This window comes from Salipaludibacillus agaradhaerens, assembly GCF_002019735.1.
Classification (GTDB): Bacteria; Bacillota; Bacilli; order Bacillales; family Salisediminibacteriaceae; genus Salipaludibacillus; species Salipaludibacillus agaradhaerens.
On record NZ_KV917378.1, the window covers coordinates 1,852,238 to 1,967,580 of the forward strand.

General features: G+C 39.6%; 97 protein-coding genes, 1 pseudogene and 4 riboswitches (2 of these 102 running past the window's edge). Of the genes and pseudogenes, 18 read left to right on the top strand and 80 right to left on the bottom strand.

Annotation, left to right across the window (positions count from 1 at the left end):
* Window positions 1-1,083 carry the 3' portion of an ABC transporter permease gene (locus BK581_RS08800; RefSeq protein WP_078577819.1) on the top strand. It extends 126 nt beyond the left edge of the window, so only the last 1,083 of its 1,209 coding nucleotides appear in the window; its start codon lies beyond the left edge, outside the window; it ends in the stop codon at window positions 1,081-1,083.
* Between the two features lie 150 nt (window positions 1,084-1,233).
* On the opposite strand, the gene BK581_RS08805 is transcribed toward BK581_RS08800, so the two are convergent.
* A complete protein-coding gene (locus BK581_RS08805) occupies window positions 1,234-1,431 on the bottom strand; it encodes an NETI motif-containing protein (RefSeq protein ID WP_078577820.1) in 198 nt (65 codons plus the stop codon).
* A gap of 996 nt (window positions 1,432-2,427) precedes the next feature.
* On the opposite strand from BK581_RS08805, the gene BK581_RS08810 reads away from it, so the two are divergent.
* Window positions 2,428-4,125: an RICIN domain-containing protein gene (locus tag BK581_RS08810; protein ID WP_078577821.1), complete on the top strand. Its 1,698-nt coding sequence runs from the start codon at window positions 2,428-2,430 to the stop codon at window positions 4,123-4,125.
* Window positions 4,126-4,873: 748 nt separating this feature from the next.
* Here BK581_RS08810 and BK581_RS08815 read toward each other — a convergent pair.
* The 13 genes from BK581_RS08815 to BK581_RS08875 all read right to left on the bottom strand — a co-directional run bounded on the left by BK581_RS08815 (window position 4,874) and on the right by BK581_RS08875 (window position 15,229).
* Window positions 4,874-5,173, bottom strand: coding sequence for a hypothetical protein (locus BK581_RS08815; RefSeq protein ID WP_078577822.1), 300 nt, complete (start codon window positions 5,171-5,173; stop codon window positions 4,874-4,876).
* Between the two features lie 29 nt (window positions 5,174-5,202).
* A complete protein-coding gene (locus BK581_RS08820) occupies window positions 5,203-5,424 on the bottom strand; it encodes a hypothetical protein (RefSeq protein ID WP_078577823.1) in 222 nt (73 codons plus the stop codon).
* A gap of 179 nt (window positions 5,425-5,603) precedes the next feature.
* On the bottom strand, window positions 5,604-5,897 hold the full coding sequence (locus BK581_RS08825; RefSeq protein WP_078577824.1) for a hypothetical protein: 294 nt from the start codon (window positions 5,895-5,897) through the stop codon (window positions 5,604-5,606).
* A 247-nt stretch (window positions 5,898-6,144) separates the two neighbouring features.
* Window positions 6,145-6,411 (bottom strand): hypothetical protein, encoded by a 267-nt coding sequence (locus BK581_RS08830; protein WP_078577825.1) that lies wholly within the window; start codon window positions 6,409-6,411, stop codon window positions 6,145-6,147.
* Window positions 6,412-6,648: 237 nt separating this feature from the next.
* Window positions 6,649-7,158, bottom strand: coding sequence for a hypothetical protein (locus tag BK581_RS08835; protein WP_078577826.1), 510 nt, complete (start codon window positions 7,156-7,158; stop codon window positions 6,649-6,651).
* Between the two features lie 14 nt (window positions 7,159-7,172).
* The gene (locus BK581_RS20280) at window positions 7,173-8,105 is read right to left on the bottom strand and encodes a hypothetical protein (protein WP_245828974.1); all 933 of its coding nucleotides are present in this window, start codon (window positions 8,103-8,105) and stop codon (window positions 7,173-7,175) included.
* A 491-nt stretch (window positions 8,106-8,596) separates the two neighbouring features.
* Window positions 8,597-8,866 carry a hypothetical protein gene (locus BK581_RS08845; RefSeq protein WP_078577827.1) on the bottom strand — a complete coding sequence of 90 codons (270 nt, stop codon included), beginning with the start codon at window positions 8,864-8,866 and terminating at the stop codon, window positions 8,597-8,599.
* A 9-nt stretch (window positions 8,867-8,875) separates the two neighbouring features.
* Window positions 8,876-10,432: a hypothetical protein gene (locus BK581_RS20285; RefSeq protein ID WP_245828977.1), complete on the bottom strand. Its 1,557-nt coding sequence runs from the start codon at window positions 10,430-10,432 to the stop codon at window positions 8,876-8,878.
* Window positions 10,429-10,737, bottom strand: coding sequence for a hypothetical protein (locus BK581_RS08855; protein ID WP_078577828.1), 309 nt, complete (start codon window positions 10,735-10,737; stop codon window positions 10,429-10,431). The genes BK581_RS20285 and BK581_RS08855 overlap by 4 nt, the downstream gene beginning before the upstream one ends.
* Before the next feature lie 269 nt (window positions 10,738-11,006).
* Window positions 11,007-11,231, bottom strand: coding sequence for a hypothetical protein (locus BK581_RS08860; RefSeq protein WP_078577829.1), 225 nt, complete (start codon window positions 11,229-11,231; stop codon window positions 11,007-11,009).
* Window positions 11,232-11,249: 18 nt separating this feature from the next.
* Entirely contained in the window at window positions 11,250-11,942 is a 693-nt protein-coding gene (locus tag BK581_RS08865) for a DUF4176 domain-containing protein (RefSeq protein ID WP_078577830.1), read from the bottom strand.
* Window positions 11,943-12,371: 429 nt separating this feature from the next.
* Window positions 12,372-13,685 carry an NCS2 family permease gene (locus tag BK581_RS08870; protein ID WP_078577831.1) on the bottom strand — a complete coding sequence of 438 codons (1,314 nt, stop codon included), beginning with the start codon at window positions 13,683-13,685 and terminating at the stop codon, window positions 12,372-12,374.
* A 218-nt stretch (window positions 13,686-13,903) separates the two neighbouring features.
* Window positions 13,904-14,005: riboswitch (purine riboswitch) on the bottom strand.
* A 348-nt stretch (window positions 14,006-14,353) separates the two neighbouring features.
* A complete protein-coding gene (locus BK581_RS08875; protein ID WP_078577832.1) occupies window positions 14,354-15,229 on the bottom strand; it encodes a LysR family transcriptional regulator in 876 nt (291 codons plus the stop codon).
* Window positions 15,230-15,330: 101 nt separating this feature from the next.
* Between BK581_RS08875 and BK581_RS08880 the strand changes: the two genes are divergently transcribed.
* The gene (locus BK581_RS08880) at window positions 15,331-16,509 is read left to right on the top strand and encodes an MFS transporter (protein ID WP_095995541.1); all 1,179 of its coding nucleotides are present in this window, start codon (window positions 15,331-15,333) and stop codon (window positions 16,507-16,509) included.
* A gap of 738 nt (window positions 16,510-17,247) precedes the next feature.
* Here BK581_RS08880 and guaA read toward each other — a convergent pair.
* The 5 genes from guaA to BK581_RS08905 form a co-directional block, all read right to left on the bottom strand.
* Window positions 17,248-18,786 carry a glutamine-hydrolyzing GMP synthase gene (gene guaA, locus BK581_RS08885; protein ID WP_078577833.1) on the bottom strand — a complete coding sequence of 513 codons (1,539 nt, stop codon included), beginning with the start codon at window positions 18,784-18,786 and terminating at the stop codon, window positions 17,248-17,250.
* Between the two features lie 198 nt (window positions 18,787-18,984).
* Window positions 18,985-19,087, bottom strand: a riboswitch (purine riboswitch).
* Window positions 19,088-19,197: 110 nt separating this feature from the next.
* Window positions 19,198-21,477 carry a transglutaminase TgpA family protein gene (locus BK581_RS08890; RefSeq protein WP_078577834.1) on the bottom strand — a complete coding sequence of 760 codons (2,280 nt, stop codon included), beginning with the start codon at window positions 21,475-21,477 and terminating at the stop codon, window positions 19,198-19,200.
* Complete coding sequence (locus BK581_RS08895) at window positions 21,478-22,704, bottom strand: DUF58 domain-containing protein (protein ID WP_169837625.1); 1,227 nt, start codon at window positions 22,702-22,704, stop codon at window positions 21,478-21,480.
* Between the two features lie 38 nt (window positions 22,705-22,742).
* A complete protein-coding gene (locus BK581_RS08900) occupies window positions 22,743-23,717 on the bottom strand; it encodes an AAA family ATPase (RefSeq protein WP_245828980.1) in 975 nt (324 codons plus the stop codon).
* Between the two features lie 635 nt (window positions 23,718-24,352).
* The gene (locus tag BK581_RS08905; protein WP_078577837.1) at window positions 24,353-24,985 is read right to left on the bottom strand and encodes a nitroreductase family protein; all 633 of its coding nucleotides are present in this window, start codon (window positions 24,983-24,985) and stop codon (window positions 24,353-24,355) included.
* A gap of 257 nt (window positions 24,986-25,242) precedes the next feature.
* Here BK581_RS08905 and BK581_RS08910 point away from each other — a divergent pair, with 257 nt between their 5' ends.
* Window positions 25,243-26,232, top strand: a complete 990-nt coding sequence (locus BK581_RS08910) for a DUF4003 family protein (RefSeq protein ID WP_169837626.1) — start codon at window positions 25,243-25,245, stop codon at window positions 26,230-26,232.
* A 79-nt stretch (window positions 26,233-26,311) separates the two neighbouring features.
* On the opposite strand, the gene BK581_RS08915 is transcribed toward BK581_RS08910, so the two are convergent.
* On the bottom strand, window positions 26,312-27,373 hold the full coding sequence (locus BK581_RS08915; protein WP_169837628.1) for an ATPase, T2SS/T4P/T4SS family: 1,062 nt from the start codon (window positions 27,371-27,373) through the stop codon (window positions 26,312-26,314).
* A gap of 271 nt (window positions 27,374-27,644) precedes the next feature.
* Between BK581_RS08915 and BK581_RS20565 the strand changes: the two genes are divergently transcribed.
* Complete coding sequence (locus BK581_RS20565; RefSeq protein WP_169837630.1) at window positions 27,645-28,049, top strand: DUF192 domain-containing protein; 405 nt, start codon at window positions 27,645-27,647, stop codon at window positions 28,047-28,049.
* A 251-nt stretch (window positions 28,050-28,300) separates the two neighbouring features.
* Here BK581_RS20565 and BK581_RS08925 read toward each other — a convergent pair whose 3' ends face one another.
* From BK581_RS08925 to BK581_RS08955, 7 genes and pseudogenes are all read right to left on the bottom strand, one after another.
* Window positions 28,301-29,161, bottom strand: a complete 861-nt coding sequence (locus tag BK581_RS08925) for an ATP-binding cassette domain-containing protein (RefSeq protein WP_078577841.1) — start codon at window positions 29,159-29,161, stop codon at window positions 28,301-28,303.
* An 8-nt stretch (window positions 29,162-29,169) separates the two neighbouring features.
* Window positions 29,170-30,003, bottom strand: coding sequence for a hypothetical protein (locus tag BK581_RS08930; protein ID WP_078577842.1), 834 nt, complete (start codon window positions 30,001-30,003; stop codon window positions 29,170-29,172).
* Complete coding sequence (locus tag BK581_RS08935; protein ID WP_078577843.1) at window positions 29,984-30,553, bottom strand: RNA polymerase sigma factor; 570 nt, start codon at window positions 30,551-30,553, stop codon at window positions 29,984-29,986. The genes BK581_RS08930 and BK581_RS08935 overlap by 20 nt, the downstream gene beginning before the upstream one ends.
* Before the next feature lie 29 nt (window positions 30,554-30,582).
* Window positions 30,583-31,287 (bottom strand): hypothetical protein, encoded by a 705-nt coding sequence (locus BK581_RS08940; RefSeq protein ID WP_078577844.1) that lies wholly within the window; start codon window positions 31,285-31,287, stop codon window positions 30,583-30,585.
* Window positions 31,277-33,493: an ABC transporter permease gene (locus tag BK581_RS08945; RefSeq protein ID WP_078577845.1), complete on the bottom strand. Its 2,217-nt coding sequence runs from the start codon at window positions 33,491-33,493 to the stop codon at window positions 31,277-31,279. Before BK581_RS08945 ends, BK581_RS08940 begins: the two co-directional genes overlap by 11 nt.
* Window positions 33,486-34,355 (bottom strand): ABC transporter ATP-binding protein, encoded by an 870-nt coding sequence (locus BK581_RS08950; protein WP_078577846.1) that lies wholly within the window; start codon window positions 34,353-34,355, stop codon window positions 33,486-33,488. The genes BK581_RS08945 and BK581_RS08950 overlap by 8 nt, the downstream gene beginning before the upstream one ends.
* Window positions 34,356-34,629: 274 nt before the next feature.
* Window positions 34,630-36,086 (bottom strand): annotated as a pseudogene (locus tag BK581_RS08955) (amidase family protein).
* Between the two features lie 129 nt (window positions 36,087-36,215).
* Between BK581_RS08955 and BK581_RS08960 the strand changes: the two are divergent.
* From BK581_RS08960 to BK581_RS08970, 3 genes are all read left to right on the top strand, one after another.
* A complete protein-coding gene (locus BK581_RS08960; protein ID WP_078577847.1) occupies window positions 36,216-36,413 on the top strand; it encodes a CsbD family protein in 198 nt (65 codons plus the stop codon).
* A gap of 333 nt (window positions 36,414-36,746) precedes the next feature.
* Window positions 36,747-37,043: a hypothetical protein gene (locus BK581_RS08965; protein ID WP_078577848.1), complete on the top strand. Its 297-nt coding sequence runs from the start codon at window positions 36,747-36,749 to the stop codon at window positions 37,041-37,043.
* A 142-nt stretch (window positions 37,044-37,185) separates the two neighbouring features.
* Entirely contained in the window at window positions 37,186-39,123 is a 1,938-nt protein-coding gene (locus BK581_RS08970) for a CoA-disulfide reductase (RefSeq protein WP_078577849.1), read from the top strand.
* A 155-nt stretch (window positions 39,124-39,278) separates the two neighbouring features.
* Here the strand turns inward: BK581_RS08970 and cydC are convergent, their stop codons facing one another.
* The 6 genes from cydC to BK581_RS09000 form a co-directional block, all read right to left on the bottom strand.
* The gene (gene cydC, locus BK581_RS08975; RefSeq protein ID WP_078577850.1) at window positions 39,279-41,003 is read right to left on the bottom strand and encodes a thiol reductant ABC exporter subunit CydC; all 1,725 of its coding nucleotides are present in this window, start codon (window positions 41,001-41,003) and stop codon (window positions 39,279-39,281) included.
* The gene (gene cydD / locus BK581_RS08980; RefSeq protein ID WP_078577851.1) at window positions 41,000-42,733 is read right to left on the bottom strand and encodes a thiol reductant ABC exporter subunit CydD; all 1,734 of its coding nucleotides are present in this window, start codon (window positions 42,731-42,733) and stop codon (window positions 41,000-41,002) included. Before cydD ends, cydC begins: the two co-directional genes overlap by 4 nt.
* A 609-nt stretch (window positions 42,734-43,342) precedes the next feature.
* Window positions 43,343-43,630 carry a holin gene (locus BK581_RS08985; protein ID WP_078577852.1) on the bottom strand — a complete coding sequence of 96 codons (288 nt, stop codon included), beginning with the start codon at window positions 43,628-43,630 and terminating at the stop codon, window positions 43,343-43,345.
* 89 nt (window positions 43,631-43,719) lie between these two features.
* Window positions 43,720-44,682 (bottom strand): N-acetylmuramoyl-L-alanine amidase, encoded by a 963-nt coding sequence (locus BK581_RS08990; protein WP_169837632.1) that lies wholly within the window; start codon window positions 44,680-44,682, stop codon window positions 43,720-43,722.
* Window positions 44,683-44,876: 194 nt separating this feature from the next.
* A complete protein-coding gene (locus BK581_RS19930) occupies window positions 44,877-45,041 on the bottom strand; it encodes an anti-repressor SinI family protein (RefSeq protein ID WP_143709654.1) in 165 nt (54 codons plus the stop codon).
* Between the two features lie 34 nt (window positions 45,042-45,075).
* Window positions 45,076-45,170, bottom strand: a riboswitch (cyclic di-GMP riboswitch).
* Window positions 45,171-46,070: 900 nt separating this feature from the next.
* On the bottom strand, window positions 46,071-46,973 hold the full coding sequence (locus BK581_RS09000; protein ID WP_078577855.1) for a LysR family transcriptional regulator: 903 nt from the start codon (window positions 46,971-46,973) through the stop codon (window positions 46,071-46,073).
* A gap of 135 nt (window positions 46,974-47,108) precedes the next feature.
* On the opposite strand from BK581_RS09000, the gene BK581_RS09005 reads away from it, so the two are divergent.
* The 4 genes from BK581_RS09005 (at window position 47,109) to BK581_RS19940 (ending at window position 49,453) form a co-directional block, all read left to right on the top strand.
* On the top strand, window positions 47,109-47,447 hold the full coding sequence (locus BK581_RS09005) for a VOC family protein (RefSeq protein ID WP_078577856.1): 339 nt from the start codon (window positions 47,109-47,111) through the stop codon (window positions 47,445-47,447).
* Window positions 47,448-47,498: 51 nt separating this feature from the next.
* A complete protein-coding gene (locus BK581_RS09010) occupies window positions 47,499-48,416 on the top strand; it encodes an NADP-dependent oxidoreductase (RefSeq protein ID WP_078577857.1) in 918 nt (305 codons plus the stop codon).
* A 262-nt stretch (window positions 48,417-48,678) separates the two neighbouring features.
* Complete coding sequence (locus BK581_RS20570) at window positions 48,679-49,017, top strand: transposase family protein (protein WP_456154130.1); 339 nt, start codon at window positions 48,679-48,681, stop codon at window positions 49,015-49,017.
* Window positions 48,977-49,453, top strand: a complete 477-nt coding sequence (locus tag BK581_RS19940) for a transposase (protein ID WP_169837636.1) — start codon at window positions 48,977-48,979, stop codon at window positions 49,451-49,453. Before BK581_RS20570 ends, BK581_RS19940 begins: the two co-directional genes overlap by 41 nt.
* 13 nt (window positions 49,454-49,466) lie before the next feature.
* Here the strand turns inward: BK581_RS19940 and BK581_RS09020 are convergent, their stop codons facing one another.
* The 7 genes from BK581_RS09020 to BK581_RS09050 form a co-directional block, all read right to left on the bottom strand.
* Window positions 49,467-50,168 (bottom strand): response regulator transcription factor, encoded by a 702-nt coding sequence (locus tag BK581_RS09020; RefSeq protein ID WP_169837638.1) that lies wholly within the window; start codon window positions 50,166-50,168, stop codon window positions 49,467-49,469.
* A gap of 304 nt (window positions 50,169-50,472) precedes the next feature.
* Window positions 50,473-51,105, bottom strand: a complete 633-nt coding sequence (locus BK581_RS09025; protein WP_078577859.1) for a YpjP family protein — start codon at window positions 51,103-51,105, stop codon at window positions 50,473-50,475.
* Window positions 51,106-51,423: 318 nt separating this feature from the next.
* Complete coding sequence (opp4C, locus tag BK581_RS09030; RefSeq protein WP_078577860.1) at window positions 51,424-52,353, bottom strand: oligopeptide ABC transporter permease; 930 nt, start codon at window positions 52,351-52,353, stop codon at window positions 51,424-51,426.
* A 14-nt stretch (window positions 52,354-52,367) separates the two neighbouring features.
* Window positions 52,368-53,318: an ABC transporter permease gene (locus tag BK581_RS09035; protein WP_078577861.1), complete on the bottom strand. Its 951-nt coding sequence runs from the start codon at window positions 53,316-53,318 to the stop codon at window positions 52,368-52,370.
* A gap of 322 nt (window positions 53,319-53,640) precedes the next feature.
* Window positions 53,641-55,320: a peptide-binding protein gene (locus BK581_RS09040; protein ID WP_078579904.1), complete on the bottom strand. Its 1,680-nt coding sequence runs from the start codon at window positions 55,318-55,320 to the stop codon at window positions 53,641-53,643.
* 85 nt (window positions 55,321-55,405) lie between these two features.
* Window positions 55,406-56,449, bottom strand: a complete 1,044-nt coding sequence (locus tag BK581_RS09045; RefSeq protein ID WP_078577862.1) for an ABC transporter ATP-binding protein — start codon at window positions 56,447-56,449, stop codon at window positions 55,406-55,408.
* Window positions 56,446-57,432 (bottom strand): ABC transporter ATP-binding protein, encoded by a 987-nt coding sequence (locus BK581_RS09050; protein ID WP_078577863.1) that lies wholly within the window; start codon window positions 57,430-57,432, stop codon window positions 56,446-56,448. The genes BK581_RS09045 and BK581_RS09050 overlap by 4 nt, the downstream gene beginning before the upstream one ends.
* A gap of 583 nt (window positions 57,433-58,015) precedes the next feature.
* On the opposite strand from BK581_RS09050, the gene BK581_RS09055 reads away from it, so the two are divergent.
* The gene (locus BK581_RS09055; protein ID WP_078577864.1) at window positions 58,016-58,807 is read left to right on the top strand and encodes an SDR family oxidoreductase; all 792 of its coding nucleotides are present in this window, start codon (window positions 58,016-58,018) and stop codon (window positions 58,805-58,807) included.
* 11 nt (window positions 58,808-58,818) lie between these two features.
* On the opposite strand, the gene BK581_RS09060 is transcribed toward BK581_RS09055, so the two are convergent.
* The 13 genes from BK581_RS09060 to BK581_RS09120 all read right to left on the bottom strand — a co-directional run bounded on the left by BK581_RS09060 (window position 58,819) and on the right by BK581_RS09120 (window position 73,713).
* A complete protein-coding gene (locus BK581_RS09060) occupies window positions 58,819-59,748 on the bottom strand; it encodes a bile acid:sodium symporter family protein (RefSeq protein ID WP_078579905.1) in 930 nt (309 codons plus the stop codon).
* A 175-nt stretch (window positions 59,749-59,923) separates the two neighbouring features.
* Window positions 59,924-61,174, bottom strand: coding sequence for a pyridoxal-phosphate-dependent aminotransferase family protein (locus tag BK581_RS09065; RefSeq protein ID WP_078577865.1), 1,251 nt, complete (start codon window positions 61,172-61,174; stop codon window positions 59,924-59,926).
* 13 nt (window positions 61,175-61,187) lie between these two features.
* On the bottom strand, window positions 61,188-62,429 hold the full coding sequence (locus tag BK581_RS09070; protein ID WP_078577866.1) for a Zn-dependent hydrolase: 1,242 nt from the start codon (window positions 62,427-62,429) through the stop codon (window positions 61,188-61,190).
* A 351-nt stretch (window positions 62,430-62,780) separates the two neighbouring features.
* Complete coding sequence (uraH, locus tag BK581_RS09075) at window positions 62,781-63,143, bottom strand: hydroxyisourate hydrolase (protein ID WP_078577867.1); 363 nt, start codon at window positions 63,141-63,143, stop codon at window positions 62,781-62,783.
* A 1-nt stretch (window position 63,144) separates the two neighbouring features.
* Window positions 63,145-64,101 (bottom strand): factor-independent urate hydroxylase, encoded by a 957-nt coding sequence (gene pucL, locus BK581_RS09080; RefSeq protein ID WP_078577868.1) that lies wholly within the window; start codon window positions 64,099-64,101, stop codon window positions 63,145-63,147.
* Between the two features lie 28 nt (window positions 64,102-64,129).
* On the bottom strand, window positions 64,130-64,639 hold the full coding sequence (gene uraD / locus BK581_RS09085; protein WP_078577869.1) for a 2-oxo-4-hydroxy-4-carboxy-5-ureidoimidazoline decarboxylase: 510 nt from the start codon (window positions 64,637-64,639) through the stop codon (window positions 64,130-64,132).
* A gap of 164 nt (window positions 64,640-64,803) precedes the next feature.
* A complete protein-coding gene (locus tag BK581_RS09090; RefSeq protein ID WP_078577870.1) occupies window positions 64,804-66,138 on the bottom strand; it encodes a 5'-deoxyadenosine deaminase in 1,335 nt (444 codons plus the stop codon).
* A 249-nt stretch (window positions 66,139-66,387) separates the two neighbouring features.
* Window positions 66,388-66,487: riboswitch (purine riboswitch) on the bottom strand.
* Window positions 66,488-66,554: 67 nt separating this feature from the next.
* Window positions 66,555-67,193, bottom strand: coding sequence for a nucleotidyltransferase family protein (locus tag BK581_RS09095; protein ID WP_078577871.1), 639 nt, complete (start codon window positions 67,191-67,193; stop codon window positions 66,555-66,557).
* The gene (locus BK581_RS09100) at window positions 67,194-68,237 is read right to left on the bottom strand and encodes an XdhC family protein (RefSeq protein ID WP_169837639.1); all 1,044 of its coding nucleotides are present in this window, start codon (window positions 68,235-68,237) and stop codon (window positions 67,194-67,196) included.
* A gap of 28 nt (window positions 68,238-68,265) precedes the next feature.
* Window positions 68,266-68,772, bottom strand: coding sequence for a (2Fe-2S)-binding protein (locus BK581_RS09105; protein ID WP_078577873.1), 507 nt, complete (start codon window positions 68,770-68,772; stop codon window positions 68,266-68,268).
* Complete coding sequence (pucD, locus tag BK581_RS09110) at window positions 68,769-71,084, bottom strand: xanthine dehydrogenase subunit D (protein ID WP_078577874.1); 2,316 nt, start codon at window positions 71,082-71,084, stop codon at window positions 68,769-68,771. Before pucD ends, BK581_RS09105 begins: the two co-directional genes overlap by 4 nt.
* Window positions 71,071-71,937, bottom strand: coding sequence for an FAD binding domain-containing protein (locus tag BK581_RS09115; RefSeq protein WP_078577875.1), 867 nt, complete (start codon window positions 71,935-71,937; stop codon window positions 71,071-71,073). Before BK581_RS09115 ends, pucD begins: the two co-directional genes overlap by 14 nt.
* 135 nt (window positions 71,938-72,072) lie before the next feature.
* The gene (locus tag BK581_RS09120; protein WP_245829201.1) at window positions 72,073-73,713 is read right to left on the bottom strand and encodes a PucR family transcriptional regulator; all 1,641 of its coding nucleotides are present in this window, start codon (window positions 73,711-73,713) and stop codon (window positions 72,073-72,075) included.
* A 263-nt stretch (window positions 73,714-73,976) separates the two neighbouring features.
* On the opposite strand from BK581_RS09120, the gene allB reads away from it, so the two are divergent.
* The 3 genes from allB (at window position 73,977) to BK581_RS09135 (ending at window position 77,550) form a co-directional block, all read left to right on the top strand.
* Window positions 73,977-75,341, top strand: coding sequence for an allantoinase AllB (gene allB / locus BK581_RS09125; protein WP_169837641.1), 1,365 nt, complete (start codon window positions 73,977-73,979; stop codon window positions 75,339-75,341).
* 129 nt (window positions 75,342-75,470) lie between these two features.
* A complete protein-coding gene (locus BK581_RS09130; protein WP_078577878.1) occupies window positions 75,471-76,661 on the top strand; it encodes an amidase in 1,191 nt (396 codons plus the stop codon).
* A 25-nt stretch (window positions 76,662-76,686) separates the two neighbouring features.
* Complete coding sequence (locus BK581_RS09135) at window positions 76,687-77,550, top strand: fumarylacetoacetate hydrolase family protein (RefSeq protein ID WP_169837642.1); 864 nt, start codon at window positions 76,687-76,689, stop codon at window positions 77,548-77,550.
* A 321-nt stretch (window positions 77,551-77,871) separates the two neighbouring features.
* Here the strand turns inward: BK581_RS09135 and BK581_RS09140 are convergent, their stop codons facing one another.
* From BK581_RS09140 to BK581_RS09195, 13 genes are all read right to left on the bottom strand, one after another.
* Window positions 77,872-78,213, bottom strand: a complete 342-nt coding sequence (locus BK581_RS09140) for a hypothetical protein (protein ID WP_078577880.1) — start codon at window positions 78,211-78,213, stop codon at window positions 77,872-77,874.
* Between the two features lie 299 nt (window positions 78,214-78,512).
* Entirely contained in the window at window positions 78,513-78,824 is a 312-nt protein-coding gene (locus BK581_RS09145; protein WP_078577881.1) for a hypothetical protein, read from the bottom strand.
* 369 nt (window positions 78,825-79,193) lie between these two features.
* Window positions 79,194-79,832, bottom strand: coding sequence for a YesL family protein (locus tag BK581_RS09150; RefSeq protein ID WP_078577882.1), 639 nt, complete (start codon window positions 79,830-79,832; stop codon window positions 79,194-79,196).
* Between the two features lie 239 nt (window positions 79,833-80,071).
* A complete protein-coding gene (locus tag BK581_RS20125; protein ID WP_169837644.1) occupies window positions 80,072-80,221 on the bottom strand; it encodes a hypothetical protein in 150 nt (49 codons plus the stop codon).
* A gap of 37 nt (window positions 80,222-80,258) precedes the next feature.
* A complete protein-coding gene (locus tag BK581_RS09155; protein WP_078577883.1) occupies window positions 80,259-83,072 on the bottom strand; it encodes a glycoside hydrolase family 3 C-terminal domain-containing protein in 2,814 nt (937 codons plus the stop codon).
* A 6-nt stretch (window positions 83,073-83,078) separates the two neighbouring features.
* Window positions 83,079-85,421 (bottom strand): alpha-xylosidase, encoded by a 2,343-nt coding sequence (yicI, locus tag BK581_RS09160; RefSeq protein WP_078577884.1) that lies wholly within the window; start codon window positions 85,419-85,421, stop codon window positions 83,079-83,081.
* A gap of 209 nt (window positions 85,422-85,630) precedes the next feature.
* Entirely contained in the window at window positions 85,631-87,310 is a 1,680-nt protein-coding gene (locus BK581_RS09165; protein ID WP_078577885.1) for an ABC transporter substrate-binding protein, read from the bottom strand.
* Window positions 87,311-87,385: 75 nt separating this feature from the next.
* A complete protein-coding gene (locus tag BK581_RS09170) occupies window positions 87,386-88,309 on the bottom strand; it encodes a carbohydrate ABC transporter permease (RefSeq protein WP_078577886.1) in 924 nt (307 codons plus the stop codon).
* Window positions 88,310-88,319: 10 nt separating this feature from the next.
* The gene (locus BK581_RS09175) at window positions 88,320-89,210 is read right to left on the bottom strand and encodes an ABC transporter permease (protein ID WP_095995601.1); all 891 of its coding nucleotides are present in this window, start codon (window positions 89,208-89,210) and stop codon (window positions 88,320-88,322) included.
* A 573-nt stretch (window positions 89,211-89,783) separates the two neighbouring features.
* The gene (locus BK581_RS09180) at window positions 89,784-91,319 is read right to left on the bottom strand and encodes a response regulator transcription factor (RefSeq protein ID WP_078577888.1); all 1,536 of its coding nucleotides are present in this window, start codon (window positions 91,317-91,319) and stop codon (window positions 89,784-89,786) included.
* A gap of 36 nt (window positions 91,320-91,355) precedes the next feature.
* Window positions 91,356-93,152, bottom strand: coding sequence for a sensor histidine kinase (locus tag BK581_RS09185; RefSeq protein ID WP_078577889.1), 1,797 nt, complete (start codon window positions 93,150-93,152; stop codon window positions 91,356-91,358).
* Between the two features lie 301 nt (window positions 93,153-93,453).
* Window positions 93,454-95,820, bottom strand: coding sequence for a glycosyl hydrolase family 95 catalytic domain-containing protein (locus BK581_RS09190; RefSeq protein ID WP_078577890.1), 2,367 nt, complete (start codon window positions 95,818-95,820; stop codon window positions 93,454-93,456).
* A gap of 399 nt (window positions 95,821-96,219) precedes the next feature.
* A complete protein-coding gene (locus BK581_RS09195; protein ID WP_078577891.1) occupies window positions 96,220-98,238 on the bottom strand; it encodes a beta-galactosidase in 2,019 nt (672 codons plus the stop codon).
* Window positions 98,239-98,514: 276 nt separating this feature from the next.
* Between BK581_RS09195 and BK581_RS09200 the strand changes: the two genes are divergently transcribed.
* A complete protein-coding gene (locus BK581_RS09200) occupies window positions 98,515-99,339 on the top strand; it encodes a helix-turn-helix transcriptional regulator (protein WP_078577892.1) in 825 nt (274 codons plus the stop codon).
* Between the two features lie 228 nt (window positions 99,340-99,567).
* On the opposite strand, the gene BK581_RS09205 is transcribed toward BK581_RS09200, so the two are convergent.
* From BK581_RS09205 to BK581_RS09235, 7 genes are all read right to left on the bottom strand, one after another.
* Window positions 99,568-100,626: a sugar ABC transporter substrate-binding protein gene (locus BK581_RS09205; RefSeq protein ID WP_078577893.1), complete on the bottom strand. Its 1,059-nt coding sequence runs from the start codon at window positions 100,624-100,626 to the stop codon at window positions 99,568-99,570.
* Between the two features lie 25 nt (window positions 100,627-100,651).
* A complete protein-coding gene (locus BK581_RS09210) occupies window positions 100,652-102,358 on the bottom strand; it encodes a methyl-accepting chemotaxis protein (RefSeq protein ID WP_245828983.1) in 1,707 nt (568 codons plus the stop codon).
* Window positions 102,359-102,845: 487 nt separating this feature from the next.
* Window positions 102,846-103,613, bottom strand: a complete 768-nt coding sequence (gene aroD, locus BK581_RS09215; protein WP_078577894.1) for a type I 3-dehydroquinate dehydratase — start codon at window positions 103,611-103,613, stop codon at window positions 102,846-102,848.
* A gap of 84 nt (window positions 103,614-103,697) precedes the next feature.
* A complete protein-coding gene (locus BK581_RS09220; RefSeq protein ID WP_078577895.1) occupies window positions 103,698-104,249 on the bottom strand; it encodes a shikimate kinase in 552 nt (183 codons plus the stop codon).
* A complete protein-coding gene (locus tag BK581_RS09225; RefSeq protein ID WP_078577896.1) occupies window positions 104,250-104,462 on the bottom strand; it encodes a hypothetical protein in 213 nt (70 codons plus the stop codon).
* Window positions 104,463-104,733: 271 nt separating this feature from the next.
* Entirely contained in the window at window positions 104,734-106,047 is a 1,314-nt protein-coding gene (locus tag BK581_RS09230; RefSeq protein WP_078577897.1) for an alkaline phosphatase, read from the bottom strand.
* A 501-nt stretch (window positions 106,048-106,548) separates the two neighbouring features.
* Window positions 106,549-107,463 (bottom strand): SDR family oxidoreductase, encoded by a 915-nt coding sequence (locus BK581_RS09235; RefSeq protein ID WP_078577898.1) that lies wholly within the window; start codon window positions 107,461-107,463, stop codon window positions 106,549-106,551.
* Between the two features lie 1,432 nt (window positions 107,464-108,895).
* On the opposite strand from BK581_RS09235, the gene BK581_RS09250 reads away from it, so the two are divergent.
* Window positions 108,896-109,432 carry a GNAT family N-acetyltransferase gene (locus BK581_RS09250; protein ID WP_078577901.1) on the top strand — a complete coding sequence of 179 codons (537 nt, stop codon included), beginning with the start codon at window positions 108,896-108,898 and terminating at the stop codon, window positions 109,430-109,432.
* Between the two features lie 230 nt (window positions 109,433-109,662).
* Here BK581_RS09250 and BK581_RS09255 read toward each other — a convergent pair whose 3' ends face one another.
* From BK581_RS09255 to BK581_RS09280, 7 genes are all read right to left on the bottom strand, one after another.
* Window positions 109,663-111,009 (bottom strand): MATE family efflux transporter, encoded by a 1,347-nt coding sequence (locus tag BK581_RS09255; protein ID WP_078577902.1) that lies wholly within the window; start codon window positions 111,007-111,009, stop codon window positions 109,663-109,665.
* Between the two features lie 36 nt (window positions 111,010-111,045).
* On the bottom strand, window positions 111,046-111,294 hold the full coding sequence (locus tag BK581_RS19945; RefSeq protein WP_143709657.1) for a hypothetical protein: 249 nt from the start codon (window positions 111,292-111,294) through the stop codon (window positions 111,046-111,048).
* A 305-nt stretch (window positions 111,295-111,599) separates the two neighbouring features.
* Window positions 111,600-112,829 (bottom strand): MFS transporter, encoded by a 1,230-nt coding sequence (locus BK581_RS09260; RefSeq protein WP_078577903.1) that lies wholly within the window; start codon window positions 112,827-112,829, stop codon window positions 111,600-111,602.
* 38 nt (window positions 112,830-112,867) lie between these two features.
* Complete coding sequence (locus tag BK581_RS09265; protein WP_078577904.1) at window positions 112,868-113,446, bottom strand: diguanylate cyclase; 579 nt, start codon at window positions 113,444-113,446, stop codon at window positions 112,868-112,870.
* A 34-nt stretch (window positions 113,447-113,480) separates the two neighbouring features.
* Complete coding sequence (locus tag BK581_RS09270) at window positions 113,481-114,377, bottom strand: isocitrate lyase/phosphoenolpyruvate mutase family protein (RefSeq protein ID WP_078577905.1); 897 nt, start codon at window positions 114,375-114,377, stop codon at window positions 113,481-113,483.
* The gene (locus tag BK581_RS09275; RefSeq protein ID WP_078577906.1) at window positions 114,367-115,248 is read right to left on the bottom strand and encodes an NAD(P)-dependent oxidoreductase; all 882 of its coding nucleotides are present in this window, start codon (window positions 115,246-115,248) and stop codon (window positions 114,367-114,369) included. The genes BK581_RS09270 and BK581_RS09275 overlap by 11 nt, the downstream gene beginning before the upstream one ends.
* Window positions 115,245-115,343: the end of a nucleoside/nucleotide kinase family protein gene (locus BK581_RS09280; protein WP_078577907.1), read on the bottom strand. It continues 543 nt past the right edge of the window; 99 of the gene's 642 nt are visible here — the last part of the coding sequence; its start codon lies beyond the right edge, outside the window; the stop codon is at window positions 115,245-115,247. Before BK581_RS09280 ends, BK581_RS09275 begins: the two co-directional genes overlap by 4 nt.

Consider the following 115,343-nt stretch of genomic DNA (forward strand, 5'->3'; position numbering starts at 1 on the left):
TACTACGCTTTATGGATTGGTGAGGCTGATTGGCCAAATCATTATCCACTCACGTTTACATGGTTTATTTTCTTTATAATCAGTTTAAAAGGAACAACAAGATTATTTATCCGTGATGCTGATGTGCTTTTTTTACGCCAACATCCTTCGTATCTCCGAGCTATTATGAAGGGAGGTATCATTTATTCTTTTATTAGAAACATACTGATCATTTTAGTTATTGCGGGGGGCCTATTACCTTTATGGCTTAATTATGATGATGTATCATATGAACGTATCGCCACATTTCTTCTCTTTGTCATCGTATTTCGTATGATCTACCATCTTGCAAAACAATGGGTGTCTTTAACATATAGCGGTTGGCCATTGTTTTTCGTTAATATGCTCCTGACGATCATCAGTCTAGCTATATTTAATGGGGCTTTATTTTCTAGTTCAGTCATAAGATTCGTTATTATTCTCATTCTTATCATGAGCCTCTATGCCCTTGTTAAATGGCGATTAAATGCCACATGGCACTTTTTTGATGATTGTGTCAGAGAGCAAGGTGAAAAATTAAAGCTGTCTGCTATCTTTATTGCTGTGCAAGGCTATAAAATGCCAAAGCGGTTTAAAAGTCATAAAAAGCCACGCATTTTATTTCCTGATTCAGACATCATTTATTCTGCTCGCACACCAAGTCACGTGATGAGTGAAATCGTGATTAAGTATATGCTGCGAAACAAATCAAAGTTATTTACAGCCATTCAGTTGACTATAGTCTTTATGTTTGCTGCTGTATTAGCACCATTTTGGATCAAATGGATATTATTACCTATCTGCACAATCTCTCTTATCCATTTTGTCCGTTCAAGCTGGACTGATTTAACGACCCATACATTTTTTAAATTATACCGGTTTGAAAAAAATACTGATACAGACCTAGCTATCAAACGTGCAATCGCTTGGATGAGCCTGCCCTCAGTCTTTTCTATCGGCTTTATGACTGGCTGGGCAGCATTTTCTCCTTTGCTTGGCCTCTTGGTCGCTTTAGTAACGGTTACCCTTGCTTATTTCTTTTTAATAAAAGAATTGTTAGTGTAATCTCCTTATGAATACCTAGATTTTATACCACAAAGCCTCTCAATTACTTAAGCAACCGAGAGGCTTTTCACTGTAGCTACTATATTGTTTTACACTTGAGAGACACATTCAAGGCACCTAAATCTTATGTGATCCGCACATGGTTTCCAATTAGTCCATTAATTTGCCTTCAAATACAATCCTTTGATGGGACACTTCCACATCCGTTTTTCCCCCATGCTTTACTTCTTTCAATACTGGCTCTTCCATACGGCGAACTGGCATATACCCTTCAACATTCATTCTCTTTAAACAGTCATTAATCGTTTCATTTTCTTCAACGTAAAATTTCTTTTTTTTCTCAGCCAAACTACCGTTTCACCCCTTTTAACTAGTCTATAATGTCATTTTTTTGGAAATGACATTACTTTAGGCTTCAATGTCTAACAACGTGATGTCACTTTCTTTCGGATTTTTACGGGACGTTATATCTCAGATTAGCGTCCTTTAAACGTCCGCGTCGAAATAGAGGGTAGAGCTAAATCTGTATAGGCGGGAGATAACGGACGCTCATGTACTGATTGACTCGGGCCAACAGGATGGTTGTCACACAAGCGTTTCCGCAGGACGCGAAGACGTTAGCTTGTGTTCCTTATCAATGGGAGAAGAACGACGCCCCCTGATTGAAGGATCGTTTTATCAGCCGCCTATTAAATAAAACTTATTGCCTGTTAGTCGGCGACTCCTGTGGGAAGGAGCAAATCTGAAAATCCATTCTGACTGAGCTTTGTAAAGGCAGAATGAGTTGAAGATAAGCCCAACGGAAAGTGTCCCTCTGTAGTAAAAATGAGTCATATCGTTCGAAAAAAACAATATAACCATGATTTATGAAATCGACTCATAAAGGGAGACTTTCATTTTTCCCATATATCCAAAAAGTAATTGGGTCTTTTTTCTTTTTTTGAGAAAAAATATGGAATTAATTCTCCCTTAGGTTATAATAATTTATATTATATCAAAAAATAACAGACAAAGATGGCTAATAGTGGCCTTTCTCTTGCCTTTTTGTCAAAATTAGGACAAAACCTGCAGGTGAGCAGATATGGTTTACTTTTAGACAATGTCTTCTCAAAATCGCCTTATTTAGTTGATTCTCTAGATATTAAAAGTTTATTAGATTTTTAAAATGACTTTTTATTTAATAACACACACATAGATACCCTCAGATGAGACTTCTTTTATACTCCTCAACAATGTAATCGCTTTCATATAAAGATAGCATACAAAAATGTAATCGCAAAAAAAATGCCACTTATTGTACTTCATGAATTAAACATAGAATTCAAAAAAGGGAGAGGGTTTAGTATGAGAAAAGTTGGTTTGGCAGTCAAGATTCTGTTAGTGATGATGTTGGTGTTCCCTGCTTTGTTAAGCAGTAACCAAGCATATGCTTGGACGGATATGCCAATGAGTAAGCTTCATGTGGATGGCAATCAATTAGTGAACAGTGATGGACAACCAGTTGTATTAAGTGGTTGGCATCAGCCTTCAGGTTCTTATTGGACATACCAAAGCAGTAATTACTATTTGGATAGAAATGGCGGTAATCGGCACGCGGCAAATTTAGAGTACTTGAAAGATATTAGTGATACTTTTACGGACACATCTCCTAAATATGGAAATGATCATGGCTGGTATATGAATCAAGTGCGGTTGTTCATCGACCGAGAAGATATGGGGGATGTGGCAGCCGGGACATACAATTTTGAAGGGTTACAAAAAGTGACTGAAAATGTGATTATTCCATATGTTGAATATGCAAAGACAAAAGGGTTATATGTTACACTCGGCCTTGATTTCACGATTCTTGATGATAAGGCGACAACGCAATCAAACCTTGATAAGTTTAATGAAATTTGGGAATATCTTGCCTCACACCCATCCTTAAAAAGTGCAGACCATGTTATGTTTGAAATTGTTAATGAACCAGTTCTTTCATATGCAAATGGGAAATGGGGTGGGCATCCGTCAGATCCAGATTTTGAAGCTCACTGGGATGCTCTCGTAGATTTCCAAAACTCTATTATTTCTACAATTAGAAACCAAGGTGCAGATAACGTTATTTGGGCTGCTGGACTTGGTTGGGATCAATACTATCAATTATGTGCTTCCAACCCACTGACAGATCCATTAAATAATACTGGCTATGCCGTTCATTGGTACCCTGGGTATGGTGCTAATGATGATTACTCAACTTTACAACAACAATGGGATACAAATATTAAACCATGCGCAGATCACTATCCTATTAATATAACGGAGACTACATGGTATAAATGGTTACCAGGAGACCCTGAATATTGGCGTTTATTCGATGGAACGAATGAAGGATTCGGGAAGAATACAAAAGCTATTTTTACAGATGCAGGAAATGTCAGTATCGCTGTTCATATGAATGGTTTCATACTGGAACCTGGTCCGAGAAGCTCATTTGCAGATCCGACTGCCGGCCTAAAATACGACGGTGATGCGGAACGTGATGGTATGGCACGTTTTCTCTTTGATTGGTATTACGAACGCGCACAGCTCTATCCTTGGAACGGGGTATGGAATGGCGTTCATTCTGGCTCCACCTATAAACTACAAAATCGTGCATCGGGGAAAATGATTGACGTACCTGGAGGAGAAAATACTAGCCACCTTCAGCTCCAACAATGGGCCGATAATGGGGCTACAGCACAACAATGGGTCCTGGATGATATGGGCGAATATACTAATTATTACAGGCTGCAAAGTGTTAGCTCGTCTGATAACAAAGTGATGGATGTACGTAATGGCACAAGCAATAATGGAGAAGCCATTCAGTTAATGACTGATTTTCAAAATAGTGCCCAACAGTTCAGATTAATCAAGCTCAGCAATGGTTACTGGAGTATTCTTAATGTGAACAGTAATAAGGCAGTGGAGGTTGCTAACTCCTCATCAGCAGACGGCGCCCTTATCCAGCAAAATATGTACCGTGGAGATTTACACCAGCAATGGGATTTGATTAGAGTTGATTAATTCTATAAAAGAATCTGATGTTAAGTAGAAACTGTTAGATCAGTTTAAAACGCCAAAAGTTTATGTATGGGCCCCATGGGGTCCATACATTAAAACAAGCTAGTCTTTTTCTTGCCCTTCTATGATAAAGTAAAATATTTGGAAATTCCAGAGGGTTGTTATTATGCAAAGTTAGTTTTGACATCACCTGAGTTTTCTCCCACTGCCAGGGCTTTTTCCTACCGGCTATTACTTATTGAATGAATGTCTTCATTCAAAATAAGTTGTCAACATTCGAATCATGACTGTGACCTTCACTCCAGACGGACGCTTTCCCGAGGGCTTGTCTTCAGCTAACTTTTGCTCGGTTAACCCTCGCAAAAGTGGATCTTCAGACTGCGCTTAATCCTCCGGGAGTCGTTGTCTTACGTTTCAGTCACTTTTTATATTCTCATAATTAAAATTTACGACATATTATTCGTGTCCCTGCTTTTTAAACGAATAGCGAGTATTATACGACCGTCTTTAGTAAGAGTACAATGTTCATTCCAATTATAAATACGTTAATTGAACTAGAGCTTACTGAAGTATAATATTTACAAGACTTTTGAAGAGGTGTCTAAAGCAATGGTGAGTACATTCATATAATATCAAAAACGACCTTAGCCCTATGCAATATACAGCTAAAGCCGCTTAATTCGTTTTATTATTTCCACTGTCTACTTGACAGCTGGCAGTTCATAGAGCCACTCAAGGTAATAAAAAAGTATCACTTTGAATTCGGTATCTGATGTAACATGATTTCTAATTTATCTAACTCAATTACTAACGGTTCATCGTAACTTTCTGTTATATCGGTATCAAAGTATGCCCTTAAAGCTCCTTTTAATCTGGAATTTTCGCCTAATCCAGTAGTATCGCTACTTTCAGTTGTACTCTTTAATAATTCTTTTAGCCTACCTAATAATGTATCCAAGAATTTATGGTCTCTCTGTTTCTTTTTTTTGTTAACTAAATCTATAACCTTTTGTGTTTGAACCCTAACATTATTTAATTCCTCACTCTGCATAATAAGCCCTCCTATTGGATGGTATGGCTCTAACTTCCTTTATCCAGTGTCCGCCCTGTACTACTCACATCACCTAGGATGCTACCCGACTGAAGGGCCTTCCCTCCGGCGAGGCTCACTAACACATCCGCTGCGATATAGCCGCTTGCATACATGATGCCTTCTTCTTCCCACGTATCGGATATGGATTGCCCGATTGATTCCACGATGATAAACGGGTCTTCGAGGAGTTGTTTCGTAACTTCTGTCAAACCGTCTTTTATGCTGGCTGCTTTGTCTTTAAGAAAAGCAGGTTCGATTTTGTGAAAGAAGGCACTGTGAATGATGACTAAAATCTTCAGTTAAAAAGCACCTGATTCCTAGAAGGTATCAAGTGCTTGTTATGAATTAACAATTAGGTATTCTATTTTTTCTTTCTAAAAAAGCTACGTTAATTTTTACTTAGATACCACAATTTATCATTTAATTCGCTAAGAGATTTATTAACCTTTATTCTTTCCTTCTCGTCCTCATTCCAAATATGAAAATCAGTTAATCCCCCTCTAACAGGATAAAGATTATCTATTAAGCCCTTAACTCTCTCCTTCTTTGATTCATCACTTTCATTAGAATTTATAACATCCAAAATCTCTTTTAGTATATCTATTTGATGATAAATTTGACCATTGTTATATTGTTTCAATAAAGATAATAGTTGAATTACTGTATTTTCTATTTGATTCATTACAGTATCAACTCCACATTATTTATCGATTAGGATAATTTTACTCCTTATAGGTTCCATGTAAAATCAGATTCGATTTTGTAAGGAAAATACTGTTAATGACGGCTAAAATCTTTAGTTAAAAAAACCTGATTCCTAGAAGGTATCAAGTGCTTGTTAAACAATCAAGTAATATTTCCTCTAAATTTCTTGAACATTTTTATTGATTCTTGCTTGATTGATTAATAATTTTTACAGAATCTAAATTTTAATTAGCTCTCATACGCTCATTATAGTCACCTTTCCATATAAAATAGTCAGATAAACCAATATGAGGATGATTTATTTTTTTATAAATATTAATTAATCGATCATATAGTTGTTCTAAATTATCTCTTCTGGCTTTGCCATCTATAAACTCATCTATCGATTTTATACTAGATTCTAATTGTTTAATTATAAATTGTGCTTCATTATCATCCTCTTTTTCTAATATTGTGATTAATTGTCGATATATTTCTTTATCCTTTTTCATATAAACCTCCTTTGTTACGAATCCTGTCGTTCTTGTGGATCATAGCAATTTGACTAGCAATCAGAGGGGAATTTAAAAAACGATGGCTTAATTAGTCCACCGTTCTCTTTAACATCTCGCGTTATTTTAATATAAATTGCTTTTCCTCATCTAAAAGTTCCCCAAGCAGTTTTAATAGAGTTAAGAATTAAAAGTGTTCAGAAGATAGCTTATAATAAACATTTGGGTTATTTGCGTTCATTTCAGTGCTTCTTCTAATATATTTATATCAGGTTCTAACATACCACTTACTATTACGCCACAAACCATGTTGTTTTCATCTAAAGCAAATCCCACATTATCATTTTGTACAACCGAAACAGTCTCACTTTCTGAAAATGAGATGAATACCTTATCCCTCCCTATATAAACGTTCAATTCCCCATTTTCATCTATATATGTCTTATCATTAAATTCTTCAATCTGAAAATTAGGTGTGCCATTTATCAAAGTTATATTTTTCATATTACAGTCCAAAGTTTCCATATGGTGTACGTTCTCACTCAGAGTTAGTGTAATAGAGCGAATATTCCCTGTATATTTCCCTACTCCTATTTCAATTAAAGATTTCTTAAAATCCCCGGTTCTCCAATATATTGTTGGTTCTTTTGATATATTCCAATTACCAAATTCTATATTAATGGGTGTATAAACATCATATTCAATATTTACAGACTCACTTTCTTTATATTTTGTTACTTTTAACATAATCATGTCCCCTTTTAAGGCATATATACAGCGTGCTTTATAACTGGTAGTAATCCGTCCCCACGAGGTTTACTAAATATTAATTCCCAATTACCTACTTTCATTATTTCTTCATATTTAATGCCTGACTTAACAGCATTTTTTACAGAAGTTTGGAAACTCGATAATAACGTTTGACTATTTATTGGTATACCATGTGTTGTGGCATCTCTTGTTATATACTCGACCATATGTTTTGTTCCATTAGGATGTACCCAGAACTTTTCGCCATCAACTACTAATTCAAATGATTTTGGTATCTTTGTTCCATCATAAAGTGGTTGAGTAATTTTTATGTTTTCCCACACTGTACCGTCATCTAAAACACGAACTGTACCCTTAACCACATCCTCAACCCTATCAACCTGCTTCGCCACATCCCCTGCTTTGTCCAGTGCTTGGGTCGTGTCACCTAGTTTGTCCAGTGTCCGCCCTGTACGACTCACATCACCTAGGATGCTACCCGACTGAAGGGCCTTCCCTCCGGCGATGCTCACTAAAACATCCGCTGCTATATAGCCGCTTGCATACATGATGCCTTCTTCTTCCCACGTATCGGATATGGACTGCCCGATTGATTCCACGATAATAAACGGGTCTTCGAGGAGTTGCTTCGTGACTTCTGTCAAACCGTCTTTTATACTGTCAGCTTTGTCTTTAAGAAAAGCAGGTTCAATGTCGTCAGGTATGATGTCTGAGATGACTAGGATAAGGCCATTACGGGCTAATACGAGTACGCCTTCTACTAAATCTACTAGACCGGCTACGAGTCCTTTAATAAAGTCGACACTTCCGACTAGCGTTTTTTTAAAGCTTTCCACAATGGCTTCCCACATGGAGGTATACTTCTTCTTAATGTCTTTCGCTTTCTTACTATAGTCATCGTCCGTGTTTTCAAATGGTTTCACTTTCGAGTTGTACAGATAAGATAATTATTGAATGAATGTCATCATTCAAATTAAGATGTGAAGATTCGAATAATGACTGTGATCTTCACTCCAGACGGTCGCTTTCCCGAGGGCTTGTCTTCAGCTAACTTTTGCTCGGTTAACCCTCGCAAAAGTGGATCTTCAGACTGCGCTTAATCCTCCGGGAGTCGCCGTCTTACGTTTCAGTCACTTTTTGCATCCTCATAATTAAAATTTACGACATATTATCAGTTATAATTGTGGATGTGCAACCTTTATCCATTTGTTACTTGCCTTTGTGTCGAGACTCGTAGATAACCAACAACGTTCAATTACTCACCCTCCCGTTATATAAAATGAACCTTCAATCAGTGGGAGTTTTACGGGCGCTTATCTGTGATAAATTTTAATTTTGTAACATTTGCCAATAAAAAACCGTGAAAGGCTTTTTATATTAGCCAATCAAGGTTTAGGTGTAAATTTCTAATATGTTATAATAACTCTTTTAGTAAGTTTTCTGCCTTGTGCAATTCTTTTAACAAGGGATTTTCATAGTCATTATAACTATCCATATAGGCTCTAACGCCACCAATAATATTTATTGTATTTAAATCTTTATTATTCTCAATAATCTCCAGCGCGTTCTTGTATCTTTTATATATTAATTGAAAAATATCTTTTTTTATTTCGTTAGAATATTCTTTTTCAAGAATATTTATTACCGTTTTAACCTGTCTAGTTAATTGCTCTTTCTTATCCATAAAATCCTCCTATTTACTCGGAACTTTTCTTATATCTTTTATCCATTCGGATGGCCACCCTTGTGGTAGAAGAATTTGGTCACCATCACCTTTTAGTAAAGCGCCTGTTTTTGTATATTGCTTTTCAACTCTACCTATATTTAGGATTTCTCCTTTTGGAACTTCAATTACTGCCTCAAACTCTCTGGTGTTTTTCCAATCCGGAACTAAAGCAGTATCTATTTTCGCATTTATTCTATTACCAGCTGGACTAGTAGTTACAAATGAACCATTCGATTTTGCTCCACCACCATAAGTTCTATAGAAAGTAATATTTTCTTCAGTAATCACAGTCCTATAATTACTATCAGTAAATGAACCCCTTATCCAATCAGATAAATCCACTTTATCAATTACTTTTACTTTATCGTCTATACTCGTTGAATACTTTCCAAAATTGACACTATTACCCGTCCCCTTAACCACATCCTCAACCCTATCAACCTGCTTCGCCACATCCCCTGCTTTGTCCAGTGCTTGGGTCGTGTCACCTAGTTTGTCCAGTGTCCGCCCTGTACGACTCACATCACCTAGGATGCTACCCGACTGAAGGGCCTTCCCTCCGGCGAGGCTCACTAACACATCCGCTGCGATATAGCCGCTTGCATACATGATGCCTTCTTCTTCCCACGTATCGGATATGGACTGCCCGATTGATTCCACGATAATAAATGGGTCTTCGAGGAGTTGCTTCGTAACTTCTTTAAAACCGTCTTTTATGCTGTCTGCTTTGTCTTTAAGAAAAGCAGGTTCAATTTCGTCAGGTATGATGTCTGAGACAACTAGGATAAGGCCATTACCGACTAATACGAGTACGCCTTCTACTAAATCTACTAGACCGGCTACGAGTCCTTTAATAAAGTCGACACTCCCGACTAGCGTTTTTTTAAAGCTTTCCACAATGGCTTCCCACATGGAGGTATACTTCTTCTTAATGTCTTTCGCTTTCTTACTATAGTCATCGTCCGTGTTTTCAAATGGTTTCACTTTCGAGTTGTACAGATCCCAAAGGTTGTCCATTTTACTAGACATCGTCTGATTCGTCTCTCTTATTTTATCACGAATCAGTTCTAATTTCGCTTTATTATGACTGCTCGCTTCCCGGGCTTCCTGTGATAGGTCCCCAAGGTTAAGAATGGATGGGGTTCGCTGAGTGGCAAAGACAGCGTTCATTGTATGTTGCGAAATGCCTCCCTCGATTTGGCATAAGTTAAACCAAATATCATTGCGGTCAACACGCATCATCGCCTGCCTGGCCACTGGCGTGATATAAGCCGTCGTATCCGTCACATAACCATCAAATAACGTGAGAAGGTCTGTCACTTGCTCCGCATACTCACTTATTGTGTCCTCTGACTCTGCTATCTTCTCTTCCCACGCGTCAATAGCTTCCCCTTCATTGCTTTTCATATAAACTTTCAGCTGGTGAAGGGACGTTTCCATCGTTTGGAGCGCTTGATGATAAACATTTAATTGCTCGACAATATCATCTAAAATACCGTAATTAATCTTTAAATCACGTATCATCTCTTGCCACCTTGTATGGCCTGACTTAGCGCCTCATCTTGTTCTTTCATCCCTGTTAAAATGCTTTCACCACATGCATGTAAGTTCGTTAGTTGGTCGAGTAAATCCGACTTTACATCATCGCGCATATTCGTCAAGAGCTCACTGGCTTTACTTGCAAAATCAGATTGAAAACCATCTAATTGATCCCGCGTTTGTGTACGAAATGTCGTCGTATAACTTTCAAAGTCTTCCATGCTTGCTTTTAAATTATCAAGAATCATTGCTAATTGGATCGTATCTAATTTAATTTTTCCATTTCCCACATCTTACAACACCTTTCTTGTTAAGACATCCCATCACTTTTATCACAAATAATCGTCCTTAAACTCCGCGTGAAAATCGATTGCGGAGTTAAATCTATTTAGGCGGGAGATAACGGACGCTAAAGTCCTGATTGACTCGTGCCAACAGGATGTTGGTCACACAAGCTTTTTCGCAGGACGCGAAGACGTTAGCTTGTGTTCCTTATCAGTGGGTGAAGAACGAAAATTTCCACTGATTGAAGGTTCGTTTTATGTCACATCACCATAACTCATTTAAAATGAACGCCCGATACATACGTTTTAAGCGCCTCTATTTCCTTAATCATCTCGACGACAATCTCTTCCATCTCTTCTTGCACGGAGGCATTCTCTAAATCCATATCTAAGTAGTTTTTCTCAATGGCTCGTTGTATTTTAGCTAAATTATCAACAACACCACTCGAAAAGCCTGATCCGTGCACAATCTTTTGACAAAAACTTGCATCATATAACACGTGTTCCTCACCCTTGCATTAATTTTTAGTCAATTCTGTTTGTAGCTGTGTCATTGCCTTAGGAGAAAATTCAAGGGAGGTCATCCCTCTATCTAGAATTAATTCTCTCTTCATCATCAGTTCAAAAGCTAATTCACTGTCATCTTTATACCCTCGCTGAATCACATTTTTGATCAACGGTGCTGTGAAGTGCACATGGGCGTTTGCTTTCACTTCCCCGACTGGATAGACGACACCTTTATAAGGAAAGTACGTCGTATACCCTTTTGGCGCAATAAAACGTCCTGTGATGACAAGTAACGTGGGAGAATCTGTTTTCTCGCTCGGTTTAAAGTAAAGAGGGTCTAATTCGACAACAGACCCTAACGGCAAGACCTCTCTCACCATTTCTAACGTTACTGCAAGATACGAGGCATAGTGTTCACTATTAAAGGACACAGATGCTTGTTTGAAACGCATCGTATGGTCGTTCCCTTTTCTTTCGTAGACAAGCTCATCCCCATGATGCGAGAGCGTCAATGAACCCACGCCTTGTCGATAAGCCTGATATAACTGTGTCACTATCTGTGGATCGCTAATAAAAACATCCTGTAGCGCCACTAACACTCCTTTCCCGTCGTCACTTCCAGCCTGTTCTAACGGGAGAATCATCTGTTCGATGGCGTCTGTTAACAATTCTTTTAGTTGAAAATCGCGATTGATGTTCATCATTTATGGCGCCTACTTTCTGTTATCATCTATCATTTAAGCTAATAGCCGTTCTAATTTAATAGTAAGGTCTTTCTTCAAATAAATGACCTTATTATCTAGAAATTAATACCACTATTAAACATCTTCTTTATATTAAGGAAAATCTACCTTTGGGTAAATAAGGAAATAGACATGTTTCTACTAATAATTGAGTGAAATTCTAGAGAAACAGGCATAAAGGAGTGGGTCTATTGGCCAATTCTATCACGTGGGGATCGTCAATAAGGGTGGGGGCACTTCCATGAATCTTCATAACGGACATGGGCTAAGTTGTGCACCACATAGTATGGGTGTTTTGAGATACTAATCCTTTGAAAGTTCGTTTTCATTTAAAAACACAAAAAACCCGCATCTCCTCATAGTTTAGGGAGATGCGGGAATGATTGAACATTATTCACCAAGGAAAACAAAATATAAAATAAAGATGACAAACAATCCGTACATAATCGGGTGAACGTCTTTAGCCCGTCCTTTACATACCATCGTGACCGGATACATTATAAATCCTAGAGCAATCCCTGTGGCAATACTGTAAGTTAACGGCATCGCCAACACTGTGAAGAAGGACGGCACAGCAATTTCGAATTTTTTCCAATCAATATCTGCTAATGCGCCTGCCATAAGCACCCCGACAATGATTAACGCAGGGGCTGTCACAGAGTTCGTGACGACAACGAGTAATGGTGAGAAAAAGAGTGCTACGATGAATAATAACCCTGTTACGACTGAAGCAAACCCTGAACGAGCACCAGCTGCAATACCTGATGACGATTCGATGTAAGCAGTTGTCGTTGATGTTCCTAGTAAAGCACCGATAGACGTAGCCGAAGAATCCGCAATTAACGCCCGTTGTGCCCGTGGTAGCTTATTATCCTTTACAAACCCTGCTTGGTTGGCAACCGCATACAACGTTCCTGCCGTATCAAAAAAGTCTACGAATAAGAATGTCAAAATAACAATGAATAATTGCAAGGTGAAAACTTCCCCAAAGGCCATTTCTCCAAAAGGTGCGAAGATCGCTCCAAACGTCGGAGAAATACTTGGAATAGACCCTATTATTTGGTTAGGCAATGGTACCGTACCAAAAATCATCCCTACCACTGCTGTCAAAATCATCCCGTAAAAAATACCGCCTTTAATACCTAATGTAATGAATATGACAGTGACAACTATGCCGAAAATAGCTAACAATGTTGCCGGATCGCCTAAATGACCTAGTTCAACTAATGTGGATTCAGATCCAACGACAATACCAGCATTTTTTAAACCGATAAAGGCAATAAACAATCCAATCCCTGCTCCAGCGGCATATTTTAATTCTGCTGGAATGGCGTTAATAACGATTTCCCGAACACCAACTACTGTAATAAGAATAAATACAAGACCTGAAATAAAAACACCTAATAATGCCGTTTCCCAAGGGATTCCCATGCCTATTACAACGGTATACGTAAAAAAGGCGTTAAGGCCCATCCCTGGCGCTAAAGCGATTGGGTAACGGGCTAGTACCCCCATAATAATCGTACCGATTGCTGCCGCAAGAGCTGTCGCTACGTATACGGCTCCTTCGTCCATCCCTGCATCAGCAAGAATAGATGGATTGACAAATAAAATATAAGCCATTGCTAAAAATGTTGTAAGACCGCCAATCATCTCACGGCGGTAATTCGTCCCTAACTCATCAAAACGAAAATAACGATCCATCTTTTTACCTCTCCCCATTTCACATTTTTTCTGTCTCTTTATAATTGCTAGATACACTGATCAGACTCCAGAAAAACAACCGTTTTCTTTCCAATCAAAAAGCTCCCATCCCTACGAGGAGGAACAAGAGCTTTACATCAGTTTCACTAGTTAAACGACATGTCCTACCCAAGCACAAGCTAAATAGACAGAAAAACTCTGTTTATCTAACTTTCCCTGTGAACGAACATATCATTCGTAGTCGAGCTATTTACGGCAGCTCGGTAGAAACTTAAGGGCCCTATTCCCAAAATTATACGAATTTATGACAGATAAATATCATTTCAGTAATCTACTAGTATAACAGGTTCGATAAAGGGATGCCTTATAGAGAAACATGTTCACCTGTTAGACCATCCACTTTCTATCATTTAACCCTGTTACCGTTACACTAATACACAAAATTCTAACAAGGACTTTGCCAACTGTCAAGGCAAAAAACGAATATTAATTTCGATAATAAGGTTAATATTCGTTTTTAGAAGCCTTATCAGAGGATAACACCTTTGTTAATCATGATATTACAATGTAATACAGTTAATAGCGCAAGTCCACTATTTATATAGAAGGATCGTTATAAATGGCACTACTGCCAGCATTTTTTCGAAAAAAACTTACCGCCCACCCATTTAATATTGTTGAAAAACATGTTGAGCTGTCGTAACAAATTCCTTTACAGCTGGAGATGCATTGGCAATAGATTGACAGGCAAGGGCTACTTCACGACTGTTTTTTATCGTTAACTTACTCACCTTTATATTTTGCTGAGTCTTTAAAAATAGTTCTGGACCAATTGTAACGCCCAGTCCTTCTTGAACCATATTCGCAATAGTTGTACAGTCGTGCACTTCAAACAGAATTGTTGGTTCGATGTTTGCCTCTTTAAACAATGCCTCTACATGGGATTGATACATCCCTGTCGGCATAATAAAAGACTCATCAATTAATTCATGCATATCTATTGTTTCTTTCAGTTGGAATCGATGATCTGGGTGGTAAGCTACCACCATTTCGTCTTTTATGAGTGGCACTACATCAAAATCTTGGGTTGAGCCGTCCTTTACGACAAACCCAATGTCGATAATACCTGACTTTAACCATTCTGTAATTTCTTCATACGTGCCTTCGAAAAATTTGAATTCTATGTTAGGGTGTTTCTTCTGAAATTTCGCTAGCAACTTAGGCAATAAGCAGGAAGATGCACTTGCAAACGTCCCAACACGAATGATACCCGTTTCTAAGTTTGTCACTAAGGCTACTTCTTGGTTAATGACTTCCATTCTTTTCAGTACTTCCCTAATGTGTGGCAGAATTTTTTGCCCTACGTCTGTTAACGTTATCCCTTTTTTACGATCACGAATTAACAGCGAAACACCCCATTCAGATTCCAAACTGGCAACTGCATGGCTCACTGCTGATTGCGTCATATTTAACTTTTCAGCGGTTGCTGTAAAGCTCCCTAACTCGATCACTGTTGCGACAATTTCAAAGCGAATAAAGCTCATGAGTTATTACTCATCTCCTCCATCAAAAACATCAATTTTACTCATGTTATCACAGCGTTTAAAATTAAAGCAACTTTTGAAATATGAAGGAGATGTAAAAGTTGAACAAGAAAATAAATAACTTAACGATTATTCTATTAGCTTTAGGGGCATTTGTAACCGGAACATCGGAGTTCGTGGTGTCTGGCATTTTGGAACTGATTTCTTTTGATTTAAATATATCCATCTCACTGGCTGGTCAGTTAATAGCTATCTATTCTCTCTTTTATGCCGTCGGGGCATTATTTTGGGTTATGCTAACGGCTAAATTTGATCGTAAAAAGGTGCTTTTATCTGCTATTTTTATATTTATTTTAGGTAATCTCATGGCATTTGTTAGCTACAGTTATACATTACTCATGTTATCAAGAGTGGTTATGGCCATGAGTGGCGGATTGTACATTGTCGTTGCCACCAATTACGCCGCTCACATCGCGGTTCCCGAAAAAAGAGGGAGTGCCATGGCAACAGTCATTACCGGTTTTACTGTTTCATTAGTCCTTGGCGTCCCGATTGGAACATTTTTAGCTGGCTATTTAGATTGGCATTACATTTTTCTTATTATTGCTCTCGGTACAGTTTTTTTGTTAGCAGCCCTTTATAAATTATTACCTAACATAAAAACCAATCCACCACTGCCATTCAAACAACAGCTGCAAATTATTAAAGACAAACGGGTCCTTACGGGATTAATGACGACGATTTTTTGGATATTAGGTTATACGATGGTTTTTGCCTACATTTCCCCATTGTTAAGTCATGCTGCTAGTTTTTCAATAGAGATGACGAGTGTTGCTTTATTCATATTAGGCACGTTTGCTTTTATCGGCTCACGTTTTGGCGGTTACGCAGTCGACAAATGGGGACCAAATCACACGATATCTCTAAGCTTATGCGTTCATATTATCGCTTTATTTGTCCTAACATTTACACAATACTCACAGATAGGGGTATTTATCACATTGGCTATTTGGGGTGTGGCAGCGTGGACCACAACACCAGCAAAGCAATTTTATTTGATTTCACTAAAACCACACGCCTCTGAAACAGTATTAAGTTTTAATACTGCATTAATGAATATCGGTATGATGTTGGGATCTGCATTAGGCGGTCTCATCATTCAATATATGCCTATCGTCAATTTAAGTTGGATTGCAGGTTCATTCGTGATCATCGCTTTTCTTTTTATTAAGTGTTCTTTCTATTTAAACAAAACAAAGGTGATTTTGCAGCACATATAGTGGCCTTTATGTCATCATTTTCGTTATCTGTATCCAGAATATGAAGTCAATGATTTGAAGGGTCGTCAATGATAGTTAAATCATGCTTATATTCGTCCCGGCATCCGCATTTACCTTGAGGGTGACGGGCGAAAAACATAAGCAGGTGTTAATTAATTTCCTACAGTCTGGAAAGATAAAATCAGTTGGTGATTGACGGATGGCCCGTGAGCCCCTCTCATATCTTCAAGTTAAAGCGACGTTCAACAAGTGATTGGCCGATGTCCCTCTATCCTTAGTAGAAAAGGAGACGTCATCTCCCATATAGTATTTAGAAGTGCAATGGGGTTGATTCCTGCTTCTCGGATCATAAACGCCGCTATTGCCGGTTGGGGGATCAGGTTAATAATCCGATATGGGACATAGACGGAAAAAATCCTCTAAAATAGTCATTAGCCATGACACTAGCTTAAATAGACGGAGAGATTCCGCTAATGACCCGTAAAATCTGAGAAATGGGGCGTTTTGCTTTACATAATCGGAAAAATTCCTCTTATATTCCCCAAAATGAACTCTCTCCTGCATCTAACCGAAAAATATCCGCTTATTTTACTTTCACTAATGACGCTATTAAACCAACCAAGGTAAACAGGTAAATTGGTTTATAAAATTAAATCGAGGTATTTTTCAAATTATTAACCTCCAGAATAATAAAAAGCTTAGAACCCTTCAAAAATAAGGATTCCAAGCTCTTTTCTCTTATTCCCACTCAATCGTGCTAGGGGGCTTAGATGTTATGTCATACACGACGCGGTTGACGTCTTTCACTTCGTTTACAATTCGCGTTGAGATGATTTCGAGGACATCGTATGGGATTCTTGCCCAATCGGATGTCATACCATCGATGGATGTGACTGCTCGGATGCCTACCGTATAATCATACGTTCTTGCGTCACCCATGACGCCCACACTTCGCATGTCAGGAAGGGCCGTGAAGTATTGCCAAATCTCGCGGTCAAGGCCGGCTTTTTTAATTTCTTCACGTAAAATCGCGTCTGATTCACGGACAATTTCAAGCTTATCTTCCGTAATCTCACCAAGAACACGGATGCCGAGCCCTGGTCCTGGGAATGGTTGACGCCATACAATTTCCTCTGGTAGTCCTAACTCAGTTCCTACTTCACGCACTTCATCTTTAAACAAAGTGTTTAACGGCTCGATCAAGTCAAGTTTCATGTTTTCTGGTAATCCACCAACATTATGGTGAGATTTAATCGTTTGTGCCGTATCCGTTCCACTCTCAATAATATCTGTGTAAAGCGTGCCCTGTGCGAGAAAATCAACGTCAGTCAGTTTAGCAGATTCTTCTTCAAACACATAGATAAACTCGTTGCCGATAATTTTTCTCTTTTGCTCAGGGTCTTTGACACCAGCTAATTTTGATAGGAATCTCTCTTGCGCATCAATTTTAATCACATTCATATCGAAGCCTTCGCCAAAAGTCTCCATAACACTGTCAGCTTCATTTTTCCTTAGAAGACCATGGTCGATAAACATACAGATTAACTGGTCACCAATCGCCTTGTGAATTAAGGCGGCTACAACAGAGGAATCGACACCCCCACTTAATGCGCAGAGAACTTTACGCTCGCCAACAGCCTCACGTACTTTTTCCACTTCCATCTCAATGAAGTTCTCCATTGACCAGTTTCCTTCACATTGACAAATGTCGTAGACAAAGTTTTTCAGCATCTCATTGCCATGCTCCGTGTTTCGCACTTCTGGATGGAATTGAACACCATATAGCCCGCGGCTTTCGTCACTCATGGCTGCCACTGGGCATGACACGTTTGTGGCATCAACACGGAATCCTGCTGGTGGTGCTTTAACAAGGTCACCATGGCTCATCCACACGGATTGTTCGTCTGGAAGCTGTCCAAACAACTTAGACTTGTTTTCAATGTGAATGTTAGCTTTTCCATACTCACGGTGATTAGCCGCTTCTACAGATCCTTTAAAATGATGGGTCATTAATTGCATACCGTAGCAAATCCCTAAGACAGGAATACCTAGATCAAAGATCGCTTCATCGCATCGCGGTGCACCATCTGCATAAACACTTCCTGGTCCACCAGAAAAAATAATACCCTTTGGATTCATCGCTTTCACTTCATCCGCTGTTAGTTTATGAGAGACCAACTCACTGAAAACGCCTAAATCTCTTATACGTCTAGCAATTAATTGATTGTATTGTCCACCAAAATCCAATACGATGACTTTTTCTTTAATTTCCTTCATCCCTTTTTCCACCTCTTCATTTTTATCAAAAACCTTGTCCAACTTTTGTTTACGACTTCATACGTTCTGTCATACCACCGACTTAACCTTCATGGCATGTTATAGTAACACATTCGTTTAAAGCCGTCTTTGACATATAAAAAAAGCTGAAATGTGTGCCTTCGTAAAAAAATACGAAGGCAGAATTTCCAGCTTAAAACTAAGAAATGTCCGCCTTCATAGTCAGGCCGTTAACGGCAGCCCGGTAGAGACTCTTGAGCCTTATTCTCAAGGATATATGAGGCAATAACCATGTATAAACCAAACATTCACTAATCGGCACTACTATTAAATGTTTGGGTATGTTTGTAAATCCGGCACTTCTGTCAGTAAGTAAATACTGATCTATTTTAACAATAGGATGAAACGGGGTCAAGAGGAGATCGCTTTAACAACCTCTTCCCATTCCGTTTGAAGCGCTACCCATGTTCCTTCCGCCTTATAGCCACCGTAATAAATTTTTTCATAGGCTTCGGTTAGCTTCGTCATAGACTGAGAACCAATTAGCCTGTCCACTCTTACAGCATATTCACGTAATGTTTCCCCAGCTTCTTGTGGGACACCTTCATTCGCTAACATCGTTAACAATCGTGTATATGCCTCGTCAAACTTAACATGCTTTCCTCTCACACGATAAGCGAAAAGGAAATACCAATTTTGCAGTTGTGTCTGTTTCCGATACACACCAGCTACAGCCAAAAGTAAGATCAGTGAGATGATGATTGATTTTGGTGACAACAGATCACGTAAGATGCCATCGTTATCGCGAGCATTTTCAGAAGCGGTTGGACCTTCTTCCGCTCCTTCTTCCAATTCAGGCGTCACATTTTCTTGATCATCTTCTCGATCACTCTCATCGTTCTCGTCTCTTCCATTTTCTAAGTTCAGTTCAAAATCGCGGTCAAGTTCTGATTGCTCTTCCTCAAAATCAGCATAATTATCGAAGCCTTGCGTCGGTTCAAATGGTACCCAGCCAACTTCAGGGAAATAAACTTCAACCCATGAATGAGCATTTCCGTTCGTCACTTCGTATAGGTAGGTGTCTTCATCTACTACACTTACCTGCTCTCCGGCAGTAAATCCCTTTACCCAGCGTGTAGGGATATCCAATGTTCTTAATAAAACGGCCATCGACGTTGAATAATTATCGCAATAGCCTCGTTGGGTTTCAAATAAAAATTGATCCACATAATCTTGACCATCTTCAGGAATAGGCACGTCTTCTGTTTGATACGTAAATCCACTCTGAGAAAAATACTGTTCAATAGCAACGACTTTGTCATATCGGGTATCTTCCTCTGCCGTTATATCCTCTGCCAGTTGGCCCACACGCTCAGGCAACTCATCTGGAAGCTGCAAATAACGTTGTTGTATCTCTTCAGGATCATTCTCCGAAACATCTCGTAAAGTGTCAATAGTAAAAGTCGGTGCGTCATAAGCAAGGTCATATTGGGTAAATATGATGTCATCATACACGGAACTTTCTGCTCTAATCCGTCCACCAACCGTATCTACCGAAAAGCTGATGTCATTCACACTCGCTTCACTACCATCTCCTGTGATAGACAAACTGTTTTCATCCACGTGATGAAGTTGACCGGGATAAAAAATATGAGAAAATCCTGTTCCCTCTTCCATTCGTACAGACGCTTCTTTACTTTCTATGAGTGTGCGAGCTTCATACATGCCATAAGGGGTACTGCTCTCCAAATCCATGTCGTTATACGCTGTGTCTGCTGTCCATCCATGTCCCGTATAGTCATATTTTGATTCTCCACGCCAATATACAGGCTCATCTATTTCAGCCGTAAAAACGACCGAATCATCTTGTACAAAGCCACCACCAAGCTGTTCATCATTTTCTCCATATCCTACCCGTCTATTCCCTGTGTTACCATGACGTTCTCCAGTAACAAATTCTCGCATAGTCGGGACTGGGTCTCCCCATTGTGGTTCTGGCTTAGGAGCGACTAAACCAATCACTGTGGCAACCGAGATCATCACTACAAGTGTCATCACCCAAACCGGTGATAAATAACGGCCTGATCGCTTGCCTGTCTTTTGTTCTTCTTCCTTCACTTTCAAAAGCTGCAAAAAGGTTAACATAAAGAATCCTAGAACGACAATGCGCACGATAGCAGCAGAGGCATCAACATCTGTAAACGTGTCTAATACCGCGATATAAATAACGGTCGTCACTAAAAAGAAAAAGATTCGCCTTGCATGAAAGATCCAGAAGTACAATAAATAGCAAATTAATGCTAGTAGAAAAAATAGCAAAAAGGTTCTGAACGGATCTGTTAAGAACGCAAAGTCCCTAGAAATAATGAGCCCAACATTATACGTAACATCTTCAAAAAATAATTTGGCCGTGCTAAGACCGCCCTCCACACTAAAAAAGACACCTTCATAATAAATGATATGAAGTCCATAAAGCATGACAATAAAAAGGACAGGTACAATGATCCAATAGGGGACTCTCAAGTAAATAAGAGCAGCGCTTAAAAAGGTGAACCATACAAATATATGAATCTCCCCTGTATTCGTTATCGTCGGGATAGGCCTTAACCATTCCCACATAACTAAAAGGGTTAGAATATAAATGACTAAATGGGTTGCTGTTGCTATCGGGTTTTGAGTTATTCTTGCCATTTAAACCCCCTCAAATGTTGCCATACGCTCTTTAAACTTTTCTTCTGAAAGGACCATCACGTCGGCTCCAGATTGCTTTATTTCTTTGATGATCCCCTCGTCTTTCAACGCTCTTTTTTCTCTATTGACTAAGAAAGCAACGCTGACTTGAATCCGGCGTGAAGTTAATAGCTTCACTCTATCTAATAGACTCTTTGTCAGTTCAGTTGACACCATAATAATAGATGCACCGGATGGGATATGCTCGTCTCTATTGGCTGAATTAGCAGTTGACTCTTCATGTGTTTCATATGTTAGTTGTGCTAAGTGAGTCATGAGCTGATTCTTATGGTCATCGCTCGTATCAGAAGGATAAAAGCGACTTTGCTTCCCTAACGTCCACAAAGCAGACTGCACACCCTTTGTATGAGCAAACATGATAATAGAAGTGACAAATTCGATCCCTCTTTCATAAGCATCGATTGTGGCATAATCGGTATCGGGAATGACATTATTAAATATGACAACAAAATGTTGACCAATATAGTCTTCAAATTCTTTCGTCATAAGTTTATTCGTTCTGGCTGTGACTTTCCAATCTATACTCGTTAATTTATCCCCTGGCACGTATTCGCGTGCCCCTGAAATGGACGTCATATTGTCAATAAATTCTCGCGATGCTGCATGCGTTTCTGTTTCATGTTTCTCGTAAGCATGCCACTGAGCAATATCATAATAATTCGGGGAAACGAGAAGGTCTGATGGGGCTGCCAGAAAGACATGTTTATGAAACAACCCAAACATATCACTCGTTGAAAGGTGAATCCCAAAGAAGCGATAATCGCCACGTTTAACAGCGGGAATGGTATAGTGAATCTTTAACTCTTTTCTAAACAATGGATAAACAATCCGCTTTGAGCTGGTGTGTCCCATTTGCTTTTTAAGCTTACCTTCCATCGTATCTTCCACCCCTAAATATAGAAATGGAAAAGGCCACTTTCTCGTTACAGTCACCACCACAGAAACATCTTTTCCGGCTGTAATTACGTCATCTCCAAATTCTCTCGTAACGTGAAATCGCCCGAGGGGAATGATCACATATAAAAGGAGCAAGATGACAAGACTACTAATACTATAAAATAGAAACCAGCTGACAAACCCACCTTGAAACATCGCATAGCTGAAAAGAGAGCCACATACACCTGCAATAAGTAAGCCCTTTATAAACCTTGAGACAAGCCATCTCATTTTTCCAAAGACCTTGTGTTTATTTTTAAGAGACGCCTTCATCGTGCTATTTCTTTTCCGCCTGGCACGTGGACTTGATTGACGACTTCATAGATTATTCTTTCGTTCGTCATACTAGATAGCTTCGCTTCTGAGTTTAAAATCACGCGATGCTGTAACGCATATGGGGCTAAATATTTGATATCATCAGGAATGACAAACTCTCGATTCTGCATGTACGCAAAAGCTTGTCCAGCTTTCATTAAGGCAATCGATGCCCGAGGACTTGCTCCTAAATAAACAGAACCGTGCTCACGCGTAGCATTCACGATAGCGATAATGTATTGTTTAACCGTGTTGTTCACAACGACTTTCTTAGTTTCATGTTTCATAGTTAAAACATCTTCAAGGCTCAATACAGGCTGAATGTCCGAAATGGGATGATGACTTTCAACGCGCGTTAATACTTCTAACTCCTCTTCCTTCGATGGATAGCCTATTTTAAATTTGAACAAAAATCTATCTAGTTGTGCTTCCGGAAGAGGGTACGTGCCTCCGTATTCAATAGGGTTTTGTGTCGCCATTACCATAAATGGTTGTTGAAGCTCTCGCGTTTCACCATCTGTTGTCACACTGCCTTCTTCTAGTGCTTCCAGCAATGCGGCCTGTGTCTTTGGCGATGTTCGGTTTATTTCATCAGCTAGCACGATATTAGACATGACTGGTCCTGGACGGAAGTGAAATTCCATCGTTTTTTGGCTAAAGACTGAGACACCAGTAACATCAGATGGCAGTAAATCAGGTGTGAATTGAATTCGCTTATAATCAGCGCCAACTGATTTAGCTAAAGCTCGTACCATCATTGTTTTCCCTACACCAGGGACATCTTCAAGTAGCACGTGTCCGCCACTTAGTAATGCCACTAGGCTTAATTCAATTTCTCGGCTTTTACCTACGACCACTTTTTCAATATTTTCTATTAATCTATAAACAGTCGGATGCTTGACAATGGTAGCTTCCGTACGTTGTCTCAATGAGTTAACCCCCTTGATAAATTGTGAAAGATTCATCCGTATGAATCTACAGTTCTATCATATCATGGACACTTATCTTTTAGAAAATAACTATGTGTTAAATATCAGTTACTTTTCGGCGTCCATCATGACAGTCTATGAATCCTAAATGGCATTAATTTATAATTCGAATTTATCAGTGGAAAATACCTTCCACTTCACGCAGCGGTGAAAAAATCAGAGACCTCAAGGTTGTTTGGAGACGATGTGGACCGTTGATACATACTCTTGAGGAAGGCGAGTAGATGTCTACCCACTAATACTTTTTCTGCTAGTTTTCCCTTGAAGAGATATTTTTATTCTAAACACGAGCGATACCACTATTAAACATCCAAAACTCTTTTTCATTTTATCACAGACAAACGTTCATAAACTTCTCCCTCAAAAGGGAGAGACGAGTAACTCTAATTAAAGGACGCTAATGTCAGGTTGACTCAACGAACAATCAGTGAGAGAAGAACGAAAACTCTCACTGGTTGAAGATTCGTTTTATTCGTATGACTTCAGTCATCAAAGCACTCTTTTTATAAAGCAAAACGGAGCTCTCCCATAAGATAATCACATCTTATGAGGGAGCCCCGCTCTATTTTAACACGTTAAAAAGTATTTTTTATGACCACGTCTTCTAAAGGAAATCTTTCAGATGGTCTAGCTGGTTCAGCTGCTTTTCCAACCGTTACTAACATAACAGGTACGTAACGTTCTGGTACATTAAATTCTTCCACGAAGCGACTTCGTTGGAACCCACCCATAGGACACGTGTCATAGCCTTTTGCTTTAGCGGCTAGCATGAGCTGCATCGCTGCCAATGACGCATTTAATACTGCTTCATCTCGTGGAAATGGTGTATCCCCTTCGTAGGCACTGTGAATTTGACCAACAAGCGTATTTTTTATATCTTCGGCCATAAGCCCTTTATTTACGGCATTTTCATAAATGACTTCAGCATTTTCATTAGCTTTTAAGTCACCGAGAATCGCAACCGTAAAAGAACTTTCCACGATTTGCTTTTGGTTATAGGTGATAGGTAATAATTGCTCTTTTTTAGCTTGGTCATCGATCACAACGAACTTCCAGTGTTGTAAATTCCATGATGATGGGGCTTCAATCGCTGCCTCTAGCATTTCCGTCACATCTTGTTCCGGAATAACAAAACCCTTTTCATATTTCTTCACCGAATGGCGTTCTTGGATCGTTTGAAATAGTCCCATATCCTGTGAGGTACTCATGTGATAGTCACTCCTTTTTCATTTTATACCATATGAATTATAACAACCTGATAAATGAATCTCAATTAAACTGCTTATTACCACCATTGTTCAAAACTTCTCATCTCAGTAAAGATATACATCTTTCTTAAGCCATCATGAGATAGCGCTGCTTAGAATGAGGTTGCAACGAATTGAAACTTTTTACCTTTCTTTTTCGTAAGTCAAGTATTGAAGTGGGTGATAACCCTAAAATCATGTTAAAGGAGATGTTTGTCATGAGCTCGTCGGAGGTGAACGAAACACTCGACTTATATGAAGAGATTTATAGCCAGCTACATAGGAATTTCCGTTGGCAGGACAAAAAATTATTCATGATGGTTGCAGGTTCATACGCTGCTAGTGATAAAAGATTTGATTTGAATAGATATGAACAACTAACAAACGTTATAAAAAAAGAAGCCAGTTTATTTTCTCCAATGAGGTCCTATCCTCGTTTTACGATTGCTTCTCTCTTAGATCAACGATTTGAGGAACCACATATTCAGTATAAAAAATTAGTTCAGATTTATGAGGCGTTTGTAAAGGGAGGATTCAAAAGGGGGACATTCACGTATCTTTCTGCACTCATTGTCCTAACTGATACAGATTCGAGTAACACTCCTGAAGCTATCATTGAGAGAGCCTTGTACATTTATAAAGCGATGAAAGTAAATCACCCGTTTATTACATCTGATAATGATTACCCACTCGCCGTTCTTTTAGCTGAATTGAACGAAGATACCGAGACACTTATGAACAGGGTTGAAGATTATTACTTGAAACTTCATCAACAAGGTTTTCGCAAAGGGAACGATTTACAATTTATGAGTCACATTTTGTCGTTAGATCAAACAGCAGCTTCTAATACACATATAACTAATTCATTAACGATCTTAGATAGATTAGAAAAGTTAGGCTTTAAAATTAAACCTATGCACTATCCTGAGCTATCTTTATTAACTATAATAAATGCATCCCAGGTTGATCTTGAGCTTGTTCACTCTCTCAGTGAAACACTTAATCGTAAAAAAACATTTAAATGGCACAAAGATATTAATGGTTTATTAGCTGTTAACTTTGTTGCCAGACAGAAAGTCACCGAAAACACCCTTCCTCAAACAGGTTTTTATACGACGATGGAAACGATTATTCAGGCACAACAAACAGCCATGATGGCTGCTATGATAAGTAGTGCTGCCGTCGTTTCTTCCAGCACTAACAATTGAGACACTAACACGACCCTCATATGGAGCCACGTATGTTGGCATTAAAACGAAAAAGAAGGCGGAAAACCCGCCTTCAAAGTTATGTTAGTTTGAATAAATCTTGCAACGCTATCTTGGTCCCTTGAAGGTCTGCAACCTTAGCTACTCGTGAAACGACTGTTTTCCCGCTATCCAGCTGAGTAACATGCACAATGAGATCAATTGACTTCGTTATTTCTTTTCTTATGAGCTGCATGGACCAACCGGAATATAACCATGCAGCTGCAGCTTCGAGCTTCTCTAAAGACTCTTCAGGTGAAGTCGATTCAACAGTCCCTAAAAAACTTACAGCATGGTTTTTACTCTGGCAAAGCATTTCAAAAATATCTGCCGGCCTGCCTCCGTCAACAATTAATCGGTTCGGTACCATCTTAAAAGCTGCCTCTAACACTTTTGCATTAAAAGGGCTGCCAAGTGACATGACCCGGGACTGTCTTAAAGAAAGTTCTGCATCTTCTTCGATCGTCACAATTTCTTCCTCATCAGGAATCGATGTTGCTAAGGCGTTCAATAACATCGTTTTGCCTGTTCTTTTTTCACCAGTAATAAGGAGTGACTTGCCACAAGAAATAGCTGATTGAAGATAGTGTAATGAGCCTTCATTAATCATACCCTCATCAAGTAAATCATCGCCTGTCGCTTGCCTTTGTTTATTTTTTCGTATACGTAGCACTGGACCTTTAAAACTAAAGGGCGGCAGAATGGCAATGGCTCTATTGCCGTCTGGTAAATGCCATTCCATAACAGGCGATTCTTTATCTCTTTCTTTGCCTGATAACATGGCCAGATTTTCAATATAAGCGACTACTTCTTTATCATTGTTAAATGATAACTGACTTCTAACAGGTCGTTCACCTTTCATATAATAGATCTGTTCTGAGCCGAAAATTGTAATGTCAGTCACTTCTTCTTTGTTTAATAGGGGTGCTAAGATACCATAAAATGAGTCATCTGCATCTGTGGGCAATTTACTTTCTTGCCTATCCGCTAAGTAAGCGTCATTTACTTGTAAAGTCATCAATTTTCTTTCAGTTTTCAGCGGCCTGAGAGGAATTAATTTAGGTCGTCTCGTTACAACTGCATTTCTTTTTCTTAAAGCCATCGTCGCACCCCTTTTCAAATTGTTAACACCCGTCATTTGTTCTTAAAATAGAACATTCTCTTTCACTTAGTATAGTTCTTTATAAAGAACTTGTAAAGACCTAATTTTGGTATTAAATTTATTTCTTATCTAGTTATTATGTTGTTTTTTACGTTTTTGTTCTTTAAAATGAACTTATGTTGTTATTAATCACCTTGTGAGGTCTGTTTATAATATTCCTTATTAAGAACAAAAACGACAATCGAGATAAAGAGTGAAGGAGAAAAGCGTCGTGAAAAAGCCTGTTTTTAACTATCACACCTTTTATACGTCCTCTCTGATCGTCATTAAAGCGACTACTTATAGAACAAGATATCAGGCGTGGCGATTCAAGAGACGCATAAGACGAAATCAAGCGATTTGGCTTATTCCTTGTCAATCTATACACACCTTTTTTATGTTTTTCTCTATTGATGTGGTGTTTTTAGATAAGGAACATAGAATTATATGTTGCATAAAAAGATTGAAGCCTTATTCTCATACCCCTCCCATTCTACTTTCTCATTCAGCAGTGATTTTTCCTAAAAATACAATCAATTTACGTGGTTTCAAAGAAGGAGATATCTTAAATTTGTCTCAACGGTGCTGCTACTTATCATCGTGTCGCTTTACTACAACAGATCGTGGCATAAAATAAAAGTGGGCGTTTTACGGACGGTTTCTGTTATAAAGCTAAACTTCAATCAGTGGGGGTTTTCCTTCATCCCCACTGATTGTTAGTTTAACTTATCGGACCTTTAGGGGCAGTTTATCCCCCACCTTAACTTTTCGATCTTCTTAAGTTTTGCGGTGGGGTTTTACTGCCCCTTAAGTGTGGGATAAATTGTAATAGGGCTCATCACATAAGGTTGATCCTTATGTGATGAGCCCTGCAACTGATTAAAACAGTTAATGATTGTTTGACATCATGTGATCTTTATATCGCAGTCTTAAAAAATAGGCATCCTCTAATGTAAGAGGACAACGTTTAAAATGCTGATTAGGAGGTGTGTCCGCTATTATTCTAATATATCTCTGGTTAATAGATAAAATATCCTCTCCTGATAAAGCATACTTTTCTTTGTCTGTAGCAGGTCCTTGCCACACAGCCCCCTCAGTCACATACTTCCATTGTGTGACGCTTCCATAAAATACAGGACGCCCGTTATCAATCCATAACACATAATCACATACCCTCTCCCATTCGTTCAAGTCGTGGGAAATAACGACGGCTTGCCGTTGTTCTGTGTAATGTGAGCCTATCCAATTTACCAGAGACTTTTTCTCTCTCGTGTCAAGACCATTTAGCGGTTCGTCAAGAAATAAAAAGTAGGGCATGCCTAACATGGCCTGCCCTAACGCCACCCGCTGTTTTCCTCCTTCTGATAAAAGGCCAATTTTTCTTTGACTATCCTCTTTGAGGTTAAGTACTTGCAATACCTCTTGACTCGCTCTATCAGGATGACGTAATGCTTTCATTCTTCCCATATAAGACATAAAGTTGCCGACCTTCATGTCTGGATATAATTCTATTTCAGTTGGCAAAAAACCAATTTCCCTGCGAACACGTGCTAAATAGTCACCTGACACACCAGCATATGTGATCTTTCCACTACCAGGCGTCATAGCAGTTGCTAATAGTTGCAAAAAAGTTGATTTTCCAGCGCCATTTCTTCCTACAATAAGTGTCATTCCTTTATTCAACACTAACTCGTCGATTCTCAAATGAAACTCTTTTCTCTTTTTTTCTAATCGTTGCACTTCAATCACGTTAGTCGTCAACTCCTATTGTACGCTCGCACATCCGTATTATCATATTGCTTTCCTTTTAAATAACTCCCTGCGAGCATCACTACGCCACACCCTAATATAATGAGCAGTGCACCGTAATAATTCATTTCAGATTCGCTTGTTGCCATACTGATCAACGAATGAAAATTGGTCATTAGCAGCATGAGACATGCGCTTCCTATAATCACGCCCTTAATCGACCCTAACCATGCCACAAAAACAACAAACGCTCCTGTAATAAAAACGAGTGGGGCGAGCCAGCTTAACATAAACGGAACAAACATAAGATGTTCTAATGTCAGCCATAAATAGATGGACCCTCCCAGGGCAAACATCAATTGTATGCTTAGCAAGACAAACAGTTTACTAAATAGTAATAATGTAGGAGGAAAAGGCGTTATCATCTCAACCATTCGCATTTCTTTATTCCATGTTTTAATTGTATAAAAAACCCCTGCTCCTACAAGTAACGGTAAAAATTGCGCTAAAGGATTTAACAAATAATCACTCAACCTATTCACAGGGTCTCTCATCATTAAGGTTAACATGGTAATAAACAGGAAGCTAATAAGCCACATGTACCAACGAGTCATTTTCGCTTGCATCCAAATGTGATGTGTTAACTTCAAGCGTTCTTGAGCATTTTCAAAGGGGACAACATTCAGATCTGGCAAGGCATCTTCCACACTTTGCAATCGTTGAATGAGAGATTCGGTTTCCTCATTTGAGGGCTTTTTTACTTGGTAAGCTTTAAATACCCCTTCCAACTCATTCTCCAGTTCTTCTAACTCCTTATCACATTCATAAGAATTGTTGTTCATGTTCACTTCCTCCTTTCTTTTGTTCAAAAGATTTTTTTAACTCCTTGAGTCCTTTATATAAATGCGTTTTAACTGTGTTGACAGGCAAATCCATGACATCAGCAATTTCTTTTAACTTTAAATCTTGATAAAACCTTAAAATAATTATATTTTTTCTTACATCTGATAGGTGATCTAATTGGGCAATGATATGCTTTCTCGTTTCTTGCTTTTCATATATCTCAACGACCGACGTATCCTGGGCTACTGCATCCGGCATTTCATCTCTACAATACTCTGATCGATAACCAGCACTGCGCCAGTGGTCACGGCATAAATTCAGTGCCACACGATAGACCCACGGCTTTATTTGGGAAGGAATATCCCCACTTTTCACTTGCCACATGAGCTTAATAAACGTTTCCTGTGTCATGTCCTCTGCTTTTGACACATCATTTAGCTTCCTTATTAAAAATCCGAGTAATGGTCCGTGGTACCGATGAACAAAAGCTTCAAAAGCACCAGCATTCCCCTCTTTATACGATAACAATAATTGATCATCTGATACCATCAGCCATCCTCCTTTCTCCACCCTACCATTTAATACACATCCTCACTTGCGACCCATTTAGCTCTTCTTTCAGCCCAAAGAATACTCACGACAACTAATACGACAGCAGCTACTAGTAAACTGACTCGATTCTCAATAAATGGGATCTCTTCAGGAATATAAATACTAAACAATGTCCACCGTCCTAAAAAACCACCATTTGTCAAGACTTCAAGCATCCACAATCCGAACCCTACACCAAGACCTCCATATACTTTTTTTGAAAAAACGAGACCTAGAACTGTCATTGCAGCGACGAAAATATATGAAGGGAAACTTTGAGAAAATAGCTCCAGCCAATTAAGTTTTGTATATATCATCTCATGGTTCGAGTAATCATAGGTCACCGTTTGTAGAAGGCCGAATTTAAGTTTATATATTTCAACCCAAAGAAGGTGCACACCTATCAATAAGACGATGAATTGTGTAAACTTACGAGCGATGACTTCCCACATTTTTAAAGGAAACGTGGCGAAAATCTCTGAGAAATAGCCACCGAATTCCCTTTGAAAAACAAGTACTGTCATTAACGTTACAAGGGGGATCATAAACAGTTCATTTAAATAAAATAAGTCTCTCGGATAATCCCCATCTGCAAACACAAACGAGGATAGAAACAAACCATAACATCCTAGCATAACAAACAACCATGTCCCCCACATGCCCTTTAAGTCTTCCTGCCATTTACTCAGCATCGACCATCACCTCCTCCCAAATCTCTTCCCATACATCATGAGATATTTCTGGGGAAGGGAGTCCCTGTTCAGAACGTGGCTCAATTTCTTTTTCGTAAAGATTATTAAGGAATCGTTTTACTTCGTCTATTCGTCCCTCTTTAAGAGCGTTCATTACTTTTCTTCCTTGTTCTTTTATATAGATTTCCTCTTGAACATATTCTTCCGGTATACTCTCGTCATAATCATCGTCATCACTCATCAAAAATTCATAAATACCTAGCATACTCAACTCTTCGACCAATTCCGCTTCAGTCATCTTATAATGGTCGAGAAGTAAAACCATATAAGCAAATTCAGGCACTAATCCTTCTAAACTTGACCACCCAAATCGCCAATTCATGTTGTAGTCACCATAAAAATGATGATGAATAATGCTTTGAGTTAAATCGCTCACATACCAGCCGTCTAGCTCTGGGTAATTGTTATAATAGCTGTTCATCGTATAGACATCATCATTAACCTCCACCCCATTATATAAGTATCCTCTCATATATTCTCCTGGCAGGAAGAAAACCATCTTTCCTATATGGGTTTCTGTCGGGAAATTCTCGTTCAAATAGCTATTAACAGTATCGAATTTGGCTAAAATTGGTTCATATCGTTTATCCATTGATGGGGGGCCTACCGCCTCCATTTCACCAACTCGCCCGTAGTTCGTGAGATTCCCGCCGTATAACGACACTTCTGTCCCGTTTTCTTTAGAGAAAACTTGTTGTCCTCTGTCAGTTTCCACCTCGGGAGCCGTCGCAAAAATAGTCTCTTGAAAACCGGTCAATGAAAGATGATAATCAGCCCGACCTCTGTGCCGAGATCCTTCAAAATCGTACTCCTCAGATGTTGTCACATTGTCCATCTTTATAAATAACGGTTGATCTCCAGCGAGGGGATACCAGGCAATTGCGGATGGTAAGAATATATTTTCTCCATCTAAAAAACTGAAATACTTTTCTCTACCGCTTCTATGTCCCCACATCGTCAGAGGGCCAGAATAACTAAATTGTAACGTGACCCTATCGCTATTAACCATGCCATTATCTAATGGAATAGTAATTAAACTTCCCTCTTGCTCATAGTCTAACTGATCGTTATCCCATGTGAGCGCATCTAAATTTAAGAGTGGATTTAACCTGAAATAAAGCGTTTCTTCGTCTGAAAACGAATCTGCATTAACTTCTACAAAAGCACTCGCTTCAATGGTATCATCAAGCCGACGATGCATATCGATTTGATAAGACAAAACGTCTATGAGCTGGTAATCTTGTTCCAACTCTTCCAGTTCATAAGCCTCTGACTTGGCAACACCTACTTGCGCTAAATGATCAGCCCACACGAATCCATAAGGCATGAAGGCGAGAAATGCTAAAAGAATAGACACACTGCTTGCCATCCGCCAGCCATTTTTTTGTCGTTTAGATACATGTCCCTTTAAGAGTGTGATCACACCTATTAGCAACATTATTGTAAAACCTAATACAAACAATCGCGAAAACCATATTTCTTTCCAAAGGAAATGAAGCCCCCACACTTCCGTTAACAAGAGTGAATCTAAAAAGAATTGATTTAAATGGAATGTTTTTAAGGGAAAAAGCCCCCCGCGACTAATTATAAATATATCCATAAAAAAGGTGCCGAACATCCATGTGCAAAAGCCGATTAAATAAATAATACGATGCGGTATAATAGCTGTTAAAAACATGGCTAAACTTAATGTCACGGCATAGGATAACTCATATTGAATGATATCGTTGAATAAGTAAAGTGCAAATTGATTAAATGTTTCTTCACGCTGAAACACTCCGACGCTTATATACACAACGGCCATAGCAACCGTAAAAGTTGATAAATACAGCATACCTGCTGTGTATTTTGCTATTATGGTTCCTGCGAGAGATTTCGGAAATGTCTTCATCCACTCAAAGGATGTCAGTTGTAAATCCCGTCTAACTAATAGAGTTCCTAAAAGAAAAGCAACACCGAGCGTCATCGTGTGAGCAAGCTTGTGAAAATCCTGTGTATGAGTCAGTAAGTCAAGCGGCCCATAATCACGAGGCATAGATAACAACCAAAACATCCAACCTGCAAATAAGACAGGCAATACTAAATAAAAAGGGTTTTTAAAAATTAATTTCAACTCTAGAGCTAACGTCGTCCACCACTTAAACATGCCCTTGCCCTCCGATTAGAGCCATATACCCATCTTCTAACGTTGGATTTGTTGGCGTGGCATATTCAGATGGCTTCTCTTCGCTTAAGATTTTGAAAAACAAATCGCTCCCAGCACGTCTTGTAGCAACGATTTGTTCCTCTTTAAACAAATGCTTTTCTCGTTCATGGACCGTCACTTCCCACATTTTCCCTTCTGCAAAATCGATAAGATCCGTTACATTTCCAGTCATCATGAGCTGACCTTTATTTAAGACAGCCAATTGATCGCAACTGCTTTCAATATCAGCTACGATATGTGTGGACAGAATAACAGCTCGTTCTGTACTAATATCTGAGAGAAGATTTCGAAATCGCACTCGCTCCTCTGGATCAAGACCTGCTGTTGGCTCATCCACGATAAGCACTTCCGGATTACCGATTAATGCTTGTGCGATACCGATGCGCTGTTTCATGCCGCCGGAATATGTTTTCAATTTTCTATCCGCTACATTTTCTAAATTAACGGCTTTCAAGAGGGAGCTTACTTCAGTCATTCTCTCCTGTTTATCGTTTATTCCTTTCATCACCGCTACATAGTTCAGAAACTCCCGCCCTTTCAGTTGAGGATAGATATTAAAATACTGCGGTAAGTAACCGATTTTCCCCCTAATAGCATGGGGATTTTCCTTTAAAGAAACACCATCGATCACGACGTTTCCAGATGTTAAGGGAAGTAACGTCGCAATCATGCGCATTAATGTTGTCTTCCCTGCACCATTAGGCCCGAGAAGACCAAATAGCCCCTTTTCAATCGTTAGTGATAGGTCATTTAACACCGTTGCTTTACGGTAACGTTTAGTTAGATTCTCAATTGTAATCATTCATCTTCCATCCTTTATAACGAAGTTCATGCCGGCATGTCTGTAACTAATAACGAGATAACTAACAAAAAAGTTTTAACTAACAAAGGGAGGGCTGAATTTTTTTGGATGGGTGGTGAATTTTACGACAGATCTGCTGAAAATTCCGAGTTGTTGCTTAACTTTCGTGAGTTATTGCTGAATTCAGACGAGACTGCTGAAAAATTTCGAGTTGTTGCTGAACTTTCAGCGTGTGGTGCTTAACTTTCGCGGGTTATTGCTGAATTACCTTAGATCATTGCTGAAATCTAATTTTTTCCGCCTCCGCCTTTACCCAAAGCTCACTTTCCTCTAATAAATACGCAAGTTGTAGTAACTGGTCTTCCCGTCCTTTTTGCGCCATCATTTGAACACCGAGGGGAAGGCCGCTGGCAGTGACATGCAAAGGAAGAGACATAGCCGGCTGTCCCGTCAAATTAGCTAACTGTGTATACGGGGAATATGTTAAGCTCGGTAAAAACATCTCATATATTAGCTTTTGTTTATCCTCAGTCATTAAACGGTCTTTAAACTGGGCTGCTTCTGCTTTCGAATATGTTAACTCACCTACTTTTGGCGCTGGAAAAGCGGTTGTCGGGGTAACGTATATGTCATATTGTTGATGGAAATCAGCCATTACTGCAGCTGCCGTATCCCATGCCTGTAAACTTAGACTAAACTCTGCAGCACTTACGTGGCGTCCAGCTTCACTTAGCATCCATGATTCCAATTCAACATCATCGGAGGTAATGTTTTTTCCTAATTTCATCATGACACCGGCCATTTCACCACTATTCATTAAATAATAATGTCTCATTAACTCCTCCCCATTAATTTTTGGAACAGCTTCTTCAACGTGATACCCTTTTCTTGCAAGCCAGTTCACCGTCTTTTCTACCGCTTGAATAGCATCTTGAGACACTGGCGTTCCAACGGGGGAGGCCGTAGAGAATCCAATCGATAATGGCTCCTTTTGTTTCGTGAAGCAACTCTTGTCCAATAACGGGGTTTGAAAAGCTGCTTCTGGTTGAATGGTTTGGAGAAGCTTAAGCATAGCCGCGCCATCTCTTACCGTGCGAGTTAAGACAAAATCAATGGCGGCCCCTTGCCATTGTCGTCCAACTCCAGGTCCTACTGGTGTCCGTCCCCTCGTTGGCTTTAAGCCAAACAAGCTCGTAAAAGAAGCTGGAATGCGTATGGACCCGCCCCCATCACTAGCACCGGCCACTGGAACGATGCCCGCCGCCACAGCAGCAGCAGAACCGCCACTTGATCCTCCTGGAGAATAACTCGTGTTCCATGGATTTTTCGTCACCCCATGTAGAACAGGTTCTGTAATATTTTTCAGCCCAAATTCCGGGGTATTAGTGTGGCCTATCACGACCATCCCACTTTCACGAAGTTTCTTTACAAAATGAGAATCATAATGAGCCTTATAAGTTGACATGACGCTTGCCCCTGAAGTAAGTGGTTCTCCGGCAACTGCTTGCGAAATATTTTTAAGCAATAAAGGAACCCCTGTAAAAGCACCCGAAACCAGTTTTTCCTTCAAAGCTATATCATATCTAGAATTGACGACTGCATTAATGTGGGATTAACCCTCTCTAGCTGTTCAAAGCTAAGGGCCACCATTTCCTCTGCGGCCACTTCTTTTTTTCTAATTAATTCTGCTATATCAGTAGCATCCAGTTTTATATATGTTTCTCTCTTCATCAATCATCACTCCATTTCATATCACCTTATTCATTAAATTATAACAAAGCCACCATTACATGTTTCAACAGGAATGACGTGTGGAATATGAGACATAACACGTTAATAAAATAAAGGGAGTGATCCAACATGAATCAAGAACAGCTAAAAGGGAAATGGCAACAGCTTACTGGTGAAACCAAGAAAAAGTGGGCAAAGCTCACTGACGATGATTTAAAGCAAGTAGACGGTAGCAAAGATAAACTCATTGGGAAAATTCAGGAACGTTATGGAAAGTCAAAAGAAGAAGCAGAAAAAGAAGTGAACAATTGGAAAACAGAAAATTAAACAGTGACGTATCATGAGGAAGAACGAGCTGGTGGTTGATGGCACCAGCTCATTTCTCACGCTCTTATTTAATAACCATTTTGGGACATGCCATCTGTCCGTCCAGCCCTCTTTAGTCAGCGGCTTCTATGCCCCATTTTTATACTTACAAACAAACTTGCATCAATGGGCTTGTCATCCTTCTACCGCTGATTGTTAGTTGCCTCAATCAGGACATTAACGTCCGTCAACTCACATTTAACTAGATTTAGCTCTTCACTTTATAGTGCTTTACGGACGGTTATCTGTGATAAAATAATAGCTGTAAACATTCTATTTAGAGGGGCTTTTCTTATGGGAATTTTAATCACCTTTTTAGTTATGATAGCAGGCGTTTTTGCTATTTATTTTATAAACATCGCTCTGATCCGGACACAATTAGAAGAACTCACTCACCGTCATAAGCGTGGAGATAGTTTAAGTGGTGATGTGGAAGAATGGGAATATTACTTGAACAAACTATTTTGGAAACCTTTTGGCACTAAAAAAACACTCCTAACTTACGGACCTCATTTTGAAGACTACATGAAACAAAATTATCCTCACACAGATTCTGACGTATTGAAAAAAATCAAAAAGCTTCAACGATAACGGTTGCCACTTTATTATGGCAGCCTTACTTTTTATTTTCACAAAACCGACACTTCCTTAGCTTATAGAATATTTACAATGTTCCCCTAATACGTTATTATACCCTTAAGGGTATAATCGACCAATTATGGAGGAGATAAAGATGACGAAAAAAATCGTGATTGTAGGAGGCGTTGCAGGTGGAGCTACTGCTGCTGCAAGGCTTCGACGACTAGATGAACGTTCTCACATCGTATTAGTTGAAAGAGGAGAACATATTTCGTTCGCTAACTGTGGATTACCTTATTATATTGGCGGGACCATTAAAGACCGAGAAAAATTACTCGTACAAACAGTAGAAGGGATGTCCAAGCGGTTTAGGCTAGATATTCGTAATTTATCAGAAGTGACTCGGATTAATCGGGATGAGAAAACAGTTACCATTCACAATTTATCAAATGATGACGTGTATACGGAATCTTATGACGAGCTCATTCTCTCACCTGGAGCTAAACCAATCGTACCACCTTTCGAGGGATTAGCTGATGCTCATAATATCTTTACATTACGCAATATTCCGGACATGGATAAGATTAAACAGTGGATTGATAATCAGAAGCCCCAAAAAGCCACTGTGATTGGCGGTGGCTTCATCGGTTTGGAAATGGCAGAAAACCTTCACGCGCAAGGGCTTACAGTTACAATTGTAGAAAAATCTAATCAAGTGATGGCACCGCTTGATCCCGAAATGGCTGCTATTGTTCACGAACACATTAGAACAAAAGCATCACTTATTTTAAATAATGGCGTTAAACACTTTTCAGAAAAAGGTCAGATTATCACACTTGAAAATGGCGAGGAGCTAACAAGTGATATCACCATTTTAGCTATTGGTGTTCGCCCTGAAAACGAGTTAGCGGTCCAAGCTAGACTATTAACTGGTGAAAGGGGAGGGATTATAGTGAATGACTATTTGCAAACTGACGACCCTCATATTTACGCAATAGGGGATGCCATCGAAGTCGTCGATTTTAATCACCAAACACCGACGATGGTTCCCCTTGCTTGGCCAGCTAATCGTCAAGGACGCCTTGTTGCCGATGCTATTTATGGTCATAAAAGACCGTATACTGGTACACTCGGGACTGCCATTGCAAAAGTATTTGACCTTACGGTTGCTGTTACAGGAAACAACGAAAAAACGCTATCATCATTAGATATCCCTTATCGATTCGTTCACCTTCATCCAGTATCACATGCTGGTTATTATCCAGGAGGATCACCGATCTCAATGAAAATGACCTTCGATCCAAACACTGGTGTTATTTATGGGGTCCAAGGTGTTGGAAGAGATGGCGTTGACAAGCGCATCGATGTGATCGCCACGGCTATTAAAGGTGGGTTAACCGTTTATGACTTACCTGATTTGGAATTGGCTTATGCACCCCCTTACTCGTCAGCAAAAGATCCTGTCAATATGCTCGGATACGTAGCTTCACATATCGTTGATGGCGAACTAGAGGTGGTCTCCGCCTATGACATTGACTCAATTGTCGCTGAGGGCGGTTTCCTCATTGATGTGAGACATCCACAGGAAATTAAACTAGGCGGTATTCCAGGTGCTGTCAACATTCCGTTAGATGAGCTGCGTGACCGTCTAGATACATTACCAAAGGACAAACCGATCTATGTAACATGTCAAGTAGGTTTACGCGGCTACCTTGCCACGCGTATCTTAAATGAAAATGGCTTCTCTAGCATCAATATAAGTGGTGGCTATAAAACGTATCGCTTTATCAAAAATGAAAATATTCAAGATGATAGCGATAAAAAAAGCAACATCTCGATTCAATCACGAGAGAATGTACCGGTTCATGATACTTTCATTGACGCTGTAGGGCTTGCTTGCCCAGGACCGATTGTGAAGCTCCATAAAGCGATTAACGACCTCTCGTCTGAGCAAACGGTAAACATAACTGTCTCTGATCCTGGATTTACAAACGACGTTACCGCATGGTGTAAAAATACCGGAAATGAGTTAGTGTCACTAAATGAGCACAAAGATAAGCGAACTTTTTCCGCTGTGATTAAAAAGAAGTAACGGTAAAGAAAAGGCTGTCCTCACATCATCATGTGATCGACAGCCTTTGTTTGTTAGGTACCTTGAGTGCCAGATTTCCTTCGATTAAGTGACTTACACCTCTTTTTACCACTATGTTTACATAGTACGATACTCAGGCATTCCCACTGAAACATTCAAGCAGAAAACAACGTGTTTTCAATTTCTTTCATACCGTAAAAATAACCTTGCTTTTCTATCAACTCATCATATGTTCCTGCTTCTACAACCTGTGCTTCATTCATCACGATAATCTGATCCATCTTCTCTAACCCTGCCAGTCGATGGCTCACCAGTAGGACGGTATCTTCTTTGGCTTGAGCTAATAAATTATCATAAATGAGCCGTTCTGTAACAGCGTCTACTGACGATGTCGGTTCATCGAGCAACCAAAGTTTACTTCCTTTTAGTAATGCTCTCGCAATGGCAAAACGCTGCCTTTCACCTCCAGACAGGTTTCCCCCTTTCTCAAGCACGCGATCCTCAAGTGAAAATGTGTCTAATCCTACGTTTTTTAAGGCGTTAAACATATCTGTATCTGATAAGTCATCTTTAGCAAGTTGTAAGTTATCTCGAACCGTACCGTAAAATAAGTGGTGATCCTGCAATAACGTATTAGTTCCTTTCCAAATACTTTCTTTTTCTAAACGTGTAATGTCTTTTCCATTGAGATAGACGTCACCCTTTTCAGCCTGATAGATCTTTAAAATAAGCTGTAATAAGGTAGATTTACCTGAACCACTCGGGCCCACAATAGCTGTCTTTGACCCTGGTGGTATGTTAATAGACACCTCTTTTAAGGCTTCTCTTTCTTCTTCTGGATAAGTGAAGGTCACGTTATCCATTGAAATACCCCACGTTTCTTTATGATTCAGTGTCTCTACCTCGTGCTCTTCCACCCTCTCCATATCTTCTTCATGAATGATCAGGTTTAATCGACTCGCCGCCCGTCGGTTATCTTCAAAGTGGTAAGGAAATGCCGCCATAGGAGAGACATTTTCAAATACTGTTAATGAAATCATCACTAACATCGCTAGGAAAACCCCTTCCAATATTCCCTCAGATACTAAATAAACTCCCACAATAAGAACCGCCCAAGAGACAAGCATCGTCAACGCCTGATTCACAGATTGACTGATTAATGCTCGATCACTTTGATGTTCCTGCTCTTTAATATAAGTCGCTGAAGCCTCATTAAGTTCTCTTTCCTGAGCCGCCAGTTTTCTATGAATTTTTAAATCTTTAAAGCCATATAAAAATTCAGTCGCTTCAGTTGAGACACTGCCACGTTTTTCTCTCACATTATTTTCGATTTTCGTCTGCATAGAAGCGAATACTAACGGTACGATTAAACCGGTTAAGATCATCCCTGCCATTAACGTAAACGCCACGTGAACAGAAAAGAAAAGGGTCAATGTCACCGTTGCTAAGAAGACGACAATCATAATGAGCGGCGGATAGAATACTCTTAGAAAATAATTTTGTAAACTTTCCACATCACCTACAATACGAGACAGTAAATCACCACTCCGATACTTATGAAAAATTCTCGGAGCAAGTGGTTCAATTTTTTCATAAAAATGAACACGTAAGTTGCTTAGTATCGTAAACGTCGCGCGATGAGAGTAATAGCGTTCTGCATACCGGCTGATCGCCCGAGTAACACTGAACAGTTTGAGCAACGCGATCGTCACGGTTAGGACATAGAAAGGCGGTAGCAGGGCAGCTCTGGAAATGAGATAACCACTGTTAGCGAATAGTAAAACACCACCCATACCAGCGAGAAAGCCAAACAGAACGGAAAGAAATATATCTTTCTTTTCACTGACCATAAATTTAAACATGATCGCTGTATCCTTCATTCCGCTCTTCCCCCTTGCTGTGTCATCACCATGTTTTGATAATCTACAGACTCTCTTAACAGCTGTTCATGAGTCCCTGATGCTTTCACCTGACCATGACTCAGTAATAAAATTGAATCGGCTTCTTTTATCGTATGAAGCCTGTGCGCCACTGTAATAACAGTTGCTTTCTGTCCGAGTTCTTTCATACTTTGTTGTAAGATTTGTTCGGTTTTCAAATCAAGGCCTACGGTCGGCTCATCAAATAAAATAATCGTAGGCTTCTTAAGAAAGGCTCGTGCTAATGCAACGCGCTGTTTTTCCCCACCAGACAGTCCTCGACCACCTTCACCAACTGCAGTATCATACCCTTTTTCAAGACGCTCAATCATGTGAGAGATACCAGCTTTTTCTGCAGCCATTCTCACCTCTAAATCGGAGACATTCTCTGATACACCGAGAATAATATTATCTTTTATCGTACCGGAGAAAATATAAGGATTTTGTGAAATATAGCTTATCTGAGTAAACCAAGCCTCTTCGCTGTATGTAGCCATTGATTTATGATCCAACAATACGTTTCCACTTTCAGGACGAATTAACCCAGAAAGAATGTTTAACAGTGTGGACTTCCCAGCCCCACTCGGCCCGATAATGGCTACATGGCTCATTGGTGGGATAACGGTGCTGACATTATCTAAGGCGGTCCGTTCTCCCCCGTATGAGAAGCTTAAATTTTGTAACTCAATTGTCGGTGGCATTGAGGGGTTTTTAAACGTCTCCTTCCCCCAACCTACTGGTAATTCGTCTTCTTCAAGCTCCTCCTGCACTCGTTTTGCAGCAGCAACACTTCCTCGTCCTGTATGAAAGGCAGAGCCCAACTCTTTTAAGGAAGCAAAAAATTCAGGAACGAGAATAAGGACGAAAAAGGCTGTGAAAAATGATAATTGCTGATACACCACTAATCGAAGACCCACTTCTAACGCCACTAGAGCCGTGCTGAGCATTGAAATGAATTCCAGCATCAACGACGATAAAAAAGCAATCTTAAGCACTTTCATTGTCGCTTCTCGGTAATCTAAACTACTTTGCCGCAAATCTTCTTTTTTTTCTTTTGCACGTCCAAAAAATTTCAACGTGGCCAACCCTTGCAGAAGGTCTAGAAAGCGCCCAGAGAAAATGGACAGTTTCTCCATTTGTTCTTCTGATTTCTGTTGCGTATTTTTCCCAACGATCGCCATCGTAATAGGAATAAAAGGTGCCGTAATAAGGAGAATAAGACCTGAAACCCAATTGTATGAAAATATCGCTATAAGCATCATTAACGGAATAATCGTCGCTTGAATTCTAATGGGGTAATAATGACTGAAATAACTGTCTACTTCATCCACAGAATCCATGAGGACACTGACTTTTTCACCTGACTGTCCTTTTAAAGAGGCTTGTAATGGATTTCTCGAATATTTCTTTAATAACACTTGCCTTAACTGTTTTTTTACAGAGGCCGCCATATGAATACCAGTTCGCCCATTCACATAACTAAAGAGCGCCCTCATAATAAGTGCAAGGGCCAATAAACCAAATTGTGGTATAACATCTTGAAAGGACCCATTATTAAGAAATATATGGTCAACAATGGCCACAATAAGGTAAGCTTGAGCAATAATTGAGGCGCCGATAATAAGGGATCCTACCATTAGCACTAATGTGTGTCGACGCTTTGATTTGGCCATTTTTTTTAAATCTGCCATATGTGTCACGTTCTCCTTGTAAATATAATATATTTTCACTGCGGTTATAGTGTTTATGTCTTTATTCTAAATGATTACACGGTGATGTTCATCTTTCAACCCTTAATATTATTATGACACTTTTGTGACAAAGCAATCGAATGAGAGTTAAACGTCCACTCGACGACTAAGTCATTGTTGTATTTAGAACTCGCCTCTCAGTAAACTATCCCGTCTCATCCCAAATCCCTTACTTTAATAAAGAAAGAACAATTTATGTATATCCCATCACGAAAGTGCTATTATGATCGTCAATCATATTTTTGCATAGAACCAGTTGTATCATACAAACTGTATCTGCAAAAATGACTCTTGCATGGTTCTTCCACTACAGGCGAACGACTTTCTTCCTCGCATAACATAGGTCCACTGCGAGCCTACATAAGACAAGGTAGAGAGCCGATGTCAAGGGGGGGACCGATAGATGAAAGGGAGTAAATGGCTAACATAACAACAGCTATTTTCGGATTTAGGTAGCATTAAAGTTCACTATAACTTGAATCAAATGATGGCAAAAAAAAGAGTAAACCCCGACATCACAGTCGGTGTTTCTCTTGATGAAAGCTATCCCTATTCTGGCGACCGCTGTGGTGATTGCTGTTTCTTTATGAGCTTAACCTGACAATGACCTAATTCAAATAACCCAGTGGCTGCAAGTCCAGCAATCCCTCCAGCCCATAATCTTAAAGCCAGGTCTAATTCTGACAATGGATAAGTGACTCCTCCTATTAGAAGACCGATAATAACTGAGAGAATCGGAAAGAATTGCTTTGGAAAGGACGTCGTTTTTTTAACGAGTTCTATAATAGCAACGACAAGGGGGGAAATAAGTGAGGCTAAGACAAGAACTGTTTCCATCACCCAACGCCTCCTTTTTAATAATGCCGAGAGTTTATCTTAACCATTTGGTTCCTTAGTCTAACAAATATAATAAGGTAGAGGACCGATTATCTAAATAACGCTGTAAAGGTTTGCCGCCCCGCAATGCCGTCGACACGTAGTCTAAGTCTGTGTTGGTACGTCCTCACTGCATTTTCCGTAAGCGGGCCAAAAATACCATCCACTGGACCTGGAGAAACACCTGAACCGTATAACATTGCTTGCAAAATCCACGTTATATTACCTCTCGCTCCTCGACCAACATTGACAACTGCTTGACGTGTTTCAGGTCCCCAAATGCCATCCACCTGAATATTTCTATTAAACTGAACATTTAACTCCGTTTGGAAGCCTCGTAATAGTGCCCCTTTTGTCTCTGGACCGAAAATATTATCTACGGCAATGGCTAAACCGTAACGCTCATTTAATGTCGCTTGCACTGACGCAATCGTGTCATTTGTCGGTTGATCACCATCAGATCCATCTGATCCGTTTTCTTCTATATTTAATGCGTTCACAATCCCGGTTGCATGACCTTGTGCAATACGGTCTAAAAAGGCATCATCTCGCAATTTCTCGGCATCACTTTCATTATCAACAAACAAGTTTTCCGTTAAAAGAGCCGACATTGTTGTTTCTCTCAGTACTGCATAGTTAGCGCTTAACATACCTCTGTCAACTACATCAATTTCATTGATAATAGCTTCGTGAATAACCTGTTGATACCTTATCGTTTGATCAGGCACCTCACCGTTCCAAATGTACGATTCAAATCCTTCACCACCACTTGCATTGGTATGAATAGAAACAAAAAAGTCAGCATTCCAGCTATTCGCCATATCGGCCCTTTCTGATAGTGAAACGAAGCTGTCATCCTCTCGACTCATATTAATTTGAACACCTTGATACATGTTCAGTAATTCTCTTAACCTCATCGCAATATCAAGCACAATTTCCTTTTCTACTAAGCCATTCCCTGTTGCTCCACTGTCAGAACCACCATGACCGGGATCGATAAATATCCTTACCATGTGGTGAGCCTCCTTAAATGTCATTTTGTCGCTCACTATAGTTAATGCACCGTCATTAAAAATGACAGGACAAGTGTCTTTAAGTAGAAACAAATAGGCGTGATCAAGTTGTTAGCATATTAAAAAACGCTTATCATAACGATAAACGTTTAAAATAAAGCTTTAGATACAACTTCTAACTCTCATATAGTCTTTTACGAGTTACCACCACTCACTTGTTTAATATCATATACATTTTTTTCTCGCTGTTTCTCTGCTAAAAAACAACGGACATCATGAGGTGTTAATCCTCTTTGACGTGCTTCTCTTATTAGCCTCTCCCATTCTCTATCCAAGGTAGAGTGTAACTTCTTTTCCATCTCTTCCTTAGACCTCCTTTCCCACGTTTGCCTAATAGGCGGTCCGGCGATCATAGATCATACAAGCAAATGACCCTTAGACCCGTAACTTTGCGTCCCTATCTTTAAACAGGTTTGCCTTTAACTAGTAGGAAGGTTTAATTTTAAAATATTGTCACAGCATTTGAGAATCAGCATGATGTGTAACTGTAATTTGAAGTATACCTAGTCAAGGTTAAATACAAGTTAAAAAACAGAAAAAAAGTAGTTCTTTTATCTATTTTTTTAGTGTCTATTCCCTTTTATAGTAATTTCGACAATAAAAGATAAAGTATTACATTGCGTTTTTTTTCCGGAAGCCATGGTAACATAATTTCTATTTGTATAAGTCCTGAATGAATTTCACAATTCAAAATTCGAATCATGAAAGTGACCTTCACTTCAAACGGACGCTTTCCCGAGGGCTTGTCTTCAGCTAACTTTTGCTCGGTAAATCCTCGCAAAAGTGGATCTTTAGACTGCACTTAATCCTCTGGGAGTCGCCGTCTTACATTTCAGTCACTTTTACCGTCCGTGAAGCTCCCAGCTCAAAATAGAGAAGAGAGGTAAATCAATTTAGGCGGGAACTAACGGAGGCTAATGTCCTGATTGATTCATTTACCAATCAGTGGGAGAAGAACAAAAAACCCACTGATTGAAGGTTCGTTTTATCATCCGCATATTAAATATTCGTGTTATTGCTTTAAAAACATCATTATGAAATCGACTCCGCTAAAAAATCTTGTAATTAAACTTGTAAAAGTAACTGCTTAAATCCATTACTATCAGGCAGTCTATAAAAGAAGTTCATATGACAGGAATATGGAAGAGTCCCTGTAGGAAAAGCAGTAGATGAATGGCATTTCAGTATCTACTATCACGGATTTAAATTTTTAGCGTATTCGGATAATCGTGTAGAAGACCTTAAAATATTTTCTTTTTAAATTAAAATATAGGAACCTGACTGTTCATAATCAACAGGTTCCTTATGCCTCAGGCTGATAAAATTGCTTAAAGTGAAGGTTGATTGTTTAGTTTGCGAAATTCGCTAAAATAATGATACACAAAATCTTGAAATTTACGTGCCGCAATGGACAAGTAGCGATCTTCGAGCCATGCTATTTGGTAGGTACGCTGACAAAATGGCTTATCAATATGCAAAAGGCGAAAAGGTACATTTTTATCTTCTATTAAAGTTTCTGGCAAAAAAGCAACACCAATACCGGTGCGAACGAAATGACTTATTGCAGAAAGTTCGTCAACTTCACAAACTACATTTGGAGTAAAACCTTCTTTTTTACAAAAATCATCCGTCATTGCCCGAAACGGATTCCCATCTTTTATACTTATAAAAGCATCGTCAGATAACTCGCTCAGGTCAACACTATTCCGGTTAGCGAATCGGTGCGTGAAAGGAACAGCTAGTAATATTTCTTCAGTGAGAAAGGATTGCCCGCTTATTCCCTCCACTTCAAGTGGTGGAAAAGTAATGCAAAAATCGATATCGCCATTTCTTAGTTGTTTCACCTTTTCGTATGTTGAAGCTTGGCTGATTTGGAGTTTAATATCAGGATGCTCCGATATGAAAGAGCCTATGAGGTCAGAAAAGCATTTATGAGTGGTTGTTGATAAATAAACACGCCCTCGTTCCATCCCCGCAAGATCCTCGACTTCTTGTCTCCCTTCATCAAGTGCTGAAAGTGCAATCTCCACTTTTTTCAAAAATACCTTTCCAAACGAATTGAGTCGGATATTCCTTCCCTTACGGTCAAATAATGGTACACCCAAATCCTCTTCCAATCGGGCAATGGTTTTACTAAGAGCGGGTTGCGCAATGTGAATTTCTTGCGCCGCTTTTGTCATATGTTCTAACCTGGCAACAATTCGAAAATATTGTAGTTGCAACAGTTCCATTTGTGCTCCTCCTATTAATATACTCAAGGTTATATATTTATATAAATATATATATTTTAATTTATTTATTGTTTATCATAAGATAATTATTACAAGATAACAACAGATTTTACTTGCAAGAAGGAGGTGTAATCGATGAAACTAAACCACATGAATCTTACTGTCACTGACGTTAATGCTACTCGTAAATTTTTCGAAAAATATTTTAACGTTCAGACCAAAGGTAATCATAGCGATTCATTCGCTATAATGGTCGATGAAGATGGATTTTTGCTCGCCTTAATGAAAGGTTCCAATGACAACTACCCCAAGTCTTTTCATATAGGTTTTGAACAGGAGAGCCAAGAGCATGTAAATGAAATCAATCAACGGTTAAAGGATGATGGTTATAATGTAAAACCGCCAAGAAGGACTCATCGTTGGACTTTCTATGTTAAAGCACCTGGTGGATTTACTGTTGAGGTTTTCAGCTGACACAACAAACATTCAATAACTTTTTATAAGTTTGAAAAGGAGAGATGTTATATGCGAGCAGCAGCATTTTCTAGTTATGGGCCTCCGGAAGTGTTGCGAGTAATGGAATTTGATGACCCACAAGTTGGAGCAGGTCAAGTTCGAGTTCGGGTCAAAACTGCTGGCGTCCAACCGTTTGATTGTGCTGTACGCAGTAGTGGTTGGACACCACCGGGACTAAAGATCATTTTCCCACAGATTCTTGGCAACGAGTTCTCTGGAATTATCGATCATGTCGGGGAAGATGTCACAGGCTTTAATATCGGCGATGAGGTGTTAGGCTGGGCGTTAATGACTTGTTATGCCGAATATGTAGTCGTAAGTATCGATCAGATTGTACAAAAGCCACAGGGTATGTCTTGGGAGCATGCTGGTGTTATAACAGCCTCTGGCCAAACCGCTCACACGGCATTACGTGAGCTAGAGGTTGGCAAAGGGGACACCGTATTGATTCACGCTGCAGCTGGTGGAGTTGGTACCTTCGCAATACAACTGGCACAAGCATGGGGAGCAGCAACAGTCATCGGCACCGCCAGCGAACGCAATCACGATTACCTTCGTTCACTAGGTGCAATCCCTGTTACCTATGGAGAAGGACTTGTCGACAGAGTACGTTCACTCTCCCCGAAAGGTGTAGACGTTGCCTTTGATGCCGCTGGGGGTGATGCTTTGGAAGCCTCAGTGAAGCTTGTCGAAAACAAGAAGCGTATTGGCACAATTGTTGCGTTCGATCTCGTAGAGGAACTTGGTGTTCGCCCTATACGAAGCGAACGTTCAACTGAACGCCTTTCTGAACTCGTTAACCTTTACATTCAAGGGAAGATAAACATACACATTAGAAATACATTCCCACTTGATGACGTTGTAAAGGCACATCGAGAAGTCGAAACTGGTCACGGTTACGGAAAAATTGTACTGACAATCGACTAGATATGTTGTTAAACCGTATTTTTAGAGACTGATAACTGGAGGCTGTCCCCAAAAATTTACTTTTGGTGACAACCTCTTTTTCATTTCTCTTTAATCCTTAACAACTAAAGGTAAGGCGGATTAATTCAACTATCATGAAAGGAAAAAAATAAATGATAACCAATATGCTCCACCTGCCAAACTTTATTATTCTTGATATGACAGAGAGTGAGAGTGATTACCGATTCTTAGTAGAGCAAGTCCTACACCACCCTCACACTGTCTGAAATGCGGTACCATTCCTAACTTGTATAAGCATGGTAAGAAAGAACAGTTATTCGTTGACTTACCAATGCACGCAAAACGTGTGGGTATTTATGTCAAACGACAACGTTATAAGTGTCGAGAGTGCAATGGGACGTTCTTTGAGGATTTGCCAATACGAAAGACTAATCGTCAAAATGTGTCAGCCAAAGAGCGCAGGCAACTCATGAGGGTCCTATATGTGCTTCTTACAAGGCGTAAAGACCTTAACGACTTCGATGATCAAATAAAACTACAAATATGGACTGATGTTTCCATTGCTGGGTCAAGCATACGAGTTAAAAGAGCAATTCTTTGAAATTTATGAGGCTGAATCAATCAATGATGCCTATAAACTTTACCAAAACTGGCTTTCAAATGTACCTAAAGAATTAATGGCTTATTTTGAGGATCTGATTAAGGCAATGAATAATTGGGAAGAGGAGATATTCAACTATTTCAATTCACCCATTACAAACGCCTATACAGAATCCCTGAATCGTTTAATTAAGACAATGAACCATGTTGGTCGTGGTTATTCTTTCGAAGCCCTTAGAGCAAAAATTTTATTTACACGAGGCTATCGTAAAGTAAAAAAGAAAAAGAAATTCAAAGAAGTTGAAGTTACTTTCGGAAAAATGTTACCTGATCAATTCCCTAATTGGGGACAAACTGGCTATGAATGGGTGTTTGAAGAAATTTATGGTGCTGATTTTTCCACATTGATCAAGGCTATGGAAGAGGGCATCTTTTAACCCTCTTTCCACACTATTTTCCGATTACCCAATTTTTATTAAATTTATACCCAAACCCTCTGACCGTTTGAATATAGTCTGGTTTAGCAGGATTAGCTTCTATTTTTTTTCTTAAATTTCTAATATGAACTGTTACCGTTTTTAGATCCCCATGGTGTTCAACTCCCCAAATGTGATTATAAATTTGTTCCGTACTAAAAACTTGGTTAGGATGCTTCATAAAAAATATTAATAGTTGAATTTCCTTAGCATAGAGTGCTATTTTTTCACCTTCCAAAAAAACTTGAAAACTTTTCATATCAATAGTTATCCTGCCTGCCTTAAGATACGCAATTTCACTATTCTCTAAGGCCCTTCTTCGTAGGTTTGCATTTATTCGTGCCTCTAGCTCCTCAAGGTCGTATGGCATTGTCAAATAATCATCGGCACCAGCGTTTAAACCTTCAATTTTATTCACGGATGTCTTTAAATGGCTAACCATTATGATCGATACGTCTGAGCTTTCCCTAATCTTTTTGCATAAGTGTATACCTTCATGATGTGGTGAACGATCTTCTAATATAATAAGATGTGGGCTCTCATTAGCTATATAGCTAATGACTTCCCCCACATTTTCCAGCATGTTAACATGGTATCCGTTATTTCGTAAATAAGTAAATGTTTCCTCTCTTATGTAAATATCATTTTCCACGATCAATAGTTTCTCTCTCGTCACCTCTGCCACCCTTTCTATGAAAGTCACCGATCTATATAGTGAACATCCGTGCGTCAATTATCCCTATTCATGCACTAGCTAGACGTCATACTTTCCGGCCGATATTTCAGAATATCTAGCTCCTATTTATTTCGGTAAAATACTTAGAAAATTTGAAAAGAAGCTTCTTCCTCTAATATCTGTTTACCCAATATGAAAAAAACAAGTGACTGTCCCAGTCACTAAATAAAAAAGTGATTCTACCTATGGATAAATGAACCCCATATATAAAAAGAATGTGCTCATCAAGAGGCACATTCTTGTCTTACGTCATCCATTTTGGCGGTGTATTTTTGTCCCAATAGATGTCGCCTAGATTATGATGTTTTTCAAAATTATCTTCTCTCAAATGGTAATGAAAGTTAAACCAGTAGCCGTCTTTAGGCCGTAAATCTCTTCTAACATGGAACCTGACTACGTCTTCTTTTGACTGATTATCGTATATATTAAAAATTTTTTCCCCGTAGTATGAGGAAGTTTGCTCATCTATTTCTAAATAAGGATATTCTTCATCATCCAACTCATCTAATAGACTAGTAATCACTTCTTCCATAGATGGGAATACTTCTAGTAAAATATCGTCCTCCACTTTGTGACTAATACGTGGCCCTAATTTATGTAACGTTTGCTCTTTGGCCAGTTCGGTAAATAGATGAACATAATTGTCACTCTTTTCAAGCTCGGAGAAGTCCACGTCTGAAAGACTTTCCTCATGGTCATTCTCCTGACCAATATCCGTTAAGAGCGACTCTTCTTTTTCAGCCGAACTATTCGTAGAAGAAAGGAGATCATCTGTTTCCTTCTCAGCATCGTTGCTCAGGTCAACTGGTGGGATATAAAATCCCAAGGTAAAAATAGTCACTAAAACGGCAAATATTTTTTTTAGTCCTAGTTTCATAGGATACCCCTTCTTTGACATCAGACCTATGGGCATTTCTCATGATCATCACTACAATGCTATTAACTATTATTTTATCATGTTTGTTTAAAAAGTCTATAAAAGGAACCATTAATTAGTGGGATTTTTTATTTTTTATCCCGATTATTGGTAGTTAAGTCGACCAGGAATTGACCGCCCGTTAGCTCCCACGTCCAAATGCATTTACCTCTCTGGTTATCTCACTTAAACTACTTACAAAAATAGAGATTGATGCTAGTGGCGTTCATCCACATAACTATCAATCTCTAAACATCTGAAAAATTATCGTTATAGTGATTAAGACCTTATTTTAGGATCAAACGCATCTCTTAGTCCATCCCCTACGAAATTAATCGATAATACAGTAATGAATATCATTAAACCAGGGAATACAGGGTACCACCAAGCATCCCTCATAATCGTATAGTTCTGGGCTGATTGCAACATGTTTCCCCAACTTGGTGTTGGCGGCTGTACCCCTAGCCCTAAAAAGCTAAGAACAGACTCAACGATAATTAAGTTACCCACACTCAATGTTGAAGCAACGATAATCGGACCAAGTGCATTAGGCAAAATGTGGTTAAAAATAATACGATTCGTTCTCATACCTAACGTTTTGGCAGCCAATACATACTCTCTTTCACGCAAACTTAGAAATTCGCCTCGGACGAGTCTAGCTGTACTCATCCACCCTAATGAAGCTAAAAATATGATTAATAAGCTTACACTTGGACTGAAAAAAGCAATTAATAAAATAAGAAGAAAAATATTAGGGAATGAAATAAGAATATCAACGAGTCGCATAATCAAATTATCTATCCGACCACCGAAATAACCGGCTAATGATCCCATAACAGTACCAATTATAGCGCCGCCAAGCATCGCTAAAAATCCAACAAGTAAGGAAACTCTCGCTCCGTATAATACACGGCTGAAAATATCTCGACCGAAGTCATCCGTCCCCATAATAAATTCCGTACTAGGAGGTGCCAGTCTGTTCAGCAAGTCCATTTCTACGTTACGAGGGTCTTGCGGTGCAATTAAAGGAGCGAAAACGGCCATCGTTACAATAATCAACAGCACGATCCCACCTACAACGGCTAATTTATTCTTAAAGAACTTTTTCAAAATAATACGTGTCATTGTTTCTGGTTTTTTCTTTAATTTATGTTCTGCCGGGCCTTCCGGTGGTGTCATTGATGGCATTTTAACTGGTTCTTGTTGCATATGACCGTTCCTCCTTAATACTCAATTCTCGGGTCAAAAATGGCATAAGCAATGTCTGCCAACAGATTCCCAACCACCACTAACACTGCGGAAATCATAGTGATCCCCATAATGACAGGATAGTCACGTTGAAAAACTGATCCGATAAGTAAGTCTCCTATCCCCGGCCAAGAAAAAATTCTTTCCACTACAACAGACCCCGCAAAGAAGGACGGCAACATTAACCCGAAAATTGTAATAATCGGAATTAAACCGTTTCGCAGCCCATGTTTGTAAATGACTGTGTTCTCTTTAAACCCTTTCGCTCTAGCGGTCCGCATGTAATCCTGTTGAATGACCTCAAGCATACTGGACCGACTGTAACGAGTGAGTCCGGCCATATCAGCTGTAGCCAATACTAGGGCAGGCATCAATAAATGATGAAGCCTGTCTAAAATACTAAACGGCTCATTAAGCGTAGCTATTCCCCCGGATGGCATCCAGCCTAAATTAACAGAGAAAAACATAATTAATAATAGCCCTATCCAAAAGTTAGGTGTCGCCACTCCTACAAATGCCGCAACAGTCACCGAGTAATCAGTTAATGAATACTGTCTACGAGCAGATACGATCCCTAATGGAATTGAAATAAGGATGGCTAGAATCGTAGAAGCTCCCATGAGAATCAGTGTGTTTGGCAATCGGTTCATAATCATTTCACTCACAGGCATCCCAACTCTAACGAGTGAATACCCCATATCACCTTGAAGCATCGCTCCCATCCACTTCACATATTGAACTGGAATCGGATCATTTAACCCATACCTCTCTTCAAATGCTTCCCTCACTTCAGGGCTAATGTCAGGTGACATCATCATAGACGAGGGACTTCCTGGAGCCAAATGCATCACCGAAAACGTAAGAATTGAAATACCAATTAATATAGGGATAGCCATAATAACACGTCGTATAATATACGAAAGCATGATCTGCCTCCTTTTCTTGTTTAAAATGAGTTTATGTAGCTACATGTCCCGTTCTAAAAGAAGGGCGTTGATGGCGTAACTTTACTTATACTATCACTTATTAAGACTTCTATTTTTTTTGATAGGATAAAGAAAATCTGCCAACAACACATTTATCCCCTGCATGTTCACTTATCTTATAGACCCTATACACATTCTTAAATAAGAACAGGAAGGCTCTAAAGTAGTCAGCATTCCAAATACAATAGAAGCCCTTCCCGTCTTAAAATCATGTCACACAACTCACTTTTTCAAATGACTGGAACGTTATAAATTGATTTATTTACTCTGAATAATACCAATCTTGTGGTCGATAAAAATTCAGACGTGGGTGATGAACGAACCCTTCAAGGTTTGGCGGAATGGCTTTTAAATCATTCGGATAGTAAAGGAACGTGTATGGTTGATCCTCTGCAATCGTTTCAAAGATCTCATGAAGCGCTTCCGCACGCTCATCCCGATCTACGATTGAGACGTTTTGATCGATCAACTCATCCACATCATCACGAGCGTATGCAATGTTATTTAATCCCGCTTCAATTTCTTTTGAATGCCAGATCGCTCCTGGGTCAGGGTCAGTTCCTAAAGCCCAACCTAGGATAACTGCATCAAAGTCAAAGTTCGGTGGATTGATTTGGTCAAGGAATGCTCCCCACTCTACGTACTCCACTTCTACTTCAACACCAACCTCATTTAACATCGACTGGATGACAACAGAGATGTCTTCCCGAATTTGGTTACCTGAATTAGTTTTTAGCGTGAAAGAGAAGCGTTCGCCGTCACGCTCAAGAATACCATCTGCGCCTTCTTCCCAACCGGCTTCTGCTAGTAACTCGCGCGCTTTTTCTGGATCATATTCAAATTCTGGCATCTCATCTGGATAAGCCCAGCTAAGTGGACTCACAGGACCATGAGCCACCTCACCTTGCCCTTGTCCCACTTGTTCGATAATTGTTTGCCGATCAATCGCATGGGTTAACGCTTGACGTGTTTCTTTATCAGAGAACATATCTAAACGAAGGTTGTAACCCATGTAGTTATAGCTGTAACCTAACGTCGACTGTAAATTAATTAATCCTTGCTCCTCCCAGCCTTCTGCCGTTGAATAATCAGTAGCTGGAATAATTCCTAAGTCCACATCGCCGCCTTCAATTTGGGCCATTAGGGCGTTTTGATCACCGACGATACTTATCGTTATGCGATCTAAATTAGGAGCACCTTCCCAATAATCTTCATAGGCTGTCAGCTGAACGTATTGACCATCCTCCCAAGAATCAAATTGGTAGGGACCAGAGCCGATTGGATTGCGCCCAAACTCGTGTTCTTCAAGGTCTGCCGCACTGACACCTTCTAGGATATGCTTAGGTAAAATACCAAATCCAATATTGGAAATAAATCGAGCATCTGGTTCACTTAAACGGAACTCAACAGTTGTCTCGTCAAGTGCTTCGACCTCTTCAAGTGCACTGAAATAACCGGCACGTGGACCAGTATAATCTTCATCAATGAAAATATTAAACGTAAATTCTACATCTTCAGCAGTTAACGGTTCCCCGTCATGGAACGTCACATCTTCATGAATATCAAAGGTATAGGTTAAACCATCATCTGATTCTTCCCAATCAATGGCTAATTCAGGCTGCATTTCAATATTTTCATCAACACGGACGAGTTGACTGTAAATCATATCTTCAATATCTCCACTAGACGTATCTTGCGAGTGGGTCGTCATGAACGATACCGGATCACTGATAACACCAATCGTAATATCACCGCCTTCTTGCGGTTCTCCTTCAGTGGCGTCATTATTAGCATTGTCTTCTGCATTGTTAGCCTCTTCATTGTTTCGCTCGTCTTGCATCGCATCTTCTAAATTGTTGTCTCCACCACATGCAGCTAGAATAGCCGACATAGCAAGCGTGGTTGCCGCTAAACTCCAAATATGTTTCTTTCTTTTCAACATAACCCCTCCTTGTTTTTTAAAAAATAAGTAAGAATTCGCAAAATATTGGACCATTCAAAGGTGCTGGGACACCTCCTTTCAATAGTTAAGCTTTCTTATATAAATGGCACGCAACAAAATGGTCTTGTCGCTTTTCTTCAAAAGCTGGTACTACTTTTTTACACTCTTCCATCGCCTCTGGACATCTCGTATGAAACACACATCCTGTTGGTGGGTTTGAAGGGCTTGGCAAATCACCTTGTAACACAATCTTTTCTCGCTTCTCTGCCCCTTTTCTTTTCGGTACTGGCACAGCTGATAATAAAGCTCTCGTATAAGGGTGAAGAGGCTCAGCATAAAGGTCTTCCTTTGAAGCAAGTTCCATCATATTCCCTAAATACATTACGCCAACTCTGTCTGCAATATGACGAACTACACTTAAATCGTGCGAAATAAAAACATACGTCAGTCCTAAATCATCTTGTAAATCTTCAAGTAAATTAATGATTTGCGCCTGAATTGACACATCAAGAGCAGAAACTGGCTCATCGGCAATAATTAAATCCGGCTGAGTAGTTAAAGCTCTTGCAATCCCGATTCTTTGCCGCTGTCCTCCTGAAAATTCATGAGGATATCTACTTTTAAAGGAAGCATCTAAGCCCACCGTTTCAAGAAGATCCCCTATTCGTTCTTCTCGTTCTTTGTGGCTATACATCTTATGTACTTTAAATGGCTCATATAAAATACTTCCTAGTGTTTTCCGAGGATTTAAAGAAGCAAACGGATCTTGAAAAATCATTTGGATATCTCGCCGTATCGTGCTTCGCATTTCTTTTTCTTTTAGATGAGCAATATCTTGTCCTTTGTATATGATCTGGCCTTCCGTAGGCTCGTACAGTCTGATAATCGTTCGACCTGTTGTGGACTTGCCACAACCTGATTCGCCAACAATCCCGATTGTTTCACCTTTTTTAACTGAAAAATGGGCACCATCAACAGCTTTCACAACTCCTGTTTCACGTTGAAGGACCCCTGTTTTAATTGGGAAGTGCTTTTTTAAGTCGTTTACTTCTAAAATGGTCTCTGAATGAGTCACGTTGCGGTTCTCTTGTGGGTGAGTGTCTATGATGTGATTATGATTTTGAGTCATGTGGATTCCTCTCCTTTTTGATCGTACAAAAAGCATCGTACCTTTTGTCCAGGCGCCGCTTTTAGCAGCTCAGGATTGGCCGTCAAGCATTTGTCAAATACCTTAGGACATCTCGGGGCAAAACGGCATCCCTTAGGCATCTCATCTGGAAGAGGAACATTTCCTTTTATTGATTTAAGTCGTTCAATCTTGCCTTCTATAGCTGGTATGGAATCTAGTAATCCTTGCGTATAGGGATGTAGTGGTTCATCAAACAATTTGTCTACAGGCGCATTCTCAACAACTTGACCTGCGTACATCACGACGACATGGTCTGCGATTTCTGACACTACGCCTAAATCATGAGTAATCAGTAAAATAGACGTATCAAATTGCTTTGTTAAATCTTTCATTAATTCAAGGATTTGAGCCTGGATAGTCACATCGAGGGCTGTAGTCGGCTCGTCAGCGATCAGAAGCTTCGGATCACAACTCATGGCCATGGCAATCATGACACGCTGTCTCATACCACCTGAAAGTCGATGAGGATAATCTTTTATTATGTCTTCGGCACGGGAAAACCCAACGATCTTTAACAATTCTACTGCTTTTTTTCTCGCTTGCCCTTTAGTCATCTTTTTATGGTAGAGAAGCACTTCCATCACTTGCTCACCAATCGTTAAAACAGGGTTAAGGGAAGTCATCGGTTCCTGAAAGATCATGGATATATCATTTCCGCGAACCTTTCTCATCTCTTTTTCTTTTAAAGCGAGTAAATTTTTACCATTGAAATTCACCTCACCGCCAACTATCTTTCCACCCGGAGAGGGCACAAGTTGCATAAGCGAAAGAGAGGTCATACTTTTACCGGAACCAGATTCACCTACCAAGGCTACTGTTTCGCCGCGATTTATTGTAATATCAATGCCATCCACTGCTTTAACGACTTGCTTTTTACTAATAAAGTGAGTTTGTAAGTCTTTCACCTCTAATAATACGGACATGATATCACCACCTTTTATGTTAAATTACACCAGGGAGTGTTTTCGCTTACATATCAATATTATCCATGTATATGTATAGAAGCTCGCCAATCCCAAAACTTTTTGAGTTTTTGTAAAATATTATGTGTAATTGTTGCTAATCTTTAGATAATTTATCATATAAATTACGAGAAGTAAATATTTTTTCTGAATATTTCAGATTTTAGAATACTACGTAAAACTAATAAAAAAACTTCTTGTCACGATAATTTTATTATGTCAATATATTGATACTTTTTCAGATTAACGTGTTAATTTGGTTAAATCACTATATTGAAGGTCTTATGTATAATTAATAAATTATACTAGTAGTTTAAAATTTTTTAATTAAATTTGTATTTTTCTTACATACCCTCATTACCTTTACTATTCTATAAAACTATCAATCTCGTTTACACCTGTTTTATGCTTAGAAATAAAGTATGTTAAATTTTCTACCCACAAATGATTATTTTGTTTATTATGGAATAATTAAGGAAAAATAACATTGTGACGGAATAAGTTAGTCGGCTTCATCAAATTTAGCAAGAAATGAGGAATGACAATGGGTACCTATTCATCTTTAGAAAAGAAAGTGGCTGTTATTACAGGGGGCGGTTCAGGTATTGGGAAAGCATCTGCCTTAGGATTGGCAAAACAGGGGGCAGCGGTCTGTCTCATTGACTTAAATAAAACGGATGCTCAAGAGACACAAAAAGAAATTGAAATGTTAGGTGGTAAAGCACTATTATGTGAAGCAGATGTTTCCCAGCCTGAGGAAGTGAAACAATCTCTCGATAACGCGGTTAACACCTTTGGAAAAATAGATATTGTCTTAGCTAATGCAGGCGTTAACGGTGTCATAACACCTATTGAAGATATGCCTCATGAAGAATGGGATCATACCTTATCAACTAATTTAAAAAGTACGTTCCTGACTGTTAAATATGCTGTCCCATTTTTGAAGGAGAGAGGTGGCAGTATCATTATTACAAGTTCGATAAATGGAAATAGGGTATTTTCTGGATTCGGTATGTCGGCTTACAGTAGTTCAAAGGCTGGCCAAGTTGCTTTTGCAAAAATGGCTGCCCTTGAACTAGCTGGTTATCACATTAGAGTGAATGTGATCTGCCCCGGAGCTACCAAAACCAATATTGGTGAAAATACCCACCATGAACGTCAAAAATTATCTAAAGTAAAAATACCTGTGGAATATCCTGAAGGTAATTTGCCCCTTGAGCATAAACCAGGCTCCTCCCAGCAAATTGCTGATCTCGTCACTTTTCTTGCTTCCGACGCATCCAGCCATATTACCGGAACGGAAGTGTATATTGATGGGGCTCAATCTCTTTTATAACGACCGTACTGCTATTGGTTCCGGTCCTTACGCCAAAATGACACGAGTAAAGGACCGGATATATTATGCCAAACGGAAAATAAGGCACTTGGTAGCGCTGCTAATGGGCTAAAGTGGGCTGTAGCTAGAGCTGCCCCTAAGCCGGAGTTTTGCATACCTACTTCTATGGAAATAGCCCGTCGCTTCGTTTCATCCAACTTCGCCCACTTGGCTATCACATAGCCAAAGATTAAACCGAAACCATTATGTAATATGACAGCCGTTAAAACCATAAAACCTGAGGTTAAAATATTATGTGCATTAGCTGCTACAACAGCCGTCACAATAAGCATAATCGCTATAACAGAAACAAGTGGCAAAACCTTTTGCCCATTTTCAACTGCTCTAGGCACTAACTTTCGCACGATAATCCCCAAACTGATAGGAATCATAATGACTTGTACAATCGACATCAACATATCTCCAAAACCGACTGGGAGCCATTGACCTGCTAACACAAGGACGATAAGAGGTGTCAATAATGGCGATAACATCGTTGAGACAGAAGTCATTGCTACTGATGTTGGTACATCTCCCCTTGATAAATATACCATAACATTAGACGCGGTCCCTCCAGGACAAGCTCCTACTAGGACGAGGCCCGCTGCCAGCTCAGGTGGCAAATTCAACACATATGCAAGGGTAAAGGCCGTTAGCGGCATCACGAGAAACTGAGCTAATAACCCAATGATGACGGGCGCAGGCTTTTGCGCGATCACTTTAAAATCAGCTAATGTCATCGTCGTTCCCATGCCGAACATAATGACACCTAACAAAATTGGAATATACCTTCCGATCCATACGAATGTATCAGGGGTGAAAAAGGCGATAATAGCCACTAGTATAACGATAAAAGCAAAGTACTTACTCACGGTGAGACTTATTTGTTCTAATAACTTCAACATAGATGCAAGCTCCTTCGTTAAATTATCTGACATTTTTATGTATTTAGTCATTTTATCGTTAACGTTGGTGCTTTGCAATAGTAACGTAGAATACCACCGCACATACGAAAAATAATCGTTTAATGGTCACGAAAGAGGAGGGTTGATCCGTCACTTTTCTAGTCAGTACATGTCACGTTCGACCGACAGGCTTTGTCATCTCCATTTCTTTGTAGACATCCATCGCAGCTTGAACAGCTTCACCTTTTGAAATATGAGCCTCTTGCCGGATTAATACCGCTTCTAACGCCGCTAATGTCATTAATACATTTCTTTTTTGACAACTGTAGCCCATTGTGCCAATACGCCAAATTTTACCGTGCAATACGCCAAAGGAACTGGCAATTTCGATACCAAACTCTTCTAATAACATGGCGCGGACATGCTCACCATTTACATTCGACGGTATGACGACACAGGTCACCATCGGTAGTTTACAAGACATATCACCAAACAATTCAAGTTTCATCGCTTGTAAACCTGCTACTAAAGCCATCTCGTTAAGTTTATGCCGCTTAAAACGTGCATTAAGTCCTTCAGTTAAAATCATCCGCAATCCTTCATATAAACCATATAACATAGATGTCGCTTCAGTATGGTGGTTTAACCTCGCTGGGCTCCAGTAATCTTGTAACTGGCTTAAGTCTAAATAATTACTTCTGATTCGACGATTGGAAACCACAGCATTGGCTGTTGAGAGGCCTTTTTCAATCGATTTTCGTTGGCGTAAGACAGCTTCAATGCGATCGTTATAGGTTAAGGGAGCCATACCAGGTGGAACAGACAGACACTTTTGTGTCCCAGTAATTAAGCCATCAATCATCCATTCATCTGTTTTCACCTCTGTACCAGCCACTGTAGCAACAGCATCAACGATAAGCAAAACACCTCGTTCACGACATGCTTCACCAATTTTTTTTAATGGTTGCATGCGTCCGGTTGACGTATCCCCATGCACGATGGCAATCACTTTCGGTTCCAACTCATCAATTTTAGCAACGATATGGTCTGGATCAAATACTGTGCCCCATTCACATTCCATAATATGGACGTCACCCCCGCACCGTTCAGCAATTTCAGTGAGTAAATATCCAAATCTACCGAAACAAGGTACTAATACAGTATCCCCTTCTTCAATCACACTACAAAGCATGGCCTCAATTCCCGCTCTTGAAGTGGCATCAACGGGAAAGGCCCAATGGTTATCTGTTTGCAACACGTGTCTAAGCAAGGCCATCGTCTCATTCATAATGGAAGTGAAATTAGGGTCAAATTGCCCTAATATTGTAGATGACATGGCACGCAATACACTTGGCTCTGCTTCCACTGGCCCTGGTGTCATGATCGTCCGTGGTGGAACCATTAATTCATGCGTCTGTTTCATCTTCTTTCCCTCCTTATTGTGCTAGCTTAACTAATGTATGAAATAAGAGTTCTGTCCCAATAGCACAATCTGATTGACTGCTCCATTCCTTGGGATTGTGACTAATGCCGCCCTTTGAACGCACAAAAATCATCCCTATGTCTGTCACTTTAGACATAATTAACGAATCATGTCCTGCACCACACGGAAGCTTTTTAACAGGATAACGTAATGCGTGACACGTTTCCTCTAAAAGAGTAACGATCTTTGGGGAACAGACAGCAGGATCAACCTTTTTTTTCACATCTATTCGTGACGTTAAACGGCGTTTTTTGCAAACAACTTCTATTTTTTTATAAATGTCATTAACCATCTGTTGACGAATCCCTTTATCGCTATGGCGTACATCAATAGAGAAGAGCGTTCTCCCAGGAATAACATTCACGGCCCCTGGTTCAAGCTTGATAATACCTACGGTCCCTACACCATGATAGGTCAATGCAATATTCTCAATAGCAAGGACGATTTCTGCTACTCCTACAGCCACATCCTTTCTCATCATCATGGGTGTGGCACCAGCATGATCTGTTGCCCCTTCTAACGTTACATCTAGCCATACTGGCCCTTGAATCTCGGTTACAATCCCTATTGGCAAATCTAATTCTTCTAGTACTTTCCCTTGCTCAATATGCATTTCAATATAAGCTTTAATATCCCCAGGCTGACGGATCACGTCTTTATAATTTTCTGGATTAAACTCCGCATCAATAAAGGCTTGACGATAACTCAGACCATCTTTATCTTTTAAGTCAAAGATCGTTTCTTTTAACATTCCTGCCATAGCCTTACTCCCTATATAACCAGTTCCAAATCGACACCCTTCTTCATCTGTAAAGGAGACAATTTCAATGGCATGAGTAAGAGGGATATTGGCTTCTTTTATTGTCCTAACGGCTTCAATTGCCCCTAATACACCTAATGCGCCATCAAATCGTCCACCATGGAAGACTGTATCCGTGTGGGATCCTACCATCACAACAGGAGCTTGAGGTTCAGACCCTTGTAATGTGCCTATGACATTTCCTACTGCGTCCATGTGAGCATCCAATCCAATCTCTTTCATGAGCTGATAAATGTAGTGCTTAGCCTCTAGCTCTTCCCGACTTAATGAGAGACGAGTTACCCCTTCTCCTTCATCACAACTTGCCCCGATTTTCCCTAATTCCATTAAAGTCCGCCATAATCGATCGCTATTTATATTAGAAGTGATCACCATCCACCTTACCTCCTTCATATATCACTACTCTGTTGTTATATAAAAAAATTGTATGTAAAAAGCGGCATAATAGCATTAGACATGTCAACTGAAAAATGGATGCCTATTGGTTATAGTCACTAAATTCAGAAAGAACTGTGTCAGTAAGACATGTGAACGGTTGTTGTTTAAGAGGCAACTATTTTAATGAAAGAAGTGAGATTATAAGACATGACCTATGAGGGATGACACTTAACTTTCAATCAGTGGGTGTTTTCGTTCTTCTCTCACTGATTAGTAGTTGCGTTAATCAAGACTTTAGCTGTAATAAAAAGCATCAGTGGCTGTATGAAGCGAGCCACTGATGCTTTCTTAACTACCACGGTAGGTACTATAACCGCCAGGGGCAATGAGCAGTGGCACATGATAATCGTCATGATTATTCGATATTCCAAAGCTCACTGGTATGACATTTAAAAAAGGGGGATCGTCTGTCACGACCTCCATTGTTGCAAAATAAGCTCCTACATGGAAAAGTAGCTCATAACGTCCAGCCGTGAGTGCCTCCCCTTCGAGAAGTGGTTGTTCAAGCCTTCCATCATTCATTGTCACTGCTTCTTGAAGCTTTTCATAGTCTCCTAGATTGTCATTGTACTTCCAAAGTTCAATAGTGAGACCGGCTGCTGGCCTACCAATACTCGTATCAAGAACATGGGTAGTAAGTTTCCCAGACATATTATTCTTCACCTACTATATCTTCGTGATACATTGTGAACCCTTGAAACCCATAAGGGGGACGAGGGTCAGTAAAGACTTTCCCATTAGTGGGTGATGGGATTTCTTCTCGAACCGTTTCCCATGTACGGTTGTTTGACTCAAACGACACTTCAGCTAGTTGTGGAAATCGCTGAAGGATTCGCTTTCCAATATCAAAAATTAACTTTTGAATAGACGGTGAATCAACACTGTGAAAGACTGTTTGAGCGATATGTTTCACATGTTCAGCTGCCACATAGTTTTGCGGATCTTCCCCTTCTCCGTCAACCGAGTTTTTATAGCGCCAATAAATATTTAAATAAATAAACAATGGCCGATCATATGTTTCTGGCAGTGTTGTAAATTCATCCTTTATATAGCCTGCAAAGGAACTACCTTTCACTTTAATCAGATGGAGACCGAAGACACCGCTTTGGTGATCCTTCACGCCATATCCCTTTTCTTTTCGTTCTATTTCTATGGATGCCAAAGGCTTTTCAAGTGTCCCTTCGCGGAACACGATCTCACTAGCTGTTATTTCTCCATTTACTAGAACTGTAGCTTCTGTAAATGGGAATTGCTTGCCTTTTATATCTACAGCGCTTATATGTGGATACGTATCAAGAAACTTCCTACCTACAAATGTAAGAAATCCTTCCATCGTATTGCCTTGATACTCCCCTGCATAGTGAAGAATAAAATTCTTCATTGAATCTGTAGCCACGACGAATGAATTATCTCCTTCAGTAAAAGAAGTGAGAAACGCATCTCCTTTTAGGGCCACTTGAACGTCCATCCCTAAAATAATATTACTGCGTCCGCTAAACGAAGACTCTGGGATTTTGGTCACATCTGTTAACGGTTTAGCATAAGTACGATATACGAACACATCCCCTTTACCATAATACATCATGCGTGTCGTCGTTTTTGATTCCATCCTGTCACTCCCTCAACTCAGTTTCAACTTACACATCATTCTCTTTATGGATAAGCTCATTTAGTCTAAAACCAGCAATTTTGCTCACTTCCTCCAAAGCTGTTTCCATCTCCTTTTCATAAGAATGATGGCGTCGTTTTTTCATTTTGTGAAGGATTTGCTCTTTCTTTTTCCCTTTTACAGCTACAATGAATGGAAAGCCAAATTGTTTAACATACGCATCGTTAAGGTCAGCAAACTGATTATATTCTTTCTCTGTGAGCCTATTTAAGCCGGCCTCCCGCTGTTCTTTTCCAGACGTTTCAGAGATTGTAAGCTTTGTCCCAAGGTCTGGATGAGCACGCAACAAGGATAACTTTAACGCAGTATTCGCTTGATACATTTCCTTTGTCATCCTGTTATGAAGCTGAGTAACACATGTAAATGGACGATGTGGCCACGTTTTCTCTGCTACCCATGGAGAATGTTCAAAGACAGGCCCTATGGTCGTTATAAATTCAGACGCCTGCATTGAATTGACTTCCGTTATCGTATACATCCTACGTTCAACACCCACCTTTCAAAAAATTGTCGCATGCACACCTTAAGTCAGTACCACCTTTTCTTCTGTATGTGTCTACATTAGGCCAGTGACGTGTACGCGTCATTAGTTACATTAACTAAACTTTTCCGCCATCATTGTAAATCATGCCTAAACAGCCGTTAAGAAATATGAGGTAGTCGTTGAATAAGTCGCTTAATTGAATGGTTTGCCTCTTTTAGGGTCACGTCTTTATCTATCGTTTTCATACAACGTTCTTCCATCACCACATCACCATGAATAATGGTCGTCTCCACATCAGCACGCGTTGTGGAGTAGACGATACGTGAAATGGTATCAACATCATATGACGGGTACATATGAAAATCATGTAAGTTCAAAATAATGAGATCCGCTTTCTTTCCTATTTCTAGGCTCCCAATCTCATGATCCAAGCCCATTGCTTTCGCCCCGTCAATCGTAGCCATTTTAAAGACTGTTTTAGCATCCATAGCAGTAGGCCCATGGGCAGGCTTTTGAATAAGAGCTGCTAATCTCATTTCATTAAACATATCTAAGTTATTGTTACATGGAGCGCCGTCTGCTCCTAAACTGACACATATATGGGCATCAAGTAAACTTGGGATATTTGCTACTCCCGATGCTAATTTTAAATTAGATCCTGGACAATGGCTGACATTTACCTTTCTTTGTTGAATAATTCGCTTTTCAGTCTCATTTAGCCACACACAATGAGCCAAAATAAGGCGTTCATTTGCAAGACCAAGATAATCAAGATATTCGATATTACGCATGCCAGTTTCCGCTTCAACAATTTCTATCTCACCTTTGTTTTCGGAAGCATGAGTATGCACATAGGTGTCATGTTTACGCGAAAGGTTCGCCACTTCTTTTAATAAAGTTTCTGTACATGAAACGACGAATCGAGGTGAGAAAGCATAATGAATACGTCCGTTCTTTTTGTGCCATTTCTCCATTAAGTCCACACTTTGCTGTATGGCTTCTGCCGTATTTTCTTGAAGGCGCTTTGGTACTTCGTCACCTTTATCCATCATCACTTTTCCTGACAAAGCTCTTATACCAGATTTTTCAATCGCTTGAAAGGCATAATCGGTGTGATGAACGGTTTCCATGTCCACAATTGACGTTGTACCACTTTGTATAAGCTCCCCAGTACCTAGCAGCGCAGAATAATAGATCGATTCCTCATCATGAGCAGCTTCCAGTGGCCATATACGCTTTTTTAACCAATCCATCAGTTCTAAGTCGTCACCTTTCCCTCTGAATATCGTTTGACAAAGATGTATATGTGTCTGGATAAACCCCGGTGTCACAACGCGATCCGTAGCATCAATCACCTTATCAGCTTCAGGATAGTCTAAACTTTTGCCAATATCCTTAATGGTGTCGTGTTCAATATAAATATCACCAATAAATTGGTCATCTTGCTGATTCATTGTAATAAGTTCTGCATTTTTTATTAACAATGTACTCATTCATTACCTCCAGCTCATTTGACTTTTGTAATCTGGTAGGAGATGTGAATCCTGAAACACTGACATTTCAAGAGAAGACCCATCCCCCTTTTGTGTAAAGCTAAACTTCAACCAGTGGACGTTTTCCTTCATCTCCCACTTAAACTTTTCGATCTTCTTAAAGATCGGGGTTTTACTGCCCCTTAAAAGTGGGATAAAACACTGCCATAGGTAATCACTTTAATATAAATAAAAAAACTACGAAAAAAGGCATGTTTCACCTTTATTCGTAGTTAGGAATTTACGGTTCCTAATAGAGACCCTCAAACCTTATTTTTGAGGTTATACGAATTCTCCCATCATATGGTGCCATTATCGTTAACACGTTCAAATGTAATTTTGTTATGCTACTAGTTTAGCAAATACATCGATTTTGTTTATGTTGATGTCAGATCATATGCCCCTTTTTTTGCTTGTTTATAGTCTGCAGGCGTATCGATATCAATAACTACGAATGGATCGGTCACTTGTATACAATACTGCTCGATATGCTGCATCATTCTTAGACCTCCTTTATCTCCTTTACATGCTGCATGGTATGGCATATCAGGTGAGTGTATATGCCCCCAATAGACTGGATGACCTGGCATTCCTCGATAGTATGGTCGCATTGTAAAAGGGGACGTGAGCTCCATTCCTTTGATTTCTCCTTCATCAATCACCGTTTTTATTGTCTCTGACTTAATAAATGGTTGATCCGCTAGAAATATCATGACTGAATCCACATCTTCAGGGATGACACTAAAACCTTTCATCAACGATGATGTCTGTCCTTCTTCATATCGTGTGTGACGCAACCACTCTAACCTCGGTGTCTCAATTGTAATGGCCGTTCTAATCGCAGCTTCTTCATGACCTAAAATGACGATAACTTTTTCAAAAGGTTCTTTCAATCGTTGTTGGACCACATGTTCCAACATTGGGACACCTTGTAGTGTGAGCAATTGCTTCGCTGTTCCCATCCTTGAAGACAAACCAGCTGCCAAAATAACCGCATATATTCTAGACGCTGTCATTTAAATAGCCGCCAATGTGGCGTTAGATTGTTTTGACGTTCCATTTCTTACTTTAATCAACTCAGCAATGATACTAACACTAATCTCTTCTGCTCCTTCAGCATGAATGTCTACGCCAACAGGTGAATGGAGCCATTCTGGGATTTCTTTCGATCCTAATAAACGACGGGTTCGTCTTCTAGGACCAAGGATCCCTGCATACCTTAACAAATTTTTACAGTCCAAGACATGTTGGAGAAATATCTGGTCCCATTCAAAACGATGAGTCATGATAAGAACATAGCTATTTTTTTTAAAAGAGTGGGTAGTGATAAATTCCTCTGCATGCATGCACAAATAGTCACTAGCTTGTGGAAAGTTAATTGAGTTACACCTTTCCTCTCTCGGATCAATCAGTGTCACATTAAAATGAAATTCCACCGCTTTTTTGACAACCGGCTCAACGTCCCGCCCACCACCGAAAATATATAAGTTATCTTTCGGCTCGAACCGTTCTACAAAATAGTCATCATCCAGAGGCAAAAAAACGGTTCCTTTTTCACTACTTATGAGGTCGTTACAAGCTAATTGAACTTCTTTAGGTAATGCCATATCTCTTTCAGATAACTGCTCCCCTTCTTCAGTAAAAAAACTTGTTTTCACTCTATTGTCCAACAAACATTTAACAGAGATAACGTTCCTCCCTTCTTCTAAATACTGTAATGCTTTTGCTTTTGATGTATCCCACTGGATAATCTCCAAATAAATGTACACAGTGCCGTTACAACCTGCTCCTTGTCCCCATCCTGTGTCATCTTCACTTTGCAAATTGTACGTTATCCACTGATTTTGATTGGAAATAAGCGCTTCTTTAGCACGATAGGCTAAATCGTCTTCTAAACACCCGCCACTAATTAAGCCATACTGCTCTCCATTCGGGGAAAACAACATTTTAGCACCTTCGTGACGATAGGCTGATCCTTCAATATGCGTAATCGTGGCTAATACAAAAGATTGTCTTGGTGTCTGTTTCATTATATGAAGGAACTTGTGATCATCTTTCATTTCAAAACCTCCTTCTAAAATGAAGACATTAGTCGATGTCATCTGAACTGAGTTTTCTTAGCACACGGAGGATTCCCCCATACCCTGTACAGCGACATAAGTTCCCTGCAAGAGCTTCTTTCATCTCATTATAGGTCGGATTTTCTTTGTTATTTAACATACCTTTTAATGCCATCACCATCCCCGGTGTACAATAGCCACACTGTAATGCGCCTTCTTCTAGAAAAGCTTGTTGAACACGGTTCGGTTTCTCATGTTGCAGGCTTTCAATTGTCTCAACTGATTTACCTTCACATTGGTAAATCATAAGTAAACATGAATTATGAGGCACACCGTCTACAAGAACGATACACGCACCACACCGCCCTATTTCGCAGGAGATTTTCGTACCTGTCATAGCTAAATCAGTGCGTAATACGTCTACAAGCCGACGCGATGGTGCCACGTAAAGGGTGGTCTCGTTTCCATTCAAATGAAAGGTCACATTAAGAGCTTCAGGCTTGTCTGTTACTGTAAATTGGGGTTGTTTCGTCATCCTGTTTCCTTCCCTTCTCTTGCCGACGAGTCTTTGAAACAGTGAGAAAAGAAGCCTTCCCCTCCATCAAGAACCTCTTCTGGACTAATTGGGAGTTTCGTTATCCATTTACCTGTTGCCTGTTTAACAGCCGAAACGATAGCCGGTGCTAGAGCAACTGATCCTACTTCTCCTACCCCTCTTGGACCAAATGTATCTCCTTCTGGTAGTTCCTCGATTGCGTCCACATTTTGAATGTCTGGGACATCGAAAATAGTTGGTACTAGATACGTATCAAGATTTCTTGTCATATACTGACTGTTACACATAATGGCATCTTCTGTCATGGTGAAACCGAGAGCCATTATGCTACCACCTTCTATTTGACCGAGGTAACCTAAAGGATTTACAACTTCTCCCGCGGCTACAGCATGATCAGCTCTAGTTACTCTAACCCTCCCTGTGAGCATGTTAACTTCTACTTCCACAATGACAGCCGTAGAGCTATAAAGAAAATGCCCGCCAAGAACGGGATCAGGGGTCACAGGATAATGAAACTCTGTCGTACACACAATCGGGTCTGCACAGGCTCCTGCCAGTTTTTTATAGCTCATAAGAAAGCGGTGGCTTTTGTCCCTTTCCCGCTTCCACACCCCTTTTTTCCCAGTCATCAACTGAGATCGGTCCTCTCCCGTTAGTTCATGAACTTTTGAAAACAGTTCAGTTAAAAACGGCTTTTTCATATTTTGCAACGCTCGCCATACCATATTTGTTGTTCTAGATGCTGTGGATGAACCGCTTTCTGGCACATTGTCCGTGTCACCAATCATTATGTGAAGATCATCTGTATCACAATTGAAGTGATCGAGTAACATTAATTCTAACGTGCTTAACAAGCCTTGCCCGAACTCTTCATGTCCAAAAGCAACTTCAATTTTCCCTTCATCATTCAATCTAATTTTTCCACCAGCAGGATCTGGAATACCATAGCCAAGACCTGAACCATGCATAGCTAAAGCCATACCTTTTCCTCTACGCATCCATGGCAGATTATCGCTGAGTGTTTCTTTTTCTGATTGATATAAAGGGGACTCTTTAATAGATTTCCAAACGTGTAATGGTCCGTCATTTGCCGCTATTTGTTGTCCTAATGGTCCAGGATCATGAAGCTCTCTTAAGTTTCGCCGTCTTAATTCCCACGGATCAAGTGCTATTTTCTCTGCCAGTCGATCGAGCTGCCCTTCCAATGCAAATGTAACCTGATTCCCGCCAAATCCTCGAAATTCTCCTGACACACCATTATTTGTATACACGGCTTTGCCAGAAATCTCAACGTTCGGAATAACATAGCCACCAACAGAATGCTCTACAGCAAAATTTAAAACCGGTCCACCAAGTGTGGCATAAGCGCCTGTATCTGACATAATTGAGACTCGGTGAGCTAATAGTTTTCCTTCATGATCTATCCCCGTTTTCATCGTTATTTTCATAGGGTGACGCTTCAAGCCTGCTATAACGGATTCCATTCTAGAATAATGCATTTTAATAGGTTTCCCACATCGGAGAGCAAGCAATGCCCCATATGGTTGAACATTTAACTCGTCTTTTCCACCAAAGGATCCACCAATTGGGCTTGAAACGACTCTTATATGATCAACAGGCATATTTAGAATACGTGCTAATTGCATCCGATCTTTATATCCGTGCTGTGTGGGAGCATAAACCGTTAACCGCCCGTTTTTTTCTGGAATAAACAAGCCCCCTTCAGTCTCCATATACACGTGCATTTGACGGGGAGTTTCATAGGTTTCTTCCACAGTGTGAGCACATCTATTAAAAGCACCTTCTACATTGCCTCTTTTATAATCTCTTTCGTGTAAAATGTTGCCTTCTTTATGCAATGATGGCGCATCTGGCTCTAATGCTTTTTCCGGTGAATCTAAAATGGGGAGTTCATTATAATCCACGTGAATAAGAGCCAATGCTTCTTCGGCAATTTCAAGGGTTTCTGCTGCCACTACAGCAATAGCATCACCTTCATACCTAATCAGGCGATCACAGAAAACAGGTTGATTCGGCTCAGCGATTCCAAAGCCATTAAGACCTGGGACATCTTTGTGCGTGAGAATCGCTTTGACACCCGGAAGCTTTTCCGCTTCACCTGTTTTAACATCGACTAACTTAGCATGAGCCACCCCGCTTCTAAGTACTTTGCCGTAGAGCATGTTCTCTCGCGTCATATCAGTCAAATAATGAAGCTCACCGCTTACTTTAGCTTTTCCATCAGGCCTTATCTTCCATGGATATTGCTCCGTGGGCTTATTTAACCTCATTATAAACACCTCCTAAGCGATACAACTCGCTTACAATCAAATTGGCAACTACCTGACGTTTATAATAAGCTGATGCAAATGGATCTCCACTAGGCTTAAAATCGTCTTGAATGACTGTTAACACATCTAATAAAATTGAGTTAGAACAACGTTTTTCCGTCAGGAATTTTTCTGTCTCTATTAATCTCATAGCAGATGTGTTGCCACCACCAGCTGCCAAAGAAACGGTGGTTATCTCACATGTTTCTTCACTATAGTTCCCCCTCCCAGCAACCGTCACCAACGACGGGATAAACGTCTCACGCCGTCCCATTTTCATAAAAAATGAAAAGTCGTCCTCTCTCTTCAATGGCACTCTCACACAAACAAGAATGCCCCACGCATCAACTGATGTTTCCATCCACTTCTGAACAGACACATTGACCATTTCGTCTCCCCTGCACCATGTTAATGTGGCTTCCAGCACGAGTAATACCGGTAAGGTGTCACCAACACGCGAGATAACGTTACCACCTAAAGTGGCTTGATTCCTTACAGAAGGTGACGCAATATTCTGACACGCTTTCGCTAGTAAAGGCGCCCTCTCTTCTATTAACGTATTACCAATGATATCAGCCAGTACTGTCATCGCCCCAATAACGAGTTCATCCTTTTCTATATGAATACAGGTAGTCACCTCTGGCACGCTATCAAGACTTATTAAATGTGGTGCAATAGGGAGTGCTCCTCCCTCCCATTGCGTTCGCAACCATGTGCCTCCTGATACAATTTGAGTTGGTTCCATAAGTTGTTGAGAAAGAGCCCACGCATCGTTTAAGTTATTCGGTCTCCAAACCTTTCCTTCTGTTACCATGCTCGTTCTCCTCTCTGACTTATTTTTGTCAGTCTAATGGAAAGCAGAACATTTTGTCATTGGCTAGGTTGACTAAAAAAGCTAAAACTTCTTGTGTATGTCACCTAACTAGCAGAGCAGGGCCTCGATGTAAAATCAAATAATAGAGCGAATCATGAGCGCCGTACGTATTTTGTGAATATCATCCGCATTTTTTAAATCAATGTTTAACCGCTCTTCGCATTTTTTTATCCGATAAATGACAGTATTACGGTGAATGTATAATGCCTTTGCTGTTTCAGCAATTTGACCGTTCTTTTCAATATACACCCTTAACGTCTCAATTAAGTCCTGTTCATCTTTCCGAGTCGATCCTGCCAATGTTTTTAAGGATGACTGGTAAAATTCCTTAAGCTTTTGTGGCGCCACAGCTCGAAGTAATTCTGCCACTCCTTTTGCATCACAGTTTTGTACGAAGCGTCGCTTTTCTGAACGATAACCCGAACGTAAAGCATCAAGCGCCTCTCGATAAGACTCTGGTACGTGCAATAACGTGTCAGCGATGTGCCCGATACCGAAAGACATAGATAAATATAGATGCTCAAATACCTCCGCCTGAATGTGCGTAATATTTTTCATAACCTCTTGTTCTGGATCATTTGAAAATTCTTCTGTCCCAATTAAAAAAAGGTAAATATCCCCTTTCGTAAAAATAATATAATCATTGAAATAATAACGAAGCCATAAGCTAAGTTGCTCATAAATAGCATCTTTGTACATCTGCATATGGGTCTCTTTATCAATAGATAAACTACCATTAAGGTCTTCTTCGTCATCTAATTTGCTTGCTACACATATATAATGTTGATCTCGTTTTAAATTATAAATATTTCCTCGTTTGGCTATATCTTTTTCCGAAGAGTAATGGCCTTCAACAAAATCTGTTAAAAACTCATTTTTAAGCATACGTCCTTGCTGTTCAACCGCATGCCTTTTCATTAGCTCAAATGAAGCGACATTAGCTGCCTGCTCAATAGCTAACAGCGTTGTCGGCGGCTCATTGACGATTTCTTTAAAAACAATTAAAAAGCCTTTTTGATAAACATTTGTATGAACTGAGAAAAGTGAAGCCACTTGTTTTCTATTTAAATAGGGATATGTGATGTGTAAGGTCAGCATGTCTTTGGAGGAGATATCGCGCTTAGCTAATTCGTCGTTGATTTGGCTTGCGATTTCAAAATAGAATTCGTCACTGTACTTTTTCGATGCCGCTAATGTTTCAAGTCGGTGATTCATAAGTAAAACAGGTGAATGAATCATGTTAGCCAGTCGATCTATAACGTCATATAAGCCTTTACCAGAAATAATGATATCTGAAAATTGGCGGTGGACTTTTAACGCATAATCAAGTTCTTCTGTCCGTTCTTGTAAAATAAGCTTCAAAACATGCGTCATAATGTCACCTAATGATCGTTGCCGTGGTAGTTTTATAATCGGAAAATGGAGTCGGTTAGCCGTATCTATTACCTCCTCAGGAATATCCTTTAAAAACCGTTCAACTTTCAGACCTAATCCAGCACATCCTTGGGCAGCCATTTGCTCAACAAGTTGTAATAACGCCCCAGCCTTATTTTTAATGGAATAGCCGGTAGTTAGTAACAACTGCTCTTTTTCTAAATAATCAATAATATCTGGGGCATCCATCATATTGACAGAATGTACTTCTTTAGTGAGTCCTTCTTGTCCCGCCAAAACGACGGTTTCTTTAAAAAAAGGAGTGTTAAGAAGGTTTTCCATCTTCACGCCGCCCACCTCCACTCTGGACTGTTTATCATACAATATAATGAATGTCTTAGAAGATAAAGATTTCCGTTATAAAACCTAACATTAAAAACACATTATTTAGTATTTGCGTCCAAAATAAGAAAGCAAGGGAAGTGGGAATACATACACCCTCTTACAACATGATCATCACGGGGATAGGGTATAGCTTAACCACGAAAAAACAAGCATCATATATTATATGGAACTTACATTTAAAGAAGGAGGAGAAACTTTTTATGTTGCAAGCTATTATTAACGGAAGAGTGTTTGACGGGGATGATTTTACCTATAAAGCACTCCTTGTTAAAAACGATACTATTCATGCCATCGTAACACCAGATAATCCTGAAGTAGCGGAAGCAGCCGTCCTTTATGATGCAAAAGGGGCTTTTGTTTTGCCTGGCTTTATTGATGTTCATGTTCATTTTAATGAACCAGGCCGAACAACGTGGGAAGGGTTTAGAACAGGAAGTGCTGGTGCGGCAGCAGGAGGGATCACAACCGTTTGTGATATGCCCCTAAATAGTCATCCATCTGCCAATAATGCTGGCACTTTACAACTAAAAGAGCAATCGCTACAGAATCAATCTTTCATAGATTTTGCTCTTTGGGGTGGCATGACTGCTGATATGTCTCATAATGATAAGGCCTTACAGGCCATGCAAGATATCGGAATAATCGGCTTTAAAGGATTTTTATCAGAAAGTGGCATTACTGATTTTAAACGATTAGATCATGATTCCCTTCCAAAAGCGATGAAATTTTGTGGGGAAACGGATACGATTCTTGGTTTACATGCCGAGTGGGGGGACACATTAACTTATTATGGACTGAAACAAACCAGCCAAAAAGATGCAGCGGCTTTTCTTGAGAGCAGACCAGTAGAAGCTGAATTAGAAGCGGTTGATATTGCCCTAGATTACGCTGCAAAATATAATACACCGCTTCACATTGTCCACGTCAGTCACCCAGAGGTCGCAGAACGCCTATACAGCGCCAAAAATACAGGGGTCAATGTTTCCAGTGAAACGTGTCCCCATTACCTCTTATTTACTGACAAAGACTTCCTTCGTGAGGGCCCAATTCTCAAATGTGCGCCACCATTACGCGATAAAGAAAGTGTCGAAGGTCTTTGGGAAAAAATTCACGAAGGAAAGATCGACATCATCAGTTCAGATCATTCGCCTTGTCCACCAGCTATGAAACAGCGTGGAACAAATAATATATGGCAAGCATGGGGCGGTATTCAAAGTATTCAATTTGGCATACCTGCTTTTATAAGTCACGCATTAACACGAGGATTTTCATTGGCAGATATTTTACCTCTTCTGACCCATCATGCTGCAGACCGTTTCCCATATCTTCACGAGCAAGGTAGAATTCAGCCAGGGAATAAAGCTAATTTGACCATCTATGACCCTGCTGTTGACACTCACATCACTGCCGATGACATCCTTTTTCGCCATAAATACTCTCCTTATGTAGGTAGAGACATTAAAGGGGCTATCAAAGCGACTATTGTCAGTGGTCGTTGTGTTTACAAAGCTGAAGAGGGAATCGTTGTCAACCAACCTTTTGGTCAAAACTTAGCTACCCTCTAACTATCTGATAAAATAGTCATATACACTAACAGGAACGCCACATTCTAGTTATCATTAACAAAGACACCTATGATGGCTATAGGTAAAATAAAAGCACATAGGTGTTAAATGGTTTTTAGGAGGGATCATATGACCGATGCTGTTCACGCATTTATCAATGACACATTCACCAAATATCCGTTATCCTCAGGTCCCCTTTCAGGTCTGACATTTGCAGTCAAGGATGTATTTCATATTGAAGGAGTGAGAAACACAGCTGGGAATCCTCAATGGCATGAGACACATCCAGCTTCTGAAATAACTGCCCCCACCATCATCCACTTACTAGAATCAGGTGCAACACTGAGAGGTCTGACAATGACGGATGAATTAATGTATAGTTTAAATGGTGAAAATTATTATTATGGAACACCACTAAACCCACGAGACCCAGCACGTATCCCCGGTGGTTCTTCTAGTGGCTCTGCATCGGCTGTGGCTAGTCACAGTGTCGATTTCGCATTAGGAACAGATACAGGCGGTTCCATCAGAGTTCCTGCATCTTACTGCGGTCTTTTTGGCTATCGTCCCACTCATGGCAGGATTTTAATGGATGGTGTCATCCCACTAGCCCCTTCGTTTGATACAGTAGGTGTGTTGAGTCGAGATGCCTACACGTTGAAAAATGTAGCGCAAGCTTTATTGAACAAAACCGAGACAACAACAAGCTTTACAAACTGTTTTATCCCAGAAGATGCATGGACTATTTCAGACACAGCAACCCGGGCAATCCTTGAACCCCTTGTTACACAATTAAAAGACAAAACATCCCTTTATTTTGACACTTTAACTCTAGCAGAAGCCGGTCTTTCTGAATGGGCAACAACTTTTCGTATTTTACAAGGGAAAGAAATTTGGCAGACGCATAGAAAATGGATTGAAGACGTAAATCCAACGTTTGGACCAGGGGTGAAAGAACGCTTTCTGATGGCAAAAAACATAACAGAAGCCAAAGCCCAGCCTGAAACTGTTAAACGTCAGCATATCCGATCACAGCTGAGAACGCTCTTAATGGGAAATGGGCTGTTGATTCTTCCCACAGTGCCTGGCGCTGCACCATTACGTGGACTTCAAGATGAAGCAGTGGAAAACACACGACAACAAACATTACAATTAGCTTGTATCGCCGGACTATCTGGCTGCCCACAAGTGACTATTCCAGTCATCCCCAATACCGGTATTCCTGTGGGATTGTCCATAATTGCAGGAATCGGCCATGATCTCGCTTTATTACAATGGGTTTGCGACTTTACACATATGTGGAAGAAGTATCAAACTTAAATGTTATGTTAAGGGAAGTGCTACGATGAAACTGGCTATGATCTATACGGAAAATAATGCAGAAGCCGCTATTGCCTCATGCAACGGCTACGTCCTCCTTGAAACATTAAATCATTTCGAAAAAAGCCAGTGGCAAACGACTGTCATAGACCTTGTTACTGGAAATAATCTTGACGAATTAAGAACTTGGTATAGAAATGGCGGAGTTGATAAATTAGAAACGATGCCTTTCCTGTTAGAACAAGAAACAGACTTTGCCCCCGTCATTGAAAAGCCAAACAGCATTTGGGGAATTGGCTTAAATTATGCGGAAAATAAATGTGCCATAACAGCCCCTTCCCACCCCGTCACCTTTTTAAAGCCTGCTTCAGCCTTAATCGGTCCAAAAGACACGATTGAGCTACCACCTCTTTCTACACGCACGACTGGAGAAAGTGAACTGGCTCTTATCATCGGGAAAACATGTAAAAATGTACCCGTGCATGAGGTCCCCCATGTCATTGCAGGTATTACCACAAGTTTAGATATGACCGAATCTGACATTCACGCAGCGAATCCTAGGTTTCTTACCCGCGCAAAAAGTTTCGATACATATATTAGTATAGGGTCTGATCTCATAACTTTTGATGACATTCATGACATCAACAACATAAAGGTCTCAACAATTTTAAATGGTGAGACGGTACATGAAATGGCGACAGATCATATGCTGTATACACCATGGGAGATCGTATCCTACCTGTCGCAAAGCACAACCCTATTCCCCGGTGATATCATATTAACTGGCACACCCGGTCCTGTCGTGATTACCCACGGTGACCTACTCGAATGCCGTCTCAGTATCAAAGGGTTAAACCCGCTTCGCAACCGTGTTGTAAGACTGAGGTAGTTACTAACACAGTCAAACCATTTGCTTTATAGCTGAAGAATTCATCAGACATCTGTAGCTTTCAATAACCAACAAATAAGGGAACAGGATGTCCCATAAGTGATGAGATAAAACGCAGATATATTGAAGTTGAGTGACCAATATTTGTCACTATATCTGTCTTATGTCATTATTCAAATAACTCAATATTGGCTAGAGAAGGCGTCCTGTATAGATAGAAACTTAAATGTTGTTTAAGTAGACACACGCCAAAATCTTTATTACTAAAATCTTATCGGCTCTCTTAAAATAGCTTCAACTGTTCGACTACACAAGAAATGATTAGTCACTTGTTTCACTAGCAAGAGCTGGTGAACCCTTTCGTACTTCATGCGAGTAGCAACCATCTGCAAACAGTATGGCAATGACAAAGAGGTGGAGATGAAAGATTAATTCAACCGGTCCTATGAAAACTGCTAACACCGCAACAATTAACCCTACAACACTTCCGAAATATACCTTTTTATCTCTTAATGCCGCCAATAATGTTAATAGATGAAAAATAGCTAAAATAACGAATGGGAATTTAAACTGCCCTACCCCTATTATAAAAACAAACACAGGATAACAGATTGCTAATGACACACAAAATGATAGAAACTTTAGGACCGTTGTTATTGTCATGTGTAAACACCTTTCTCGCAACTGATAAACTTATCCATTTTATAGCCCCTCTACTCGTTATGATGAGAAGCAAAGCTATTTAGAATTAAAATATAAAACGAACCCCCAATCAGTAGATGTTTTCATTCCTCTCCCACTGATTGGCGGTTGCGTGAATCATGACATTCGCGGGCGTTTTACGGACGGTTATCTGTGATAAACTCTTTGTGGATAGTGATTCGTTACACGTCAATCAAACAATATTAGCTTATAGTTCTACCAAACAGCCCCACAAAGTGAAAAAATGAGTTTGTTGTCGATTAAATTTCAACTTCCTTATCATCTTTACGTGACTTAAATCCATCTACAATAAGTAATGTAGTAGCTATCACATGCATAAAGAACCCTAGCACAGGAATCCACCCCATAAATGCAGCTGTCATCCCCACAACACTTCCGTGGAACCTTCTTTTATCTATTAATGAAAAAATGAATGTCACTAAGTGCAATATAAATAATAGAAATAATGGCATAGCAGACAGTCCAACAACAAATACCCAACTTATCACTGGAATACAAAAGAAAAGATTAAATCCACCTGATACAAACTTCATCACCGTTGAATTAGACATATGTAGCTCCCTTCTCCTTATAAAACCACTATCAGCTTATAGAAGTATTGATTAGATCTTTTACATTTTATCACTTTATATGACGTTCGTTAATCATAGCTCAAAAACTCACTCTTCTTACCTAATATCAGCACCATCCCCCCATGTAAAAGACAGGAGAAAAATAGCTTAATTGTTATATATAACCATAAAAAACTGCCTCTCCTATTGTAAAATGGTGTCTAACAATTGGAGGCAGTTTAGCCTTAGTTCGTTTATTGTCACTTAATGAAAGAAGCTCAAAGCTTTGACCAGGCGTTTACAAGGAACTGTCCTTGTAGGTAGTAACACAAAAAACAAACGAAGTAAGCTCGTGAATTGTATCCTCATTTAGGCCGTTTTTTCTAATCCTTGTTTCTTCTTTTCCATCCTCTTGAACGCCAGTAGTGCACACCACATGATGATGCTTGCCATTGCGCTTGCAAAAAAGAAGAGTATAAGTCCAGGTATGATTGTGAATAATCTATAAGTAACGGCAATTAACAAGCCCATAAAAATCACAATATGTGGATTGATTAACGAAATAATAAAGGCATAGTTAAAGTATTTAAAAAATGGCAAGTCATAATGAACATAGACAGGAATAATGAACATGGTCATCGCTGTAAACCAGAGCGTTACCAATACGAGAGCTGAGGCTAGAAATGTATGCACATATCCATGAACAACGCTTAAATATAGAAAATCTATATATAACACATAACCTGCAACGGCAAGAATGACGCCTATGAGATTTGCTTTGAAAAACTCTCGCTTGAACACTGAGAAAAAGGTTTTAAACAGTGGAAGCTCTCCTTCCTTCTCCAGCCACTGTCTTACAACTGTAAAAAGAGCAACCGTAGCAGGCATTATTCCAAAGACAACAATACCGATAAATGTGAATAGTAGCCATAATAAGTTTATATAGGCCAGTTTCATGATCCAATCGGTCACAGTATATAACCGCGTATCGGTCCAGCTTCTTTCCATGTTCATCCCCCATTTTAAAGCTAACGTCACATCTTATTCCTGATTTATTTCATACAATTGACTAACTAATTGTAATCCTCCCTCTTCGTCGGAGCGCTCTTTCATTAAAGCTATCAGCTAGTGATCGGTGGTTATTCAGAAAAGACGTTTTCCCTAAGTGGTAAAGCATAAATATGGGTCTCCCCTGTCATTTCATTTATCTGTTATGTTAGAGTGGTACCCATCGTACACAACCTCTTCTAGTCAGTCATCATCGTGTAATGAAAATCATGGGGGAGACTTGAAAACATCGTAATGGTTAACGCACCGTCGTTTTTATCGCCACAAGCGGCAATCACCCCTATTCCGGATAAAGCGGTAAATAGCAACCCCCATTTGCTACTTTCCATGCCGTACTCCCCCTGTTCTTTTATTTAGTAACGTATCTTAAACGAGCTGTATCGTACTAAGAGAGAGATCACCTTGAAGCTCAATAACAAGTGTGTAGAGACCAGGTTTAAGATTTACTGGGATAGTGATTGTTTGCCAATTAGGTAACGGGGACACGTTAGCTTCCCCGATGTGTTCATCCTCTGCCTTCAGTAGCAATTTTCCTGTGAACCCATGGCTAAAAACCGTTATGTTCAGTAACGCGTTTTCCGACGGGACGTCTGTCTCTTTAAAGGCAATCCAGCCTTTATCACCTTGCGTTCTTACACAGTAATGTCCAATGCCATCTCCCTCTGTTAAATACATATTTTCATAATCATCATAATGATAAGCGTGCACACGTGTGATGAACTGCCGGGATGGCATCACTTCACCGACTACATTTAGTGTGGCAATCAATGGCATCTCCGCAGATGATGGGCCTATCATAATGGCGTATGTGCCAGTTTCTACACAATATCTTTCTCTCGTCACATCCCAGATAGCTAAATCATCCACTTTCACTTCGAAGGTAATCTGTTCCTTTTCACCTGGTTTCACATGTACACGCTTGAAGTGTTTAAGGGTTTTTAATGGACGAACGACACGGGATTCATCTGCTTTTCTCACATATAATTGAATCACTTCATCGCCATCCACATCCCCTATATTTCCTATCGTCGCTTTAATCGTCACACGCTCATCACTTTCAACATGAACATAGGATTTATCAAGCTTTATGTCATCATAACTAAACTTGCTATAACTTAAACCGTGGCCGAAAGGATAGAGTACATCTCCATCAAAATATTGGTACGTGCGTTTTCCTTTAATGATATCGTAATTCATCATGTCTGGTAGTTGATGAATTGAGCGATACCATGTCATGCTTAATCTTCCTGCTGGGTTATAGTCACCGGATAACACATCTCCCAAAGCGTCACCTAAATCGGGACCAGCGTGAGAAGTATGAACGATGGCAGGAAGATGGTCTTGTGCCCAAATGATGGCGTAAGGATAACTGCTTACAAGGACCAGCACTGTTCTTGAATTAACCTCACTCACTGCTTGAAGGAGTTTCTCTTGAGCCGGTGGGAGACAAATATCTTGACGGTCAATGCATTCTTTTCCATTAATATATGGATTATTTCCGAGGATGACCACAGCCGTATCTGCATGTTTGGCAGCCTCCACAGCAACAGTGATCCCATCCTCAACCACTTCCAATTGGAATTCCTCCATACCTTTAGGTACTGTCGTCGTAGGAACAGTCAAACTATCGTTATGGGCGAGTGCGATGATCTGTCCATCCCATGCTTTCATTTTCCATACGTCTTCACGATCGCTAGTTTCAAATGTCACCTGTTCTTTCACAAACCATCCTTTTGCTTCATTCGCAGTAGCCGTAAGTCCCTTTTCTCCTACTGTGACATACTTTCCAGTAGATGTGGATTTTAATGTATAGTTCCCCCAACCCCAGTCCATTAATTCAAACACTTCCGCTTTATGAGGCTGATCCTCACTAGCAGTCAGCATGTAGTTGTCTTCCTGATTGAGGTAAATATAACGATTGGTTTCACTTGCTTTTAAACGAATAAGGGAGTGTCCATGATGGTACGTCACGTCATTTTTTTTAAACGTCTTCTTCAATCCTTCTAGCGGTGTCGTTTTATAAGCTGGTGTCCCACTGTACCAATCGATATGATTATCGTTTGCAAGCGGTCCAATCACTGCCAATGTCTCAGACACCTTTTTATCTAAAGGTAAAATGCCATCATTTTTTAATAAGACAATTTGTTTTTGTGCTGCCTGATATGCCAACTGCTTATGTTCAGGAGCAAGTAGTTTAGATGCTGGAATAGTGGTATAAGGATGATAATCATCAAATTCGCCTAATCGAAAACGAATGCGAAACGCATTTTTTAACGCATGGTCCATATCTGCTTCATTAAGAAGACCTAATCTAATCGCTTCATGAATTGCTTCTTTTGTTTGTTCGGTATCGTCTGTGATACTATCAATGCCGCTTTTAATCGATGCTGCCACTGCCTCAGCATATGTGGCAAAATAACCATGATCATGTACAAGACCTAAAACATCTCCTGCATCACTGACAATAAAACCATCGAGCCCCCACTTTCCTTTTACAACTTCTTTTAATAATGGATGGAGCGGAGCAGGTGACCCATTAATAGCGTTATAGGCTGTCATAAGCGATCCTGCTTTCCCCTCTACAAATGCCGGTTTAAATGCTTGCAAGTAATATTCGAACAAATTACGTGGATCTATACTTGCCGAACATCTTTCACGATCTTTTTCATTGTTATTGGCTAGAAAATGTTTAAGGGTCGCCACTGTTTTCAAATAAACTGGGTGATCACCTTGCATGCCTTTAACGAGTGCAGTCGTTAGTTGGCCTGTCAACATCGGATCTTCTCCATATGCTTCTTCCGTCCTTCCCCATCTCGGGTCTCTTGCCATATCTACGGTAGGGGCCCACAATGTTAGACCATGTAGCTCGGGGTTTTTCTCATAGTAAACCCTTGCTTCATCACTAATGACTTCCCCTATTTGCTTTAACAAGCGACAATCCCACGTATGAGACAAACCAATACTTTGTGGAAAAACGGTTGCTTCACCAAGCCATGCCACCCCATGAGCAGCTTCTGTCCCTTGTTTCCATGCTCTAATACCAAGGCGGGGAATTGCCGGCTGATATTGGATCATAGAAGCTACTTTTTCGTCTATCGTTAATCGCTGGACGAGATCCTCAACCCGTTCTACAAGTGACAACTCTGTTTGCTGAAACGGATACGTTACACGGTTCGTCATATTGAGTTACCTCCTCTTATCGCACTCAAATGTAATGTTTACGGCTGTACTAGTATCTTCTGGAACGATAGAAACACCGTTTTCAACCAAGTCAACTTCCCCATTTTCTACAGAAGGGAGAGTGGTCATGCCTCTTAAAACGAGCTGCCATTGTTTATTCATAGGGTTATCAGGGATAACGTCATAAGAGCCATCTATATTGACATTAACAGCTAACGTGAGTGCTATCTTTCCATGAGTATCTCTGATAGTAACCTTTTTATTTGTTTGCAGCCCGAATACATGGCATGTCACACTATCAGCGTAGTCATAATCTGGTTTAGCAATGTTGTCTCCGATCGGTATGATAGAGTCAGGTCTTACGAAAAGTGGCAGACTAAAATAATCATAGTGCCCTTCCTTCCACGTTCCTCCTTCCACTTTTTCATTTGTGAGGAGATGTGTCCACGCCCCTTTCGGTAAATAGTAGCTAATGCGGCCTTCTTCATTAAAAATAGGTGCCACGAGTAGAGCATCACCGAGCATATATTGACGGTCTACATAATCACATGCTGGATCTTCAGGAAATTCCAACATCATCGCCCTCATCATCGGTACGCCTGTTTTCGTCGTTTCATAAGCCTGTTGATACAAGTACGGCATAAGCGAATGTTTTAAGGACGTGAAAAATCTTAAAACATCAACCGCTTCTTCATCATATATCCACGGGACACGGTATGACTTACTCCCATGTAGTCTGCTATGGCTGGACAACAAACCAAACGCAATCCATCGTTTGTAAAGATCGGATGGAGCTGTACTTTCAAACCCACCGATATCATGACTCCAAAAACCGAATCCAGACAAGCCTAATGACAAGCCTCCCCGAAGACTTTCGGCCATGGAAACGTAACTAGCATCACAGTCACCCCCCCAATGAACTGGAAACTTTTGTCCTCCTGCTGTTGATGAACGCGCAAAAAGGACTGCGTCATTTTTACCTCGTGCCTTTTCCAACCATTGAAACACCACTTGATTGTATAAGTACGCATAATAATTATGCATTTTCATAGGGTCTGACCCATCATAGAAGACGACATCGGTAGGAATTCTTTCACCAAAGTCTGTTTTAAAGCTATCTACTCCCATGTTGAGCAAATTATCTAAATGACCTGTGTACCATCGACATGCCTGGTCATTTGTAAAATCAACGATGCCCATTCCTGGTTGCCATTTATCCCATTGCCAGACGTCGCCATTTTTCTTTTTTATTAAATAGCCTTTTTCTACTGCTTCATCGAATAACGGAGAAGCTTGTGCAATATAAGGATTAATCCAAATAGATATTTTTAATCCTTTATCTTTCAAGCGTCTCAGCATGCCTCTCGGATCAGGGAAAACGTCCTTATCCCATTGAAAATCGCACCACTGAAGGGCTTTCATCCAAAAACAATCAAAGTGAAACACGCGTAATGGGAGGTGTCGTTCAGCCATCCCATCCACAAAGGTATTAACCGTTTGCTCATCATAATCTGTCGTAAAAGAGGTCGTTAACCATAATCCGAAAGACCAAGCTGGCGGTAACGCAGGTTTACCTGTCAAAGTGGTATAGTTTTCGAGCACTTTTTTAGGTGCTCCGCCACCGATGATGTAGTACTCAAGCGTCTCTCCTGTTACGCTAAATTGCATTTTGGACACTTTTTCTGAGCCGGCTTCAAAGGAGACGTTTTCTGGATGATTCACGAACACACCATATCCTTTATTCGATAAGTAGAAAGGGACATTCTTGTAAGATTGCTCCGAACTCGTGCCACCGTCTTTATTCCACGTGTCCACAACTTGCCCATTTCTTACTAACGGTGTAAATCGTTCACCTAGCCCATAAATTGTTTCACCGACAGATAAATCCAACTCTTCTCTCATAAACGTCTCTTTTGTGGCTGTTCTCGTTACATGCGCTTTACCTTTAAACCCACTGCTCGTTATATGCTGACCATTATAGACGTATTCACTCGTCCATCTGGGGCCTTTTATTGCTTTTACTTGTAACGAACCACTCGTTAGTGTGACATCTGTTTTCGTATTTTTTATCACGGTTGCCTCATCTTCTTGTTCGGCAACCGTAAATTCTGGTCCTCGTTTAACCCCACCTTTATGTCTGACACAAGTTACTTTAATGACATCTGGGAGTGGCGCTGAATACGTAACAGTCAGCATCGACACGTCTAGCTGATTAGCACGTTCAGATAAATCGATAGGTGCTAATAAAAGCGTCAGTTGCTTCTCGTTAACAGTTTCCCGAAAAAGTTGAACAGGTGTGATGAGCTCTAATCCCTCTCTAATCAGCCAGTTACCATCTGTAAATTTCATATTATTTCCCCTTTTCATCAACAAGTTGAGACCTATTAATCTCATTCTACCGATTTGTTTCTATGAGTCTCTTCAGTTAGAAGTTTGGTTAAAGGTGGCTTGAACGTTAAATGATGATGAGACCATCCAAGCTTCCGAATCAGCTTTTTTATTGATCCGGAAGCTAGCTAATGGAAAAGAAATTAGAAAGTGTTTATTAATATTGGTAATTAATCTTCTCCCCACAGTTCAACACGTTGTCGAACAAGCTCTGTGAACTCAGCCTCCATATCTTCAACCCCGATGTCATCCAATTCATCCATAAACCGGTCATACACGTGGTCGAAATCTTCCGGATCAGCTAATATGGCTTCTGGAATTCTTGTCATCATAATATCTTGCGCCCGTTGAAACGGTATCGCAATTGGAGAATCTGAAGGCCAATTAATTTCCCAACCAGCGCCCCATGGTTTTACAGGAAATTCGTCAGCCGCTGGATACAAATCAGCCCATATATTCGCACCATAGGCTTCTAACACTTCCTTCTCTTTTTCGGTATAATCCTCAATTAACGTTTCTTGTGTATTAATGGTAAATGGCTGGCCAGTAGAATCTAACACACCGTCCCCATAATGCGGACCGTAAGCAAGATATACACCAATACCTGTGCGTTCATTAAAAGAGCTGTCACTCAGCCGTTCTTCACGTTGATCATCAGTAAGATATCTGTTGCCATCCTCATCTACTTCATAATGCTCCCCTTCAATCCCCCAGTTGTTTAAAATTTGAGCTTCCTCTGACGCCATCCAATCGAGAAATTTAATGGCTCTTACTGGGTCAGGATTATCAATCGTGATACCGATTCCCCACTCGGATAAATAACCTGTACTCTGAAAATTACGGTGTTCGTATGAGTAATCTAATGTCACTGGATAAACACCATGCATACGTTCATATTTTCCGTCTTCACGTAATGCCGTTTGCGCATCTGCGATCGACCAATCAGCGTCAATCATCCCTAACACGCGACCAGATGAAATTTTCGACATGTATTGATCCTCTTGTTGAACAAACGTTTCTGGATCAAGTAGTCCTTCTGCATTCATGTGATTTAGCCAGCGAAAATACTCTCGCTCTTCTGGCCGACGATAATGAAGGATTGCTTCCCGTGTTTCATCATCAATATACCACTCGCCATCATCTGAGGCCCCGGTTGCCCAAAAAGCAGGATTTGTCACAGAAATCAGCATTCGCCAATCATCAGCTAGTAACGACAGTGGAATGGTCGGTTGGCCGTCGATCTCTGGATACATCTCGTAGTATTCTTTGATAGCGTTCTCAAAATCTTCTACTGTATTGATTTCTGGATACCCTAATTCTTCTACTACTGCATGTTGAAGCCAAAAGCCGCTACCAGGTGTCCAATGCTGCTGATCGACTGGATTAGTCCCAATAAAGTAAATCGCATCATCTTCATCGCTCCACGTCATTCTGTCTAAGTAATCGCCATAAACCTCTTGTATATTCGGAGCATGCTCTTCAATTAATGGTCTTAAATCTATCATTGCCCCAGCATCTACTAAAATCCCGCTATCTCCTTTTGGGAGAATAAAGTCTGGATACTCACCACCAGCTGCAAAGAGTGCAATCCGTTCAGCCGGGTCATTAATCGCAAAACTTGCATTTAATGAGACGCCTGTTTCTTCTAAAATCACTTGCCCCACATCGCTATCCATGCCATTCCAGCTTGGATTGTTGTCTGCTGCAAACAACGTGAATTCGATGTCACCCTCGCTTTCACCGTCTATATTATTCGTATTGATGACTTCTTCGTCATTGCTGCAGGCTGATAATACAGCTAATACACCAACCGTCCCTAAAACAACACTTGTCATTTTCCTCTTGTTCATAGATAAATCCCCCTTGTCTTTTTATACAAGTAAGATATGACTTATCACCTTACCTATTGCTTTATTGACTCTATTCTACTTGATGGCACCAAGCGTCATTCCTTTGACAAAATACCGTTGTAGAAATGGATAAACGAGCAGAATTGGTACGATCGTGACAATCGTAATGGCCATTCTAATAGATTCCGGTGACACGCGTGTAGCCGCCTCAGCCCCAGAACCACGAACTGAATCAATCCCTGCTCCTGTAGAGGCAGTTGTATTCTGTAAAATTTTCATCAACTCATACTGAAGCGTCGTTAATGCTGGATTAGCACTATTGTAAATATACGTATCAAACCACATGTTCCATTGCATAACTGCGATAAACAACGCGATTGTAGCTAAAACGGGCTTACAAATTGGCAATATGATTTTCCAATAAATTGTAAAGTCATTCGCTCCATCTACTTTCGCTGACTCTTGTAAAGCAAGGGGCAAGCCATCCATAAAAGAACGGATAATGATTATATTCCAGGCACTTGCTAGAAGTGGTAAAATATAGATTGCAAATGTATTAATCAAGCCTAAATCACGCATTAACATATAGGTTGGTACGAGGCCACCGCTGAAAAACATCGTTAAAACGATAATCACAGATATGACATTTCTAGCTTGAAAATCTTGTCGACTTAACGTATAAGCTACCATTGAGCAAACAAATAAACCGAGGACTGTCCCTATCACTGTTCTTAAGACAGAGTTGCGAAAGCCGATAAGCAAGCTGTCATATTCCATAATCACCCGATAATTTTCTAGTGTGAACTCACGAGGAAAGATATAAATTCCTCCTCTTACAGTGTCCGTAGAATCATTTAATGAGATGGCCAGCACATTTAAAAACGGATAAAGCATAATCACAATGATAAAAGCCATAAGAACGTAATTAGTGATATCAAACAGCTTCTCTGTGGTGGACGTCTGAAATAACGTGGATTTCTTTCTATTTAATTTAAACATCGCTTCCTCCTTACATAACACTTGTTTTCGTCAGACGTTTAAACAGACCATTGGCAAGTAAAAGGAGGATAATGCTCACGATCGAATTAAAGATGCTGATAGCTGTCCCATACGAATATCGCCCCATGCCAATCCCATAATTTAACGCATAGAGTTCCAGTACCTCAGAATATTCCCTGACTAAGGAATTGCCTAAAAGTAACTGTCTTTCAAATCCAATGCTTATCATATTTCCGATAGACAATATGAGAATAACCATGATTGTTGGCCTAATACCAGGTAACGTCACATGCCAAATTCTCCGCCATCTGCCTGCGCCATCAACTCTTGCTGCTTCATATAACTGAGGATCAATGCCAGCCATAGCTGCTAAAAAGATAATTGAATTCCATCCCATCTCCTTCCATACATCTGCTACAGTGACAATCAGCCAAAATAAATGCCCTTGTGCCATAAATTGAACAGGTTTATCAAGGATATTCAATGAGACAAGTACCTCATTGACGATTCCACCATCCGTGGAAAGCATTTTAGTGACGATACTCGCCACCACTACCCATGAAACAAAGTGAGGTAAATATGAAATGGTTTGTACCGATCTTTTAAACAATGAATCTTTCAATTCATTTAATAAAACAGCAAAAATAATTGGAATAATAAAGCCCGCAATCAGTAGCATGACACTCATAACTAACGTGTTCCTTAACACGAGATAGAAATGATTATCTTGAAACAACGCAATGAAATGCTCAAATCCCACCCATTCCTGTTCAGAAAAGCTTCTCCCTGGACGATAATTTTGAAAAGCCATCGTCCACCCCCACACAGGTAAATAGTTAAAAATAAAGACGTAAATAACGACAGGAACAGACATCAAGTAGAGGATTTTTTGATTTTTCATCGTTCTCCAGAAATTCCTCTTCGGTTTATAATGGTCTATTTTTGTATACGCTTTCTTTTTTGCTATTTCCACGTGATCCCCTCCTGTTCACATCTCTATCATAGCGCACGTTTTCGCAAGGAAATACCTCAATAATTACGGAGAAAATCATATGAAAAATGGATCTGAATGTGGAATAACATTGTGAAGCTTGACATCCCAATAAGGTCACAAGTAACTATCAATAGCAGGAGGAAAAAATACCTCTCTTCTAAGGGAAAATCACGCATTTCCTCTCGCTCACTTAGAATAATCGACTATATCAATCAGTCTGCAGTTAGGTTTAGCCATTTTGACGCCTGACTAAGCGTAGGGCAAATAAAACGAATCTTTAATCAGTGAGCGTTTTCGCTCTGTTTCTACTGATTGGTAGTTGAGGTAATCAGGATTTTACAAGCCATTGCCGTTAGTTATCCACTCTATTTTGAGGCGGGAGCTAGCGCTTTACAGACGGTTATCTGTGTTTAAAAAAGCTGACTGAAATAACATTCAGCCAGCAGGTCATCATAGATTGTGATGCTATAAGACATTCTTTTAAGTATTGTTTTTCCGATATTTTGACGGGGAAATACCAACGTATTTCTTAAACTTACTATGAAAATAATCAACATGAGAATAGCCTACCATTTCAGCTACTTGATACACTTTATAGCCCTGTAATAAATATTCCTTTGCGTGACGAATACGGACGTGATCTAAATAAGTATTAAAATAGTCACCAGTATAACGTTTAAATAATTTACCTAAATAGGCACTATTATAATTAAAAACCTCCGCTAACTTTTCAAGCTTTAAATTTTCATTGTAGTGTGTTTCCATCATGAATAGTAGCTTCTTTAACTGGCCATCAGCCTGTGAATAATCCAGCTGATTAAACAAACATGAAATAAGTTCTTCGGTAAATTGTAAGAGATCCTCTATATGAGCGATACTGTGAATTCGTGTCACTTTATCTAGAGCGTGTTTGATCGGTTTGGACCTGTCAGATTTGGATGCTAGCAACTTGTTTAGAACCGTTGTAAGAACCGTTATATATCGCTGCTTTACTATTCGTTCACATGTGTTAAAGTCCCCTGCAAAGCGAATATTCTCAACGAGTGAAGGGATGGACTGATAAACGCCTACCTCTAACGCAGCATATAATTGATGTACTAGCGTGTCACAATCACATGTCACTTCAGGTGTTAAACGGCCTTCCTTTTCTGCATACAGGAGCTCCCCCCGTGGATAGAAGAACTTTTTCCGAATAAGATTACGAGCTGTTTCAAACGATGTATGCAAGGTTTCTAACCGCTCAACACTTCCCCCGAGTGCTGCGGTGATATCATAATGCTCTTCTGCCATAGCCGATTTAATTTTCTTATACAAGTCATGCTTTTCCTTAAATCCCATGGCACCATTTAGCAAGATGCCTACATAAGGCTCATGAAAAAAAACGATCTTGTCCGATGAATGTTGTACTAAAGCTTTCACCCTTTCTTTTGCTGTACGTAATACTACCTCTCCTGTTTGTTGGTGTTCAACAGACATAACGAGCAGGTCATACATCTCCCAATCTAATTCAGACGCCACTGCATGCTGGATGAGTTGTTCTTTCTCTCGTTTTAACATTGGAGGTGTCATGATGACAGAGGTTAAAACGTCCTCTTGTCTTTTCTCCTGTCCATGCTTTGTTAGTAGTAGTCGCTCTTCTTCTTTTATAAGCTCGGATTTAATACGAGCTAAATAGCCTATCAATTCTTCTTCATCAACAGGCTTTAATAAATAGCCGGCTACATCGTGTTGGATAGCCTGTCTCGCATAATCAAAGTCAGCATAGCCACTTAACAATAGACATCTTACTCGTTGATCATTCTCCCTAATTGTTTCAATAAACTTTAGACCATTCATCCCTGTCATACGAATGTCAGAAATAATCAAATCAGGTGATACATCTTCATATTTTTCTAAGGCAGCTTCTCCATCTTCCGCTGTCCCAGTTACATGAAATCCATAATGTTCCCACGAAATGATCGTTTTAAGGCCTTCGCGTACGATCGGCTCATCATCTACAATTAAAACATTGTACATTCTTTTCACCCCGCTTAATTGATGTCACCAGTGACCCTAGCGATCGCTGTCCGTTATAACTGGTATTGAAAACGATACAGACATTCCTTCATCAAGTAGACTATCAATTTGCAAACCTGGCGATTGTTTATACACGAGCCGTAGTCTTTCGTGAACATTTTTTAACCCGATGCGCTGTCCCGGCTCCTCTTCCTCCTTAGTGATAAAGGAGCTTATTTTTCTCAGCTGTTCATCTGTCATCCCTGGACCATTATCTCGAATTTCCACGTTAATCTCTTCCTGAAAAAGATGAACGTTAACGAAAACTTGTCCTCCTTCTCGACGATGCTGAATCCCATGAATAACAGCATTTTCTACAAGCGGCTGTATAACTAACGGCGGGATCTCTACCATTGCCACTCGCTCATCTAAAGTCACGTTATACGTTAAGCGATCTTTAAAACGGAACTTTTGAATGTCTAAATAGGCCTTAACCATTTCAATTTCTTGTTTAATAGGAATGAGTTCACCCGTCATTTCAATGCTATGCCTCAATAACTTTCCTAGCTTTTTCACCACATGAGCCAGATCCTTTTCTCCTTTTATACTCGCCTCCATGCGAATTGTCTCTAATGTGTTAAATAGAAAATGAGGGTGAATTTGGCTTGCTAACATTTTAAATTTCATCGTACTTTGTTTTGTTTCCAGCTCTCGCTTTTCATGATTGTGCTGTTCAATTTCTTCTAGTAAAGCTTGTATACTCAGTGTCATGAGGTTAAATTGGTGCGAAAGCTCACCGATTTCATCCTGCCCTTGAATCTCATGATTGACGGTTAAGTTGCCTTCGGTGACTTGATGAATATGTTTACTGAGTTCAGCAATTCGTGTTGAAATAAGGTGGGCAAAGCCATAGATTAAGACGAGCGCGACACTCATACTAATCAGCATAATGACAAAGCCCGTTCTGCTAAGCCTGTCAGCATCCTCTACAATGTCGGAATCTGATATGACTGCAACGAGCCTAAGATCATTTGCACTATTTTCAAGCAGAATTGGGTCTACGATCACATGAGATGGTTCATCAAAAACAGTCTCTCTCAATGTGCCTTCTTTCTCTTCTACTAACACCGGTATGATCATCGTTTCGGATAACTGTGTACCGATAAGTTCTTGTTGGTTGCCGGCAACGACATGATGATCAGCATCAATAATCATTAATGGCACGACCTCTTGAGCTAATATCCAATTTAAGTAATTCGTATTTAGCTCAACATCAATAATCCCATAGGTGTCATCATTCGGATAATGAACGATACGTGTCAATGTTAACTGGTTCCCTTCCCCCTTTTCCATTGCGGCCTCTTTATAATGCCACAACAGCAGTCCTCTACTATTATGGGCGGCTTTATACCAAGCTGATCTTCTCATTTCCTCAGACAAAGGGATGAATTGCCAATTATTTAACATCGTTTCATTTTCTACAAAAAAGCGAATAGTCGAGATGCCTGTGTATAACCGTTCACTATTATCAAATGTATTATAATGGCTATACGCTTGCACCACCTCATAAATAGATGTATATTCTGTCGTGACTAAATCCTTCAACCTTTGATCAACTAACGCATAATTTACCACATTAATCGCTGGCGTAATCACTTCACTTACACGTGTCTTAATCCTAGCCATATCAGCAGTCGTTTGCTCAATCGTATTATTTAAAGCTGTTTTTCTAAGCTCTGCCGTTAACACCCCTCCTACAATTAAGAGGGGAACGAAGACGACAACAAAAAAGGATATTATTAACTTCTGTCTTATTTTAATATGATTAAATTGTCTCCATATCGCCTTTATCATCTCGCAAGCCTCGTTCACTAAATTAGCAAAAGTTAGTCTTCTTCACTCTTTCTATAAACCGTATGCAGACACGTCACTAAACCATTCATAAAACGAACCTTCAATCAGTTGGTGTTTTTACTGATTGGTCAGACATAAGCATCCGTTGTCTCCCACCTAAATAGCTTTTTGAGGAGGGCCTTTTACGGACGGTTCTCTCGCAAACAAATTAAGATAGCGCTTTCATTTTACAATGAACCTACAGACAATTATACAGGGATTTTTTCGCATGAAATCATGCACTTTTTAGAGGTTTGCTCAGTCACTTAACAGTTAACATTAATTCCTTACGTTCATTCGCTTTAAAAAATAAGGGGACCTCTGTTTGATCAGGGTGAATCGTTTCCTCTTTTCCGTTAATGGCGATTTGTTCAATACCATGTCTATATACGAGCTGAACATGCTGTACTTTGTGAGAGGTGATGGTGACGTTGATGGTTTTACTTTCTAAATGCCACGTTATTTTGTTAAGCGTTAGCTGACCTTTACAGAGCATACCAGTTAGGGAGCCGCTCGATAATGCTTTTGGTAAAGCCGGTAGTAATTCCAGAAACCCATGACGGCTACAGACTAGCATCTCCATTATTAACGAAGGGAGACTGCAATTTGCGTCCACATTATAAATTCTTCTCCCTGGATTATGAGCAGTCACAAGACTAGTGTATATATAATCACTTGAAAGGAACCAACGAAGATTTTCTTCAACTAAATCTACCCTCTTTAGTCGTGCTGCCACGAGTCCAGAGTGCATCACACCATGAGCAGAACCATTGCCCCGTTCCTTTTTCTCTAATGCTATCGCAGCCGCCCGAAACCATTCTGGTGTCTCTTCAGGTGTCACTTCATCACCTGGCCATACTGGATACAAATGAGATAGATGCCGATGATCATAACGGTCGTGTAACGCCTCATGGATCCACTCTTTAAGTGCCCCATCTTCGTTGGTCATATAGTCAGGAAGTTGTGCCAAAAGAGCTTCCCACACAGGAATTTCCTCTTCTTCTATTTGAAGCTCTTTACATGTTTTAATGAGGTGTGTCATGATTTCTTTCGTCACAGCAATATCCATCGTGGCATTAATCGTTGCCTGATGTTCCTGCCAGCCTGCTGCTATTTTCTCTGCGGAAATAATCGGTGTGTTTTCTGGTGAATAAGAAGGAATGAACAGCCATTTCCCGTTCTCATCAGTTTCAGTTAAAAAATCTTCATAGAAAAGAGCAATTTTTTTCATTAGCGGTAGCACACGATTTTTAAAAAAGGTAGTGTCTTCTGTAATTTCATACCATTCATAAAATGGAAGAGCAAGCCATCCAGCTGCTGCGGTCCAGAAACCTAATGGCCAATCCTCATTAAAATGGGTATGAATATTATGATTGCCATCTGTCCGACTTCCTGCTAAATAGCCACGGCACCCGTACAAAGTTTTAGCATTGTCTTCCCAATCAGGGGCAATTTTTTCAATTAAGTAGAAATAACTCTCCAATGCTTCGCTCATATTACCGATAGCCGCCCCCGAAATTGCCAAGTTAAGGTTAGCATCCACCGTAAAATCACCGCTCCATGGTGGCCGCCAATCCCCTGTCCACAAGCCGACCAAATTCGGTGGATAATCCCCTGACGAACATAACAAAACATATCGCCCCATCTCAAACATTTTCTGTAACAGATGCGGATCAAGCTCACCTGTTTGCTCAGCTAATAACTGTTCTGTCATAACACGTCGTTCTGTGTTTTCACCCAGTGTGAGAGTCATTCTATTGTAGATCTCTTCATGTACTAGGCGATGGGCGTTCATGAGTTCCTCATAGGAAATAGAAGCAAGAGTCTTAAGTTCCATCTTCATTCTTGATAATGTGGCATCTTTTTGTTTCGCATAATCGGTAAGGGGGACAATTCGCGTCACAATGGTGATTTCCTTCGTTCCTTTTATATGAAGACTCTCTTTTTCTGCCGTGATTGTTCCCTCACCCGTGGAGACAATAGACATCCCAGCATACCCTTTTTTCGTTTTTTCATAGGAACAAGTAAAAGATAGATCATGCCCTGATGCGCTTATTTCTGTCAATTCCACCCCTTCTTCAGGCATTAAATCATCAATGGAAAGCTCTGCATGAATGAAAGCACCATCAGCGGAAGAAAGACGTATAATGATGGCATTGTGAGTACGGGAGCTAAAATGTTGCTTAAAGAACCTTCCTCTTATATCCTGCCAATGGACTGAAACCTCACCTGACGTAAAGTCAACCGTACGAAAATAATGTGATACCTCTCCTACTTGATTCGTTTGGAGATTTAACGCATATGCAGGGTGATAAGCGTCCGTAAAATAAAGAGGATGGCCCGATTTTTTTGAAAATAATGCAGCCGCGTCTTTAAATTTCCCTCGCTTCATTAATGCTTTAACTTCATTGACATATGGAAACAAGTCATTGTTGTGAATAATGCTGTCATGAAAAGGCTCGTACAGCTTTTCATGATTTAAAATGATCGTCTCATTTAAAGGATCTCCATAAATAAGGGCACCTATCGTGCCATTACCTGTGACAAGTGCTTCCTCCCAACGTTGTGCCGGCTTACCGCTTGTCAGTCCCTTCTTAGGAAATTTAGTTATGGCGTATTCCTCACGCATGCTATCCCCTCCTGGATAAATGATTAGTTAGTGGGCATTTATCATGAAAGCACTTACATAATATCATATGTTTTTCTGAAAAGAACTAGAGGAATCATTGATTTTAACCATGACTAATTAGTGTTAGGTGGCTGGATTTCAGCAACAGGATTCCAAGTTTCAGCACTAACCTCTGGTTTTTCAGCATTAAAGCCTCTTATTTGCGCAACTCTATCCTGATTTTCAGCAACCCCTATTGAGTTCAGCATTAACCTCTAGTTTTTCAGCAACAAATCTTCTTTTTTACGCAGCTACTCCTGGGTTTTCAGCAACCCCATCCTAATTTTCAGCAACTCTCCGCCTTTTCCGAGACAATGTAACCCCCCTGTACCATTTCGATACAAGGGGGGGCTTACGATCCTATTTCAAAATCATCACATCACGGGGGGCTATGGTCACCTCGCCCTTCACTATCTGGCCTGTTAGTAAATTAAGCTTTTCTTTTCCTATTTGAAAGTTAGCTGGAGAGCTATTATGGTTCAGAATAAATAAATAAGTTTGGTCGCCTTTCACGCGTTCGGTCACTTCCACACCATCAGGAGTGTTTAGTAGAGGGTTAATCTGTTTTTGGTCACATAGAGAAGCTACCAAATCTGTCACAAAGCGTTGTTCTGCACTTGATCCTACATAGATTGCTTGGCCGTTCCCAAATGAATTGGATGTAACCACTGGGGTGTTGGCATAAAAGTCCGTTCCATAATGGGCGAGAACCTCCGCCCCTTCGCTGTGAATAATGTCAAACAATAATCGACACTCATAGCGGCCTGATAAGCGGCCCCAGTCATCCGCTACTACAATCTCATTCGCATGCTTTGGATCGAGGGCATCAATCTCTTCCACCCAGATTCCCAGTAAGTCACGTAATTCACCAGGGTAGCCTCCAACTGTTACGAGATCATGTTCATTGACTATACCGCTAAAATAAGTGGTAATGAACGTACCACCATTTTTGACAAACGCTTTCAATTTATCAGCATAGCCGCTTTTAACCATATATAAGACAGGGGCAATGACGATGTCGTATTGGTTTAAATCCTCATCAACACCGATTAGGTCAATAGGAATATTTCTGTCATACAAGGCTTTATAATATTTATGAACTTCATCTACATAATCAAGGGAGACAGATGGGCCACTTGATAAATTGATAGCCCAGCGATTTTCCCAATCAAACACGATAGCTACTTTCGCATTCACTCTTGCATCTAACAATCTATCAGATAAGTTCTCCAACTCCTTACCTAATTCTGCCGTTTCACGGAAAACACGTGTATGCTCATGGCCGACATGCTCGATCACGGCCCCATGATATTTCTCACAAGCACCGATAGACCGACGTAGTTGGAAAAACATAATTGTATCCGCGCCATGGGCGATAGCTTGATAACTCCATAACCGCATAACACCTGGTCGTTTAAGGGCATTATAAGGCTGCCAATTTTGTTGACTCGGTGTCTGCTCCATGAGCATAAACGGCTGTCCACTTCTTAACCCACGCATTAAATCATGATTCATGGCCGTCAAGCTTACGGGGGTGTCGATTCCAGGGTAACTATCCCAAGACACAACGTCCATTTCTTTCCCCCATTTAAAATAGTCTAGTTCTGGGTATGTCCCCATTAGGTTTGTTGTAATAGGGACGTCTGGTGTATGCTTTTTAAGCGCATTATACTCGATTTTATAACATTCTAATAAACTTTCAGATTGAAAAATACGATAGTCCAGTGAAATACCTTGAAAAGCAGAGACATTTCCTTCTCCCTCTTCACTTAGCGCATTCGGAGGAACAATTTCTTCCCAATCGTAGAATGTATGGCCCCAAAACCTTGTATTCCATGTCTTGTTAAGCCGGGTAAGGGATCCATATTTCTTTTTTAACCATTCTCTAAAAGCAGAAGCACAATTTTCACAATAACAATACCCACCATATTCATTCGACACGTGCCATATTAAAACACCTGGGTGATTTTTATATCTTTCTCCAAGCTTATCAGCCATTCGTTCTGAATACTTACGATAGGTTGGGCTGTTCGGACATGAATTATGCCGCCCGCCAAAAGCCCGTTTTCTCCCTTGAAAATCAACTCTTAAGACATCAGGATACTTGCGGGCCATCCATGCTGGATGAGCGCCTGTACTTGTTGCCAAACATGTGTATATCCCATTGTCATAAAGCCTGTTAATATGCGCATCAAGGCCACTGAAGTCATACGTTGTTTCGTCGGGCTGGTTAAGTGCCCAAGAAAACACATTCAACGTAGCTACATCGATGCCAGCTAATTTAAACATGCGCACATCGTCATCCCATACATCCTTATCCCACTGTTCAGGATTGTAATCACCACCATACCAAATTTTAGGTAGTTGTTTACTAATCATATGATTTCCTCCTTTTTTGACCGAATACCTGTTTAAAAAAGTCCCGATCTACTAGTGGCAACAGGGATTAGATCAGTATCATTATAAATAGATTGTAACCCCTTACAAATATGGGTGAAATATAATATTATAGATATGGATATAAGAATAAGGAAATATTTATCCCAGATAACGGACGCTCATGTCCTAATTTACGCAACGACCAACCAGTGGGAGCATTCCACTGATTGAAGGTTCGTTTTATTCGAATGATTTCTTTAGAGGGGCCACTTTCATATGGAACTGAGAAAAGAGTTTGTCATCCCATTAAATGAGAAAAAATTGCCGCTGTTTGCTGAAACAATTGGCTATAACCCAGATCAAGAGGCGATTACACGTCATAATGGCTACCCGTATTTTCATTGGCTACAATCAATCAATGGAACCGGGACAGTCCATTATGCGCATCAAATCATTACCCTTCCTCCAGCACATGGTGTTCTGTTCATGCCAAATGTCCCCCACTCATATATTAAACAGTCACATGAAAGGTGGGAAACGTGCTATTTAACGTTTGATGGCCCATTTGTTAAAGAGCTTCTAGCTAATCTTAACCTTTATAAAACAACTTTTTTTACGTGGGATAAGAAGGCACCCCTTACTGTTTTTATTGAAAGAGCTCTTAAACAGGAAGAGACAAAGCGCGATACTTTTAATATTAAAACATCCAGTCTTGTGTATGAGTTTTTGTTGACAATGGGCCGTTATGCTCAGCTGAAGGAAAACCGTTTGTTAAGAGCTGAACGAGATTTGAATGATGTCATCGTTTGGATGCAACACAATATTTCTAACCCAGAAGCAGGTTTAGAAGATATGGCAAGCCTTCTAAATCTTTCTAAACGGCACTTCAATGATCTATTTTACAAAACGTATCATATTACACCTTACGCTTTTTTTATTAGTTTACGCATAAAGGAAGCAAAGAACCTCCTGCTAAACTCTGATACTCGTACGATAAAGCACATTTCCGAGATGACTGGGTTTCGCTCTCCGAGTCATTTCATTGCTACTTTTCGAAAATTGACAGGTATGTCCCCTGGCCGCTATCGCGAGCTTCATTAATATTTTCTGACCATGTCTATATTTACATCAAAAAAGCGAGACCGCCCTTGAGACGCGATCCCGCTAAAATTAATGTGATTTTAATTATAAAGCTAAACATCAATCAGTGGGGGTTTACTTCATCCTCCACTGATTGTTAGTTTAACTTATCGAACCTTTAGGGGCAGTTTATCCCCCTCTAAATTTTTCGATCTTCTGAAGTTTTGAGGGTGGAGCTTTTATTGCCCTTTAAGGAGTGTTATAAATATCGTCTTCACTTAAATAACCATCTTGAATAATCGTCTGATCTATATTATCCTCTGTCACCGTAATTGGTTCTAGTAATATGGATGGTACGTCAATTTGGCCGTTATTAACCGTTGTTTCTGTAGGGATATCGTCTCCTGCCGCTACTTTAAAAGCCATTTCTGCTGCTTGGACAGCCAATGTGTTAATGGATTTATAGACAGTCATCGTTTGTGTGCCGTCGACAATGCGCCTTACAGCGTTCAACTCAGCATCCTGTCCTGAAACAGGAATTTCGCCATCTAAGCCAACTGTTGACAAGGCGTTAATGACTCCGCCAGCTGTCCCATCATTTGCAGCCACAACAGCGTCAATATCATCCCCTTGCTCATCCAAAGCTGAGAGCATGTTTTCTTCTGCTACATCGGGGTTCCATCCTTCAGTGTATTGATCATAGACTAACTCAATATCTCCATTATCGATGAGTGGTTGCAGAATATTCATTGCCCCTTGGCGAAACAGAATTGCATTATTATCTGATTCCGCTCCACCAATATAAGCAAAGTTACCTGTGTCTACATTGTTAACAATTTCTTGGGCTTGAAGCTCTCCCACTCGTTCATTGTCAAAAGAAATATAGTAATCAAGATCAGAGTTGGTAATTAATCGGTCATATGAAATAACCTTAACATCTGCTTCGTGCGCTAATTCTACAATGGCAGCAGATGCCGCTGCATCACGAGGAACGACGACTAAAACATCTACACCTTCTTCAATAAGAAGCTCTGCTTGACTAATTTGAACATCATCCAATCCGTTAGCTGCTAAAGTTTTAACTCTACCGCCTAGGTTAGCAACTTCTTCCTCAAACAACTCTTTATCATTATACCAACGTTCATCTTGTAATGTATCGAGTAAGAAACCAATAAAGACTGTGTCTTGTTCCGTAATTAATTTGGCTTCTGCCGCACTTTTTTCAGAAGTAGGCTCTGAACAAGCCACTAATGTAAGTAGGAGAATAAAGGTAGCGCCTCCTACTAAATAATTCTTAAATGTTTTCATAGGCTTCCTCCTTCCTTTCGTCGCATTATAATTCAAACCTTTTAATCATATTGTTCATTTCTTCTACTTTGGAAGTGAGTTGTTTTGCGCTGGCCGCAATCGTTTCAACTGCCTGACTTTGCTCTACTACCGTGGCCGATATTTCTTCTGATCCTGCAGCCGACTCTTCTGAAACAGCCGCAATATTTTCAACGGACTCATTAATCTCTTTGCTTGATTGCGCTACTTTTTTAAATATCGTGGATATTCCCGTTACTCTATCAGACATTTCCTCTACTTTATTCTTTATGTCTCCAAATTGAATACCAGTTCGTTCAATCACTTCAGTTCCTTTACTCACTTCTGTGTAGCCTACGTTTAGCTCCTCAGCAATTGAAGTGGTTTCGGTTTTAATGGATAACACAATACCCGTTATATTCTCCACCGAATGTGTCACTTCTTCTGCTAATTTTCGGACTTCCGTTGCCACAACCGCAAACCCTTTCCCCGCTTCTCCAGCTCTTGCTGCTTCAATAGAAGCGTTCAATGCTAGAAGGTTTGTCTGCTCTGCAATCGATTTAATCACGTCCACAATCTCAGTGATTGAGTGTGTTTTAGACTCAAGACTTTTCACTTTTGCCACAGATGATTTCACGACTGTATTCACACGATTCATTTGGGTCAACGATTCTTCCATGTCTTGATTCCCTTTAATGGACACGTCAAGAACCTGTTTTGAGAAATCAACCAATTCATTACTATGTGCAGTAGCTTCATCAATATCTTGGCTAAAATCTTTTGTATTTTCCGAAATTACTGTGGCATTGTCCGCTTGAGATGTGGCGCCGTTTGCCAGCTCTTCAATTGTAACTGCCACCTGGTCACTTCCTTCTCTCACTTCTTCCGATGAATGAAGAAGCTGTACACTTTGTTTATCTACAAGCGCTGATACTTCAGACACTTGCGAAATCATGTCTCGTAGACTTTCTCCCATATGATTCATAGACAAAGATAGCTGACCGATTTCATCTTTACCGTCATACTCAAGTGCCTCGTTATTCAAATGGCCGTCGGCAATTTCTTGACTTCGGACGACAATTTTATTTAAATTCTTCTTAATACTGCGGCTCATAATAAACAGGAACACGAACGAAATGGCGATCGCTGCGACTGTCGAAAAAATAAGGATAAAAATAACGTTTCGTAAATCTCTTTGTGCGGCACTCATCGCGTCTTGATTGAACGCCACAGCAGAGCTTTTTAATTCCTCACCGATGCGTGTTGTATCCTCCTTTAATTCTTGAACAGACGCTTGTATATCTGTAAACTCATTGGTATTAATTTGCTGAACATTCGGGACGACGACACTAAAGAAATATTGATCTAACTCATGGTTGTTCTCTATCATTTGATAAAACATATCCAACTGTTCGTCGGGCAAATTGGGCATTAATTCTTTTGCTGTTTCCGCAAACGACTGACTGAATGCTAGATACTCTGTGAGCTTTTCGTCTTCAGCCATTAACAGATATTCAGGGATAAGAATATATTTTTCATGAAATAGGGTGACTAAGTCCGCCGAGTGAATCGTCACCTCATTTTTCACAACGGTCTCATCCATCGTGTCTCCTGTATGATTTAAAAATAAAAATGTGACGAAAATAGCTATAATAAACGCACTAGCCATTAAAGAAAAAATAATGGTATACTTTCTGCCTAAATTTATATTTTTCCAATTTAGATAATTCGTCAATTAATCTCCCCCCCAGACTTTTTTTGTAAATAGGGTGTAAATTTATCTAACATAACCCTTCTTTAGTTAATATCGGCGGATAACATTCAACAGTTTAATGTTAAGTACAGGGACTTTTGATTTTCCTAATAGTTTAATTTAGGACTAATTCATTTATTTATCTGAAATTAGCTAAAATGAAGGGGCTAATTAATATTTTAATATAACACTTATCTATAAATTATCAGGTTGCCTGTTAACTATTCGCGGCGAATTAAATACTATTTTTAGGATTTTTTACCTCTTTTTATCTTTAAATCTCCTTTGTTAGCTGGAAACGACAGTAAAAAAACAGCCTTACATTTTTTAAAAATAATATATAATCTACTGCTTACGCACCGTTTACACTAAGTGACATAATCTAAATGAAACACAAATAGATTCGATCATCAAAATCGATGATCGAATCTATTTAAAAAGCTCTTTACGGCTAGTTCTGATTTACTCTTTATTCTAATTGTCGATGTAACAAATTCAATGTTTGGCGTAATTCATTAACGGCTATTTGTCCTGGTGCTGAAGCCGTCTTAGCTGCTCCAAATGTAACAGCTGATCCGAAAATCTCACCAGATAACCGACTAACAACTCCTTTACCTGCCATTGCCATCGTAATGATCGGTCGATCCGCATACTTTTCGTGCATCGTTATCGTAGCATCAAGTAATGTGAGCACATCTTCAGAACAGTTTGGCATTACCGCGATTTTTGGCAGATCCCCACCTAACTCTTGTGCTCGGCGTAAACGGTTAATAATTTCCTCTTTAGACGGTGTTTTATCAAAATCATGATTTGACATAATGACACGTACATTTTGAGCATGAGCAGCCCCAATAAGTGTAACCACATCTTTCTCGTCGTTAAATAACTCGACATCAATGAAATCAACGTGTTTCGTTTCTGCCACCGCTTTGTTTAATGCCACATAATAGTCCATGCTAATTTCTTTTTCGCCACCTTCTTTTAAACTACGGAAGGTGAATATAAGCGGTTTTTCATTTAATATAGATTGCAATTCAGTCAACGTGTCTTTAACGCTTTGTATATTTTCTACATGTTCATAAAAATCCACACGCCACTCGACAATATCGGGATTTAATTCTTGTAAGAAGGACGCTTCTTCAACAAGTTCTTCTGTTGTTTTTCCGACCATTGACACACAAATTTTCGGAGTGCCTTCACCGATTTTAATATTTTTCACTTTAATGATGTTTTTCAAAATGGCCTCCTCAATATGCAATTCTACCTGCAGTTTTTTTTTAATATGACATCACTTGATGCCAGAATGCAGAAGTTAGATTTTTTAACGTTCACTCTGTTCCCACGTATGCTTTAACGACTCGACGATATAATTGGCAACACCTTCAATTTCCCGGTTATCTGTTTCTATTCGCCAATGGTGGTGTGAATAAATGTCCCGTCTCGTATAAAACAGCTCCTCTATGTCTTCGATAGATCGATCTTTTAATACAGGGCGACTATCAATAAGCATATGGATTCTTTCCTTCCAAACATCCCAAGAGACATCTAAGTAAAAAACAAGACAATTTTTTAAACAAGCTTCTCTCACATCTTCTTGTAAAAACGCGCCACCACCTAATGAAAGAACGTTTAGCTTTTTCTCTGAAAAATTAATGATCACTTCTTTTTCTTTTTCACGAAAGACCTTCTCACCCATTTTTTGAAAAATATCTGTAGTAGGCATACCAAATTCTTTTTCAATTTCTTTATCTATATCTATAAAAGGACGAGACAGTTTTTCAGCTACTAACTGTCCAATTGTCGTTTTTCCCACTCCCATAAAACCAATGAGCACGATGCTTTTGTCTCTTAATCCAGCCTCCACTCTTTCCATTCAACTTCCCCCTAAAAATCTCTTCCCTATTAGTTTAAATAATAGCTTAACTTTATTTTTAATACTAGCATATCTTGTGATTTCAGGTACACCGTCAGAATAGGATTCCTCTAGGATCTGCTGAACAACTTCATCTTCGACCGGAGAGGTATTGCTTGTATAGCTTTTATCCGTAGGTATCACCACGACATCGGTTCGACGTAACCTTGTCATGTCTTACTAGTCCAGAGACCTCCTCACCTTTACTTTGCGGGAGCTCATTCGTTTCCTTTTCCGCTCTGCGACACCTCTTAAGTTAGAACCTTTCAACGAGTATGAGGGGCAAGGATTTTCACCGTTATAGTTGAATGTTTTTTCCTCTGATTTTAGTCATTGTGACCATATCAAGGCCTACAGGTTCAGTAAGCCCACTCTAAGATCTTTATTTTTAAATATAAAAAAGGAGCTGCCTGGAAAGACAGCTCCCTCTTTAAATTGGATTGGTTTAAAACGGGATGTTTAAAACCGTTGCAATATTTTTAGCCAAATCAGTATTATCAATTAATCCTTGAAAATGGTCACTCCCTTTTCCGTAAGCATAGACTGGCACTTCAATCCCTGTATGATTGGTTGTTGTCCAGCCAACGCCTGCATAGTGACTAATGGTATGGTTAATAGCTAGTTCTAGGTCATCAGCTTCCTCAATGGTCTCTATTTCTTCATCTGATAATGTGAGAGACGTATAAGCTTCTATTACCTCTTCCACATTACTTCGATCCTCGTTCAGTTGCGTTGCCATATGTTCACCTGTAGCTGTTACTTCGCGTAAAATCTCTACATCTGTCCCGTGACTATGATAGCCTCCCAGAGTCATACCACCAGTGTCATGGTCACTTGTGACAATGACTAATGTCTGTTCATCTTCTTCAGCAAACTTTAACGCTTGCATCACAGCTTCTTCAAAAGCTGCAGTATCACTCATTGCCCACGCTGCGTCATTGGCATGGCCAGCCCAGTCAATCTGACTTCCTTCTACCATGAGGAAGAAGCCGTCATCATCTTGACTTAATGCCTCGATCGCGCTTGATGTCATGTCTGCCAGGCTCGGTTGTTCTGTTCCCTCTCGATGCAATTCCGGTTCCAAACTATCGTTGGCAAAAAGACCAAGTATTTGATTGCTATTCGCATTTAATAACTCGTCCTTATTTTCCACAAATTCGTAACCGTCATCCTTTGCTTCATTTAAAAGATGACGTGTTTCCTGATGACCACCTTCACTTTCAGGTAAAAAATAGTCCTTTCCTCCGCCAAGAAGGACATCTACCGTTCCATTGTCCACGTATTGGCGCGCAATCTCAGTTTGATTATTTCGCGAATCTACATGGGATGCGAAAGCAGCAGGTGTCGCATGGGTAATCGTAGACGTGGCTACAAGGCCGGTGGCTTTCTCGGATTCGTGAGCCGCTTCAAGAATGGTTTGCACTTTTTCGCCTTCTTCGTTTAAACCAATGAAGCCATTCTTTGTCTTCATACCTGTAGACATCGCTGTTCCAGCTGCTGCGGAATCTGTAATTCGATTGTTCGCAGAGTGTGTTGTCATCATCCCTGTTAAAAAGCTATCCCACACCGGGTCACCATCTTCTTTATAATAACGATAGTTAACGTTATACCCTGCAGAATAACCGTCAGCAATAAACAAGATGACATTATCAACCTCATTTTTAGATGGGGGATCTGGCTTTTCTCCTTCTGCCATCGCCCCTGTCCCTACGAGAAGTGTCATAACTGAAAGGCCACTAACAAAGAGTTTTTTCAACATACGCCTTCCTCCTTCAAAATGATTTTTTAATAACTCTTGTTAAAGTGTAACACCTCTTTTTTACCATTCAGTTAACTGATTATTTAACTCATGTAAACGAATTGAAGGTTATAAATACTTAGGACTTATACGGCACATAGAATATCAAATTTACATAAATATTTTAAATGACTAAAACTTTATAGTGACATCAATAAGACATTTTCATATAAATGACAGAGTTAAATATTAAAAACGAGACATTTATCTAATAGGATGGAGAGATCATATTAAGTTTGTGTTAAAAATGTGAACGCTTAATATTGCTATTTCCATTCGTATACGTATAGGGGTTGGGATTTTATGCGGCTCATCTTGGTTTCAGTAATAATCTCCCCAGTTTCAGCAATGACTCTCATTTTTTCAGCATTAAACTTGATTTTTCACGCAACCGACCCGTGATTTTACGCGACACATCTCGGTTTTAACAGTAACCTCTCCAGTTTCAGTAGCAGCCTTTCCTTAAGAGGATGTCCATTGACCACCGTTTACGTGAATTGTCTGGCCTGTTATGAAGCGCGCATCATCAGATGCCAGATAGACGTAGGCAGGTGCGATCTCAAATGGCTGAGCGTAACGTTGCATCGGGTTACTGTCACTCCCGACGATTGCCACTTGATCAGCTGGGAAACTGGCTGGGATGAGTGGCGCCCACGTAGCTCCTGGCGCTACCGTATTGACTCGAATACCGTCTTCAATTAAATTGTTCGCCAGTGCTCTCGTAAAGCCGACATTCGCTCCCTTCGTAGCAGTATAATCAATTAACTGATCATAGCCTACATAAGGCACAACAGAGGCCGTATTAATAATTGAAGCACCTCTTTTTAAGTATGGTAAAGCTGCTCGAGTTGTATAAAAATATGAGTAGACATTTAATTTAAACGTGTTATCAAACTGTTCATCGGTAATATCGAGCAAGCTTGCTTGTTGTAGCTGCATCCCTACATGATTACAAACGATATCGAGACGGCCAAACTTTGCAATTGTTTTAGCGACAATTTCTTCATTTTGCTCCTTTTCCCTTAAGTCTCCAGGCATCAATAAAGCGTGCTGTCCCAACTCTTCAATCCGCCGTTTTGTTCGTGTGGCATCTTCATGTTCATCATAATAAGCAATCGCCACATCTGCTCCTTCTTTAGCAAACGCAATCGCTACAGCGGCACCGATTCCACTGTCTCCACCAGTAATAAGCGCCACTTTGTTGATTAACTTTTCACTCCCTGTCTCATGTGGATTCTCCACAATCGGGGCCGGTTCCATCAATCGCTCTACTCCTGGTTGCCGTTTCTGGCGCTGTTCAGGTACATTAATTGGCACATCTTCATAACATGTGACCTTACCGTAGTTTGGGTATAATGGATAATCTGAATTTTTCATATGATTCCCTCCTACCCATACATTATGAATGGTAGGCAGTTGCCGTGCATTTTAAATAGAGATACTCCTTTGGTGTACGGACAATAATACAGACGTTAGTATTACTTTAATTATCATTCCATACAAAAAATTAGTAACCAAATAAACTATGAAAGATGAAAGATGTAACATGACAATTATAATAGATAAATGATCCTTACACCGCTATGAAGAATGAACATTCTGTTGTGGTGGACGTGACGTTTTTAAGAACACCTGAACGGGGCGAGAAAAGTGAAGCAGTCGATAAAAATTGACTTGGAGAGGCATTGGCAGAACGCAATATAAGGCTCGACACCTAGTGAGTAGTCGAGCCAGAGGAAACTATTTAAGAGATTGCTTAAACAAAATTAATCCAAACTGAGCGAATAACATAAAAATCAAAAATAGAAGCACATTTTTTGATAGGACATAACCATCAATCGCTAATTCATAACCAGCAGGTATTAAAATGTGGGGTGAATAATAAAAATAAACTAAAATTCCAACTGATAGTATATAAATAATCAGACCCATTATTTTTTGTTTTTTCATCATTTAGTACCTTATCCACTTGTATTCTCCGTAAAACGGAGTTTTAATTTTATATGGCCGGCGATCTCTAACGGCTTTACCTGTCTTAGTGATCCGTGTTCCTTTTTCTACATTGTATTTCACTCTGTAACCTAAATAGACTCTAGAATTTTTTGGGACATTTAATGTATACCCCATACTTCTCTTAGATTTATTTAACGAAAAAACTAAGTTAGCATAGCTCCCACTAGCAACCGTTCCAAAAGTTGTTATTCGATTTGAAGAAATAGAACCACCTGCACTACCAGTACTAATTTTATCTGAAATCCTTCTAAAACTAGACCATTCTGTTGTTTTTTTTGACATTCGATTTTGAATAATTTAAAGTTCGAATCATCCCGCCATTTATTTCAACATGTTGTGATTCCCCCAACACATGTTTTACTACATAACGCTCTTTTTCAATCAAAATATCATTTTCCTCTAAAATTTCTTCTAGCCCTAAAGCATCTATATTTTCTAAATCTGTACTACTTTTGCAATACTCCCACTAGTTGTTACTGGAGAGACAACTAAAAGCATTGCAATTAACAAAAATAAGCATTTCACTTTCCCCTTCAAAACCCTCCTTATTTACATGAGTATAATAAATTCTACATTTATTGGCTAAATCCTGCTTATTTTTTTATTTAATCCAATTTAATCATTTACTCTCAAACTTGCTTACTAGAAAAGCCCTCGTTTTATCATCATCAAACTAGCATTTCCATCTTGAAACGATGTATAATTTAACCACTTCTATCTTAGAAAGGGTTGAATGATGCACAGAAACGATTATTTTTTCCTCATATAATCATTCTATAAATGGAGGTAAAATAATTTGCTAACAGAACGCCAAACTGAACGATTAGTCATGAGACAAGTGAAAGCAGAAGATGCTGAGAGCCTTTTTCCTATCTGGTCTGATCCTCGCGTCACACAGTTTATGAATATCACAACCTTCAGCCACCAGAACGAGGCTGTTGACATGATTAATTACTTAAACGAACTTGCTGAGCAACAACAGGCGCTCCGTTTCTCAATCATTGAGAAAAAATCCGGGCGCATTATTGGGTCATGCGGCTATCATTTACTTGATCTAAAAAACGAAAAAACCGAGATTGGTTATGAACTCGCTTACCCTTACTGGAGAAAAGGTTATGGCACTGAGGTGGTCAAAGATTTAATCGATGCCGCCTTCTTAAAACTCAACCTTCATCGTATTGAAGCAAAAGTTGAACCAAACAACGTGAATTCAATTCGACTTTTAGAAAAGGTGAACTTCCTATACGAGGGAACCTTGAGGGAAAGTGAAAAATCTGGTGACACTTATAGTGATCTCCAACTCTATTCTTTATTGAAAACTGATAGTCGCTAACTGTATCTCCTATTTTAAAAAAGGATGACTCATATGTTTAACGAAGCTGTCATCATATCAAGGGTTTAGCAACCACAAACATCGACTATCAGATGGCGGCTCAAAGCCGCCTGATCAAAAGCCCCTACCTACGCTTAGGTGGGGGCTATAACTTTTAAAATACTTAAGAATCAGGGAGAAGGGCTAAAGCGCTCACTGATTGAAGGTTCGTTCTATTCTATTAATCTTTTTTAAGCTGCTTTACATACTTGGGCTATTTTGGTGTGTAATCGCGAAATATATGCCCATAAAAATATTGTACGTCCAAAACTAAACACGATAAATGCTAGCCACAATCCATGATTTTGCCATGAAGGAAATGTCAGCGCATATACGGCAAAAAATAAAATTAACGATACTATCATTGAGTTTCGAATGGGGGCTCCTTCTGTAGCTCCGGTAAACATCCCATACAATAATAATCCCCAAAACGTTACTAAAGGATATAACAATATCCAAAAATAATACGTTAACGCGAGATCTTTTACACTGTCAATTGTTGTGAAAAGTGCTAGAAATGGCTCTTTAAATACGAACAGTAGGATCACCATCACCACGGACAGACCTAACCCCCAAATAAAAGACAAGGCTTTTGTTCGTTTAAACAACTCATAGTTAGATTGTCCGAACGCCCTTCCTGTTAAAATACTGTTAGCGCCAGCAAGTCCGTCATACATGTATGCCAATAAATAATGAATTTGAATTAAAATAGCATTGGCTGCAAGTATCTCCACACCCAATTCCGAACCTTTTGCAGTGAAAAAGCCCAACATAGATAATAAACATAGTGTCCGAATAAATAAATCTCTGTTCATTTTTAACATAGAAACAAACTTTTCTTTTTGTAAAAAAGCATTGGTACGCCAATTTTCAAATGAGAAGATAGCCAGTTTGTTTAATACGAAAAGACCGATAATGACGGTGCTCACTTCAGCGAATAATGTCGCAAATGCCACCCCTTTAACTCCGAGATTGAGACCAAGAACAAGAAAAACACTAAGAAAAATATTGCTTATATTCATGTAAAGTTGCAGAGCAAGTGATAACTTCACCCTTGCTGAACCAATTAACCAGCCAAGCACACAATAATTTAATAATGCAAATGGTGCGCCCCAAATTCTAATTGAGAAATAGTCTGATGCCAACTGTTTTACAGAAGGTGTTGTGTCAATTAGCAAAAAAGCACTCTTTTCAATTGGAATCTGTAAAATGATAAATAGTAAGCCAAAGCTTACTGCTAAAAGGGCCGGCCGAACAAACGCAGCTATTAACTCCTGAGGTTGTTTCATGCCACTTGCTTGAGCAGTGAATCCAGACGTTCCCACTTTCAAAAATCCAAGTAACCAATAAATCGTATTAAATATTAATGTGCCTATTGCAACGCCACCTATATAAGTAGGATCAGGCATGCGACCTACGACAGCTGTATCAACCGCCCCTAGAAGCGGTGTTGTAACTGCTGATAGTGTGATAGGAATAACTAAAAAAAGATACTGTTTAGTTGTTATACTCGTTTGATCAAGCGCTGGTTTTCTCATAACTTTTACTCATTACCTTTACCTTTCACTTTTATATCATTGTCTTTGATGATGGCAACCGATGTCTAAAACAGAGGTAAGTAACTTTTTAGAATAACGATGTGTCAGATGGGGCAAATTTTCCATTTGATCGATTGATTCCACTACAAGACCATTTTTCATAAACATCACCCGATCACAAATATACGTCACGGCTGTTAAATCATGCGTGATGAATACATATGATAAATGATACTCTTTCTTTAGCTCAATGAGAAGATCCAATATTTGAAGTTGGGTCGTCACATCTAGAGAGCTTATTGCTTCATCTAATAAAATAACTTTTGGATGGGTCGCCCCAGCCCTTGCAATTCAATTCCATTGTAACTGCCCCCCACTCAGTTCGTGTGTGGGGGGTACTAGTCATATGATGTGAGCTTAAACCAACTTCATTAAGCAAATGTGGTTTTTTCTCACATGTCACTTATGGATATTTTTCTGTCGTGTGCAAAAGCCCAGTTATCCATAGGATACACTGTAAATCTAGTATTTACTTGTGACGCAATCTAGAGAGACACCCTACTTCTCCAGCTACAGCTTTACAAACACAATTATTTAAGATCTGTTAAACGTGTTCTTAAAGCCAATATGGCTATGATTAACAAAAACATTGAGGTCATAAGAAAAATGAGATTTACCTCTATTATGTCGGCAAGATAGGTAATGACTAAAAAAGAAAATGGCAGAGCTAGCTTCATGATCATTGAAGATGTCCCAATGACTCTTCCTAAAAGGTGCGATGGGGTGCTTTCTTGTCTCAAAGCAAAATAATGCACATTACAGATAGTCGCACTAAATCCTACAAAAAACATACTCATACAAATAACATACCAATTAGAAGACAGAAAAATAGCAAATTGAGCTAGGCTGACAGTAAAAGTAGCCAGGATAAATATGTACCCTCTATTTACATAATCTTTACTATATTTAGCTATTAGTGTTGCAACAACGCCACCAATAGCTGAAATACTAAAAATCAAGCCTAATTGTCCTTCAGTGATACCAATAACATCAAGTGCATAAAATATTAGAATCGTACTAGTAGACACTGATGCTATATTATTTCCTAAAATTAATAATGTGGCACTGAACAAAGCTTTACTTCCATAAAGTTGTGTCCATCCCTCTATAATATCTTTTTTTAAGTTAAAATGGGATCGCGGCTCATAGGAAGGAAGCTTTACAGGTAATACACAAACTAATAAAACGATTAATCCAAGCAAAGTAATACTCAGGCCTACAACATAAGTCGTATAAAGTATAATTGCCCCAGCCATAGCAGGTCCTATTGAATTAAAAATCGTATTGGTAAACGTAATATAAGCATTAGCGGTAGTCAGCTGGCTCTTATCAACTATAGAAGGGATAATTGATTGATAAGTATTCGCAAAAGCATAAATACACGTGTAAATAAAAAAGCCTAGTAAATATAGATGCCATAGTTGAATAGTTGAGGTAGCAAGAAGTAAGATGATGAATATAACGGAAAAAATTTTAATCAAAATTGATAACAGCATGATTCTCTTTCGATTGAACCAATCAATGAGAACCCCAATAAGAATCCCTAAAACGACATTAGGTATAAACTCGATCGCTTTCATTGTTCCCATGTAAAAAGATGAGGATGTCAAATCATAAATGATCAAAGGGATACTTAAAGCAAATATATGGAATGTAAAATTGTGTGCAGAATGACCAAGCAATAAAAATAAGAAATTCTTATTTTTCCAAACTTGCTTTTCTTTTAATTTTGTTTTTTCTTCTAAGTTTGCTAAACTCACATTTTGCTCCCCCTAAAAAGGCGGTATTCTTCTACCGCCTAAAGTTCATCGTGACGTCTAAAAAACTCATTTAAAGCAAGCCTAAGAATATCAGCTTCCTTATTATTCGTCTTTTCAGCATACATTTTTAAGCGTTTCAGCTGGTAAGGGTAATAGTAATTACTTTTCATTATTTTTTGATCTTTTTCTGGCTGCATAATCATATTTCTACCTTCCTGTTTAGCACGGTAAAGACCCTCTTCAGCACCTGTTAGAACTTGACTTGCATGATCACCATGTTCTGAATTAGAAGCAATTCCTGCACTAAATGTTAGATGAAACGTGTTCTTCTCACTATTTTTCCATGCATGCTTCAAGTCCATTAACAGATTAAGTGCTTTATCACTTTTGCAGCCCTCTAAAATAAGGATAAATTCATCTCTTCCTACATAGTATGCATCGCAAGGGAGCGTATCTTTAACTACCTCTAAAAATGTTCGTGTAATCTCCTCTAAAGCTCCTTTTTCAGGTTTGCATTTGTCTATATCAACAAATGCTAATGTGTAGTGCTTATCTCTGTACTTCTCATCAATACCTTCTAACAACTTATTTAATTTCTGTTCAATATTAATATCCATATGATCATTATATACATAAACATATATATGTCAATTAGGTTTTAGATAGTTGTTTCGCTTGGTAATTATCATATTTCTCTTCATTTAATAACATGTTATTCATCCCTTGCAATTCAAAAATGCTTTCCATTGATTCTAAATCATTATTTATTTGTTCTAAAGATCCTGAACGCCCTAGCTTGAATAGTGTATTATTCATCGCTTTAATAGCAGAGCGTAACCCCTGATTAGCGTAAATTACCATTTTAATCTTTAATTGTTTTATTTGCACTTCTGTTAAAGAGGGATAAGTCGTTGGAACAATGACTATAGGCGTGTTTGATTTCCACCTCCCCCTAAATTCTTCAATTTCATATGAAGTCCTTTTTTTCGAATGGATAAGAATCATATCTGCCCCAGCTTCCTCATATGCTTCCGCTCTTTCAATAGCCTCTTCTATGCTCAAACCTGCAATCAAAGCTTCCACTCTAGCAATGACTACAAAATCATCACATACTTGGGTATTTTTAGCCGCTTTTATTTTCGCCGCAAATTCATGTTTGTCGGCTAATTTTTGTCTCTTATTAATAAAACTATTAACTTTAGGAAATAGTTTATCTTCAAGACATATCCCTGTGATACCAGCCTTCTCGTACTTTTTCACCATCTCTATAACGTTATTAACATTACCAAACCCTGAGTCACAGTCTGCTATAACTGGAATATTTACTGCTTCTACCATCATTTCAGCAGCTCGGAGAAACTCCGTCATCGTTAGTATGTTGGCATCTGGCTTACCATGACTAGCAGATATCTCAAATCCACTAGCCCATATCGCTTCAAATCCATTCTTTTCCGCTATTTTGGCACTGATAGCATCATGAGCACCAATTGTACGAATAAGCTTATCTGGATTATTTAAATAATGTCTAAAAAGGTGTCTAGGTTTCATTTATATCAACTTCTTTCAAATAAAGTTTGATACACTCAGACTGGTCATTTTGTTTACCGATATTTCTTTCAGCACTGAAGAACTGTTGCAAAGCCAATTTTCCTTGTAAAAGTTCCAGATTATTTTTTTCTGCTAATTCATTTGCCAGTTTTAAGTCTTTTACACGCACTTCTAAAGAGGCTGATACTTCTTTGCTAGGGTTCATGAGGCGCTCTAAAAGTATATTCATATAGATAGAGTTCCCACGTGTCTCTGTTAATACTTCCTTTAAAGTGGGCAAACTGAATCCTTCTTTTAACCCTAGGGCAATGACTTCTGAAGCTGCTAATAAATTAATTGCTTCCGCTAAATTGTTAAGTATTTTTAACGTTTGGGAAGAGCCGGAATCACCTACATAATACTTTTTATTCGAAAAAAGAGAAATATACCTTTCTGCTTGAAAATAAGCCTCATTATTTCCAGAAATAATCGCAGTTAATTTACCAGCTAAAGCTCCTTCTGGTCCCCCAGAAACAGGACAATCCAAATAATGGATGTTATATTCACTTAAATAGTGAGCTGTTTCTCGAGTTATTTGTGGGGATAGCGTACTAATATCAACAATGATTAAATTTCTTTTTTGTCCTTGCAATATACCACCTTCTTCATACAAAACATCGTGTAATGCTTGATGTCCTGTCAAGCAGAGAAAGATAATATCACAGTCTAAAGCAAGGTGTGAAGGAGAGTCATATAATATAGCCCCTTCCTTTACTAAAGATACTGCTTTCTCAGCAGTTCTATTAAAAACTCTTACTCTTTCACCTTCACGTAACATTTTCATCACAGCTGCTTTTCCTAAGCTTCCCGTTCCAATCCAGCCAACTTTCATATTAAATTTTTCTCCCTCGTTACTTGTGATATTTTCTCAACCACAAAGTTGGTGATTTTTTCTTTTGGTTCTAAGGATGATATTTTTAGCCACCG

Coding starts and splice junctions, on each gene's coding strand:
- BK581_RS08965 (WP_078577848.1), top strand. CDS start 36,747: ATGGGAATTTTAATCACCTTTTTAGTTATGATAGCAGGCGTTTTTGCT.
- BK581_RS09095 (WP_078577871.1), bottom strand. CDS start 67,193: ATGACAGCGTCTAGAATATATGCGGTTATTTTGGCAGCTGGTTTGTCT.
- BK581_RS20125 (WP_169837644.1), bottom strand. CDS start 80,221: ATGGAAAGTAGCAAATGGGGGTTGCTATTTACCGCTTTATCCGGAATA.
- BK581_RS08815 (WP_078577822.1), bottom strand. CDS start 5,173: ATGCAGAGTGAGGAATTAAATAATGTTAGGGTTCAAACACAAAAGGTT.
- BK581_RS08970 (WP_078577849.1), top strand. CDS start 37,186: ATGACGAAAAAAATCGTGATTGTAGGAGGCGTTGCAGGTGGAGCTACT.
- BK581_RS09035 (WP_078577861.1), bottom strand. CDS start 53,318: ATGCTTTCGTATATTATACGACGTGTTATTATGGCTATCCCTATATTA.
- uraD (WP_078577869.1), bottom strand. CDS start 64,639: ATGTATACGATAACGGAAGTCAATTCAATGCAGGCGTCTGAATTTATA.
- BK581_RS08845 (WP_078577827.1), bottom strand. CDS start 8,866: ATGGATAAGAAAGAGCAATTAACTAGACAGGTTAAAACGGTAATAAAT.
- BK581_RS08890 (WP_078577834.1), bottom strand. CDS start 21,477: ATGGCAAGAATAACTCAAAACCCGATAGCAACAGCAACCCATTTAGTC.
- BK581_RS08910 (WP_169837626.1), top strand. CDS start 25,243: ATGAGCTCGTCGGAGGTGAACGAAACACTCGACTTATATGAAGAGATT.
- BK581_RS09190 (WP_078577890.1), bottom strand. CDS start 95,820: ATGCGTGAGGAATACGCCATAACTAAATTTCCTAAGAAGGGACTGACA.
- BK581_RS09105 (WP_078577873.1), bottom strand. CDS start 68,772: ATGACGAAACAACCCCAATTTACAGTAACAGACAAGCCTGAAGCTCTT.
- BK581_RS08930 (WP_078577842.1), bottom strand. CDS start 30,003: ATGAACAACAATTCTTATGAATGTGATAAGGAGTTAGAAGAACTGGAG.
- BK581_RS09010 (WP_078577857.1), top strand. CDS start 47,499: ATGCGAGCAGCAGCATTTTCTAGTTATGGGCCTCCGGAAGTGTTGCGA.
- BK581_RS09230 (WP_078577897.1), bottom strand. CDS start 106,047: ATGTTGAAAAAACTCTTTGTTAGTGGCCTTTCAGTTATGACACTTCTC.
- BK581_RS09055 (WP_078577864.1), top strand. CDS start 58,016: ATGGGTACCTATTCATCTTTAGAAAAGAAAGTGGCTGTTATTACAGGG.
- pucL (WP_078577868.1), bottom strand. CDS start 64,101: ATGGAATCAAAAACGACGACACGCATGATGTATTATGGTAAAGGGGAT.
- BK581_RS09275 (WP_078577906.1), bottom strand. CDS start 115,248: ATGAAAGTTGGCTGGATTGGAACGGGAAGCTTAGGAAAAGCAGCTGTG.
- BK581_RS09165 (WP_078577885.1), bottom strand. CDS start 87,310: ATGAACAAGAGGAAAATGACAAGTGTTGTTTTAGGGACGGTTGGTGTA.
- BK581_RS09195 (WP_078577891.1), bottom strand. CDS start 98,238: ATGATTAGTAAACAACTACCTAAAATTTGGTATGGTGGTGATTACAAT.
- BK581_RS09140 (WP_078577880.1), bottom strand. CDS start 78,213: ATGACAATAACAACGGTCCTAAAGTTTCTATCATTTTGTGTGTCATTA.
- BK581_RS09180 (WP_078577888.1), bottom strand. CDS start 91,319: ATGTACAATGTTTTAATTGTAGATGATGAGCCGATCGTACGCGAAGGC.
- BK581_RS09255 (WP_078577902.1), bottom strand. CDS start 111,009: ATGAGAAAACCAGCGCTTGATCAAACGAGTATAACAACTAAACAGTAT.
- BK581_RS08825 (WP_078577824.1), bottom strand. CDS start 5,897: ATGAATCAAATAGAAAATACAGTAATTCAACTATTATCTTTATTGAAA.
- BK581_RS09205 (WP_078577893.1), bottom strand. CDS start 100,626: ATGAAAACATTTAAGAATTATTTAGTAGGAGGCGCTACCTTTATTCTC.
- opp4C (WP_078577860.1), bottom strand. CDS start 52,353: ATGCAACAAGAACCAGTTAAAATGCCATCAATGACACCACCGGAAGGC.
- BK581_RS09135 (WP_169837642.1), top strand. CDS start 76,687: ATGAAACTGGCTATGATCTATACGGAAAATAATGCAGAAGCCGCTATT.
- BK581_RS09070 (WP_078577866.1), bottom strand. CDS start 62,429: ATGGTGATCACTTCTAATATAAATAGCGATCGATTATGGCGGACTTTA.
- cydD (WP_078577851.1), bottom strand. CDS start 42,733: ATGGCAGATTTAAAAAAAATGGCCAAATCAAAGCGTCGACACACATTA.
- BK581_RS08810 (WP_078577821.1), top strand. CDS start 2,428: ATGAGAAAAGTTGGTTTGGCAGTCAAGATTCTGTTAGTGATGATGTTG.
- BK581_RS09130 (WP_078577878.1), top strand. CDS start 75,471: ATGACCGATGCTGTTCACGCATTTATCAATGACACATTCACCAAATAT.
- BK581_RS08940 (WP_078577844.1), bottom strand. CDS start 31,287: ATGCTGAGTAAATGGCAGGAAGACTTAAAGGGCATGTGGGGGACATGG.
- BK581_RS09170 (WP_078577886.1), bottom strand. CDS start 88,309: ATGTTTAAATTAAATAGAAAGAAATCCACGTTATTTCAGACGTCCACC.
- BK581_RS09100 (WP_169837639.1), bottom strand. CDS start 68,237: ATGAAAGATGATCACAAGTTCCTTCATATAATGAAACAGACACCAAGA.
- BK581_RS08865 (WP_078577830.1), bottom strand. CDS start 11,942: ATGATGAACATCAATCGCGATTTTCAACTAAAAGAATTGTTAACAGAC.
- cydC (WP_078577850.1), bottom strand. CDS start 41,003: ATGAAGGATACAGCGATCATGTTTAAATTTATGGTCAGTGAAAAGAAA.
- BK581_RS08830 (WP_078577825.1), bottom strand. CDS start 6,411: ATGAAAAAGGATAAAGAAATATATCGACAATTAATCACAATATTAGAA.
- BK581_RS08915 (WP_169837628.1), bottom strand. CDS start 27,373: ATGGCTTTAAGAAAAAGAAATGCAGTTGTAACGAGACGACCTAAATTA.
- BK581_RS08990 (WP_169837632.1), bottom strand. CDS start 44,682: ATGGTAAGGATATTTATCGATCCCGGTCATGGTGGTTCTGACAGTGGA.
- BK581_RS08935 (WP_078577843.1), bottom strand. CDS start 30,553: ATGGTATCAGATGATCAATTATTGTTATCGTATAAAGAGGGGAATGCT.
- BK581_RS09065 (WP_078577865.1), bottom strand. CDS start 61,174: ATGAAACAGACGCATGAATTAATGGTTCCACCACGGACGATCATGACA.
- BK581_RS09005 (WP_078577856.1), top strand. CDS start 47,109: ATGAAACTAAACCACATGAATCTTACTGTCACTGACGTTAATGCTACT.
- BK581_RS09120 (WP_245829201.1), bottom strand. CDS start 73,713: ATGGAAAACCTTCTTAACACTCCTTTTTTTAAAGAAACCGTCGTTTTG.
- BK581_RS09090 (WP_078577870.1), bottom strand. CDS start 66,138: ATGAGTACATTGTTAATAAAAAATGCAGAACTTATTACAATGAATCAG.
- BK581_RS09045 (WP_078577862.1), bottom strand. CDS start 56,449: ATGACTCAAAATCATAATCACATCATAGACACTCACCCACAAGAGAAC.
- BK581_RS09050 (WP_078577863.1), bottom strand. CDS start 57,432: ATGTCCGTATTATTAGAGGTGAAAGACTTACAAACTCACTTTATTAGT.
- BK581_RS09040 (WP_078579904.1), bottom strand. CDS start 55,320: ATGTTGAAAAGAAAGAAACATATTTGGAGTTTAGCGGCAACCACGCTT.
- guaA (WP_078577833.1), bottom strand. CDS start 18,786: ATGAAGGAAATTAAAGAAAAAGTCATCGTATTGGATTTTGGTGGACAA.
- BK581_RS09235 (WP_078577898.1), bottom strand. CDS start 107,463: ATGAAAAATTCAGATTATCCATTATACCCAAACTACGGTAAGGTCACA.
- BK581_RS09175 (WP_095995601.1), bottom strand. CDS start 89,210: ATGAAAAATCAAAAAATCCTCTACTTGATGTCTGTTCCTGTCGTTATT.
- BK581_RS09145 (WP_078577881.1), bottom strand. CDS start 78,824: ATGTCTAATTCAACGGTGATGAAGTTTGTATCAGGTGGATTTAATCTT.
- BK581_RS08905 (WP_078577837.1), bottom strand. CDS start 24,985: ATGAGTACCTCACAGGATATGGGACTATTTCAAACGATCCAAGAACGC.
- BK581_RS09270 (WP_078577905.1), bottom strand. CDS start 114,377: ATGAAACCTAGACACCTTTTTAGACATTATTTAAATAATCCAGATAAG.
- BK581_RS09220 (WP_078577895.1), bottom strand. CDS start 104,249: ATGGAAAGAGTGGAGGCTGGATTAAGAGACAAAAGCATCGTGCTCATT.
- BK581_RS09150 (WP_078577882.1), bottom strand. CDS start 79,832: ATGGAAAGAAGCTGGACCGATACGCGGTTATATACTGTGACCGATTGG.
- BK581_RS08875 (WP_078577832.1), bottom strand. CDS start 15,229: ATGAGCTTTATTCGCTTTGAAATTGTCGCAACAGTGATCGAGTTAGGG.
- uraH (WP_078577867.1), bottom strand. CDS start 63,143: ATGTCTGGGAAACTTACTACCCATGTTCTTGATACGAGTATTGGTAGG.
- BK581_RS08960 (WP_078577847.1), top strand. CDS start 36,216: ATGAATCAAGAACAGCTAAAAGGGAAATGGCAACAGCTTACTGGTGAA.
- BK581_RS09225 (WP_078577896.1), bottom strand. CDS start 104,462: ATGACAAGGTTACGTCGAACCGATGTCGTGGTGATACCTACGGATAAA.
- yicI (WP_078577884.1), bottom strand. CDS start 85,421: ATGAAATTTACAGATGGTAACTGGCTGATTAGAGAGGGATTAGAGCTC.
- BK581_RS09265 (WP_078577904.1), bottom strand. CDS start 113,446: ATGGATATTAATATTGAACAGAAATTAAATAAGTTGTTAGAAGGTATT.
- BK581_RS09155 (WP_078577883.1), bottom strand. CDS start 83,072: ATGACGAACCGTGTAACGTATCCGTTTCAGCAAACAGAGTTGTCACTT.
- BK581_RS20285 (WP_245828977.1), bottom strand. CDS start 10,432: ATGATACGTGATTTAAAGATTAATTACGGTATTTTAGATGATATTGTC.
- allB (WP_169837641.1), top strand. CDS start 73,977: ATGTTGCAAGCTATTATTAACGGAAGAGTGTTTGACGGGGATGATTTT.
- BK581_RS09000 (WP_078577855.1), bottom strand. CDS start 46,973: ATGGAACTGTTGCAACTACAATATTTTCGAATTGTTGCCAGGTTAGAA.
- BK581_RS08985 (WP_078577852.1), bottom strand. CDS start 43,630: ATGGAAACAGTTCTTGTCTTAGCCTCACTTATTTCCCCCCTTGTCGTT.
- BK581_RS09200 (WP_078577892.1), top strand. CDS start 98,515: ATGGAACTGAGAAAAGAGTTTGTCATCCCATTAAATGAGAAAAAATTG.
- BK581_RS09115 (WP_078577875.1), bottom strand. CDS start 71,937: ATGGTAACAGAAGGAAAGGTTTGGAGACCGAATAACTTAAACGATGCG.
- BK581_RS09185 (WP_078577889.1), bottom strand. CDS start 93,152: ATGATAAAGGCGATATGGAGACAATTTAATCATATTAAAATAAGACAG.
- BK581_RS08895 (WP_169837625.1), bottom strand. CDS start 22,704: ATGAGATGGCTTGTCTCAAGGTTTATAAAGGGCTTACTTATTGCAGGT.
- BK581_RS08945 (WP_078577845.1), bottom strand. CDS start 33,493: ATGTTTAAGTGGTGGACGACGTTAGCTCTAGAGTTGAAATTAATTTTT.
- BK581_RS08870 (WP_078577831.1), bottom strand. CDS start 13,685: ATGGATCGTTATTTTCGTTTTGATGAGTTAGGGACGAATTACCGCCGT.
- BK581_RS19930 (WP_143709654.1), bottom strand. CDS start 45,041: ATGGAAAAGAAGTTACACTCTACCTTGGATAGAGAATGGGAGAGGCTA.
- BK581_RS08950 (WP_078577846.1), bottom strand. CDS start 34,355: ATGATTACAATTGAGAATCTAACTAAACGTTACCGTAAAGCAACGGTG.
- BK581_RS08835 (WP_078577826.1), bottom strand. CDS start 7,158: ATGTTAAAAGTAACAAAATATAAAGAAAGTGAGTCTGTAAATATTGAA.
- pucD (WP_078577874.1), bottom strand. CDS start 71,084: ATGAGGTTAAATAAGCCCACGGAGCAATATCCATGGAAGATAAGGCCT.
- BK581_RS09025 (WP_078577859.1), bottom strand. CDS start 51,105: ATGAAACTAGGACTAAAAAAAATATTTGCCGTTTTAGTGACTATTTTT.